Annotated in this window: 112 protein-coding genes, 1 tRNA gene and 7 pseudogenes (1 of these 120 cut by a window edge); 55 read left to right on the top strand and 65 right to left on the bottom strand. The window is 55.3% G+C overall.

The features are described from left to right. Positions 1–197: 197 nt before the first annotated feature. The 4 genes from ADH66_RS19155 to ADH66_RS19140 form a co-directional block, all read right to left on the bottom strand. Entirely contained in the window at positions 198–1,403 is a 1,206-nt protein-coding gene (locus ADH66_RS19155) for a helix-turn-helix domain-containing protein (RefSeq protein WP_066537491.1), read from the bottom strand. A 24-nt stretch (positions 1,404–1,427) separates the two neighbouring features. Next, positions 1,428–2,177 (bottom strand): DUF5986 family protein, encoded by a 750-nt coding sequence (locus tag ADH66_RS19150; RefSeq protein WP_084384350.1) that lies wholly within the window; start codon positions 2,175–2,177, stop codon positions 1,428–1,430. A 273-nt stretch (positions 2,178–2,450) separates the two neighbouring features. Beyond that, complete coding sequence (locus ADH66_RS19145; RefSeq protein ID WP_207653016.1) at positions 2,451–2,846, bottom strand: hypothetical protein; 396 nt, start codon at positions 2,844–2,846, stop codon at positions 2,451–2,453. A gap of 23 nt (positions 2,847–2,869) precedes the next feature. After that, complete coding sequence (locus tag ADH66_RS19140) at positions 2,870–3,340, bottom strand: hypothetical protein (RefSeq protein ID WP_407922905.1); 471 nt, start codon at positions 3,338–3,340, stop codon at positions 2,870–2,872. Here ADH66_RS19140 and ADH66_RS19135 point away from each other — a divergent pair. Next, positions 3,317–3,940, top strand: a pseudogene (locus tag ADH66_RS19135) (HAD-IC family P-type ATPase); the annotation flags it as partial. The gene ADH66_RS19140 and the pseudogene ADH66_RS19135 sit on opposite strands and share 24 nt — an antisense overlap. 53 nt (positions 3,941–3,993) lie before the next feature. On the opposite strand, the gene ADH66_RS19130 reads toward ADH66_RS19135, so the two are convergent. Beyond that, positions 3,994–4,356 carry an ArsR/SmtB family transcription factor gene (locus ADH66_RS19130; protein WP_066537507.1) on the bottom strand — a complete coding sequence of 121 codons (363 nt, stop codon included), beginning with the start codon at positions 4,354–4,356 and terminating at the stop codon, positions 3,994–3,996. 76 nt (positions 4,357–4,432) lie between these two features. Between ADH66_RS19130 and ADH66_RS19125 the strand changes: the two genes are divergently transcribed. Beyond that, positions 4,433–4,744 (top strand): ArsR/SmtB family transcription factor, encoded by a 312-nt coding sequence (locus ADH66_RS19125; protein ID WP_066537509.1) that lies wholly within the window; start codon positions 4,433–4,435, stop codon positions 4,742–4,744. A 60-nt stretch (positions 4,745–4,804) separates the two neighbouring features. Here ADH66_RS19125 and ADH66_RS19120 read toward each other — a convergent pair whose 3' ends face one another. Beyond that, positions 4,805–5,323 carry a nitroreductase family protein gene (locus ADH66_RS19120; RefSeq protein WP_066537511.1) on the bottom strand — a complete coding sequence of 173 codons (519 nt, stop codon included), beginning with the start codon at positions 5,321–5,323 and terminating at the stop codon, positions 4,805–4,807. 176 nt (positions 5,324–5,499) lie between these two features. Between ADH66_RS19120 and ADH66_RS19115 the strand changes: the two genes are divergently transcribed. Next, a complete protein-coding gene (locus tag ADH66_RS19115; RefSeq protein ID WP_066537517.1) occupies positions 5,500–5,850 on the top strand; it encodes a winged helix-turn-helix transcriptional regulator in 351 nt (116 codons plus the stop codon). A gap of 50 nt (positions 5,851–5,900) precedes the next feature. Here ADH66_RS19115 and ADH66_RS19110 read toward each other — a convergent pair whose 3' ends face one another. Beyond that, the gene (locus ADH66_RS19110) at positions 5,901–6,926 is read right to left on the bottom strand and encodes a radical SAM protein (protein ID WP_088364486.1); all 1,026 of its coding nucleotides are present in this window, start codon (positions 6,924–6,926) and stop codon (positions 5,901–5,903) included. Positions 6,927–7,239: 313 nt separating this feature from the next. Then, on the bottom strand, positions 7,240–7,554 hold the full coding sequence (locus tag ADH66_RS19105; RefSeq protein WP_066537527.1) for a helix-turn-helix domain-containing protein: 315 nt from the start codon (positions 7,552–7,554) through the stop codon (positions 7,240–7,242). A 268-nt stretch (positions 7,555–7,822) separates the two neighbouring features. On the opposite strand from ADH66_RS19105, the gene ADH66_RS19100 reads away from it, so the two are divergent. From ADH66_RS19100 to ADH66_RS19080, 5 genes are all read left to right on the top strand, one after another. Beyond that, positions 7,823–8,524: a 4Fe-4S dicluster domain-containing protein gene (locus ADH66_RS19100; RefSeq protein ID WP_066537529.1), complete on the top strand. Its 702-nt coding sequence runs from the start codon at positions 7,823–7,825 to the stop codon at positions 8,522–8,524. A 197-nt stretch (positions 8,525–8,721) separates the two neighbouring features. Next, positions 8,722–9,480, top strand: a complete 759-nt coding sequence (locus tag ADH66_RS19095; RefSeq protein WP_066537531.1) for a 4Fe-4S dicluster domain-containing protein — start codon at positions 8,722–8,724, stop codon at positions 9,478–9,480. A 10-nt stretch (positions 9,481–9,490) separates the two neighbouring features. Then, entirely contained in the window at positions 9,491–10,456 is a 966-nt protein-coding gene (locus ADH66_RS19090; protein ID WP_169714855.1) for an alpha/beta hydrolase, read from the top strand. 80 nt (positions 10,457–10,536) lie between these two features. After that, complete coding sequence (locus ADH66_RS19085) at positions 10,537–10,899, top strand: nuclear transport factor 2 family protein (RefSeq protein WP_066537533.1); 363 nt, start codon at positions 10,537–10,539, stop codon at positions 10,897–10,899. Positions 10,900–10,902: 3 nt separating this feature from the next. After that, positions 10,903–11,805, top strand: a complete 903-nt coding sequence (locus tag ADH66_RS19080; protein ID WP_066537536.1) for a LysR family transcriptional regulator — start codon at positions 10,903–10,905, stop codon at positions 11,803–11,805. A gap of 102 nt (positions 11,806–11,907) precedes the next feature. On the opposite strand, the gene ADH66_RS21275 is transcribed toward ADH66_RS19080, so the two are convergent. Next, positions 11,908–12,384 carry a CPBP family intramembrane glutamic endopeptidase gene (locus tag ADH66_RS21275; protein WP_236757146.1) on the bottom strand — a complete coding sequence of 159 codons (477 nt, stop codon included), beginning with the start codon at positions 12,382–12,384 and terminating at the stop codon, positions 11,908–11,910. A gap of 518 nt (positions 12,385–12,902) precedes the next feature. On the opposite strand from ADH66_RS21275, the gene ADH66_RS21535 reads away from it, so the two are divergent. The 14 genes and pseudogenes from ADH66_RS21535 to ADH66_RS19005 form a co-directional block, all read left to right on the top strand. After that, complete coding sequence (locus ADH66_RS21535) at positions 12,903–14,576, top strand: flavodoxin (RefSeq protein WP_207653015.1); 1,674 nt, start codon at positions 12,903–12,905, stop codon at positions 14,574–14,576. 19 nt (positions 14,577–14,595) lie between these two features. Next, positions 14,596–15,771, top strand: a complete 1,176-nt coding sequence (locus tag ADH66_RS19065; protein ID WP_066537540.1) for an iron-containing alcohol dehydrogenase — start codon at positions 14,596–14,598, stop codon at positions 15,769–15,771. Then, positions 15,768–16,277 (top strand): cyclophilin-like fold protein, encoded by a 510-nt coding sequence (locus ADH66_RS19060; RefSeq protein WP_157767232.1) that lies wholly within the window; start codon positions 15,768–15,770, stop codon positions 16,275–16,277. The genes ADH66_RS19065 and ADH66_RS19060 overlap by 4 nt, the downstream gene beginning before the upstream one ends. Before the next feature lie 3 nt (positions 16,278–16,280). Then, positions 16,281–16,985 (top strand): flavodoxin, encoded by a 705-nt coding sequence (locus ADH66_RS19055; protein ID WP_066537544.1) that lies wholly within the window; start codon positions 16,281–16,283, stop codon positions 16,983–16,985. A gap of 10 nt (positions 16,986–16,995) precedes the next feature. Further along, positions 16,996–17,754: a flavodoxin gene (locus ADH66_RS19050; protein ID WP_066537546.1), complete on the top strand. Its 759-nt coding sequence runs from the start codon at positions 16,996–16,998 to the stop codon at positions 17,752–17,754. Between the two features lie 11 nt (positions 17,755–17,765). Further along, positions 17,766–18,500 carry a RibD family protein gene (locus tag ADH66_RS19045; RefSeq protein ID WP_066537547.1) on the top strand — a complete coding sequence of 245 codons (735 nt, stop codon included), beginning with the start codon at positions 17,766–17,768 and terminating at the stop codon, positions 18,498–18,500. After that, positions 18,497–19,138, top strand: coding sequence for a methyltransferase domain-containing protein (locus ADH66_RS19040; RefSeq protein WP_066537548.1), 642 nt, complete (start codon positions 18,497–18,499; stop codon positions 19,136–19,138). The genes ADH66_RS19045 and ADH66_RS19040 overlap by 4 nt, the downstream gene beginning before the upstream one ends. Before the next feature lie 183 nt (positions 19,139–19,321). Beyond that, positions 19,322–19,942 (top strand): flavodoxin family protein, encoded by a 621-nt coding sequence (locus ADH66_RS19035; protein WP_066537551.1) that lies wholly within the window; start codon positions 19,322–19,324, stop codon positions 19,940–19,942. 19 nt (positions 19,943–19,961) lie between these two features. Further along, on the top strand, positions 19,962–20,951 hold the full coding sequence (locus ADH66_RS19030) for an aldo/keto reductase (protein WP_066537554.1): 990 nt from the start codon (positions 19,962–19,964) through the stop codon (positions 20,949–20,951). Between the two features lie 101 nt (positions 20,952–21,052). Beyond that, positions 21,053–21,415: an aldo/keto reductase gene (locus ADH66_RS19025; protein WP_330397638.1), complete on the top strand. Its 363-nt coding sequence runs from the start codon at positions 21,053–21,055 to the stop codon at positions 21,413–21,415. After that, positions 21,321–21,998 (top strand): annotated as a pseudogene (locus ADH66_RS19020) (DUF6017 domain-containing protein); the annotation flags it as partial. The gene ADH66_RS19025 and the pseudogene ADH66_RS19020, both read left to right, overlap by 95 nt. A gap of 14 nt (positions 21,999–22,012) precedes the next feature. Beyond that, on the top strand, positions 22,013–22,225 hold the full coding sequence (locus ADH66_RS19015) for a DUF5348 domain-containing protein (protein ID WP_066537557.1): 213 nt from the start codon (positions 22,013–22,015) through the stop codon (positions 22,223–22,225). A 113-nt stretch (positions 22,226–22,338) separates the two neighbouring features. Beyond that, positions 22,339–22,821, top strand: coding sequence for a PcfB family protein (locus tag ADH66_RS19010; RefSeq protein WP_066537568.1), 483 nt, complete (start codon positions 22,339–22,341; stop codon positions 22,819–22,821). Then, positions 22,818–23,090: pseudogene (locus ADH66_RS19005) on the top strand (conjugal transfer protein TraG); the annotation flags it as partial. The gene ADH66_RS19010 and the pseudogene ADH66_RS19005, both read left to right, overlap by 4 nt. Here ADH66_RS19005 and ADH66_RS19000 read toward each other — a convergent pair. After that, positions 23,035–23,790: a hypothetical protein gene (locus ADH66_RS19000; protein ID WP_088364485.1), complete on the bottom strand. Its 756-nt coding sequence runs from the start codon at positions 23,788–23,790 to the stop codon at positions 23,035–23,037. The pseudogene ADH66_RS19005 and the gene ADH66_RS19000 sit on opposite strands and share 56 nt — an antisense overlap. Positions 23,791–23,824: 34 nt before the next feature. Between ADH66_RS19000 and ADH66_RS18995 the strand changes: the two are divergent. Further along, a pseudogene (locus ADH66_RS18995) lies at positions 23,825–24,868 on the top strand (integrase DNA-binding domain-containing protein); the annotation flags it as partial. Between the two features lie 55 nt (positions 24,869–24,923). Here the strand turns inward: ADH66_RS18995 and ADH66_RS18990 are convergent. The 10 genes from ADH66_RS18990 to ADH66_RS18945 all read right to left on the bottom strand — a co-directional run bounded on the left by ADH66_RS18990 (position 24,924) and on the right by ADH66_RS18945 (position 33,787). After that, on the bottom strand, positions 24,924–26,459 hold the full coding sequence (locus ADH66_RS18990) for a recombinase family protein (protein WP_066537572.1): 1,536 nt from the start codon (positions 26,457–26,459) through the stop codon (positions 24,924–24,926). Then, on the bottom strand, positions 26,452–28,095 hold the full coding sequence (locus tag ADH66_RS18985) for a recombinase family protein (RefSeq protein ID WP_066537574.1): 1,644 nt from the start codon (positions 28,093–28,095) through the stop codon (positions 26,452–26,454). The genes ADH66_RS18990 and ADH66_RS18985 overlap by 8 nt, the downstream gene beginning before the upstream one ends. Further along, positions 28,096–29,721 carry a recombinase family protein gene (locus ADH66_RS18980; RefSeq protein WP_407922904.1) on the bottom strand — a complete coding sequence of 542 codons (1,626 nt, stop codon included), beginning with the start codon at positions 29,719–29,721 and terminating at the stop codon, positions 28,096–28,098. A gap of 124 nt (positions 29,722–29,845) precedes the next feature. After that, a complete protein-coding gene (locus ADH66_RS21530) occupies positions 29,846–30,364 on the bottom strand; it encodes a DUF6870 family protein (protein WP_330397637.1) in 519 nt (172 codons plus the stop codon). A gap of 37 nt (positions 30,365–30,401) precedes the next feature. Then, complete coding sequence (locus ADH66_RS18970; protein WP_066537581.1) at positions 30,402–31,082, bottom strand: DNA cytosine methyltransferase; 681 nt, start codon at positions 31,080–31,082, stop codon at positions 30,402–30,404. Further along, a complete protein-coding gene (locus tag ADH66_RS18965) occupies positions 31,079–31,330 on the bottom strand; it encodes a hypothetical protein (RefSeq protein WP_066537588.1) in 252 nt (83 codons plus the stop codon). The genes ADH66_RS18970 and ADH66_RS18965 overlap by 4 nt, the downstream gene beginning before the upstream one ends. Further along, a complete protein-coding gene (locus ADH66_RS18960; protein WP_066537590.1) occupies positions 31,327–31,521 on the bottom strand; it encodes a hypothetical protein in 195 nt (64 codons plus the stop codon). The genes ADH66_RS18965 and ADH66_RS18960 overlap by 4 nt, the downstream gene beginning before the upstream one ends. Before the next feature lie 70 nt (positions 31,522–31,591). Beyond that, complete coding sequence (locus ADH66_RS18955) at positions 31,592–32,101, bottom strand: hypothetical protein (protein ID WP_066537592.1); 510 nt, start codon at positions 32,099–32,101, stop codon at positions 31,592–31,594. Further along, positions 32,085–33,014 carry a ParB/RepB/Spo0J family partition protein gene (locus ADH66_RS18950; protein WP_066537595.1) on the bottom strand — a complete coding sequence of 310 codons (930 nt, stop codon included), beginning with the start codon at positions 33,012–33,014 and terminating at the stop codon, positions 32,085–32,087. Before ADH66_RS18950 ends, ADH66_RS18955 begins: the two co-directional genes overlap by 17 nt. Next, a complete protein-coding gene (locus tag ADH66_RS18945) occupies positions 33,011–33,787 on the bottom strand; it encodes a ParA family protein (protein ID WP_066537610.1) in 777 nt (258 codons plus the stop codon). The genes ADH66_RS18950 and ADH66_RS18945 overlap by 4 nt, the downstream gene beginning before the upstream one ends. A gap of 206 nt (positions 33,788–33,993) precedes the next feature. On the opposite strand from ADH66_RS18945, the pseudogene ADH66_RS18940 reads away from it, so the two are divergent. Together ADH66_RS18940 and ADH66_RS18935 are read left to right on the top strand one after the other, a co-directional pair. Beyond that, positions 33,994–34,146, top strand: a pseudogene (locus ADH66_RS18940) (tyrosine-type recombinase/integrase); the annotation flags it as partial. Between the two features lie 164 nt (positions 34,147–34,310). Beyond that, positions 34,311–35,504 carry a recombinase family protein gene (locus ADH66_RS18935; protein ID WP_236757144.1) on the top strand — a complete coding sequence of 398 codons (1,194 nt, stop codon included), beginning with the start codon at positions 34,311–34,313 and terminating at the stop codon, positions 35,502–35,504. A gap of 242 nt (positions 35,505–35,746) precedes the next feature. Here ADH66_RS18935 and ADH66_RS20395 read toward each other — a convergent pair whose 3' ends face one another. Beyond that, a complete protein-coding gene (locus ADH66_RS20395; RefSeq protein WP_162288738.1) occupies positions 35,747–35,914 on the bottom strand; it encodes a hypothetical protein in 168 nt (55 codons plus the stop codon). Between the two features lie 215 nt (positions 35,915–36,129). On the opposite strand from ADH66_RS20395, the gene ADH66_RS18925 reads away from it, so the two are divergent. Next, complete coding sequence (locus ADH66_RS18925) at positions 36,130–36,582, top strand: winged helix-turn-helix domain-containing protein (RefSeq protein ID WP_084384226.1); 453 nt, start codon at positions 36,130–36,132, stop codon at positions 36,580–36,582. 21 nt (positions 36,583–36,603) lie between these two features. After that, positions 36,604–37,173: pseudogene (locus ADH66_RS18920) on the top strand (IS630 family transposase); the annotation flags it as partial. Here ADH66_RS18920 and ADH66_RS18915 read toward each other — a convergent pair. From ADH66_RS18915 to ADH66_RS18885, 8 genes are all read right to left on the bottom strand, one after another. Next, a complete protein-coding gene (locus ADH66_RS18915) occupies positions 37,152–37,397 on the bottom strand; it encodes a plasmid mobilization protein (RefSeq protein WP_066541797.1) in 246 nt (81 codons plus the stop codon). The pseudogene ADH66_RS18920 and the gene ADH66_RS18915 sit on opposite strands and share 22 nt — an antisense overlap. A gap of 219 nt (positions 37,398–37,616) precedes the next feature. Then, the gene (locus ADH66_RS18910; RefSeq protein WP_330397636.1) at positions 37,617–38,306 is read right to left on the bottom strand and encodes a DUF6017 domain-containing protein; all 690 of its coding nucleotides are present in this window, start codon (positions 38,304–38,306) and stop codon (positions 37,617–37,619) included. Continuing rightward, positions 38,216–38,410, bottom strand: a complete 195-nt coding sequence (locus tag ADH66_RS21525; RefSeq protein WP_330397748.1) for a hypothetical protein — start codon at positions 38,408–38,410, stop codon at positions 38,216–38,218. The genes ADH66_RS18910 and ADH66_RS21525 overlap by 91 nt, the downstream gene beginning before the upstream one ends. 1,280 nt (positions 38,411–39,690) lie before the next feature. Then, on the bottom strand, positions 39,691–43,191 hold the full coding sequence (locus ADH66_RS18905; RefSeq protein WP_084384355.1) for an S-layer homology domain-containing protein: 3,501 nt from the start codon (positions 43,189–43,191) through the stop codon (positions 39,691–39,693). A 20-nt stretch (positions 43,192–43,211) separates the two neighbouring features. Further along, on the bottom strand, positions 43,212–45,515 hold the full coding sequence (locus ADH66_RS18900; protein WP_066541801.1) for a LuxR C-terminal-related transcriptional regulator: 2,304 nt from the start codon (positions 45,513–45,515) through the stop codon (positions 43,212–43,214). 362 nt (positions 45,516–45,877) lie between these two features. Continuing rightward, positions 45,878–46,255, bottom strand: a complete 378-nt coding sequence (locus ADH66_RS18895) for a TnpV protein (protein ID WP_066537621.1) — start codon at positions 46,253–46,255, stop codon at positions 45,878–45,880. A gap of 39 nt (positions 46,256–46,294) precedes the next feature. Continuing rightward, positions 46,295–46,723, bottom strand: a complete 429-nt coding sequence (locus ADH66_RS18890; RefSeq protein ID WP_066537623.1) for an aldo/keto reductase — start codon at positions 46,721–46,723, stop codon at positions 46,295–46,297. A 73-nt stretch (positions 46,724–46,796) separates the two neighbouring features. Beyond that, a complete protein-coding gene (locus ADH66_RS18885) occupies positions 46,797–47,135 on the bottom strand; it encodes a winged helix-turn-helix transcriptional regulator (protein WP_066537625.1) in 339 nt (112 codons plus the stop codon). Between the two features lie 192 nt (positions 47,136–47,327). On the opposite strand from ADH66_RS18885, the gene acgA reads away from it, so the two are divergent. From acgA to ADH66_RS18865, 4 genes and pseudogenes are all read left to right on the top strand, one after another. Beyond that, complete coding sequence (acgA, locus tag ADH66_RS18880) at positions 47,328–47,540, top strand: ACGX-repeat peptide (RefSeq protein WP_066541803.1); 213 nt, start codon at positions 47,328–47,330, stop codon at positions 47,538–47,540. Positions 47,541–47,628: 88 nt separating this feature from the next. After that, complete coding sequence (gene acgM, locus ADH66_RS18875; protein WP_066537628.1) at positions 47,629–48,672, top strand: radical SAM/SPASM domain protein, ACGX system; 1,044 nt, start codon at positions 47,629–47,631, stop codon at positions 48,670–48,672. Positions 48,673–48,674: 2 nt separating this feature from the next. Beyond that, positions 48,675–49,289, top strand: a complete 615-nt coding sequence (locus ADH66_RS18870) for a 4Fe-4S binding protein (RefSeq protein WP_066537631.1) — start codon at positions 48,675–48,677, stop codon at positions 49,287–49,289. Positions 49,290–49,310: 21 nt separating this feature from the next. Beyond that, a pseudogene (locus ADH66_RS18865) lies at positions 49,311–49,823 on the top strand (nitroreductase family protein); the annotation flags it as partial. Positions 49,824–49,831: 8 nt separating this feature from the next. Here the strand turns inward: ADH66_RS18865 and ADH66_RS21915 are convergent. The 16 genes from ADH66_RS21915 to ADH66_RS18795 form a co-directional block, all read right to left on the bottom strand. After that, positions 49,832–50,110, bottom strand: coding sequence for a conjugal transfer protein TrbL family protein (locus tag ADH66_RS21915; protein WP_407922938.1), 279 nt, complete (start codon positions 50,108–50,110; stop codon positions 49,832–49,834). A 167-nt stretch (positions 50,111–50,277) separates the two neighbouring features. Further along, the gene (locus tag ADH66_RS18860; protein WP_066535730.1) at positions 50,278–50,610 is read right to left on the bottom strand and encodes a DUF3852 domain-containing protein; all 333 of its coding nucleotides are present in this window, start codon (positions 50,608–50,610) and stop codon (positions 50,278–50,280) included. Continuing rightward, positions 50,607–50,945 (bottom strand): DUF7768 domain-containing protein, encoded by a 339-nt coding sequence (locus ADH66_RS18855; RefSeq protein WP_066535733.1) that lies wholly within the window; start codon positions 50,943–50,945, stop codon positions 50,607–50,609. Before ADH66_RS18855 ends, ADH66_RS18860 begins: the two co-directional genes overlap by 4 nt. Next, positions 50,942–55,369 (bottom strand): SpaA isopeptide-forming pilin-related protein, encoded by a 4,428-nt coding sequence (locus ADH66_RS18850; RefSeq protein ID WP_066537635.1) that lies wholly within the window; start codon positions 55,367–55,369, stop codon positions 50,942–50,944. Before ADH66_RS18850 ends, ADH66_RS18855 begins: the two co-directional genes overlap by 4 nt. A gap of 114 nt (positions 55,370–55,483) precedes the next feature. After that, positions 55,484–56,260: a hypothetical protein gene (locus ADH66_RS20555; protein WP_066535736.1), complete on the bottom strand. Its 777-nt coding sequence runs from the start codon at positions 56,258–56,260 to the stop codon at positions 55,484–55,486. Positions 56,261–56,419: 159 nt separating this feature from the next. Further along, positions 56,420–56,764, bottom strand: coding sequence for an AbrB/MazE/SpoVT family DNA-binding domain-containing protein (locus tag ADH66_RS18840; RefSeq protein ID WP_066535738.1), 345 nt, complete (start codon positions 56,762–56,764; stop codon positions 56,420–56,422). After that, positions 56,761–57,012, bottom strand: coding sequence for a hypothetical protein (locus ADH66_RS18835; protein ID WP_066535741.1), 252 nt, complete (start codon positions 57,010–57,012; stop codon positions 56,761–56,763). Before ADH66_RS18835 ends, ADH66_RS18840 begins: the two co-directional genes overlap by 4 nt. A gap of 12 nt (positions 57,013–57,024) precedes the next feature. Next, the gene (locus tag ADH66_RS18830) at positions 57,025–57,909 is read right to left on the bottom strand and encodes a DNA adenine methylase (RefSeq protein WP_236757142.1); all 885 of its coding nucleotides are present in this window, start codon (positions 57,907–57,909) and stop codon (positions 57,025–57,027) included. A 125-nt stretch (positions 57,910–58,034) separates the two neighbouring features. Continuing rightward, positions 58,035–58,421 (bottom strand): hypothetical protein, encoded by a 387-nt coding sequence (locus tag ADH66_RS18825; protein ID WP_066535748.1) that lies wholly within the window; start codon positions 58,419–58,421, stop codon positions 58,035–58,037. After that, positions 58,418–59,134: a DUF1281 family ferredoxin-like fold protein gene (locus ADH66_RS18820; protein WP_066535752.1), complete on the bottom strand. Its 717-nt coding sequence runs from the start codon at positions 59,132–59,134 to the stop codon at positions 58,418–58,420. Before ADH66_RS18820 ends, ADH66_RS18825 begins: the two co-directional genes overlap by 4 nt. Then, positions 59,119–59,994 carry a DNA (cytosine-5-)-methyltransferase gene (gene dcm, locus ADH66_RS18815; protein ID WP_407922903.1) on the bottom strand — a complete coding sequence of 292 codons (876 nt, stop codon included), beginning with the start codon at positions 59,992–59,994 and terminating at the stop codon, positions 59,119–59,121. Before dcm ends, ADH66_RS18820 begins: the two co-directional genes overlap by 16 nt. Then, positions 59,909–60,319, bottom strand: a complete 411-nt coding sequence (locus ADH66_RS21910; protein ID WP_407922917.1) for a DNA cytosine methyltransferase — start codon at positions 60,317–60,319, stop codon at positions 59,909–59,911. The genes dcm and ADH66_RS21910 overlap by 86 nt, the downstream gene beginning before the upstream one ends. 55 nt (positions 60,320–60,374) lie before the next feature. After that, positions 60,375–60,671 (bottom strand): DUF4314 domain-containing protein, encoded by a 297-nt coding sequence (locus ADH66_RS18810; RefSeq protein ID WP_066535755.1) that lies wholly within the window; start codon positions 60,669–60,671, stop codon positions 60,375–60,377. A gap of 13 nt (positions 60,672–60,684) precedes the next feature. Beyond that, positions 60,685–61,530, bottom strand: a complete 846-nt coding sequence (locus ADH66_RS18805) for a hypothetical protein (protein WP_084384265.1) — start codon at positions 61,528–61,530, stop codon at positions 60,685–60,687. Between the two features lies 1 nt (position 61,531). Continuing rightward, a complete protein-coding gene (locus ADH66_RS18800; RefSeq protein ID WP_066537637.1) occupies positions 61,532–62,662 on the bottom strand; it encodes a hypothetical protein in 1,131 nt (376 codons plus the stop codon). 285 nt (positions 62,663–62,947) lie between these two features. Next, positions 62,948–63,030 (bottom strand) — tRNA-Leu (locus ADH66_RS18795). Between the two features lie 163 nt (positions 63,031–63,193). Between ADH66_RS18795 and ADH66_RS18790 the strand changes: the two genes are divergently transcribed. The 3 genes from ADH66_RS18790 to ADH66_RS18780 are packed head-to-tail and all read left to right on the top strand — an operon-like array spanning position 63,194 to position 65,575. Continuing rightward, positions 63,194–63,733 (top strand): QueT transporter family protein, encoded by a 540-nt coding sequence (locus ADH66_RS18790; protein ID WP_066537639.1) that lies wholly within the window; start codon positions 63,194–63,196, stop codon positions 63,731–63,733. A 33-nt stretch (positions 63,734–63,766) separates the two neighbouring features. Beyond that, the gene (locus ADH66_RS18785; protein ID WP_084384357.1) at positions 63,767–65,164 is read left to right on the top strand and encodes a TrkH family potassium uptake protein; all 1,398 of its coding nucleotides are present in this window, start codon (positions 63,767–63,769) and stop codon (positions 65,162–65,164) included. A gap of 24 nt (positions 65,165–65,188) precedes the next feature. Next, positions 65,189–65,575 carry a VOC family protein gene (locus tag ADH66_RS18780; protein ID WP_066537641.1) on the top strand — a complete coding sequence of 129 codons (387 nt, stop codon included), beginning with the start codon at positions 65,189–65,191 and terminating at the stop codon, positions 65,573–65,575. A 61-nt stretch (positions 65,576–65,636) separates the two neighbouring features. Here the strand turns inward: ADH66_RS18780 and ADH66_RS18775 are convergent, their stop codons facing one another. The 4 genes from ADH66_RS18775 to ADH66_RS18760 all read right to left on the bottom strand — a co-directional run bounded on the left by ADH66_RS18775 (position 65,637) and on the right by ADH66_RS18760 (position 67,740). Beyond that, entirely contained in the window at positions 65,637–65,858 is a 222-nt protein-coding gene (locus ADH66_RS18775) for a helix-turn-helix domain-containing protein (RefSeq protein WP_066537642.1), read from the bottom strand. Between the two features lie 4 nt (positions 65,859–65,862). Beyond that, complete coding sequence (locus ADH66_RS18770; protein ID WP_066537644.1) at positions 65,863–66,459, bottom strand: DUF2975 domain-containing protein; 597 nt, start codon at positions 66,457–66,459, stop codon at positions 65,863–65,865. A 67-nt stretch (positions 66,460–66,526) separates the two neighbouring features. Then, positions 66,527–67,189, bottom strand: a complete 663-nt coding sequence (locus ADH66_RS18765) for an HAD family hydrolase (RefSeq protein ID WP_066537645.1) — start codon at positions 67,187–67,189, stop codon at positions 66,527–66,529. A 113-nt stretch (positions 67,190–67,302) separates the two neighbouring features. Beyond that, positions 67,303–67,740 carry a DUF3879 family protein gene (locus ADH66_RS18760; RefSeq protein ID WP_066537647.1) on the bottom strand — a complete coding sequence of 146 codons (438 nt, stop codon included), beginning with the start codon at positions 67,738–67,740 and terminating at the stop codon, positions 67,303–67,305. Positions 67,741–67,946: 206 nt separating this feature from the next. Between ADH66_RS18760 and ADH66_RS18755 the strand changes: the two genes are divergently transcribed. Both ADH66_RS18755 and ADH66_RS18750 read left to right on the top strand, forming a co-directional pair. Then, positions 67,947–69,119: an NAD(P)-dependent malic enzyme gene (locus ADH66_RS18755; protein ID WP_066537649.1), complete on the top strand. Its 1,173-nt coding sequence runs from the start codon at positions 67,947–67,949 to the stop codon at positions 69,117–69,119. A gap of 71 nt (positions 69,120–69,190) precedes the next feature. After that, positions 69,191–69,757, top strand: a complete 567-nt coding sequence (locus ADH66_RS18750) for an ECF transporter S component (protein WP_066537651.1) — start codon at positions 69,191–69,193, stop codon at positions 69,755–69,757. 52 nt (positions 69,758–69,809) lie between these two features. Here the strand turns inward: ADH66_RS18750 and ADH66_RS18745 are convergent, their stop codons facing one another. The 6 genes from ADH66_RS18745 to ADH66_RS18725 form a co-directional block, all read right to left on the bottom strand. After that, on the bottom strand, positions 69,810–70,277 hold the full coding sequence (locus ADH66_RS18745) for a hypothetical protein (RefSeq protein ID WP_157130628.1): 468 nt from the start codon (positions 70,275–70,277) through the stop codon (positions 69,810–69,812). A 17-nt stretch (positions 70,278–70,294) separates the two neighbouring features. Continuing rightward, on the bottom strand, positions 70,295–71,206 hold the full coding sequence (locus ADH66_RS20290; RefSeq protein WP_157130629.1) for an HNH endonuclease signature motif containing protein: 912 nt from the start codon (positions 71,204–71,206) through the stop codon (positions 70,295–70,297). Between the two features lie 95 nt (positions 71,207–71,301). Next, positions 71,302–73,071, bottom strand: a complete 1,770-nt coding sequence (locus ADH66_RS18740) for an ABC transporter ATP-binding protein (RefSeq protein WP_066537654.1) — start codon at positions 73,069–73,071, stop codon at positions 71,302–71,304. Next, on the bottom strand, positions 73,072–74,853 hold the full coding sequence (locus ADH66_RS18735) for an ABC transporter ATP-binding protein (RefSeq protein ID WP_066537656.1): 1,782 nt from the start codon (positions 74,851–74,853) through the stop codon (positions 73,072–73,074). Positions 74,854–75,081: 228 nt separating this feature from the next. Continuing rightward, positions 75,082–76,986 carry a threonine--tRNA ligase gene (thrS, locus tag ADH66_RS18730; RefSeq protein WP_066537657.1) on the bottom strand — a complete coding sequence of 635 codons (1,905 nt, stop codon included), beginning with the start codon at positions 76,984–76,986 and terminating at the stop codon, positions 75,082–75,084. 358 nt (positions 76,987–77,344) lie between these two features. Then, positions 77,345–77,998: a methyltransferase domain-containing protein gene (locus ADH66_RS18725; RefSeq protein WP_066537658.1), complete on the bottom strand. Its 654-nt coding sequence runs from the start codon at positions 77,996–77,998 to the stop codon at positions 77,345–77,347. A 158-nt stretch (positions 77,999–78,156) separates the two neighbouring features. Between ADH66_RS18725 and ADH66_RS18720 the strand changes: the two genes are divergently transcribed. The 5 genes from ADH66_RS18720 to recG all read left to right on the top strand — a co-directional run bounded on the left by ADH66_RS18720 (position 78,157) and on the right by recG (position 85,229). Beyond that, positions 78,157–78,453, top strand: coding sequence for a helix-turn-helix domain-containing protein (locus tag ADH66_RS18720; protein ID WP_066541804.1), 297 nt, complete (start codon positions 78,157–78,159; stop codon positions 78,451–78,453). Between the two features lie 341 nt (positions 78,454–78,794). Next, positions 78,795–80,348, top strand: coding sequence for a ribonuclease Y (gene rny / locus ADH66_RS18715; protein WP_407922937.1), 1,554 nt, complete (start codon positions 78,795–78,797; stop codon positions 80,346–80,348). Positions 80,349–80,447: 99 nt separating this feature from the next. Next, positions 80,448–81,221, top strand: a complete 774-nt coding sequence (locus ADH66_RS18710; RefSeq protein WP_066537661.1) for a TIGR00282 family metallophosphoesterase — start codon at positions 80,448–80,450, stop codon at positions 81,219–81,221. Positions 81,222–81,427: 206 nt separating this feature from the next. Beyond that, positions 81,428–83,095, top strand: a complete 1,668-nt coding sequence (locus ADH66_RS18705; protein ID WP_066537662.1) for a DAK2 domain-containing protein — start codon at positions 81,428–81,430, stop codon at positions 83,093–83,095. A gap of 97 nt (positions 83,096–83,192) precedes the next feature. Further along, positions 83,193–85,229 carry an ATP-dependent DNA helicase RecG gene (gene recG, locus ADH66_RS18700; RefSeq protein ID WP_088364481.1) on the top strand — a complete coding sequence of 679 codons (2,037 nt, stop codon included), beginning with the start codon at positions 83,193–83,195 and terminating at the stop codon, positions 85,227–85,229. Here recG and ADH66_RS18695 read toward each other — a convergent pair. The 6 genes from ADH66_RS18695 to ADH66_RS18670 all read right to left on the bottom strand — a co-directional run bounded on the left by ADH66_RS18695 (position 85,224) and on the right by ADH66_RS18670 (position 91,894). Next, entirely contained in the window at positions 85,224–87,107 is a 1,884-nt protein-coding gene (locus ADH66_RS18695; protein WP_066537663.1) for a hypothetical protein, read from the bottom strand. The genes recG and ADH66_RS18695 overlap by 6 nt on opposite strands. Beyond that, positions 87,095–87,619, bottom strand: a complete 525-nt coding sequence (locus tag ADH66_RS18690) for a sigma-70 family RNA polymerase sigma factor (RefSeq protein ID WP_066537665.1) — start codon at positions 87,617–87,619, stop codon at positions 87,095–87,097. Before ADH66_RS18690 ends, ADH66_RS18695 begins: the two co-directional genes overlap by 13 nt. A gap of 72 nt (positions 87,620–87,691) precedes the next feature. Then, positions 87,692–88,891: an L-serine ammonia-lyase, iron-sulfur-dependent, subunit alpha gene (locus ADH66_RS18685; RefSeq protein WP_066537666.1), complete on the bottom strand. Its 1,200-nt coding sequence runs from the start codon at positions 88,889–88,891 to the stop codon at positions 87,692–87,694. Positions 88,892–88,903: 12 nt separating this feature from the next. After that, complete coding sequence (locus ADH66_RS18680; protein WP_066537668.1) at positions 88,904–89,665, bottom strand: hypothetical protein; 762 nt, start codon at positions 89,663–89,665, stop codon at positions 88,904–88,906. A gap of 1 nt (position 89,666) precedes the next feature. Then, on the bottom strand, positions 89,667–90,668 hold the full coding sequence (trpS, locus tag ADH66_RS18675; RefSeq protein ID WP_066537669.1) for a tryptophan--tRNA ligase: 1,002 nt from the start codon (positions 90,666–90,668) through the stop codon (positions 89,667–89,669). A gap of 35 nt (positions 90,669–90,703) precedes the next feature. Further along, positions 90,704–91,894 (bottom strand): aminotransferase-like domain-containing protein, encoded by a 1,191-nt coding sequence (locus tag ADH66_RS18670; RefSeq protein ID WP_066537671.1) that lies wholly within the window; start codon positions 91,892–91,894, stop codon positions 90,704–90,706. A 226-nt stretch (positions 91,895–92,120) separates the two neighbouring features. Between ADH66_RS18670 and ADH66_RS18665 the strand changes: the two genes are divergently transcribed. Continuing rightward, positions 92,121–94,475, top strand: coding sequence for a SpoIIE family protein phosphatase (locus ADH66_RS18665; RefSeq protein WP_066537674.1), 2,355 nt, complete (start codon positions 92,121–92,123; stop codon positions 94,473–94,475). A 399-nt stretch (positions 94,476–94,874) separates the two neighbouring features. Here the strand turns inward: ADH66_RS18665 and ADH66_RS22025 are convergent, their stop codons facing one another. Both ADH66_RS22025 and ADH66_RS18660 read right to left on the bottom strand, forming a co-directional pair. Next, positions 94,875–94,946, bottom strand: coding sequence for a hypothetical protein (locus ADH66_RS22025; RefSeq protein WP_456236498.1), 72 nt, complete (start codon positions 94,944–94,946; stop codon positions 94,875–94,877). A gap of 68 nt (positions 94,947–95,014) precedes the next feature. Further along, positions 95,015–96,010: a DUF362 domain-containing protein gene (locus ADH66_RS18660; protein ID WP_066537676.1), complete on the bottom strand. Its 996-nt coding sequence runs from the start codon at positions 96,008–96,010 to the stop codon at positions 95,015–95,017. A gap of 415 nt (positions 96,011–96,425) precedes the next feature. Between ADH66_RS18660 and ADH66_RS18655 the strand changes: the two genes are divergently transcribed. The 10 genes from ADH66_RS18655 (at position 96,426) to ribF (ending at position 104,959) form a co-directional block, all read left to right on the top strand. Next, positions 96,426–96,965 (top strand): stage V sporulation T C-terminal domain-containing protein, encoded by a 540-nt coding sequence (locus ADH66_RS18655; protein ID WP_066537679.1) that lies wholly within the window; start codon positions 96,426–96,428, stop codon positions 96,963–96,965. Positions 96,966–97,098: 133 nt separating this feature from the next. Beyond that, positions 97,099–97,575: a ribosome maturation factor RimP gene (locus tag ADH66_RS18650; protein WP_066537681.1), complete on the top strand. Its 477-nt coding sequence runs from the start codon at positions 97,099–97,101 to the stop codon at positions 97,573–97,575. 66 nt (positions 97,576–97,641) lie between these two features. Then, on the top strand, positions 97,642–98,724 hold the full coding sequence (gene nusA, locus ADH66_RS18645) for a transcription termination factor NusA (RefSeq protein WP_066537684.1): 1,083 nt from the start codon (positions 97,642–97,644) through the stop codon (positions 98,722–98,724). Positions 98,725–98,743: 19 nt separating this feature from the next. Continuing rightward, positions 98,744–99,043 carry an RNase P modulator RnpM gene (gene rnpM, locus ADH66_RS18640; protein ID WP_066537686.1) on the top strand — a complete coding sequence of 100 codons (300 nt, stop codon included), beginning with the start codon at positions 98,744–98,746 and terminating at the stop codon, positions 99,041–99,043. Then, positions 99,036–99,359 carry a L7Ae/L30e/S12e/Gadd45 family ribosomal protein gene (locus tag ADH66_RS18635; protein WP_066537689.1) on the top strand — a complete coding sequence of 108 codons (324 nt, stop codon included), beginning with the start codon at positions 99,036–99,038 and terminating at the stop codon, positions 99,357–99,359. The genes rnpM and ADH66_RS18635 overlap by 8 nt, the downstream gene beginning before the upstream one ends. Positions 99,360–99,363: 4 nt before the next feature. After that, positions 99,364–101,769, top strand: a complete 2,406-nt coding sequence (gene infB, locus ADH66_RS18630) for a translation initiation factor IF-2 (RefSeq protein ID WP_066537691.1) — start codon at positions 99,364–99,366, stop codon at positions 101,767–101,769. Between the two features lie 18 nt (positions 101,770–101,787). Continuing rightward, a complete protein-coding gene (rbfA, locus tag ADH66_RS18625; protein WP_066537693.1) occupies positions 101,788–102,168 on the top strand; it encodes a 30S ribosome-binding factor RbfA in 381 nt (126 codons plus the stop codon). Continuing rightward, entirely contained in the window at positions 102,155–103,120 is a 966-nt protein-coding gene (locus ADH66_RS18620; RefSeq protein ID WP_066537694.1) for a DHH family phosphoesterase, read from the top strand. Before rbfA ends, ADH66_RS18620 begins: the two co-directional genes overlap by 14 nt. A gap of 24 nt (positions 103,121–103,144) precedes the next feature. Beyond that, complete coding sequence (gene truB / locus ADH66_RS18615) at positions 103,145–104,053, top strand: tRNA pseudouridine(55) synthase TruB (RefSeq protein ID WP_066537695.1); 909 nt, start codon at positions 103,145–103,147, stop codon at positions 104,051–104,053. An 18-nt stretch (positions 104,054–104,071) separates the two neighbouring features. Beyond that, entirely contained in the window at positions 104,072–104,959 is an 888-nt protein-coding gene (ribF, locus tag ADH66_RS18610) for a riboflavin biosynthesis protein RibF (protein WP_066537696.1), read from the top strand. Here the strand turns inward: ribF and ADH66_RS18605 are convergent. Further along, positions 104,943–105,425: an AAA family ATPase gene (locus tag ADH66_RS18605; RefSeq protein WP_066537697.1), complete on the bottom strand. Its 483-nt coding sequence runs from the start codon at positions 105,423–105,425 to the stop codon at positions 104,943–104,945. The two genes, ribF and ADH66_RS18605, sit on opposite strands and share 17 nt — an antisense overlap. Continuing rightward, positions 105,425–105,844 carry an acyl-CoA thioesterase gene (locus ADH66_RS18600; protein WP_066537699.1) on the bottom strand — a complete coding sequence of 140 codons (420 nt, stop codon included), beginning with the start codon at positions 105,842–105,844 and terminating at the stop codon, positions 105,425–105,427. Before ADH66_RS18600 ends, ADH66_RS18605 begins: the two co-directional genes overlap by 1 nt. 310 nt (positions 105,845–106,154) lie before the next feature. Here ADH66_RS18600 and ADH66_RS18595 point away from each other — a divergent pair, with 310 nt between their 5' ends. The 3 genes in view from ADH66_RS18595 to ADH66_RS18585 are tightly spaced (at most 25 nt apart) and all read left to right on the top strand, a layout consistent with a single transcriptional unit that may run on beyond the window. After that, on the top strand, positions 106,155–109,061 hold the full coding sequence (locus ADH66_RS18595; protein WP_084384361.1) for an acyl-CoA dehydratase activase-related protein: 2,907 nt from the start codon (positions 106,155–106,157) through the stop codon (positions 109,059–109,061). A gap of 1 nt (position 109,062) precedes the next feature. Continuing rightward, positions 109,063–110,307, top strand: coding sequence for a 2-hydroxyacyl-CoA dehydratase (locus tag ADH66_RS18590; RefSeq protein ID WP_066537712.1), 1,245 nt, complete (start codon positions 109,063–109,065; stop codon positions 110,305–110,307). A gap of 25 nt (positions 110,308–110,332) precedes the next feature. Beyond that, positions 110,333–110,966 carry the 5' end (the start) of a hypothetical protein gene (locus ADH66_RS18585; RefSeq protein ID WP_066537721.1) on the top strand. Its footprint extends 731 nt past the window's final position, so the window shows 634 of its 1,365 coding nt (coding positions 1–634); it begins with the start codon at positions 110,333–110,335; its stop codon lies off the right edge, out of view.

Raw genomic sequence — 110,966 nt, 5'->3', positions numbered from 1 at the left:
TCATGGATATTTGCTTGCCCACTGTTGATAACATCAAAAATTCTATCTTGGATTTACTCTAAATCTTCTGCCTTGAGCAGTGATTTTTCAGTTAATCGCTTAGAATATTCATCACATTGATTTGAGCAATTAGCAAAATACTGACACGACTCCACCCTCTGCCGAGGTAGGAACGTGCCAATATTGCAAATGTTGCTTCAGTTTCCTCCATCTTGTTGGTCAGGTCTCTTTAATTGAACAATGCGTGGCGGACTCGGTTCTACCTTGAGTGTATCTTTCCGAAGATGGAGAAGTTCCTCGATATCCTCCGGGTACATGGTCACGCCATATTTTTTAAACAACTGGAGAAGGGTGCTCGGATTTAGGTACTCAGCTTCAAAGAGTACATCGATAGCTCCTTGAAAAATATTTTCGTTTAAATAGTATGGCGTATCACCGGGTTCATTTGTGCGCCAGCCTTTTTTAGAAACTTGCCGCATCATGTATTGATACTGATTATCAGTGATTGCGTTGAGCTGATGAGCTCTGTATATCATGGCTTGCATGGAACAATGCCACCGTTTTTTCAAGTGCAGGTAGTAGTTCAGGTCAGTCGGATATGCCTGAATCTCTTGGAGAAAAGACTCCTTCGGAAGGAGAAAGGCGCTGGCAAACCTGTTAGCCTGATTTTCACGGCTCTTGAAATCCTCTTTGCTGATTAGGTCAAGGCTCTCGCTCCAAGGGTGAAGGAGGATGTGCCCAAGTTCGTGTGCCATATCAAAGAAAATTCTACCCTTGGGCTTTTCTCCTTGCACTACTGCAATAAAGAATACATCACCGCCATCAATAAGTGTCCGCTGGCTAAATGCATCGATTTTCTTGTCTACGATATCAAAACCTGTAACAACAATACCGTTTTCCTCTAGAGTGAGTTGCAGGTTAGGTATTGGCAAGAGACCCAATCCCCAATGTTCTCGCATTACCAGTGCTATCGACTCAATCTCCTCCTGCATGGCTTCTTGGGCAATATCGTCAAACTCATTGTCGTTTCCGACAAATTCCACTTTCGGTAGGTTCAAAATAGGAAACTCCACATATTGTTCCAGTATTTGGAACACCTTTGCCACGCATTCCAATTTGAGGCTATGAGCCTTGCGACTCATTCTGGTGGCACTGGTCAGGGAGCGGAAGTAAGTAACTTCCGTTATCGTTTTACACTTATCCTCTTGCAGGAAATATTCTGCTGGGAAATCAAGTGCACGGGCTATAGCCATTACCCGCTGTATATCTGGTATACTCCCATTTTCATATTGAGAAAGAGACTGCTTGCTAATATCCGTTTTTCCGGCCAATTCCGTCAATGTCAGACCACGCAAAAGCCTCGCATTTTTCAGCCTTTCCCCACGAAATCTGTTGTTGTCCATTTTTTATTCTCCTTAACGGAGGCGTTATGCCTGCCCTTCTTCCAGTTCGATAAGCTCCGGACGTATACCTTTTTTTATGGATACCAAGCCTCTGGCTGTTTTCTCCGGCTCCGCACTTTTTTCCGAATCTTCCGGTTGCTCTGCGGTCAGTTGTGCAAAGTCAGGTTTAATAAAGTTGTTTAGGGAAATAGAACTTACCCGGTTAAATCCTTTGTCAAGAAGCTCCATATTTACACTGAGGAGCTGGCTTTTTTCAAAAGCATATGTCACGACATAATGGTGGTACCCAGAATCAGGATTGAGGACACCTGCCACGATTTTCTTATAGTCCTCTTCCAGCTCGTTGTCCTCAAACTGTTCCATCCGCATTAGAGTCATCTGAGCATATTCACCCTGAAGATCGCCGTTCTCTATAGCAAGGATGGACTGTAGGAAATGCGGACAGGTACGGTTTTTCTTTTTGGGAATCGCAATCAGATTCTGCTCTGTCGTAACCGTATAGGTTATATTGCTTTTTAAATCGACTAGCATCCGTCCATCCCAAGAGTAACGCTTGAAGGAAATCAGAATAACATCATCCGACACAACTAGAGTTCTCAGATTGTCATTTATCTTATCGCCACGGACGTAGCGAATGCTGTTCATCGTTTCCATTTGATTCTTACGGCAAAATTCTGGCACATCTTCTTCAATGGCCTTCTGGATGGCACGGGCAATGCGGCGAATTACCATCTCGTCGCTGGGGAAATTGGCAGCATATTTATGTTCAGTCAAGATTATACCTCCTATCTGATTTATCTGTCTAATATTTTTACATATTTTAGACGATTTGTCAAGCCTTGTTTTCGGATCTATTTGACTGTATGCTGACGCGCCATTCTGGCCTTTGCCTGGTAACTTCAGATTATCCATCACAACTTCACAGAAAAATAGGTAATACGCAGGTGTTAAGGATTTCCAAGAAAGAACGAGGTGAAAATATTGGATAGTCCAATTTAGATGGTTACCCCCACCCTATCGCTCCAGTCGCTAGGTGTATCTGAACTCTCACATGTCCTCAATTGCCTGCTCAACCTCCAACCCTCCTGCAAAAATCACCTTAATCTTCTCCTTCGACTCCACCACCACACATTCCAGCACCTGCCTCACCAACCTGTCATCATATACCATCGGATGATTCTCCATTCCAGCCAGGATAGTAAAAATCTCATCCAGCCGGGACTCTGCATTCTCTTTTTCCTGCTGTGCATTGTCATATTGGGCCAGCAGTTGTTCCAGATTGTTTTTCTCAGCCATGAGCGCAGTAGCCCTTTGCTCATCGAATTCCTCAACTGTATCGGTAGCTATAGCCTGGAGCATAGCCTTGAACTCGGCATCGATTTCTGCCATCCTTATCTGGATATCCAACCTGTTATCTTCGCCATCATCATTCTTCAACCCCATGCCAATATGTAGTTTCAACGTGCCTAGCACATTGGTGCTTTGAATGTCTTTTTCAAAGTGGCCGTATTGATAAGAAACTCTTTGGAAAGTTCCTCAATCGTGGGACGCTCCTGCAAATTTGAAATGAGCCGCTTATGAATCTGCTTCACAATTTCAACTTGAGGCGAGGTATAATATTCGCGCTGCTTTTCCTCGGCTACATCCACCATACTCAAAAACAAGAGAAGCTCCTGTACTTTCAGTTTGAAATATGGTCTTTGCAAACGATCCGGTACGGAGTACAGCTCTGAAAAGATATGCTCGATCTCATTTTTGGCCCGCATGATAAAGCAACTTCCATCGGCACAGAATCTCTCTTTGAACGAGTAAATATCAATTCCTGTTTCCGCAAGAATTTCTGGGGGATGTTCCGATACAAACGTCAAGTTGAGTGCTACGGTGATCCCACGATAATGCCGCAGAGGGAAAGTCATTTCCGGGGCGCAGTTATCCATGGAAGATACGCAGGGTGTATTGTGATTGCGGATGAAATCAAGGCAGACGCGCCCGCTGCCATTAAGACCCTGAAAGCCGCCGGTATTCGCCGGACGGTCATGCTCACCGGCGATGCAGATGCAGTTGGGCAGGACGTGGCCCGCCGCCTGGGTCTGGATCGGGCCTACACAGAACTGCTCCCCGCCGACAAGGTAGACCGCGTGGAGGAACTGCTGAAACAGAAAAGCGAACGGGGGATGCTGGCCTTTGTAGGCGATGGCATCAATGACGCACCTGTGCTGGCACGGGCCGATGTGGGCATCGCTATGGGCGCTCTCGGTTCCGATGCAGCAATTGAAGCCGCTGACGTGGTGCTGATGACGGATGAGCCGTCCAAGATTGCCGCTGTTATGCAGATTGCCCGTAAGACCATCCGCATTTCCAACGAGAACATTGTCTTTGCCCTGGGCGTCAAATTCCTGGTGCTAATCCTGGGGGCGGTTGGCCGCGCCAATATGTGGGCGGCGGTATTTGCGGACGTGGGCGTTTCGGTGATCGCCATTCTGAACGCCATCCGCGCCATGCGGGTTAAGCAGTTTGAAACTCCGGCGCAGGAGTGAAGTATAAAACAGGAAATGCGCCGCACTTTCATAAGCGCGGCGCATTTCTTCTATCAGCCGGTAGGACAGGTGATCTCAAACAGCGCGTCAATGGTTCGGTGCAGCAGCTTCGCCTGGGTGGTGTCCGCCAAAGTATAGTAGACCTCTTTCCCGTCCCGGCGGCTTTCAATGATTCCGCCCTTTTTCAGAATCCGCAGGTGGTGGGATACAGCAGGGTCGCTCATTCCAATAGCGGCAGCGATATTGCACACACATTCCTCGCTGTGACACAACAGCCAGAGAATACGCAGGCGGGTCGGGTCGCCAAGCTGCTGGAACGTGGCGGCGGTCATTTGGAAAGCGTCAGAAGGCGGCATCCGTTCCAGAACGCGCTCAATGTTTTGCCCATGATTATGGGGAAGATGGTAGTGGGACATGGTATCGCCTCCATTTCTTCCCCTATCATATCCTGTCCTCTCGTGTCTGTCAAATGGTCTAAGATTGGGGATAGCCATGAACAAAGGAAACACTATATTAACGCCTGATGCAAAGGAACTGGACACACTATCTGAACTTCACAAGGCGCTGGGGGACTATACCCGCATACGGATTTTATGGCTCCTGATGAAACGGGAGTGGTGCGTCAGTGAACTGGCAGGGGAAATGAAAATGACGGAATCGGCCATATCACATCAGCTTCGTATTCTGCGAAGCGCCCGGTTGGTGATTGGGCATAAGGCAGGAAAGAATGTGTTTTACAGTCTGGCCGATGAACACGTCAGATGGATTTTGAAAAAGACCTACGATCACATCTCGGAGCAATAGGCCCTGTTGGAAAGCGGGTGCATGAGGACATTCCCCAATGCACCCGCCCGCAGGATTCGTTTACAGCTTTTCGTAGGAAACCAGTTCGCTTACCGGGATGCGCGTCTGGCTGTGTCGCTCCGGGTCAGCGAAGTTCTCACCAGCGTAGCCGATAGCCAGAATGTTGACCGGCTCCAGGTTAGCGGGGAGGTCAAACTCCTTGCTCAACACATCCGGCTTGAAGTAGCACACCCATACGCTGCCCAGGCCAAGCTCCGTGGCCTGGAGTATCATGTGGTCGGTCAGGATGGACGTGTCAATGTCCCCGGTCTGTTTCTGGTCGAAGGGCCTCACCCACGCCTTGTTGTGGTCAGCGCAGACGATGATGGCCAGGGGCGCGCCATAGATGCCAGCGGCCTTGCCGATCTTCGCCAGCCCTTCCTCGCTCTGAACAACGATCAGGTGAACCGGCTGAAGGTTGGCGGCGGTGGGGGCCACATGAGCGGACTCCAGAATCTTTTCCAGCTTTTCCGGCTCCACCTTCTGGTCGGTGTAGCTGCGGATAGAGCATCGTTTTTTTGCAATTGTGATAAAGTCCATAGTAAAACATCCTTTCTGATAAATTGATCATGGGCCATGTCAAGGCAACCATCTGAGACAATTTTAGCATAGTTAGAAATGTATGCAAGATTGCACTTTTTTGTAAGGTACTACCCAAAATGTAAGTCCTTTTCCGAATGAACATATCGTGATATACTTTTTGTTGAGGTGAGGTTATGAAGCAAACAAAATTCAACTGCCCTGTTGAGGCTACGCTTTCGCTGATCGGCGGGAAATATAAGCCGCTGATCCTCTGGCATTTGGTGGGACAGCCGCTGCACTATATGGAATTGCAGCGAAAAATCCCAGGCGCAACGCCTAAAATGTTGTCCCAGCATTTACACGAGCTTGAGGGATGTGGTATGGTGCATAGAGAAGTGATCCCGGAGAAGCCACCCAAGACGGTGTACTCTCTGACGGCATTTGGGGAAAGCATTATCCCGGTTTTGGATGCTATGTGTCAGTGGGGAACTGCCTATATGGATGGTCTGGATGTTCAGTCTCCATGTTGTAGCGCAGGGGCATGATAAAAGGGACATAGCTGCCTGTTGAGCGGCTATGTCCCCTTTTCGCTATATCAGATTTGTGACTGCCGGATATAATTGCACAGCACCGCAAAATCAATATTGGGATTCTCCCTCAAAATCTTCTGCATACTTTCCTCCGCCTGCCGGTGTAGGGCGGGCTTTTTCAAATCGTCCAGCAGGAAGAAAATATTCAGCCGCCTGCCAACCGTAAACAGGAGTTTTTCATCTGGCGGGAGTTGTAAAAAGCGTTCAATCACAGAAAGCATTTGTGCCTTGTCAGTCTGTAAATTGCCGCGCACTTCCAAAAGCAAATTGATGATATGCTCGTTTATATAGAAACTGTCCATTGGCTGAAGCTGTTGCAAAAAGGATTTTTGCTCTACTACAATTTCTTCCTCCGATTGTAGCGTGAATGAGCCGTTTCGGACAAACTCGCCTAACTTGGATTCCGGCTTTATTCCAGTGGCATGAACGCGGATGTAATCAGGCCGGATGATATTCAGCGCCTCGGCGGTGGCAGCGGCATTTTCCTCGGATAGCTCTTTGCCGCCGATGCCCAGCAGAATAAACTCGGACAAGATCATACCGGCCTCTTTTGCCATGCAGCCGCTTTCCACCACCGTGTCAGCTTGAAAGCCCTTGTTAATGAGTTTCAATATCTGATCGGAGCCGGTTTCCATCCCGCAGTACAGATGATTCAAGCCAGCTTGCCGTAGGGCCTGCAATTCGGATAAAGTCTTGCGGGTGATACTGTCGGCGCGGGCGTAGGTCGTGATGTATTGCAGATTGGGGAAATAGCAGTTGAGGGCGTCCAGTATGTGGAGCAGATAGTCGGTTTTCAGCACCAGAGCATCGCCGTCCTGCAAGAAACAGGATGTAAAATTTTTCTCATGGTAAATTTGGGCCTGCATAGCAATATCTTCTATGGTTTCCTCAATAGGCCGCATGGAGAATTGCATGGATTTATAGAGACCGCAAAAATAACACTTATTCCAATGGCATCCCCGTGTGACACGGATCAACAGACTACTGTTCTCAGAAGGTGGACGAATCGGCCCAATTTCTACATTCTTCATATGAGGCATCCTTTCTTTGTAATCACAATAAAGATACCATCCTATAAAAATGAGAGCAAGATTGCACTTTTTCGGTAGGTACTTCCCAAAAAGTAAGTCCTTTTCCAGATCACTACGCTATGTAACATGGATGTCTGTTCAACCTCCATGTTGTAGCACAGGAGCATAATTAACGGGCAAAGCTGCCACCTGCAGGCTATGCCCGTTTGTAATTCCTTGGATATTTCTTGGATTATCACCAGTATAGGAGCAGGACATATCCTGATTATCACCGGGCACAATACAAAATGAAGCGGCCAGTCGCTTGGCCGCTTCATTTTGTATTATTCAGCTTTTTCATGATACCGAGGATGTATTCCAGCGATTCGGAGTCCAGCTTTTTTGCCTCCGTAATAAATGCCTGGAGTGCTTCCGGGTGGGCGTTCCCCTCATCAAAAAATCCCTGGGGCGTCACATCCAAATACTCGCAGATGTAGAAGAAAGCCTGCATGGAGAGCAGGGACTTCTTGTTTTCGATGTTGTTGATATAGTTGTTCGCCTGTCCCAGCGACAGGGACATATCGCGGGCAGATACGCCCTTTTGTGTCCTCAGTCTTGCCAGCCGCTCCGGGAGAAAATCTTCATACATCGCCCTCACCTCCGCCTTGTATTAGATTGTACCTTATGCAATTGATATATTCACAAATTGAAAAAGGGTATTATCATTGACTTGCTAAATTATATCTACTATTATTGGCATATGTGAAAGGTTTTATCTATTTCAAGGCGCTATCCTGCGACATCCTTGACCGTTGGAGCGGTGGCCGGGTATGTTGGTACAGAACCACACTATACGGCAGGCAGTAGCCGAACGATCAATATCAAACGGAGGAAAGACAGATGCAGAAAAAGACTTGTTGTGTTACAGGACACAGGGATTTGCCCCAAAAGGAGATCAACCGTGTTACCTGGACTGGACGCTGCAAGACGCAAAGGCCAAGTACGAGCTGCTCACCCAGCGGAATATCCCCGTATGGGTCGTGGAGCCGGTGCGGGGCGGCAGGCTGGCGGCCCTCTCGGAGGAGGACACCGCAAAGCTCCATACCCTGCGCCCGGAGGACAGCGCCGCTGCCTGGGCCTTCCGCTGGCTGCAAACCCTGCCCAACGTGAAGATGGTGCTTTCCGGCATGAGCAGCATGGAGCAGATGATGGACAACGTGAAAACCTTCTCCTCCGGCGAACCTCAGACCCAGCAGGAGACCGCCCTGCTGATGGAGCTGGCTGACAATCTGAAGAACGCCCTGCCATGTACAAAGTGCCGCTACTGCTGCGACGGCTGCCCCCAGGGGCTGGATATCCCCATGCTTATCCACGCCTATAACGACGTAAAATTCTCCGGCGGCGGCATGACAGTTGCCATGCAGTTTGACGCCCTCCCGGAGGACAAGCGCCCCGCCGCCTGTGTGAAGTGTGGAGCCTGCGCCTCCATCTGCCCTCAGAACATCGACATTCCCGGCGCTTTGGAGGAGCTGGCGGATATCCTCTCCAAGACCCCCAGCTGGGCGGAGATGTGCCGTCAGAGGGACGAGGCCGCACGGAGGCTGAAGGAGCAAAAGTAAAAGGCAAAAGGACGCACCTGCTCAGATGGGCGGGTGCGTTTAGATATAACCCAAAGGTTCACACTATATAACCAATCGGAACTTCTCAACTCCCCGCACAGCCTTTATAATGGAATGGAAACTATCAAAGGAAGCATCAACATGATATACAGAGATTTTGGCAATACAGGCTTAAAGACGAGATCCTGAACGGCTGGATGTACGCCTATGCCAAAGAGCTGAAAAACGCTGGCAGGGCAGGCTTTATCGGTATCAGCAGCCACAACACGAAAATAGCCCTGGAAGCGGTGAAAAGCGGGAAAATCGAGGTACTGATGTTCCTGGTAAACCCGCTGTTCAACCTTCTGCCCCAGGATTCCGCCGACGCCCGCATGAAAGGCTGCGCAGTTGCAGAATTGAGCGATGAGGAAAAAGCCGCCTATCCCACCAAGCAGGAGTTGTATGCGGAATGTGAGAAACGGGGGATCCCCATCGTTGCCATGAAGCCTTTTGCGGCGGGGAATATTCTCAAAGGCAGCAAAGGCCCTATCAGTGGGCTGCTGGAGCTGACCCCGGTACAGTGTGTCCAGTATGCGCTGTCCTTTCCCGCGGTGGCCTGTCCGGTACCGGGCTTTGCCAGCGTAGACGAATTGAACCAATCCCTGGCATGGCTGACCGCCACAGAAGAAGAAAAGGATCTGAGCATTATAAGCGAAAGCCTCGCGGGAAAGTTCCACGGCCAGTGTATGTACTGCAACCACTGCCAGCCATGTCCCAAGAGCATTGACATCGCCCAGGTGACAAAGCTGGCAGATTTGGCAGAAAAAGGTTTGACAGATGAGATCCGCAGCCAATACACGGCTCTGGCCACCCACGGCGGCGACTGTATCCGGTGCGGCTCCTGTACCAAGCGGTGTCCCTTTGGGATCGACGCCATGGGTAATATGGCCCGCGCGGCGGCAGTTTTTGGGTGTTGAGGTGGGCACTATGAATCAAACCGTATTTTCCCTGATCTCTGCCGGGATAGCCGCCCTGATTGCCTGTGGCAGCGGGGCATTGGAAGGAGGGAGCGAGGTGCCCGTTACCGAGCCATACACTGTGAATACCCGAATCGAAGAAGTCACCGGCAACCCTGCCTTTGGGGATTACGGGCGGCTCATCTTCCCCGTTGATTCCGGTTATTTCAGCGGAGATACGCTGGGCGGTCTGAGTCTGACCTGGTACAACTACATCGACCCGGACAAGACAGTGGAAATCTGCAACTACCTGAAAGAACAGGCAGCGGTGGGCAATCCGGTTTTCTACGACATTTACACAGACGAGGAAAAAGCCGCCGCCTCCAAAGAAGATACCGGCCTGTTCTTCTTCAGGGGAGAGCCTGGGGCCAAATTCGCTGTCTGCAACGCGGGCGGCGGGTTCGCCTATGTGGGGGCCATGCACGACAGCTTCCCCCATGCGCTGGAGTTGAGCAAAAAGGGATACAATGCCTTCGCGCTTATTTACCGTCCCGGCGCACAGACCGCCTGCGAGGATTTAGCCAGGGCTATTGCCTATATCCACGACCATGCGGACGAGCTGGAGGTTGACGTGGAGGGCTACTCCCTTTGGGGCGGCTCGGCGGGGGCGCGGATGGCAGCATATCTTGGCTCCTACGGTACGGCGGCTTTCGGCGAAAGAGAGTACCCCCAGCCGGGCGCGGTCATTATGCAGTACACGGGCCATTCGGAGGTGCTGGGCACGGAGCCGCCCACTTACGCCTGTGTGGGCACCAACGACTGGATCGCCAGCTACAGCACTATGGAGCGGCGTATCCAGCGGATCAAACAGAGCGATACGGACGCGGAGATCGAAGTGTTCCAGGGACTGCCCCATGGGTTCGGGTTGGGCACCGGAACAGTGGCAGAGGGGTGGCTTAACCGGGCTGCAGATTTTTGGGAAAGACAGGTACCTTAAAAAACTCTTGCTAAATGAGTCTATTCAGTGTATACTTACAGGTATATACTAACCGAATTATATATAAAGGAGCATCCGAAATGGAAGAAAAGATTATAGAAGTATCCAAAAAATTCTGGAAGTATCTGGAACAGGCCGACGTTACCGGCATGGAATCCATTGCCGACCCAGGGTGTATGTTCGTGCATATCGGTGTGACCTGCGGCATGGAGGAAGAGATGAAGGCCTTTTTCGATGGGGTATTCAAGCCCACGGAAATCCTCCTCAACAAGCAGGAGGCAAAGCTCTGGGGCGATACCGCCATCGTCATCACTGACTGCAACTACGGCCTGCTGCTGGGCGGCAAGCCCACCACCCACCACTTTGCCGTTACCGAAGTGTATGTCCAACGGGAGAATGAATGGAAGCTGGTGCAGTTCTCCTTCACCGCTTTGGTCTATTAAAATATGTATAATCCCCAACTGGACACCTTCCTGACGGCGGCGGACGCGGGCAGCTTCAGCAAGGCGGCGGAGCAGATGTTCATCACGCCCACGGCGGTCATCAAGCAGATAAACCTCCTGGAGGATGCGCTGGGTGTAAAGCTGTTTGAACGCACCCATCGGGGCCTCACGCTTACAAAGGCCGGGGTGTCGCTGTATAAAGACGCAAAATATATCATCCAATACTGCAAAGACTCCGTCAGCCGGGCCAAAAACGCCATGCAGGGGGACACGGATATCGTGCGCATCGGCACCTCGCCCATGACCCCGGCCCAGGCCCTGATGGAGTTGTGGCCCGCCATCCATGAGCAGTGCCCGGAGATCAAGTTCCAGATGGTGCCCTTTGAAAACTCCCCGGAAAACGCCAGGGAGATCCTGGCCAACCTGGGCCGGGACATCGACGTGGTAGCCGGGGTGTTCGATGAAACCATGCTGAACCTGCGGCGCTGTGCGGGATTTGAAATGTCGCGGGAGCCGCTGTGCGTGGCGGTGTCCATCTACCATCCGTTGGCGGCAAAAACCAAACTCGCTGTGCAGGACTTGTATGGGGAAAACCTGCTGATGATGCACCGCAACTGGAGCAATTACGTGGACGAGCTGCGGGATGAGCTCTGGCAGGAGCACCCGCAGGTGAACATCGTGGACTTCGACCTGTACCGCATGGACGTGTTCAACCGCTGCGAAAACGGCAGCGACCTGCTGCTGGTGGTGCCCCCCTGGGCAAACGTCCACCCGCTGCTGAAGGTGATCCCGGTGGAGTGGGACCACTCCATTCCCTATGGCCTGCTGCATTCGCCGGAGCCTTCCCGGACGGTAAAAAAGTTTTTGAAGGCCGTGCGGACGGCGATTGCGGGAAACCAGCTATAATTTCAAATATTTATGCTGATACAAAAGACGAGACTTCCTGGGGAGTCTCGTTTCTTACGGTGGGCTGTTCGGAAGAACCACGACCAAGCAAAATCTAATTTATCAAGCTGAATTTTCGCCTGATCTTTTATACAATAGAATACCAACAAGAATTATGATCGCTAATACAACAATGTTATATTGTGTTGGCGCTAAATAACAGATATTAAAAGTTGCGTGCAAAATGGCAATAAGCAGTATATTTCTGCATTGATAATAGGTTATTCCCAAAACAACGGAAACAAGTAATGTCCATATACAAAGATAAACAATTTGTTCCATGCCCAATGAATTTCTGATTATCCACATTGGTATATGCCACACTGCCCAAACGGCACCGACAAAAAGAACACTTTTGCTTTTCTTAAAAGGAAGGCGTTCTAGCAAAAATCCTCTCCATGCTATTTCTTCAACAAACGCGGTTATTAGCAGATATATACAGTTTGTTATTAGTGATATTCCTGTCAAATATGTATTTTTAAATACGTCAGTTTTCACTATGAACGAATAGAAATAACAATCAAATATACCTGCAACCATACATATAAGCTCTATTAAAATATATTTGACTGTTATTTTCCCTGAAAACATTCGCGTAAAGTATCCCTTGACGTTCTGCTCGCAAATCAGCAGAAAAATAGTAGCCATAGCGGGAATACACACATATAAGTATTTTAAGTACAATAGTCCATTGGGCATGATAATTCCGTTCTGTTTTAGCAATGTAGGCACATAGCATATAAACGATAAAACATATACGACGGAAACCCATAACGTGAGTCTCAATTTATTTGTGTATCTCACCATCACAATTTCTCCTTGCAGTGCGAAAATCTTGCAGAAATCCCGATTTGCCAAGTGCTATCCACGGCCAGTATAGCACAACCTCTCAAAAAACGCAACATTTCCTACATCCAGTTATAATCCAAAGGTATACACCCTATAACCAATCGGAACTTCTCAACGCCAAAACCAAGGTTTATAATAGACCCACAAACCCAAGGAAAGGAAAGAAAAACATAAAAAAAGCAATTTCCCTTTTGTTAGCATTCATACTTATGCTGAGCCTGGCAGTCCCGGCCTTTGCCGCCGGAGGCTTTACCGACGTGGCGGACAATGCCTGGTACGCAAACGCTGTCAGCTATGTCCAGAGCCACGGCCTGATGAGCGGCACAGGCAATAACCGTTTCTCCCCCGACACCAACACCACCCGCGCCATGCTGGTGACCATTCTGTACCGCTATGCCGGTTCGCCAACGGTCAGTGGCAGCGCGAATTTCACCGATGTCCGCCAGGATTACTACACCACCGCCGCAAACTGGGCGGCGCAGAATAACGTAGTCAGCGGCTATGGCGACGGACGGTTTGGGGTAAACGACAGCATTACCCGGCAGGACGTGGCAGCGGTTTTGTGGCGCTATGAGGGCAGCCCCGCCGCAAGCGCGCAGGATTTTGCGGACGAATCCAGCATCGCCAGCTACGCAAGCACGGCGGTGGATTGGGCCAGGGCCAACGGCATCATCAGCGGCAAGGGCAACAACCGCTTTGACCCCAGGAGCAACGCTACCCGCGCTGAGATTGCCACGATGATCATGAACTATGCCCAGTACAAGGAAGGGGAGGAACCCACGCCGCCTACACCGCCCACACCCTCCGGAAGCAACACGCTGGTGGTCTACTTCTCCGCCAGCAATAATACCGAGCGTGTGGCAAATACCATTGCCGACGAGCTGGACGCGGATATTTTTGAACTTACCCCTGTCAACCCCTATACCTCTGCCGACCTGAACTGGACTACCCCCGGCAGCCGGGTGAACCGTGAGCATGAGGACGAGAGCCTGCGGGATATCGCCCTGGCAGCCGACACCGTGGAGAATTGGGAGCAGTACGACAATGTTATCATCGGCTACCCGATTTGGTGGGGGATTGCCGCTTGGCCGGTCAACAATTTTGTAAAGAACAACGATTTCACCGGCAAGACCGTCATTCCGTTCTGCACGTCAACAAGCTCCGGTATGGGGCAGAGCGGTACCCTGCTGGCGGAAATGGCAGGCACCGGCGATTGGCAGGAGGGCCAGCGGTTCCAGAGCGGGGCCAGCGAGTCCACCGTGAGGAGCTGGGCCGCGGGACTTGACCTCAAAGCGCCCGCTGTGACCCCTGACCCCGAACCCCAGGAACAGAAAATTCTTGTTACTTACTTTTCCATGCCTGAGACCACCAACCCTGACAACATGACTACCGAAGAAGCCAACAGCACCGTTGTCATCAACGGCGAGGTGCTGGGCAACACCCAGTACATGGCCTATGTGATCCAAGAGAGCACAGGCGCGGATATCTTCCGCATTGAGCCGGAAACGCCCTACCCCACCGACCATACCACACTGGTGGCTCAGGCCCGGGAGGAGCAAGCGCAGAGCTTCCGTCCCGCGCTGAAAGCCAACGTACAGAACCTGGAGGATTACGATGTGGTTTTTGTGGGCTACCCCAACTGGTGGGGAGATATGCCCATGATCATGTATAGCTTCTTCGAGCAGAACGATTTCAGCGGCAAGACCATCATCCCCTTTAACACCCACGGCGGCAGCGGCTTTTCCAGCACAGTAAGCACCATTGCCGGGCTGGAGCCTGACGCCACGGTCAGCCAGAACGGAAAATCCATCTCCCGCAACAGTATCCAGGACGCGCGGCAGGAAATTGTGGATTGGGTCACGGAGCTGGGCTACAACAAATAAAAGAAAGCGTGAGAGATTTATGAACAACTTCATCTTCGAAAACAAGACCAAGGCCATCTTCGGCAAGGGCTGTGTGAAGGAATACCTCTCCTGCCTGTGCAAGTGCAACTGCGAAACAGACACCGTCCTGCTGGCCTATGGCGGCGGTTCCATCAAAAAGAACGGCGTGTATGATGAGATCACCGCCGCCATTGAAAAGTCCGGCAAGCGGGTGGCAGAGTTTTCCGGCATCATGTCCAACCCCACCTACGCCAAGGTGCAGGAGGGAGCGCGGCTTGTGCGGGAAAACAACGTGGGCCTGATTTTAGCCGTGGGCGGCGGCTCTGTTATGGACTGCTGCAAAGCCGTGTCCCTGGCGGCACGGTACGAGGGCGACGCCTGGGCCGACTTCTGGGGCCGCCCGGGCGTGATAGACTTTGAGCCTGTGCCGCTGATCGTCGTGGTCACGGCGGCAGGCACCGGCAGCGAGATGAACGGCGGGGCGGTCATCACCAACGAGGAATTAAAGGTGAAAACGGGCCGGGACTACCCCCAGCTCAACCCCAAATTTGCGCTGATGGACCCCACCTATACCTACTCGGTGCCTGTGCGACAGATGATCTCCGGCGGATTTGACACCCTGTCCCACATCATGGAAACCTACTTCAGCGCGCCCGACGAACCCAATGTTTCCGACGACATCATGGAGGCCCTCATGCGCGGGGTGATTCGCGACCTCCGGGCGGCCATCAAGGACCCGGAGGACTACATCGCCCGGAGCAACCTCATGTGGGAGGCCACTATGGCCGAGAACCGCGTCATCAAGCTGGGCAAGAAGTGCGATTTCGAGTGCCACCAGATGGAGCACCAGCTGGGCGCATATACCAACTGCAACCACGGCGAGGGGCTGGCGGTTTTGCACCCAGTCTACTACCGGCACATCTGCGAACACGGGGCGAAGAAGTTTGCCCGGTTTGCCACCAAGGTCTGGGACATACGTCCCGAGGGCCGCTCGGAAAGGGAGCTGGCCCGGATGGGCGTAGAAACCCTGGCGTCCTTTATCAAGGGGATCGGCCTGCCCACCACTTTGCGGGAACTGGGCGTGGATGAAAGCACGGATTTGAAAGCCATCGCCGATTCCTGCGCCTGCGTGCCGGGGGCCTATAAGGTTATGACCCATGAGGAAATTCTGGAGATTTTCCGGGAATGTTTATGAAGCGAGTTTTGAGTTTGTGTCTGGCGGTGCTGCTGGGGCTGGTGTGCTTTGGAGCCTACTCCAGAGAGGAAATGCCTGTCGGTTCAGTAGGCACAGGGATTGCCGTAGGCACCAGCGCAATACCGCCGAAGGTTTTACACAAAATCCGCATCACTGCTGGTGAGGACGTAGTATATGGGGTATTGTATGACACCCCCTGCGGCCGGGGTATATCTCAACAGCTGCCCATCACCAAAGAGATCATGCCCCCGGCGGATTTTGCAAAAGCGTTCGTTTTGGACGAGCGCATTGAGAGTGACGAGGAACTTACCAACGTGTATGTTCCCGGTGGGCTCGCCTACTGGCCCACTGGGAACGCGGTAGCCATCTTCCACGCGCCAGAGCGGGACATGACCGATGTGCCGATCATCCACTTTGGGAAAATTGATGAGGGCGAAGAAATCTTCGCCGAGTACGATGGGGAGATCACAATAGAACGCTATGACAAATTAGAAACGGAGGAATAGAAAATGAAGAAAATTCTTGCAATTATCCTGTGCCTGGCCTGCATTGTAAGCCTTGCCGCCTGCAATTCCGGCACTGCCAACAGCAGCTCCAGCAGTTCCGCGACTACGGCCCCTGCCCCCACCCCCACACCAGAACCGACCGCGGAACCCACTCCTGCGCCCACTGAGGCTCCCACTCCCACGGCAGAGCCTACCGCCGAGCCTACGCCGGAACCTGCCAGCGAGGGCGGCAAGACCCTGGTGGTCTACTACTCTGCCAGCGGCAATACCGGGCGGGTGGCCCAGGCTATCGCAAACACTACCAGCGGCGACACCTTCGAGCTGATACCTGTCACTCCCTATACTGACGAAGATCTGGACTGGACTGCCGATGGCAGCCGTGTCAACCAGGAGCATGACGATGAGAGCCTACGGGATATCGCATTGGAGAGCACCACCGTAGATAACTGGGCCGAGTACGATACGGTTTATGTTGGCTATCCCATTTGGTGGGGCATCGCCGCTTGGCCTGTCAATAGCTTCATCAAGAGCAACGATTTTACCGGCAAGACGGTTATTCCCTTCTGCACCTCCAGCAGCTCCGGCCTGGGGGAGAGCGGCCAGCTTTTGGCTGACATGGCTGGTACCGGCGACTGGCAGGAGGGCCAGCGGTTCCAATCCTCTGTGTCCGATGAGGATGTGGCCGCGTGGGTCAGCAGTTTGGGTTGAGGGGCGGTCTATGAAGAAGATCATCCCACTTTTACTGGCTTTCATGCTGGTACTGGCGGCTTGCGGGGATAGCGGCGCGGGGAACTCCTCCGCTCCATCTACACCCAGTCTGGTCGTTAGTGACAGCCAAGAATTATCATCTGCGCCGGAATCCTCGGAGAGCAGTGCCCCGGTTTCTTCGGAGGGCCAGGCGAGCAGCGAAGCAGAAGCCTCCTCCGAACACATCCTCATCGCCTACTTCACCATGCCGGAGGACGTGGACACCGCCGGGGTGGATGCCATCAGCGGGGCAAGCATTATGATGCGGGACGGCGTGAAGCTGGGGAGCTGTGAGTTTGTGGCAAAAACTGTGCAGGAAACCATCGGCGGCGACCTATTCCAGATCGAAACTGTGCAGCAGTATCCGCTGGACCATGACCCTCTGGTGGATCAGGCGGCGGACGAAAAATCCCAGGAGGCTCGCCCGGAGCTTGCCACCCAGCTTGAAAATATTGACCAGTACGATACCGTCATCCTGGGCTACCCCAACTGGTGGGCCGACCTGCCCATGCCGGTCTATACGTTTCTGGAGGAATACGACTTCGCGGGCAAATCCATCATCCCCTTTGTGACCCACGGCGGCAGCGGGTTCTCCAACACGGTCGGCACCATTGCCGCCCTGCAGCCAGGGGCCACGGTCAGCGAGAACACACTCTCCATTGCCCGTGGCGACGTGGTAAACTGTGAGGAAACCGTGATTGACTGGGCCAACAGCCTGGGCCTGGATTAAGGAGGAAAGCCATGGAAAAACCTTTTGTGGTCTGTCATATGCTTACATCTTTGGACGGTAAAATCGACGGAGCCTATATGTCGGCCCCAGAGTGCGGCCCGGCTTTGGCGAAGTATAGCGAGATCCGCGGCTTTTACGGCTGTGATGCCACCCTTTATGGGACAACCACCATGCTGGGCGGCTACTCGGCGGGCCGTGCGCCAGACGAACTCCCGGACAGCCCCGCCTATCCCATGGAGGACTATGCGGCCCCATCGGAGGTGCAGAACTATATTGTGTCCGTTGACCCGGCGGGCGTGCTGGGCTGGGAGTCCGGCTATATCGAAAAGAAAGGCCGTCCCCGTGCCCATGTGATAGAGGTGCTGACAGAGCGGGTTGACCCCCGGTATCTGGCGTACCTTCGGCAGTTTGACATCAGCTATATCTTTGCGGGAGAAGATACCCTGGACTGCGCCCTGCTCCTGCACAAGCTAAAAACCCTGTTCGGCATTGAAAAGCTGATGGTGGCAGGCGGCGGGCTGATGAACTGGTCCTTCGCCCAGGCTGGCCTGCTGGACGAGGTGAGCATCGTCATGGCCCCGGTGGCCGACGGCAGCACCAGCGCCGTGTCTATCTTTGAAAAGGCAGATTTCCTGCCGGAGAGAAAGCCCCTTGCCTTCGCTCTGAAAGAGGTGGAGAGGGTAAACGGCGGTGGGCTGTGGCTGCGGTATATAACGAAACAGGACAAAATAGGAGGTCAATTTTGAGCAATTACTCATTTCCTGTCCGTATTAGGCGGTGGGGGAAATATCTCATAAACACGATAGACGAAAGGCTCCATGGACTGGATTTCAGCATGGTATATGTGGGCGATATCCAACGAAGCCAGGCTGAGATTCACGGCTACAGTATGACGGACGCACAGGACATGAAACGAATCCTGCAAGCGATTCCGGTAAAGGCAAGTGAATCTGCCTTTTTGGATATCGGCTGCGGGAAGGGGATGTGCATGAAATGTGCGGCGGAACTGGGGTATCGGAAAGTTGCCGGACTGGATTTAGATGAACATTTGCTGGAGATCGCCCGGAGGAATATGCGCAAGCTCCAGTTGGAGGTGGACTGCATAGCCGCCGATGCGGTAGAATTTGACCGGTATCAGGATTACGATGTGTTCTATTTTTACAATCCATTTGGAGCTGCAACTTTCCAGCAGGTTATCAATCGATTGGTAGAAAGCCAGGATCAGCGTAACCGAAATATTTGGGCGGCATACTATCACCCGGTCTTTGGACAGCTTTTTGAGGAGGCAGGTTTTCAGCTTAAAAAGGAACTGCGTGACGCCACACGGGATACGGTCACTAAAATATATTGTTATCCTTTGGATGTTTTCAACCCGACAACCTGATTATAAGAACCACCTTTTGTATATGGCGGCACAGCTTGTATGAGGCTGTGCCGCCACTCTCTGTATATACCCAAAGGTATATACAGATGAACTTTTTGGAACTTCTCAATATGCCTGCCCTGTGCTAAAATGATTTCAAGATAAAAACAGCCCTCACAAGAGGGAAAACCGGGAGGAAGCATCATGAAAGCATTACTCATCAACGGCAGCCCTAGGGCAAAAGGCTGCACCTACACTGCCCTGACCGAACTGGCAAAGACGCTGGAAAGCCAGGGGATCGAAACGGAGATCGTACACGTTGGCCACAAGGAGGTGCGGGGCTGTATTGCCTGCCGCAAGTGCCACGAGACCGGCAAATGCGTGTTTGACGATATCGTCAACGAATTGGCCCCCAAGCTGGTCCAGGCGGACGCTTTTGTCATAGGCGCGCCGGTGTACTTTGCTTCCCCGGCGGGCGGGGCCATCTCCTTTATGGACCGTCTGTTTTTCAGCACGCTGAACATCGACAAGACCATGAAGGTCGGCGCGGCGGTGGTCACTTGCAGGCGGGGCGGCAATACCGCTACCTTTGATGTGCTCAACAAGTATTTTTCCATGAACAATATGCCCATCGCCACCAGCCAGTATTGGAACATGGTGCATGGCGGCTCTGCCGAGGAAGTCCTGGAGGATAAAGAGGGACTGCAGACCATGCGCACCCTGGGAAAGAACATGGCGTTTTTGATGAGATCCATCCAGTGGGGCAAGGAAAACGTGGGCCTGCCGGAGCGCGAGCCTGTCACCTTCACCAGCTTCCACCATTGATTGAAAAGGAGATAATACGATGGAAACACGCATTTTAGGCAACGATTTAGAGGTATCCGCTGTGGGCCTGGGCTGCATGGGGTTCTCCCACGCCAGCGGCGCGCCCACCGAGAAGTCCGTGGCCGTAAAGACCCTCCGGGAAGCCTATGAGATGGGTTACACTTTCTTCGACACCGCTGAGTGCTACACCGGCGTGAACCCCGACGGCAGCACCTCCTACAACGAGGAGCTGGTGGGCGAGGCCCTCCGTGACGTGCGGGACAAGGTGGTCATCGCCACCAAGTGCGGGGTACACCACGCCCCCGACCAAAGCCTGATTTTAGACAGCTCCCCCGCCACCATCCGTGCCTCCGTGGAGGGCAGCTTGAAAAGGCTGGGCATGGACGCCATTGACCTATACTACCAGCACCGCATCGACCCCAAAGTAGAACCGGAAGTAGTAGCCGAAACCATGGCAGAGCTTATCCGGGAGGGCAAAATCAAGCATTGGGGCATCTCCGAGACCACCGAGGATTACCTGCGCCGCGCCCACGCTGTCTGCCCCGTCACTGCCGTGGAGAACCGCTACTCCCTGATGGCCCGCTGGCACGGGAGCCTGTTTCCGGTTCTGGAGGAACTGGGCGTAGGGTTTGTGGCCTTCTCCCCCATGGCAAACGGCTTTTTGAGCGGGGCCTACACAGTGGATTCCAAGTTTGAACCCGGCACCGACTACCGGAGCAAAATGCCCCAGTACACCCCGGAGGGTTTTGAAAAGAGCCGGGCGCTGATGGAACTGCTGGGCAGACTGGCAGAGGAAAAGAACGCCACGCCCGCTCAGGTCTCCATGGCTTGGATGCTGTGCAAGAAGCCCTACATCGTGCCCATCCCCGGCAGCCGCAAGATAGAGCGGCTGAGAGAGAATCTGGGGGCCGGGGAAATCGAATTGAGCGAAAGCAAGATCGCCACCATCGACACGGCGCTGGACGGCATGGAGCTGCCGGTGTTCGGAGGGTCGAAAATAAACAAGTGAGCGCACACCTTTAGGTATATACTGATGAACTTTTTGGAACTTCTCTTTTGCGGGAAACGTGTTAAAATATAGATAAGAACAAAACGAACGGAGGAATCCATATGGAATATGTAACCTTGCACAACGGAGTGAAAATGCCCCAGGAGGGCTTCGGCGTGTTCCAGGTGCGGGACAAGGAGGAATGCAGGCAGTCCGTTTTGACCGCGATCCGGGCGGGCTACCGGCTCATCGACACCGCCGCCAGCTACACCAACGAGGATGCGGTGGGCGAGGCTGTGCGGCAGGCCATTGACGAGGGCATCTGCACCAGAGAGGAACTGTTCATTACCTCCAAGATGTGGGTGCAGGATATGGCGAATTACGATACGGCAAGGCCGCTTGCGGGGCGCGGAGTATGTGATCTACGAACAGCCGCAGCCGCCTACATCAGATTTACCTACGTTGGAAAATCCAACATTGGATAATCCAACGCAGGAAAAACCTACATTGGATAAACCTACGTTGGAAAATCCAACGCAATTAAATAAAGATATATCAAGAACTGACTTACCAAAAAAAGAACAATCAATTACGGATTTACCAAGTACCGATTCCATTCCTATCCTTTCCCCTGACCCCTCACCTTACGGGGACGCTGCGGCAGAGCCGCCGGAACGGAAGCGAAAGGAAGCGGCAACACAGAGCGCGGTTGAGCTTTATCGGGAGATCATTAAGGAGAATATCGAGTACGAACATCTCCTGCGCTACTCCAAGATTGACCCGGAGGAATTGGACGGCATTGTGGAACTGCTGGTGGAAACCGTCTGCACGGCCCGCAAAATTATCCGGGTGGCCGGGGACGACTACCCCGCCGAGCTGGTAAAGGCCAAGCTGCTGAAACTCAATAGCAGTCACATTGAGTTTGTCATGGACTGTATGCGGGAGAACACTACGAAAATCCGCAATATCAAAAAATATCTGCTGGCGGTGCTGTTCAATGCCCCCAGCACAATGGGAAGCTACTACACCGCCCTTGTCGCCCATGATATGGCGACGGGACAAATCTGAAAGGAGCGTACAACATGAAACAGGGAGCCTTGATTTTCGACGAGCGAACCGACCGCTACGATATTCGCTTTGGGCTGGGGGACTACTATGGCGGGCTGCATTGCGGCGACGCGCTGGAAGTGTTCACAGGCCACAAGTGGAAGCCCACCCGCATTGAGTACGGCGCAAACTGGTATCTTGTCGGAATCCGCGCCGAGGATTTGAGCGGTCTGCGGGTACGGATTTGACGAGCTGTACCCCACAGGGCACAGAACATCAAAAAATCTGAACATTTTGACTGACATCGGGGAACGTGGCAGATAAATCCTGCCCCATTCCCACCTAAAAGCGAGGTGGTTATTTGCAAGATGAAGTCAACGAAAAAGTAGTGGCCCTGTCCATCAAGGGGGCGAAGCTCACCGCCGAAATGCTGCAAAAGGCCATGAAAGAGGTACTTTCACAAGTAAAAAAAGAGGTTGATAAACAGGCAATCCCCCACGGAAAACAGACCTTGCGCCAGCTTATGAAGCAGAACGCGGGCGTTTCCAATATCGAGATCACCGACGGCAATATCAAAGCCTTTGAGAGTACGGCGAAAAAGTACGGCATTGATTACGCGCTGAAAAAGGACGCCACGGAAACCCCGCCCCGCTACCTTGTGTTTTTCAAAGGGCGGGACGCCGACGTGCTGACCGCCGCTTTTAAGGAGTTTTCCGCAAGGAAGCTGACACAGGAGCAAAGGCCGTCTATCCGTAAGGTGCTGGCAGCGTTCCGGGACAAGGCAAAGCAGCTCAACACCAACCGTCAAAAGGTGAAAAACAAGGTGCAGGAGGAATCCCTATGAAGCCGGAAATCAAGAAGCAGCTTATCCTAAACGCCCCCTATCTTCTCTTTGTCTACCTCTTTGACAAGCTGGGCGAAGCGGTGCGCCTTGCCCCCGGTGCGGACGCAAGCCAAAAGCTGCTGCACATGGGCGAGGGCTTTACCGCCGCCTTTTCCAGCGCAGCCCCCAGCTTCCACCCGACAGACCTTTTAATCGGGATTGCGGGTGCGCTCCTTATCCGGCTTGCCGTCTATGTAAAAGGCAAGAACGCGAAGAAGTACAGGAAATCACATCATCTTTCGTCATAGTGAGCAGATCATCAAGCGTTGTGTCATTCCAAAACTTCTCTACGGCGGTAATCATGCCGCCGATACAACGATCTCGCTCTCCAACCGTCAGCGTTTCCTGATTTGCTATGTGGTACAAGAAGCGATAGCCAAAGTCGCACCACATAGGGGCTTTTTCGTTGGACTTATCCACTTTCTGCGGCAAGCTCTCTTGATAGGCCGGGGCTACCATAGGGTCGCCTGTGTAATTGCTTTGCACAAACTCACCATTTTCAGTTCCAGACAGAAATACTGTCAGTCGAATAAACGCAAGTTCTTCTTCGCTGAAACTCACTTGAAAATCATTACATAGCATATCAGCGTCAATCCGTTCCATTCGGCCAAAATCCTCGTTAGCCCATGCCAGCAACTTTGCGTTGAAATCTGCAACGCTCATGCTGGCATAGTCTGGCGTTTTCAAAGCGAGCAGGGATTGGTAGTCCTCTTTTGTACCATATTCGGATTGTCGGGTTTCCGTATTGGGGGCTGGTGTGTCGTTGCCGTTCGGGGTCCCATCCGGCGGATTTTCGCAGCGAAAAACATACTCAATCGTAATTTCCAGTTTTTCGCTCCCCCACGATTTCGTAAGCGTTGCAATCTCATTCCCGATTGCCGTTTGCATTGCGGCCTCGTCTTGCAGCTCGGCGGCAGCTTTGCCGCTCAAAAAGGCTTCCGTCTTTGGAAAGGAGCAGCGCATTATGTCAGAGAAAAGACGGGACAGCAAAAACCGTATTTTGCGTTCAGGAGAGAGCCAGAGGAAAGACGGGCGATATGCTTACAAATACGTTGATACCTTTGGAAAACCGCAATTCGTCTACGCATGGAAGTTAGTGCCTACGGACAAGACCCCAGCCGGAAAACGGGAGGACATATCCCTACGGGAAAAGGAAAAGGAAATCCAGAAAGACCTTGACGACGGGATAGACCCTATCGGCAAAAAAATGACGGTCTGCCAGCTCTATGCGAAGCAGAACCGCCACCGGGGAAATGTGCGGCACAACACCGTAAAGAGCCGGGAACGGCTGATGAAGCTATTGGAGAGCGACCCGCTGGGCGCGTGTCCGATTGAGAGCGTAAAAATGTCCGACGCGAAAGAATGGGCTTTACGCATGAGAGATCGGGGCATAGCTTACCGAACTATCAGCAATGACAAGCGTTCTCTGAAAGCAGCCTTTTATACGGCGATACAGGACGATTGCATACGCAAGAATCCGTTTGACTTCCAGCTTAACACCGTTCTGGAAGATACGACGGTGCCAAAGGTACCTCTCACGCCAGCGCAGGAAGAAAGCCTACTGGCCTTTGTGGAGAGCGATAGCGTCTATGAGAAATACTATGACGAGATCGTGATACTGCTGGGGACAGGGCTGCGGATTTCCGAGCTTTGCGGACTGACCGACGCCGACCTTGACTTTGAGGGCAGGACAATCACAGTAGACCACCAGCTTCTTAGGAGCAAGGAAACGGGCTACTACATTGAGAAGCCCAAAACGGAAAGCGGTGTCCGGCAAATCCCCATGAGCGAGAAAGTCTGTGAAGCGTTAAAGCGTGTGCTTGCCAACCGCAAGGGCGCAAAGGACATTATCGTGGACGGTTACTGCGGTTTCCTGTTCCTCAACCGGGACGGCAACCCGAAAACGGCACCGAACTACGACACCATGTTTCGGCTGCTTGTGAAGAAGTACAACAAGTGCCACGAAGAAGCCTTACCTAAAGTAATGACGCCGCACACGCTCCGGCACCCAAATGTCAAGCCCAAGACACAAATTTTTTCAAGTTTTTTATGAACTGAGCCAGCTAAAATTCTCCTAAGCAAAAATCCTGCATATTCCAAAGGATTTCCACCCGATTGCCGGGGTAGATATAAACCTTGTCAATCAAGGAATCAACTAACTCAGCCGTTAATTTGCCTGTCTCTACTACCTCCTGCGCCAGCTTTGTCCGGGCGCTTTGTGTTTTTGCGTCAATCTGTATTTGCGAAGTCCGTACTTTCAATGCTGTATGTAACTCCCGCAAGCGCTCTAGTTCCCGGTCAACCGTTGCTTTCTGAGAAGTGTAATCCTCTAAACTTATCTGTTTCAAGAGAAACCGCTCATATAACAGCCGCTTTTGGTCCAGATATTCCTCAATCTGCCCGCCGTACTCAGTTTGCTTTGCAATCTCCACATCCAACCGCCTTGTATGGGAAAGGTCTGGCAGATTCAAAATCGCCTGGGCCTGCTTGCTGAGAATTTTTAAAAGCAAATTTTCCAAGTCCTGCTCAGAGATTGCCAAGCCATGGCAGGGAGCGCTCTCGTTCACTTGAGAATGTGTGCAAGCAAAGCGATATCCTTTCTTGCCAATTCTCTGCAGCCCATGAAAGCAGCAGCCGCAGAACACCTTGCCTTTAAGCGGATATTGTGCCACCTTTTTCTTCTCGCTTTTGACGTGGCGGATCGCCGCCTGAACCTGAGAAAACAGCTCTTTTGAAATGATAGCCGGGTGATGGTCTGGTATCTTTATCCACTCGCGTTCATCTTTCATTCGCACATGATTACTCCCTATCTCTACTCTCTGTCGTTTTCCGATAATGTAAGTGCCAGTGTAGCGCTCGTCGTGCAGAATATTTAGGATAGCAGACCTTTGCCAAATACCATGTGTCCGAGAAATGTCATGATAACATTGCCCCCTTGAGGCTTTATACTCACCTGGGGTTGGTACTCGCCGGTCAAACAGCACTTTGATAATATCTGTGGTACTCCTGCCGGTAGCAGCCATGCTAAAAAGAAACCGCACAGTTTCCGCAGTCTCGGGGTCCGGCTCCATTCGCCCATCGGCGCCTTTCTGATAGCCGTAGGGACAAATCCTGCTCTGGTACTCGCCCCGCCTGAACTTGGCGTACTTCGCGCTCTTATACTTCACTGACAGGTCGCGGCTGTAAAACTCGCTGATCAGGTACTTAAACGCCACATTTATCCCACCGGTATCACCATGAAGCTGTGCGCTGTCAAAGTCATCGTTTATCGAGATGAACCGTACTCCATAGAGCGGGAACACCATCTCCATGAAGTAGCCGACCTCAATACTGTTGCGCCCGAAGCGGGTGAAATCCTTAACGATAATACAGCCGATTTTGCCCTCCTGCACCATCCCGAGCAGCTCCTGGACTGCCGGACGCTCGAAGCTGGCGCCGCTGTACCCATTGTCAACGAACTCCAAAACCTCCATCCCTGCGGCCCAATCCCTAGCGTCAACATACTGATGGAGCGCGCGCTTTTGGTTCTCAATGCTCATACTGCCCACCTTGCTGTCCTCGGAAGAAAGCCGGATGTACAGGCCGATAGAACTACTCATCTGCCAGCACCTCCCTGACCCGTTCAAAGCCGCTGTCAAAGGTAAAGTCAACGGATACATCCTCCGGGCCGTTCACGGTAATCCGCTGGATCAGCTTGGCAACCAGTTGCGCGGTGAGCTCCGTGTCCTCGCCTACCGCCGCCAGCTTATCGGCAATGCCGGTGTATTCCTCCAGCTGCCGCTCAAGCTCCGATTGCTGTGCCCGGAGCTGCCGGACACGCTCCGCCGCACCGCTGATTTTATTACTATAGTCCTCCTTCAGCTCAAAATATTCCGTCTGTGTGAGAACCCCTTTCACAAAGCTCTCATACAAACCGGCAAGCAGTTCCCTGTGTCTTTCGGTCTGCCGCCGCAGTTCTGTAATTTCTGCGTCCGTCTTTGCTTTCCGCGCGGCAGTTTTGCCGCCGCACTGCTTCAGCCGCAGGCTTTCACCCAGCACCGCCTCTGCTTTCTTTAGGATTACGGTCAGAATCAGGCTGAACAGTTCCGATTCGCTCATATAAATATTTGCGGTACAGGAGCCTTCACCTATGCGTTCATTGGAGATACAATGATAAACGTAATAGTCCCTATTGCGCCGCTGGCGATGGAGGTTCTTACCGCAGCCGCCGCAGAACACCCGCCCCCGCAGAATGTTTACGCTATACGGTTCTTTTGCGGTTTGTGTATATTTCTCCGCCATCCGGGCCCGGCCGGTCTGGACCCGGGCAAACAAATCCCGGCTTACCAGCGGTTCATGGGTACCGCGGACCACAACCCACTCGCTCTCATCAACCGGCACCTGCTTATGCCCGACAGAGCGAGTCTTCCCCTGCACCATGTCGCCCAGATAGACCTCATCGGTCAGTATTCTATGAAGCGTCCTGGTTTGCCACTTGCCGCCGCCTGTTAGTTTCTTGCTGGTGATTATGCCCATACTGGCCTTGTATTGTCCCGGAGCGGGGATGTCCTGCTCGTTTAGATTCAGGACGATTCTGTTTACGGCAACTCCATCAGCCGCCCACTGGAAGATTTGACGCACAACCGGCGCAGTCTCAGGGTCAATAAGCAGCTTATGACAATCCTGCGGGCTTTTGAGATACCCATATGGAGCTCTCCCGCCAATAAACTGCCCCTCCTGCATGGACTGTCTCTGCTGGGAGCGTACCTTCCGGCTGATGTCGGCGGCATACGCCTCGTTAATCATGTTTTTCAGCGGCACAATCAGGTGACTGCCATTGTTTTGCGAATCCTCGCTGTCAAACTGGTCGTTGACAGAGATAAACCGTACCCCGTGAAGGGGGAAATACTTCTCGATATAATAGCCTGTGTCGATGGTATTCCGGCCCAGCCGGGAAAGGTCCTTAACCACAATGCAGTTGATTTTCCCCGCCTCCACATCGGACAGCATTTGCTGAAAGGCCTGCCGCTCGAAGGTGCGGCCCGTGGTGCCGTTATCTGTATATACCCCGGCAATCTCGACGTCAGGGCAGAGGGCGATATACGCTTCCATGATTTGCCGCTGGGTTTCCAGGGAATCGCCCCGCCTGCCGTTGAACTCAACGGACAAACGGATATAGAGCGCCGCCCGCCAGACCTTCACCTGTGAAGCTTGCTTAACGCCGGGGGATTGATTTTTCCTGCTTTTCCTCGCCAATCAGACCGCCTCCTTTGCCAAAGAGACAGCCTGTGCCAGCCGTTCCAGCGCTTTTTCATACTCCATCTGATAGCGGAAGGTGATTTGTAAATCTTCTTTTCCCAGCACACGGATGGACTGGATCAGTGCAATCACCGCTCGCCGGTCCAGCGTGGTCATGTTTGAAAATTCTTTGAAATGCTGGATCCACCGCAGGCGGTCGCCGGAATTGTCTATGGTACGCTCCATCTCCTCACGCAGGAGCGAAATTGCTTCCTGCGCCTGCCGGGCACGGAGGGTGTAGAGGCTTTTCAGGTCCTGATAGTCCTTTTTGTCAATGAAGCCGCCGATGAAATTCTCATAGAGCGTGGCCTTGAACTGCCGCGCTTCCTCCAACTTTACCTCGTTATCGGCAATCCGGGCCTTGAACTTTGCGATCTCCTCCCGGCCGATCTCCTCCTCGCTAATGCTGTCCAGCAGCCTGTCCAGGGAAACGGCACTACGGATATGGGCCTGCAGGCTCTCCAGCACACAGGCGGTCAGGTCGCTTTCTTTCAGCATAACAGGGTGTGTGCAGCCGTTTTTTCTGCCGGTGGGGCAGTGATAGTAAACGTACTTTTTGCCGTTCACGGTATTGGTCTTGCGGGTCATGCGCCCGCCGCAGGAACCGCAGATCAGCAGGCCGGAGAACAGATAGACCGCCTCTCCGTTCGGCGCAGTGCGGGTGTCAAGGCTCAGTATCTTTTGCACCAGATGAAAATCCCCTTTTGAAATTATGGGTTCATGGGCGTTCTCAGTGCGTACCCATTCCTCCGGGGGCTTTTGAACAATATCTTTCAGCTTGTGATTATAGGTTTCCTGTTTGCCTTGCAGAAGAACGCCGGTGTAGGTTTCCTCCTGCAAAATCCGCAGAACAGCCCGGGCGGACCACTTTGCGCCGGGCACATCCGCAAAGCCGCCGGTGGGGTGGGGTAAGCCCCGGCTGCTTTTGTAGGCCATAGGAGAAAGAACGCCCAGCCGGTTCAGCTCCTCCGCTATCCTTTTTGCACTAGCTCCATCTATCTTGTGGCGGTAGATGTCCCGGACGATTCCAGCAGCGTCCTCATCGATTACCAGCCGGTTGTGGTTATCCGGGTCCTTGCGGTAGCCGTAGATGGGGCAGGCACCCACATAGTCGCCGTTACGGCGCTTTGTCAGCAGGGCGCTGCGGGTTTTGACGGAAATATCCCGGCAGTAGGTATCGTTCAGCAGGTTCTTCATGCTGATGTTCAGGTCGTCGCCGTTGTTCTCGTTTGCTGTGTCGATATTGTCATTGACTGAAATAAACCGCACCCCGCAGGTGGGGAAAATCCGGCGCAGATAGCGCCCGGTTTCGATATACTCGCGGCCCAGCCGGGAGAGGTCCTTCACGATTACGCAGTTGACCTTCCCCGCCATGATGTCGGACATCATTTCCTGGAACGCGGGCCGGTCAAACAGAACGCCGCTGTACCCGTCGTCCACACGCTCCGAGACCAGCTCGATTTCCGGGTGGGTGGCGATATAGTCCTCAATAAGCTTCTTCTGGTTCTGAATACTGTCGCTTTCCGCCGTCCTGTCATTGGTATAGGATAGCCGCAGATAGGCCGCTGCCATAAATTCGGACACAAAAATCACTCCTTAAAAATTTCCAAAATTCCCCGGTATTTCAAAGAGTGATTCAGATCTGCCTATTCAATTCTTTTTCCAAGATTGAGTATAGCACATCGGGCCGGGGAAGTCAAAGTTTTTTTCACATCAGCACCTGCTTCAGGCACTCCTCAAGGGAAGGGCCGTCCGGCGTGTATCGTGCGTGTACGGTGAATTTGCCGCATTTGAAGCAGTAGGGGTTTTTGATTTGACGTAAATACTCTTTTATGCGTTCGTCCCTCGGCAGACTGGGGTCAACGTGTATGTTACGGACGTCTGCCAGAGGCTCTTGTGTGATAGCGTTCATATTGTCCTCCTGATGCACGGCCTGGCTTGCAAAGCAATAAGCCATTGCTATGGGGCAGCTTGGAGCATCTGTTGCAATAGAACATATTGGACCATCCATCAAACAGTCACAAAGCCGCTCGTCAATTTTTTCCGGCGTTTCTGACAGAACTTCGTTACGCCCATGGAGTATACACTGCCACCTTGCCCAATCTGTCAACCTCACGTTCTCATGCTCTCCGTCATGCCGTATGTAAGCCCAGCCATCCTTACTGTATACAAAGTTAAGGATGGTCTCAAAATTTCCGTTCGGGGTGTCAGTTGTTAGTCGTTTCATTGTTTATTCTCCTCGTATAATAAGATTTGCAGATAGTTTATACAATGACAGCGTTAGCTTTCTGGTCAGGGCGGGCCTCAAAGGAGGATGGGTTATCAGCGTTTGCATGGCCCCGCCATGCCATCCCGGTGGGGACTGTGTAAAGCCCAGTTTTCGCTCCCGCACCGCCGCCGTTGCCGCAGAGGGTCTTGCTCTTTCCGTCCGCAGAGTACACTCTGTGGCCCTGGCCCTCTGAGCCGGTGCTGCTCTCGATGGCGCCCACTCGGATTGGCTCCGCCGCCATTGTCGCGGGGAAGTGCTTGCTATCCAGGGCGTTGGCCGCGTTAGAGTTGGCATAGTTGGCTTTCAGTGTGTACCCTTTTTCCCGGAGCGGCAGGCCGCTCTCCAAAATGTCCCGCAGCACCAGCCCACGGTCCTCGGGCTGCTCTACTCCGGGTATGTTCGTCCAGTAAAGCCGCTGGCGGCTCTGGGCGGACACCAGGGCGGAGTTGATGAATATCGGCTCCACACCCAGCTCCGCCGTGATCTGCTCCCGGATAGCCGGCGCCATGCTTTTGTTGTTCTCATAGAGGAAAAAGTCTGGACAATACCGCTCCTTTGCGATAAGATAGTTGCGGAACAGCTCCCAGCCCTGGCCCTCCGGCCTGGTCTCTCTGTGGCGCGATTGGGCGATACTCCAGTGGGTGCAGGGCGAGCCGCCCAGCAGGAGTTTCATCATCGGCAATGCTCCCCCTTTCCCGCTTTTTCCCTCTCCCGGAGCTCGCCCCGGCGCAGCAGGAGCGCCGCCGTGTCCCGGTGTTCGCGCCGGATTTTCTTCAATTCCTGAATTTTATAATAAAACTGCATATCGCCGGTGGAATTGAATCTGTCTCTTAACTCCGCTATGCGGTTATCCATATCTGCCGCCAAACGCAGGTACATTTTTCCGTCGGCAATATTGTCTGCCGGACCAAAAGCCTCCTTCATTTCCCCGCCCCCAAGCTCTCATAAAATTCCCACAGGCGGGGATTGACGCAGTGGCAGGTCCGCACGGCCCCCCGGATATAGGGCTTGTCCCGCTCCGTTATACGCTTTGGTAAACCGCAGCAGTGGGGTTTACCTGAGCTAAAGTAACTGCACTCCGGGCAGTTACAAATGTCCCAAAAATCATCTTTCATGGTCGACGCCTCCTAAAAATGGGTACAAAAATAGCCCCACCACAAAGAGTAATGGGGCAGGAAACTGTATTTACTGTAATTTGCTTATAGCCTGTTGGAGCGTTTGGAGGTGCTCCAGCCACCTCTCTTGGTCAGCTTGATTTTTCCATCTGGCAATCAGGTCATGGCCCGGGGCATGGACTTTCCTGAGCGCCCGCAGGAGAGAGGAAACCTCCTCCGGCCTAAGTATCAGCACTCTTATCTCATGCTCCACATACTCCATGCGGTAGGGGTCCAGAACAGCCATATAGATCCCGCCGGTCTGGAAGAACTCAGCCACGCACTCTGCCAGCAGGACGCGAACGGAATCGAAGTAGATGGGGTAAAGGTAGCGCAGTTCCGGCTGGCACAGGCCGGGGTCAGCTCTCCAGTTATCGTGGCTGAGCCTATTGACAAGATGGTCTTTTAAGGTTAGAATAGATTTCGAGATATCCAACTCGCAAAACGAGACTTTTTCAAGCTGTCTCTCAGCTAAGACCTCCAGCATATCCTGACCGAAAGCGGTGCCCTTAACGCTGATTACTCTAGCTGTTGCTGCCATCTGTCACAGCCCCTTTCTGTTGATACTTCCAGGTTTCCAGCAGGGAGAGGATGACCTCCTCTATCTGTTTCTGTGTGTAGTCTTTGGGGAAATACTGGCTCAGGCATTTATTTTTGAGGGTGACTTGTAGTGGCGTGGGTTTTTCATCTGAGATGATGTCAATAATAAGGCTCGTTGTCAATTCGGTGCGCTCACTGCATTCTCTCAGCTTTTTCGCCTGTTCCATAGACGGTGGCCCGAAAGACTTGTTCTCAATTACGTTATACAGCAGCTCTTGCCCGTCCATAGGGATGTATGAAACTTCTACGGCTGGCCGCAATGGGAACTTATCTTGGTCAACAAGGTCCAACAGACATGGAACAAGCTCCGTCAAGCGTATGAGCCGTTGAATCTGCCTTGCGCTGTCTGGAGAATTAGCTGATACTGCGTCTCGAGACCACTTCTGGCCCAGTGGGCCAGAAGTAAAATCTGTTCTCTGACCCTGATGTTTTATCGCCTCAAGTTTCATCCGATAGGCAAACGCCTTTTCACTGGGCAGAATCTTCTCCCGCTGCAAATTGCTGTCCACCATGACAATCGTGGCCTCGTCATCGTCCATATCCCTGACGATAACCGGCATGGTCTCTTTCCCGGCCAGCTCACTGGCTCTTGAGCGCCGGTGGCCCGCTATGATTTCATAGCCGCCCTCGGGCCTTGGCCGGACGATACCAGGCACCAGAACACCGTATTGGGCCACGCTCTCGGCCATTTCCCGCATTTTCTCATCGTCCGCCACATGGAAGGGGTGCTCCTTGAAGGGATGCAGTTCCCTCAAAGAAAGCTCTTGAATTTGGTCAGCAGCAACCTGGGCCGGGATTCCGCCAAATAAATCGTCCAGGCCGGTTATTTGTATTTTCGCCGCGCTGCTTTTCATGACGCTACCTCTAAGGTCAGGGCCTCATATGCCGCAGAGACTTTTCCAGAGGGGTCATGAAGAAATATGCTCTTGCCCTCGGCGCTGGTCTCTGCCGCACGGATGGAGCGGGGAATGATGGCGTCGAAAATTTTGAGTTGACTGCCATAGGAATTTCTCAGCAGTTCCACGATTTCCTGCGAGTAGGTGGTCCGCATATCGGCCATTGTGACGAGAATACCGCTGATGGTCAAGTTTGGGTTGATTTGCCTCTTTACTTTGCCGATGGTCCTCATGAGCTGCTCCATACCTTTCAGCGAGAGGTAATGGGCCATCATTGGGATAATAAGCGTGTCGGCGGCTGATAGGGCGTTGATGGTAAGCATACCCAGCGAGGGGCAGCAGTCCAGGAGAATGATGTCGTACTGGTCGCGGACAGTGTTTAGGTATTCACGGAGGATGGTTTCCCGGCTCATGATGTTCACCAGCGTGACCTCCATTGCCGCTAGGTCGATGTTGGCGGGGAGGAGGTCTACACCTTCCTCATGATGGATGATTCCCTCGCCGGGGAGAAGGGGCTTGTCCTCTATGACCTTGCCCAGCACGGTGGAGAGGGTTTCCTCTAACTGGTCCGGGTGCTGGTAGCCCAGGCTGGCGGTCAAAGAGCCTTGTGCGTCTACGTCCACCAGCAGGACACGTTTACCCTGGCGGGCTAGGCCGATGCCTAAGTTTACGGTGGTGACGGTCTTGCCGACCCCGCCTTTTTGGTTGCAGATTGCGATTACCTTGCTCATGCTTTTTGTTCCTTTCGGTTATATTTGTTCATATTGTATGGTTTCACGCTTGATTAAAATTTTGTCCTTAATGTGACACGCCGCTTTTTTGCCCGGTTCATTTTGGCCTCCTTTCGCCCTTTTTTTCATGGAAAAAGAATAAGGACAAACCCGAATCCCCTAGAAATCACTGGGATTTTCGATTTGTCCTTATTATGCCATAAGGGCACACGTTCTGCACCAACTTAGCCAATGCGGGCATGAACCCTAAAGCGTTGCAGTACATCATGGGACACTCCAATATCACCATGACGCTGAACTATTACGCACACGCAACCTACGCTTCCGCAAGGGCTGAAATGGAACGGCTGGCAGCATAGGCAGGACGAGGTTTTACTACTTTCGTACTACCTTTGAGAGCGAAAACCTAAAAACTTTTGAGAGTATATGTGAGCTTCCCCCGACAGCAAAAATGCCGCGAACCCTTGAAAAATCAAGACTTAGCGGCATTTAAGAACTTATAAAGAGATAGTCAAAAATCCCTTTGGATTTTAAAATAAAAATTAAGTCCACGCTTCATACTAAAGCAAGGCGCGGCGAATACCTTGGCGCACTCGACCCCTACGGCTACCTGCGGCATCCTGACGATAAGCACAAGCTGATTATCAACGAGGAAACCGCGCCGGTTGTCCGGCGGATGTTTGAAATGTGCGCGGCAGGGATTGGGGCAAGGAGCATTGCAACAACCCTGAACAACGAGGGTATCTTATCCCCCAAGGAATATACACGTTTCCGTAAGCACAATCCTGAACGGGATGGCGAGTTTGAACGCCGCCACTTCTGGACACGGACTTATGTACATTTCATGCTTCAAAACGAAATCTATGTGGGGAGCATGGTGCAGGGGCGGCAGTACACGCCATCCTACCGAAGTAAAAAAAGGGAACCTATCCCTAAAGAAGATTGGGTAGTTGTTCCTGATATGCACGAACCGATCATATCCCGCGAATTATTTGATGAAGCACAAAAAAGACTGATTGCGCGGAAAAAGACCATTAAAGCCAAAGACGAGCCGGCGCTGTTTGCAGGACTGTTTTACTGCGAAGCCTGCGGAACATCCATGAAGTTGGGTGTCAGCCAGCAGAAGTATTTTTACTATATGTGCGGGCGCAGTCAGGCGATAGGGACAGTAGCTTGTTCCAGCCACTATATTAACCGTGACACGCTTTATCAGGTGGTTCAGGAGGATATTCAGCGCAATGCCAGACTGTTCAGCGAGGACACCGAGAAAGCAGCACAGAAACTGATGGAACTGAAATGCGCCGATCAGCAGAAACAGACCGCGACAATGAAGCGCGACCTGGCATCAGCAAAGAAGCGGCTGGCTGACTTGGATATGAAGCTGAAACGCACCTACGAGGACAATATGAGCGGCAAGCTGCCCGACCACATCTTTACCATGTTTATCGCAGATTACGATACGGAACGGGCAACGCTGAAAGCGAACATTGCAGAGATGGAAAAGGCACTGGAAAAGGTTCGGGATACCAAGGCCGATATTGACCGCTTTGCAGCCCTTATCCGAAAATGCACCAGCTTTGAAAAACTCGACCGCTTCATGCTTCACGAACTGATTGACCGGATTACGATTTACGAAACGCCGGGTATGGGACGCTGCCGCAAGGGTAAGGAAAAGCGCATTACTATCTACTATAAATTTGTCGGGGCTATCCAATAATAGAAAAACGGCATCCCTTATGGATGCCGAAAAAAATAACTTGGCTTTACGTCTATTTGTCATATCATCATCACGGCTCAATCTCATGTAGAGCGCGGTCCTGTAAATCTTCGTATTGCTCGGTTGTTTCACGCAAAAAACCTCCTTAAATGGAAACAACCCACGCTTATGCAATACTCGCTCAATACAAGTATAGCATAAGCGCGGGCCAATTTCCAGCTTTATTTTACCTAAAATATCTCTCAGGACGCGGCACGGTGCACAGCGTCCTCCAGGAGATTATCAATCGTTTTTCCCCGCTCTGGGAAGTGTTCCGACACTTTGATTTTATATTTCCCCACCACAAAATACTGTGTGCCGCTCTCCTCCATGACGGTCTTTCCAACAAATTCTTCCTTGCTTTTCTCCATAGGCATACCTCCAAAAATGAAAAATGCCCAACAGGAAAATACTGCCGGGTTCGTGTTATCGTCCTTATTCTTCGTCAAAATCAAGCTCATCTCTCTGGCCTATGACGGCCTTCTCAATGCGTTGAATAGCGTCCCGCAAGCGTAATACCTCCTGGTAATATTATTCCTGAAAAACGACCTAGAAAAAAGCAGTAGAAAGTGGTAAAATAGAGAGTATGGAATACATAGATTTACGAAAACTGAAAAGTGGAGAGCTCAAGCAGGTACGCCGTCAGGTCGTACGCCTCAAACAGATGGGAAAAGCCGGGAAAGAAATTGAGGAATTAACCGGAGTGCGGCAGAGTCGCGCCAGCGAAATATGGACGGCATATAAGCGAGAGGGAGACAAAGCGCTGGAACCGAAGAAACACGGATTCCAGAAGGGGACGCATCTGCTTCTGACACCGGAGGAGCAGGCGGAAATACGGGAAACGATTGTTACCCGCCGCCCAGAGGAATTCGGCATTCCTGGGAGTCTGTGGACGCTGAAGAAAGTGTGTGCATACGTCTGGAAAAGGTATCGGAAAAAGATCTCGGACGGCAGTGTGTCGGATTATATGCGGCGCTGGGGCTTGACGTGCCAGCGTCCGGTCAAGCGTGCCCGGAAACAGAATCCTTCCCGTATCTAAAGGTGGCGGGAGGAAGAATATCCGGCCATCGACCAGCGGGCCAAGGCAGAAAATGCCGTGATTTACTGGGGAGACGAGACTGGAATCGACAACTGCTCGAACTGTGAGCGCGGGTTTGCACCCAAAGGACAGCCTCCTGTTCTGTCGGTGGAAACGAAAAGAGAGAGGCTGAATATGCTTTCCGCCCTGAGCAGGCAGGGGGACGTTCGCTTTATGATGTACGAGGATTCCATGAACCAGCAGCGCCTGATCCAATTTATGGACCGGTTGATTCGGACCTCCAACCAAAAGGTTTTCCTGATTTTGGACAACTTAAAGGTGCACCACGGGAAGAAAGCCGCAGCCTGGCTGGACAAGCATCGGGATAAAATCGAGCTGTTCTTTCTGCCGCCCTATGCTCCCGAGAGCAATCCGGACGAATATCTCAATCACGCGCTGAAACTTTCGGTCCATTCTGGCGACTTACCTCGGACCATATACGATATCCGCCATAAAACTACTTCCTTCATGCGAACATTACAACATTCTCCTGATAAGGTCTCCGCTTTCTTTCAACATAATCAGATTTCCTATATTCTTGTTCGGGGGTAATACATACCCTCGTCCACAAGGCCGGTGGCGTTTGCCATGAAAGCAATCTGGTTCATGTTGTTGCCAATCTCTTTCAACTCCCGGGTCATGCCGTAATAATCGGCAGGAGGGGCCTCTCGGGGCTTGTAGTCGTGAATCAGTTGGCGTATGTAGCCGGATTTGGTTAGCCCGCATTTCCGTGCTTTGCGGGTAAGCCGCTTGTAGTCCTGCTCGGTCATTCTCATATCAAATTTCTTTTGGTTACTCAAAATAATCCTTCCCTTCAAAATAGGATTGGTCTAAAAACCGGGGTCATAGGGCACACCCTATCCAAGCTGCGTTTGTCTGTACACGTGTCTGCACGTGTGTCTGGACAAATGCGATGCTGGCTCATACAGAAAACGTAAAATTTCCGCTTTCTGTATTTACTGCCTCGTTGACACTCGGCAGGGCGCGCTCCGCGCTCATTTGGCCATGTCATGTGCCACTTTCGCGGTGTAGTAGCTGTCCATAGTTGAGGGCGCGTTGAATAGCATGGCCCGCAGATACTGCTTGATATTGCGTATCTCGCTGGTATTGACGCGGAAACAGTCGGCGACGTACTCGATATGCTCGGCGGTCAGCTTGAGGAATTTGCTCCTGACAACCTCCGCCGGGTAATCGTCGCTGGCAATGCGTATTGCCTTTCGCTGGGTACAGACGGTTTCCACCATGATGTCCACAAGCTCATCCAGCAAGGGCTTGTCCATCACGTCTATGAGGTGGTCGTACTCGATGTTTTCCTTTATCAGCCGCTCATGCTGGGCATAATTCGTTTCCAATCCTATCCCTTCCCTATCGGAAAGGATAGGATTTGTTTTCTCTATATTTATTTTATCTTTATTTTGTTTATCTTTGTTTAGTTGTGTGCTGTTTTCCGTCGGCGGTTTATCCAGCGGTGGATTATCCACTGCTGCATTTTGGCACACTGGCTGTTCATATACCATGTACTCAGTGCCGACGATTTTGCCAGTGCTGCCCCTTTTCTGCCGGCGGTGGAGATACCCGGCTTGTTCAAGCTCGTTTATTGCCGAACGCACCGCTCTTTCGCCCTCGCGGTTAATGTAGGCCAGACCTGCAATAGAATAGTTCCAGTTATCTGGCAAGGCCAGCATTTGCGAGAGCAGACCCTTGCCTTGAGGGATAGGGCTGGGTCGCGCAGGTGGTAGTTGCTCATCACCGTGTAGTCCTTATCGTGCTTCACTCTGAAAATTGCCATTGCATCACTCCTTGATAATTTTTTATGTGATGGGGTCACCCCCCTAATCACCCAAAATGGGCATGAAAAAAGCGGCGTTTAGCCCATGCTGGGATAAAACGCCGCTTTGCGGGTAGGAAAGCATCGGAACTGCTTTCCCACAATTATCTCCACTGATATTATACACTTGACAAAATCCAGAATTTCACTTCTTTTCTACTCGGTATTGGGAAAACCAACATTTTCTGACGCAAATAGAACGGATTTATATTATAATAGACAAAGTTCACAAAAAGTTTAAATTTGTAGCCTCAGATGTACAAATTGCACACTTGCTTCTTCTTGCTCAGTATCTCTAACTGTTGACAGCAAAAAAATCAAAAATGCAAAATGCGAACTTGATTTTCTGCCCTGAGGTCACGGTCAAAATGCCCGGCACCAAGATGTCGCTCGAAAAGCAGAACGAAACGTCTTCGTTCTGCTTTCACGTGCACGTCATAGGTTTTTCACTATACTACTTCTTCACCCTACCTATTGTAGCACATGATTTTCCGTTTGTCTCCCGATAGCTTTCCGATGCTTTTCCGATGGTACATAACTTAACCCTACCACCCCTGATACATAAAGCCGCCTTTTTGCTCCATTTTTGTTCAGAGGTTTGCGGTCACGTGCAAAAAGCCTGTGACCACAGAAATCAAACGGACAGTTTGTCCGTTTGATTCTGACATCAGGGGTCGTAGCAGATTTTGCCATGACATCAAAACTGGCCACTGAAAATCTTTTGCTCGTCAAAACCACGTTTTTTCATTTTGATTTCTACAGATTCCTTTAGTTCAGATGGATGATGGGCGAGGGGCACGTCACGGCGCAATGCGCCGCCACGTGCCCGGTATATTCTAAAATCGACAAATTGTCGTTTTAAGTTATACCAACGAGGGCTAAACCGTTTCGCCCTCGCCAGCAAAGAAAAATCAGAAATGCAAATCTGAACCCAAAAGAGGTGGCGCGCAAAACGCCCGCCACCTCACTTAGCGTGGAGTGCATTTTGCGCGCCATATTTCCAGCGACAAAATGTCGCCCGAAGTTCAATCCGAAAACTTTTCGTTCTGGTTTTGTGCGTACCTTATGGGCGCTTTTGACCGCTGTACTACTTCACACTACAATTATAGCACGGAAAAGTCCCACAAGAGTCCCATCTTTTAACTTTATTCAAAGGCCGGAATCCGGCTTGTTTCCCGGCCTTTTTGATGTAACGGAAGCGTCCGCCTGCAAAAGAATCCACATTTTGATTTCTCCGATGATTACATATTCACATACTTCATTACCATCTGCGCCGCCTCTGCCCGGGTAGCGTTCCCCCTCGGGTCGAGAAGTCCGTTCCCCTTTCCATTGACAACACCGTTCTCATTCGCCCAGCATAAGGCTTTCCAGGCGTACCCGCTGACCTTCCCGGAATCCACAAAATCCAGTTCATTTTTCCTGGGCTTCGGGCTCCCTGCATAGCGCCAGAGCATGACCGCCAGGTCCTGCCGGGTGATGGGCCGGTCGGGGGCGAACTTACCGCCGCCTATCCCGGCGACGATGCCCTCTGCCGCCGCCCAGTTCACAGCGTCCGCGTACCACATACCGTCTTTCACGTCGCTGAACCGGCTTCCCCCAGTAGCGGGCCTGCCCTCCTTGTTGTAGATTATCTGCGCGAACTGCGCCCGGGTGAGGGTGTCGTTCGGGCCGAACCTGCCGTTGGCATAACCGCTCATCAGGCCGTTCGTACACACAAATTCAACGGCCTTGATGTACCACTCGCTGTCCTTCACATCCGGGAAAGGGTTTTCCCAGGGCTTCGGTGAGGGGCTGGGCGTCGCCGTCTGCTCAAGGACAAACCCGGCCTGTACTGTTACGTTCCGGGCGGGCATCTTGAAGGTATACTTGTCGTCCTTTTCGGTGAGTTCCACGGCCTTGCCCTGGCTGTCGGTGACGGCTATCTTGTCCAGCTTATAGCCCTCGTCGGGCTTCACGGTCAGGGTCACGGTACTACCCGAACTTGCGCTTGTCGGACTGGCAGTAACGGTGCCGTGCTCCGCTTTCTCGACCTTTACATCGTAATAGCTGACAGATGGGTACCAGCCGCCACCGCCCGAGCCGCTGTTTTTCTTTACCCAGCCCACCGCGATAGGAGATAGGCCGGTGACGGTAAACTGAATACCGCTGTTTGTGTTGGTCACCTTCGGACTCTCGGTTTCCCCGGCATGGTGATTGTTGAAATCAGTGGTAAACATATGGACAACTGTAAATGTATAGCTGCTGTTGGTGCCCGATGGATAGGGCAGGGTGACAGCAAGACCGCCCGCCGGAAAGTTGTCCTCAGTGGCAGGGGTCCACGTCGTGCCGCCGTTTTCGCTAACCAGCAGGGTCACATCATAGACGGCTGTATTGGCCTGGGGTATGGAGCCGTTTTTCTTTGTAATTTCCACTTTCATGGCGGTTTCCAGGGCGGCAGGGGCATCATAGATGTCTTCCAAACCTTTCGGCACCTCGCTGACCCCTTCGCCCATCACGAGCTTGTACTGCTTGCCGCCCTCCCCGGCGGGCGGGTCGGGGAGCTCCTTGAGCCACTTGGCATAGAGAGTGATCGGGCCGGTAACTTCACTTGCAAAGTCATAGGCGGTCTTGCCGCCCGCGTCGGCGTACCAGTTGTCAAAAACGTACCCATCGCGGGTGGGTGCTTCCGCCGGCTCTGCTGCCGCCTGGCCGCCCTCTACGTCCTGGCTCTCCACTTCGCTGCCGCCCTGAGTGTTGAAAGTGACTGTGTGGGAGTATATGGCGGTAACGGTAACAGTTCCGTTGGGCATCGTAAAGGTGTTGTCCTCTCCGACGGTCACACCAGATGAGGTCTCCCAGCGGAGGAACCGCGTGCCCTGTGCTGAAACCCCGGGGGTCAGGGTGACTGTCTCTCCCTGCACGGCAAAGCTCTTGTCCGCCGTGCAGCCGGTGACGGTGACAGGATAAGCAGTGCTCTCGCCGATGATGACCTGGCCGGTGCCGGTGATGTGTGTGAGGAGTTCGTCAAGCTTTTCCTGGACGGGGCCAGGCGGCAGCTTAAGGGTGCCGTTGACGACTATTTTGCCCTGGACAGAGAGGTATGTACTTAAAGTTTCCCATGTAACGCCAAGAGCCGCGGAAGACGCGTCTACTGTGCGGCTTTCTGGAATAGTAAAAATAGCGTCAGAAAGAACATACAGTGGCTGAAAGACCGAAGAATTTGCTCCTACGATCTGATTGTTCGTACATAATAGCTGCGCATCTCCGTGGGCTACGTACTCCCACTTAACAGGAGAAACTGTATTATCATAATTGAGTATCAGCCCATTTATCTTCATGCTGTCGCTGGTTTTTGAACCGGGAAAATTACGGGCATAATACAAATTATTGAATGTGCCGCTCCCGCTGAACTGGGTATTCGCTTCGTTATAAAAAAGCCCATAATTATTAATGGTCCCATTGTTTGTCAAGGTGCCATAATTATCGCAATAACCTTTTGCCGTCAGCGTTCCATTATTCACCAAGTTGTAGGAAAACAGATAGCCGCTCGCGGGAATTACGGCTTCCGTTCCTGCCGGAATGGTAATCGTTCCAACTTTGTTGCTTTGCGAAGCAACATCGTAATACCTTCCATATAGGGCTTTGTTAGATTTTGAATCTGGAAACAGGAGGCTATCCTTCCACTCCACATTTCCCATCACATAGCCATTACCAACTGTAATAGCGCCTGTGCTTTCATCATAGGCGCAGCTTTCATATTGAATGTTATTGCCGCTTTGAACCAGGTAATAAACGGAGCCATGATAACAAATGACGGCACTATCTGTTGCCGTTACTTTTCCTGGCAAATACGGAAGGTCAAACCCATAATTATATCTATCAGTGTTCTCATAATTGTTCTGCGCATACAGAGTTCCCCCGCTGATATTTATTGTCCCGCCGCTGAGTTCGGCAAAGGCCAGTATTCCTTCAGAGGGGTACCCATTTGATATTGAGGACGTTCCGATAGCTGCTATATCGCTGTCTGTAAAAGAAATGCTCCCGCTGGATTTCATAGAGAGCCCGCCGGGGTTGATGGCTGTCACGTGGCTGTTTTCGATGGTTATGTCAGCGGTCGGATAGCCGTTGATGACCGCCCTGATAGCGCCGCGGGAACTTGCGTTGTCCGCAATTCTCACCTTTACCGTGCTGTCGCTTATATTTATCCTGCCGGCGGTAGTAAACATTCCAACGCCATTGGAGCAGCTTATGGAAACATTGGCTCCTTCAACAATGTTGATCTCATTTCTGACCTCCATACCGTCGCCCCCGCCGTTTGCGTTGACTGTCAGGGAGCCTTCACCCCGGATAGTCAGGGAGGGTGTTCCGCCAAAATATGGGTCAGTAATCATAATAGCGGTCCCGGACTGGCTCATGGTGATGGTATTGCTTCCTATTAGCACAAGCTCCGTGTCCACCGGCACCCAAATTCCTTTTTCAGCTGTGGCGTCCACGCTGATGCTTGCGTTATTCAGAGTAAGCCTGCCGCTGGCGGCCTTCTCGCACTGGTGTGTTTCATCATAAACCGTGGTGGGCTCCCAGGTGATGGTGCCGCTGCCCGCAGTATACTCCGTGGTCTGCGTGGGTAATTGATACTGACTATTAAATACCCACCCCCCGGACTTATCCTCCGGCGCGGTCGTGCCATCTTCCGCCGCTCCAGCTGTCACCCAGCAGGAGCAGATTATCAGCACTGCAAGCAAAACGCATAAAAGTCTTTTCATAAACGCACCTCCGTAAAAAATTATATCAGCCCCAAGCCCCGGGCGGCGGCAATGGCCTCTGCCTTGCCCGAAGCGCCCAGCTTGCGGTAGTTTTCCTTAATGTGATAGCGCACGTTGTCCGCCTTCATCCCCAGCCGCCCGGCGATCAAAGTGGCCGAAAGCCCCTCGCTCTGCAAGTGCAAAATCTCCAGGGCCGTGCTGGAAAAATCCTCCCGGACGGCGTTCCTGGGCGAAAGATAACCTGGATATCGCCGGGCGGTCTGCTGGGTCTCCTCAAGCACTTTATTGAACCAGGGACTCGCCCGGCTCCTGGCCTTGAGGAGCGGCAAAATAGCCGGGCCAAGCTCCGTTATGACCCGCACGAACTGGTAGCTCTCGGCCTCGTCCAGCGCAACCTTGAGCTGTGGCTCCCACTCCGTACCCAGCCGCCGCCGGACGATGGCCACCAGAAGCCCCGCTTCAATGCCCACGTAGGTCCGATGGACCAGCTTCGCGTACTCCGAGAGCTTTTCCAGCAGGGCTAAAGCCTTGAGGTTTTCCCCCAGCGTCAGGTAGCACCGCGCCTTGGTGAAATAGCGGTAACGCTCCATGGTGATGAACTCCTTGTCCTCGTCCGGGGCGGTACTGAGCCATTGGTTGACGGTCTCTATGTCCCCGGCATATAGTGCTATCCTGCACCGCATGGCCTGTATGTTGGGCATAAGCTGCACCACCCTCTGTTCCTCCACTGCCGACTGGAAGGACCCGAGAATGGTCCCGGCGTTTTTGAGGTCCCCCTGCAAGATCATCAGCCGCACCCGCTGTCCCACCGCCGAGAACGCGATCTCAAGCCTGCCGCCGCACTCGGTCTCCACCTGCCCGCGGGATAGCAGGGTCAGCACCTCGAAGGCGTCCGCGCCCTTCTCATATAGGCTCTCCCCCAGGGCGATTTTCGTCAGCCCCTTGCCGTAGCTGCCCAGCACCCGCTCCACCAGCGGCCCGACTGTCCGCGCCAAAGCCCGGTCCGACCGGCTCCACTTGCAGAAATCCTTGCCGCCGTTCATTGTGCTTGGTATGTTGCTGGTGACGGAAAACTCCGGCAGGGAAATGCCCTGGTCCAGAAGCATAGCGGGCGCCCGGAGCATTATCTTCAGCACGTCCCGGCTGCCCCGATGTGGCAGTCCGATGTCCAGATAGCAAAGCCTGCTTTTCGCTTCACGCTTAGCCCCGCCTTGGGCAGTTTTAGCAAACTCTGACAGCTTTTCGTACCAATACTCGCTCTTTTTCGGGTCCATGAGCATGGAGTGGAGCATGGAAAGTCCCGCCATGAGCACCGGACTTTTAGCCGCTTCCTCCTCGTCCATGCCCAGATAGTACCGGCGAAGTTCATAGTAATGGCCCGCCCCGGGGTTCACCCGGGCATTGCGGATAAGCAGTTCACGTATCTGCCCCTGGCTGCCGCTCTGCTCGTACATCTCCAAAGCCTGAGAGATCTGGCCGTCCATCTCATACCAGACCCCGGCGCTCTTCCGGCAGTTCTTTATCTGCTCCTCGCCCAAGCTTTGCTGAGCCTTTTTTCTCAGTGCGTGCAGGAGCACCGGCCGCAGACGGTACATTCCGTCATTCTCGAACAGGAAATTCCCGGTCTCCATGGCCTTCTGCACCATGACGGAGGCCAGCCGGTTGGCGGTGATAAGCTCCGCCAGGGGCAGGGTAAACTCCTCCACAACGCTGACCTCCATGAGAAATTCCAGCAGCTCGCTGTCCCACTGCACCATGATGTATTCCTCCAGGTAGCGGGCAAAGGCGTCGTGAATCTCCTGGTACATCTTTGGCCCTGGGGACAGGCCCTCCGCCATCCGCAAGGCCGCGTGGCGCACGATATAGCCGTTTCCCTCGGCGGTGTCTGCCAGATATTGCAGACCCTCCTTCGTATAGCTGAGGCCCAGGCTGTCCAGATATCCCTGTATCTCTTTCTTCCCCAGGCGCATATCTTTCTCGCTGATAACGATAAATCCTATATTGACATACTCGGGCATGAGCCAGGAGGGCACCGGGCTGCGGTTAATTAAGATAAGCCAGATTTCCGGGTCGGCCGCCAGCCGCTTGACAAGCTCCCGCCTGGGCTCGTCCAGAAGATGCAGGTCGTCCAGCACCACGGTCCCCCGCTCCGGCACGTCGCGCTCGTCCCAGCGCCAGTTCCCGCAGGACAGGTAGACATGGCTGCGTTTCTCCAGGGTCTTCTGCACAAAGGCGGTCTTGCCGAAGCCGGTGGCCCCGTAAATGTAAAGCGTCTGGACCAAGCTTTTGGCGGCTCTCAGCTTGCGGTAAGCGTTTCGCGGCATAATGTACTGCTCCAAAAATCACACCTCCGTCATAAAAATCAACGCAAAAAAGCCACAGGAAAACTCTCGCGTGTTCCTGTGGCTCTTTATTCGGTATTGGGAAAAATAGGCGCAGTTATCCCTTGCTTGCTTGCTTGCTTGCTTGCTTGCTTGCTTGCTTGCTTGCTTGCTTGCTTGCTTGCTTGCTTGCTTGCTTGCTTGCTAAACAATTATTTGCGCTCATCTCGAAATTTCAACCCTTTTTCTGTAAATTTTTTGTGAAATTTTGGCTCAACAAACCATCCTAAGCCTATGATACCACATTATACAGCATGAGGGGTTGCGAAGTACACTCCTTAAATTGGGTAGTGCGACTGGGTTTGCTAATTGTAGATTATCTCGTTATTCACAATTTCTCTTGCGCACGCCTGGGCGTTGTTCATTCTGCCGACCCATGTAAGCGGGTCAGTGGCCTTCAAATCCTCCGTGATGCCGCGAGACTGTTTCATCTGGTTAATAAGGAGCTCGTACTGCTCCTGTGCCTGCCGGTCGATGTCGGCAAGGTAGGCGTTTAGCTTGCCGCTCAGCAGGAGTGTGTTGTAAACTATCTGCCGGTGTTCTTTTAGGTACTGCTCATGCTGTTGGCCCCATATGCTGATGGGCCGCTTTTCCTCCTCTGATACTGTCGGGCAAGGGTAATAGTAACCGTCTCCTAGCTCGTACCATAGGCCGTTGGTTTCGTCAAAAAATCGTTTCTCCATATTGTGAATCCTCCAAAGGTGGTGTTTTGCGAGTGTTTGCTAAGCGTGGGTGTTTATATCTTTAATTATAGAACTGCCCCATTTGGGGTCGGTGTATGTACCGATGGAGTTTTCGTAGACGTTGTGGAGCAGGTAGAAGTCGAAATACTCCACTCCGCACTTTTTCAGTTGGTCTTCAAAGACAGCGGCAGGGTCGTAGCTCTCGGCGATCTGATGGCCGGGGTACTTGCTGGCCAGGTACCAGGTGTCGCGCGGATATTTGCTGAGAGTCCTGCCGATGGAAATCTCCGAATGGCCGCCGTGGTAAGGGTAGGCCGTGTCGAAATAGTTCACGCCGTGGTCGATGGCATAGGCCACCATTTCCTCCACAGCAGCCTGGTCGATGGACTTGTCCTCCCGGAGGGGCAGGCGCATGGCGCCGAAACCCAGGCGGGAAAGGTTTATGCCTTTGAAATCATTGTATTGCATAGAGCTTCTCCTTTCGTCTGTTTTCCGAATGTGGGCTTGGGTTTGGCCATATATATGGCGTTATATTTCTATTTTAGCATACTTTCTTATCCGCCACCCCCCGATGCATCTCCCCCCATTCCTGCATGGCGTCCAAAATAGGCCGCAAGGTCTCCCCTAAATCGCTCAACGCATACTCCACCCGCGGCGGCACCTCGGCAAAGACCGTGCGGGTGACAATGCCGTCGGCTTCAAGAGCGCGCAGGGAATCCGTCAGCACCTTCTGGCTGATGCCCGAAAGATCTTTATGCAGCTCATTGAACCGCCAGGGCCGCACGAGCAGATTCCGAAGGATGAGCAGTTTCCATTTGCTGCCAATGACTTGAACGGTGGCAGCCACCGGGCAGTCAGGCAGTTCTTCCTTTGTCAGCATAGCCGGGCCTCCAATACTTCTGATTTGACTGTTACACTTCAATTCTAAAGTATTGTGCGCGGTCTGTCAAGTGGGTTACAAAAAGGTAACTATCCCACAAAAAAGTGCGTACTTGTGGGGAGCTTAAAAATCCGTATAATGGAAATCACGGGGCGGGAGATTGCCCTGAATAAAACACCGGAGGTACAAAAAATGGCACTGGCAAATCTGGCTGAATGGAACGAGGAAAAGGAGGCTTCGGCCTGCGGCTCTGCCTGTGGCGCAAGTAGTTCCTGTGGAACTACCGACGAGAAGAAAGAGGAAAAATCCTCTGCTTGCGGCAGCGCCTGTGGCGCTGGGGATGAGGAAAAGAAGGAAGAAAAGCCCGCTGCCTGTGGTTCCGCTTGCGGCGCCGGAGACAAGTAATTCCCAGAACCGTTCCTGGGTAAAACCGGGAACGCCTGAACACTACCCGTTAAACGGTTTTCATAAATTCAAGAAAGGATGAGCGGCCATGAAACCATATTTTGCCTTTCAGTGGCACATCACCGACGAGTGCGACCAGCGCTGCCAGCACTGCTACATTTTTTCTGAGGACGCCTGCAAGCCCATCGATGCCATGAGCTGGGAGCAGATGGAGGAGGTCTTTGCCAACTGCCTGGACTTCTGCCAGGTACACGGACGCTCGCCCTATTTTTACATCACCGGCGGCGACCCCATCCTGCACCCGGATTTCTGGCGGCTGCTGGAGCTGATGAAATCCCAGGAGATACCCTTTACTATCCTGGGCAACCCCTTCCATCTGACCGACGAAGTGTGTATGAGGCTCAAGGCTCTCGGCTGTGAAAAGTACCAGCTCTCCCTGGACGGCCTGCGGGAAACCCACGACTGGTTCCGCAAGCCGGGCAGCTTTGACATCACCCTGGAAAAGATACAGACCATCAAAAGAGCCGGAGTCAGAGCAGTCATTATGACTACCGTCTCCGGCACGAACATCGACGAGATACCCGCGCTGATCGACACGGTGGTGGAGAATGGGGCTGATGTGTTCGCCTTTTCCCGCTACTGCCCCACCAGCAGGGAAAAAGATGTGGGTATCGAGCCCATACGTTACCGGCAGCTTTTGGCCGACTGTGACAGGAAATTCAAGGAGTATAAAGCCGCTGGGTGCAAGACCTGTTTCAACAAAAAAGACCACCTATGGACGCTCTATGAATATGAAACCGGCGACTTTCAAATCCCCGATTGCGCTAAGCCCGGCATGATCTATGGCGGCTGCAACTGCGGGAACTGCCATCTGACCCTCCTGCCAAACGGCGATATATACGCTTGCCGCCGGGTGCAGAACAGCAAGGTGGCGAACGTGTTTGAGGACAGGCTTGCGGACGTATGGGCCTGTCAGATGGAGCGCTATCGGGAGTACACCAAGTTTGAAAAATGCTCCAAGTGTGAATTGCTGGCATGGTGCCAGGGATGTCCTGCCGTTGCCAGCGGCCGGGATGGCAATTTCTACGCCGCCGACCCACAATGCTGGAAAGAGATCAAGGAGGGAAACTGAAAATGGACGCACAAACTTGCCTGGAAAAGCTGAAATATGTAGGCGTATTGGCCTTTGCTACGGTCGATCAGGAGGGTGCGCCCCAGATACGCAATATCAGCGCGATCCACTACGGATCAGACAGTATGTACTTTTTCACCGCCCGGGGCAAGGATTTCTGCCGGGAACTGCTCTCGGACGGTCGTGTGCAGATTTTGGGCTACACCAAGTTCAAGGAGATGATACGGCTTTCTGCAAAAGTCCTCCCCGCGCCGGAGGACGAGCAGGAAAAGTGGATCAGCACTATTTTCGCCGAGCAGCCCTATCTTGCTAACGTCTACCCTGGCGACACCCGGAAAATTGGGATCGTGTTTCAAATCACCGGGGGTACGTTTGAGTATTTCAATCTGGGCGTGAACCCTATTTTGCGTGGAAGTTACACCTTTGGAGATGTGAAGTCCCATGTCAAAAAGGGATATAGGATTACAGAGAGCTGTATCGGCTGCGGAAACTGTTTGGAGCATTGTCCACAGTGTTGTATAGAGCCGGGAACGCTTTACCGCATTGACCCCACCCACTGTCTGCACTGTGGGGCTTGCTTTGAGAGCTGCCCGGCAGGGGCAGTAGAACGACTTTAATGGTTTAAGGAGGCTGTTATTATGAACGAAATGGTAGAAAAAATCATCACCCGCCACGCTATTCGCAAATTCCAGGACAGGCAGATCGAAGAAAGCGTACTTGAGCAGATACTACAGGCCGGGCTCTACGCCCCCAGCGCGGGGAATAACCAGTATTCCCGCATTGTGGTCTGCCAGGATAAGGAAGTTAACCTGCGGCTGGGCCAGCTGAACCGCTCCATGGACATGGTGCATACCGCCGATCCCAAAAAGATTCGGCCCGTGTCAGCGGAACAACCCAGTATCCGGGACGATTTGACCATCAAGGACGCTTTTTACAGCGCGCCTACTGTGCTGGCGCTTTTCGTGCGCAGCGGCTACTATGCCCACGAGGACGTGGCTTTCATGGCAGAGAATATGTGGCTGGCGGCGCATTTCCTGGGAGTAGGGGCCTGCTACATTGGTCGGGCCGAAAAAACCTTTGACACAGAATATGGCCGGGAACTGCGGCAGAAATGGGGCGTCCCGGAGGATATGACGCCAGTGGGCCACCTGCTCCTTGGCTATAGGGAAGGGCCGGAGCCACATTCCAAGCCACGGAAGCCCTTGAGGACGTTTATTGCCGTAGTCTTGACGCTGGCCCTGCCAGTCTGGTATTCTATGGCTACGTCGAACACAGCAACCACCGTCCCAGCAATGAACAGCGACCAGCCGAACATGGTAAACAGGGATATGGTCGCGCTGACCCAGTTCAGGTCGAAGATATCCGCGCCCATGTTGCCCATCATGGTGAAGAAATCGCTGGCCGCGTCAAAAATCGTGTTGTAAAACCATCGTATCATGGCGTCCCAGATGGCCGCCGAGACCTGCTCTCCAATCGTATCAAACACCCCGCCGACAGCACTTCCGATGCCGCCGAGAATGTCCCCTAACCAATCAAAAATAGAAATCACCACCTATAAAATGTAAGCAGGAGGGGCGCATTGCCCCTCCCACTCCGTGTATAATTTTACAGAATCGTCCAGATATAGAGTGGGGCTGTCATCATGAAGATAAGGCAGGCGAACAGGATCGCCGGAGCCGTGAACTCAAACTGTCCATGCTTCTTGTAGTCGAAATAAGCGGTCCCCAGTTTGACGAAGAATAAAATCGCCAAAATCATGTCTATTACAGGGAACACCACATTGTCGACAACTGTGCGGATCTGCCCCTGCGCTGTTGTCCAGGTGCTCTGGATAGCGCCTGCCACATCGCCGGTCGCCATGGCGGGAGCCGCCAGAACCGGCACCAGCAGCACTGCGAACACAGTGCAAAGCAAAAACTTTTTCCATCTTTTTCTCATGCTGAAACATCTCCTATCACTTTTTTGATTTCGTGTTCCTTGATAATCCTAACTTTGATATTGAGATTGTGTGCCAGCTTGATTTCTGCCCTCATGCCGTCCGTAGTCTGGTCACCGAACATCCAAACCTCATCGCAAAACCACAGAAGACTAAGCCCGGCAGCCATACCCATCTCACGTTCCTCCGGGATGCTGTCATCCAAACACAGCGCATAAAAATGCGGGGTGACCGGAGCCGCCCCGCACCTCAGTGCGTATTCGCTATAGCGTTTTGCTTTTTCTAGATTGTCCTGCACGTCCCCCGAAAGGGGCGCGCAGATATACACCTTCTTCATCGCTCACCATCCTCTTTTTTCTTTCTGTTGTACATGATGATGCCAGCCGCCAACCCGCCCAGCGCGATGGCGCCCAGACCGATCCAGAAACCCATAATGGAGCGGTCGCCGGTCTGCGGGTTGCCGGGGTTAGGCGTGGTGGGCTTGCCGGGAGTGACCGGCACGACCTTCACAGTCTGGCCTTCATCGTTGATATCCTCATGAGCAGCAATCTTCACCTCGCCCTGATAGAGCGTTTCGAACACCACGATTTCCGTGGCCTGGGTGATGCCGCTGCCGTCGAAGGTGAACTTTACTACAGTTTCGCCATCGGCCTTTTCAGTGGTAAAAGTGGCCTCGGCACGGATTTCTTTATCGCCAACCTTGAACGGATTACCGGTGGCCTTGTCCATGAGGACACCCACCAGCTTGTACTCCTTGCCAGGAGTCAGATTCTTAAACGCCACCACATCGTCGATAGTAATCGGCCCGTCGATGGTAACCTCTTTTTCCTCTCCGATAGTTGCCTGGGTGCCGATCTCCGGCACATGAACGGTCACGGTCTGGCTTTCATCTTCCAGGTCAGCATGGATTGCCAGCTCCCGGCCCTCCTGATACAGACTCTCGAACACCACAATATCGGTGTCGGCCTTGATATACTTGGAATCAAATTCAAACACAACCGTGACCGTACCGCTGGGGTTCTCAGGGGTGAAGGCGGTTTCAGAACGCGCCTCTGCACCATTGATTTTCAGCGCTTCGCCGGTGGCCTTGTCCATAAGCACACCCTTGACGGTGTACTCCTTGCCCGGTACCAGATGGGTGTACTCCACTACATCTTCCAGGGTAAAGATTTCGGTGGCGTTTACCTCCTTCTCGCCGCCGATGTTGGCGGTAGTTCCCAGCTCCGGGATACGGTCATTTACCACGTTGATTTCAACAATCTGCTCGTCGCGCTCTACCTGGACATGGTGGATGTCGGTATTGGGAAGATACCCTTCGGCAGGCTGCAGTTCCCGGACGATCCAATTTCCCAGAGGAACATCCTCAAAGCTGAACACGCCTTTCTCATCTGAGGTAGATGTCAGTATGGCGGTCTCGGAAGTGAATTGCAGTGCATCCGGGCGGAACAATCCAAACAGCGCACCGGCGATGGTTTCCTGATTCTCCCGGTCAATTTTCAGGCCCTTGATGCTGCTGTAGATGAGTTCGTTGGTGATAGGTTCGCCGTCGTTCAGGGCAACCTTCACCAGCGCAACATCTGGCCCGGCATACTCGAACACAATGGGGTACACAGTATCGGGCAGGGTATAATGCTTGTCGGTGCTGATCTCCTTGACGTAATAGCTGCCCAGAGGGAGGTCGGTGGCAAACACTATGGAACCATCTTCCGCACAGTTAATGGTCTCAATCAGCCCATCGGCAGGAATAACGGAGCCATCTACAGCGGTGATATCCTCGCTGGCGTACAGGCCAAACTGCACGGTGGCAATTTCGCCGTTCATCCCAATCTGGAACCGCTCGTCCTGCTCTAACACCTTCTCCAGGTTGATTTTTATCTTCTGCCGGTCGTCGTGCAGGGTGGCGCCAGTCTCGGTGATCTCTACCTCCTGCCCAGCATAGGTCAACTCCACAGTATGCGTTTCCGTGTCCAGAACCGTGCCAAACGGGGCCTTGATCTCCCGCACCAGGTACTTCCCCAGGTAGAGGGGTTCAGTGGCAACAGGGCCGTCCTGGGCGGTCGTAAGGGTGGCAACTACCTCGCCTGCGGAATAGCGCAGGGTGCTGTCCGGGGTGACGATATCCTCGGCAGCGGTTACCTCGTAGACCGCGCCAGCCAACTGCTTTTCCTCATAGACAGGCTGATAGCTGACAGGGAGTTCAACTTCATTGCCGTCCTCATCGGTGGCCGCGCCGCCCAGAGCTGTCACGGAGGAGAATACCTCGCCCTGCTTGGTAATGCTGATGGCGCCCTTTTGCGGCATATTGGGCCGCTCTACTTCTACCACGGTGACATCACTTACCTCTGTGGAGCCAGCAGGGGTAATGTCAAAATAAACAGGCTCAGAGTTCAGCACATAGCCGTAAGGAGCCTGCACTTCCACCAGGGAGTAGCCTGTGCCGTAGGGCAGAACCTCTGGGGTAATGAGGGTGCCATCTGTGGTGGTATAGAAGGTGTCGATTTCCGTCACCGCCGGATAGGTGAACCGCATGGTGACGAGCTGCCCATTGGGGTCGTAAATCTGGAACCCGGCCCCGGCATAGGGGATAGCCTTTCCGGTCTCGGAATCGGTCTTAATGACCTTGACGTAGCTGGTGAACGGCGCGTTGTTGATAAGATACCGGTATACGCCGCCGTCCTTATTGATGAACACGTCAAAATCCTTCATGAGCTCGCGCCCGTCCCAGCCCTTAGTCTGACGGACGGTGTACACACCATAGGGGAGCAGCTTGGTTTCCGCATAGCCGTTTTCGTCACAAACCAGGTAGTCCCTCTCGGACTCCTTGGCGCTGTCATAGCTGCCAGAGGACTTCAGGAATACGGCAAACTCCGCGCCCACCTCCGGGGTCTCGATCTGCGTGGATCCATCGTCACAATGCTTGATGAGCGTGATTTTGCTCTTCTGCACGGTTTCAGGGCTGGTGAGAGCCGGGGCCGAGTTGAATTCCACCTCATACTGTTTGGGATCAGCGCCCGCGGGGTAGGAGGTTTCGTCCAGCGGATATCCCTCGCTGGGAGTGATTTCCTGAACCGTCCAACCGGAATCACACACATAGTAGCTGGTGGTAAAATGTCCGTCAGAATCTGTGGTGTAGGTGTCCACCAACTCGCCGTCCTTATACACGCCGTACACAGCGCCTGCCAAAGTGGTGTCGCCCTGCTGAGTGCCTGTTTCGCCGTCCACCTTGTTAAGAGTGATATTAAACTTCTTGAGGACATTGCGGAAGGTGGCATTGGTAACCTTCTCCCACTCAATATTGGCAGTCTGAGTGGCGGGTACAACATAGCGGACAGCCGTATCCACTTCCTCCAGGGTGTACCCGCTGCCAATAGGCACATCGGTGAACTGCGCTACACCAGAGATGTTGGTAGTGGCGTACAGATCCACAGTTTCGCCCATACTGGAAGTCCCATATAAGTGGAAACGAACACCAGAATTCAAGCCGTCCTCGCTATTCTTGGTAACGGTCAGGGAGCCTTTCTGCAAGCTGTTATTGAAGCTGACGGTCGCCGTCTGTCCGGCCTGCACAGTTACCTTCTGCGGCTCCTGGGGGACATAGTCGCCATCCACCTGCTCCGTGACGGTGTATTCTCCCGGCTGCAGGTTGTCGATCTGCACCTCGCCACGGCTGTTGGTGGTGACGGTCTGGTCGATGCTGCTGCCGGTGATGCGGAAGGTGATACCCTCCACTTTGCCGTCCTCAGAGGTCTTGACGATCTTTGCGGAGCCGTAGGACACGTTCAGCTTGAGATAGGCGGCAATAGGGTCGGTAACGGATTGGGTGTAGGTGACCGTGTTCTGCTGCCCAACGCCGGGGCCGAAGGAGCCGTCATCCCACACAACCAGGCCCATGCGCTTAGAGTCCTTTTTGCTGGCACTGACGGTTACATCACCAGTAGGAGCTGTGGGACTGGTGATGGTCAGTACGTTGCCGCTGGTGGTGAACTTCATTGCAGTGTAGTCAGAGGTAAAATTGTAGTTCCCCAGCACTTTGTTGTCATCGGTGAGCTTGGCAGTGTACTGGTTGCCATCCCATTCCAACTCAATAGTGGGAGCCTTGCCCCGGCTTTTCGCCATGAAGGACGGCACTTTGCTGTGATTCTGGACGCTGGTGACCATGGAATTATACTTGTCCATGATCCGGGAGCGCAGAGGATGCCCAGGCTTGATGAAATCAAGCACAGGATTTTTCCCGCCGGTGCTGACGTGAGCAAACTGCTCATCCCTCTCGCCAACGATAGTTTCCCAAATCAGAAGCTGGGTTGCATAAACGTGTGCCAGCTTGTCAGCTGCGGCGCTGTTCTGAGATACCCAGGTGGGATCAATATTGCCGGTGTAGCCGTACTGCAGGATGCGCCCAATCAGGGATTTGATAGTGTCCGCGTCGATAGTCTTGTTGAGCGAGGACGGATAGTTGTCCCAAAATGTTTCGTCCTTGGCGGTAAACGTGTGGGCGTTGTCGATGGGTGTACCCGGCTCAATACAATACGCCACCTTGCCCTCATGGGAGCCAACGGCAAAGGTGGCGAACATATCATAAGCCTCCATATACCAACCGTTCATGAACTGGAGGTTGTCCCGGTCCCAATGGTCGCGGTTGCTTTCCGCGTCACGGGGGAAGCTCACCATATAGATTTCCGAGCGCTCTCCAGCGGCCTGGGCCGTAGTTCCGAAGCTGACGAACATGGAAAAGCACAGAAGCAGTGCCATGACCAGCGCCATGCTTTTCCGTTTAACAGTAGACGTCATATTCTCTCCTTTTCTGCCCTTTTGGGCATCAAAAAAAGCGCACCGTGGTTTCACAGTGCGCTTGGTGTTAGTGTTAAGTTTTTGTTATCATGCGTACCCGATATAGATGTTGTAGGTGTTGTTCCCGGTGGATTCGTACCACACCCACACATCGGTGATATCCGGGTCGTTTGCATATCTATTCAATCGGCTGCTGATGTCCCTCTCCAGGCAGGTACTGTGCGGCCCGGCCCCGATGGGGTTATCCCAGCAGTCCACCGCGCTGCTTTCCAGCCGCAGGCCCAACCCTTGCGCGCAGCTTTGGGCGTATCCGATCCAGTAGCCGATGTCGAAGGTGGGTTCCTCTATGACCGGCTCCGGTGTGGGTTCTGCCGGGGCAGGGGTAGGCCCGGCAGGTGCGGGAGTGGGGACTGGCGGCTCCGGTGTAGGAGTCGGCGCAGTAGTAGCCGCTGGCGGCGGGGTGGGAGTTGCCCTTACGGTGACTTTCAGGTAGGCGTCAGGCTCGGTGGCAGGCGGTTCGGGAGTGGGAGTTGCTGTCGCTGCTTTTGACTCTATGGCAGGATTTTCTGGCTGTTTTTCCGACTCCTGCACCTCTTTCCGCTGGGCGGCAGGGGAGGCTTTTGGCTCCACTTTCTTCTTATCTGCCGTATCCAGTTTAACCTTGAGGCCAGCTGTGATCTGCTCTATGACAGCGCTCGTGTAAATGCGTTCCTCACTGGTATCGTTGGGCGAGGCTACATTCAAGATGAGCGCCTGGGGCGCGGGTTCCGGCTCTGAATGTGGTGCCTGGGGCTGTTGTACCTGGCACCCGGCGCTGCTGACCAGCAGGGCGGCGGCTATAATAGCGGTCAAGATTTTCTTCATGGATTTCATCCTTTCTTGGAGTTTTTCTTGACCACAAGCATACCATAAACTTCCGAAAAGTCCAGACCAAATCCGAATAAATATGCAACAAAGATTCAGCCAGAAATGCCCCACGATCTGGGCGGAGCGCGGATTGATTTTATACGCGAACACCTCCAATCACATGGGCGTTTCCGCTTCCCGGATGCGCGGCGGTCCAGTTCGAATTTCCCTCTTGGGCAGCCTGCCGAGACTTTCCGAAAGCTGCACAAAAGCTGCTTTCTTGAGTTCCGTGGGGAGCGAATCCAGCAGTTCCAGCAACATAGTCCTGTCATCCGCCATAGCGCTCACGGTCTTGCCCCGGCAGTCATCGCAGAGCTTCTCCCTGCGGATAACCACCGACCGCCCATCTTCACTCTCGGTGAAAGATAGCACGTCGTTGTAGACAAACCCCACCCGCTGCCGGATTTCAAAGGGGATGGTGATACGCCCTCGCTTGCCCAAAATGCGCAGCAGCTTTTTCATTCGTCCACCCCCCTTCCATCGCAGTTGGCCTCGCAGGGGCAGCCCTTGCAATCAAACTCGCAGGGGACAGCATTAAGCGGGCAGTTATCGCAATCCCGGTCGCAGACATAATCCTCGGTGCTGTCCGGGGTATCGAGGATGATTTTCCCCTCTCGAGCACTCACCTGAATGATGCTCTCCGTGCTGATGCCTGCCTCCAGGAACATCTCCAGGGGCACGGACACCAGAATAAATTGTTCATTCTTCAAAATAATCACATCCTATATTTCAAATTTCATTTGAGCGGGCTTGGATTTTTCTCTCTCGAACAGGTCGTAGTTGCCGATGAGCAGTTCCTTGAATTCCTTCCCGGCCTCATACCGCTGAGCCATGGAGTGGACTCTGGTGAAATCAAAAATGGGGAATCCGTCGTACAACTCTCGAATCTCTGCACAATCGTTGTAGGACAGCAGAAACCGGCCCTGCATATTCGCCGCCGTGTCCCGCAGCCGAACATGATCTGCCCAGGCAAACTCCACAGCGTACATATCCTCTGTGGAGAAGTACGGCGGGTCGAGATAGAAGAAGGTGTCAGGCCTATCATAGTGGTGGATGAGCGTTTCAAAGTCCTGATTTTCGATTACCACATTGGCCAATCTGCTCTCCAGTTGCTGAATAAGGCCAAACAGCCGCCGCAAGTCGAAGGGCTGGGAGGCGAAAGATTTCTTTCCGCTGGAGTAGCTATATCGCAGTAACTTCAGGTACATAGCCGCCTGGCGCACGTCGTAATCCTTGGTGATGCGCTGCCGGATGGCCTGCAATTCCTCTGCCGCTGGCGGTGGGAACAAGATTTCCGTCATTTCCATTTCTTCTTCCAGGAATCTGTCATCGAATTGTTCATGTTGAAAAAACTTCTTGATAGCCTGGAAATCCGCGCGGGAATTGAGGTTGGAAAACCCCAACTCCCGGATAGTCGCCATCGTCCGTTCTTTCATGCAGTGGAACAGGTTTGTGAGATTGCGGTCGAAGTCGTTGTACACCTCAAAAGAGTCAGGAGGCTTGCCCAGCAGCACGCTCCCAGAGCCGCCGAACACCTCCACAAACCGGCCATATTCCAAGGGAAACAGGCTGTAGATAATGGGGAGGATGGGCGCTTTGTTGCCCACCCAAGATACCGGCGATTTGATACATCATCATCTCTTTTCCATGCCGGAAATCGTCCAGAAAACGAAAAAAGGCCGGTACCAATCGCTTTCTGAACGATTGATACCGGCCTAAATTTGTGATATTCTTATTTCATGGACAGCCCGCCATCCATGTCCTCGGTTTCTACGGGTTCTTCTAATGGTGAGCTTTCAAAGCCGCCCAGACGATTCGGCACGTAGTCAGACAGCCAGGTGCCGCCGAAGGAGTCATGTGTTTTCAGCCGCCAGATTGCCAACCGGCCCATATCCACGTTGACCCCCTCGAAGGGGAACAGGAGGCAGGTCAGCCCGTCATGCTCAAAAGCCAAACAGTCACTGAACTTACTGCCGTCCCGCAGGATACCTTCCTCGGTCAGCATTTCGTTGATGCCGTCCACCCACTCCCGCAGGTCACCGCCGCAGCCCTGGAGAACCAACCCCTCGGTGTTTCTCATGTGGCACAGGTCGTTGGTCGTGATATGCTTGATACTCATAACTTCAGCCCTCCCATACTTTCTTCCTCGTCCATTTCCTCATCTTCCTCCAGCCCATCGTTTTCCCACAGGCTGTTGGCATAGTCGACAGCCTCCTGCCCAACGGGAAAGAATTCACCATCTGGCGCGCCGTTGTGATATTCCACCTCGCCGCAGTTGTACCCGATATCCTCGTCGGCCCACTGATGGGTAAAATCCAGGTCGGGATACAACTGAGCCAACTTCGCCACGATCGGTGTTGGCGGAGACCAGGCCGTCAGGAAACACAGAGATTTGCCGTCAAACTGGACGCCGTCCTCGTAGCCGTAAGCGTTCCACTTCGTACCCCAGTTTTTGATGCGCCAGTCGTACCAACTGGTGATGCCATACTTTTGCTTGTTTTGAAACGCCTGCCTGCCCAAATCCCAGGCGGTACGGTCGATATCAGGCCGCACCCGGAGAAATGCCTGCTCTGACTTTTCGGGGATATTCAGCAAGTCGAAGTTTTCCTTCTTGCCGTTAAAGGTGTAGACTTCGATGAAGTCCTTGTATGCTTTCAGACCGCGGTCTGTGCGGCTCCCTTCCTCAATATCCAACTCCGGCGGCATAGGCACCAGTTTGTTGAAATCAATGGAGCCGAGGCCATATTCATCGCTTTTGACAGCCTCAAACAGAGCTTTGACCCTGGCAGGATCGCCCTTAATCTCAATGATATTTGTTATATGGTTTGGCATGATGACCTCCAAAATATTTCCTTGATTTTCTCGCCCAATGCGGAGATAACAGGCACGGTGACGGCATTCCCAGCCATCTTATAAAGCTGTGCGTCAGACAGCCCTGTTGCGGCTGCTTTGTGGAACTGTTCATCACTAAAGCCCTGCAACCGCCAGCATTCGATAGGCATGAGCTTGCGGACTTTGCCATAATGCAGTTTGCCGTCTGCGTCTTGCACAGGAATGGAAAAGGGTGCTTGCCCCTCGACAAACACGCCCGATTTCCCACCCTTGAACTTGCCAATACCAGCATCCTGGTTGGCCAGCAGACACCTGGCGTTTTCGGTCAGTTCCGGGCTTTCGTTCAGGTCAATAAAAAAATACCCCTGATTATTTCCAGGGGTGACCGTGTGCGCGATTTTATCTCCAACCCTGCCGCGCCGGGTGTTCATGGTGGCATAGGCCAGATCGATGCTGTCGCCAGGGTGGGCAAGCTGGTATCCAGCTTTGGTCATGACTTTGATAGGCAGGGTGACATCGTAGAGACCGCTCCTGCCGCCAAAACCTCCAGCAGTGCTTGTCAGGGTGATGGACACTCCGGCTGGGGAGTAGACCCGGCACCCTTCCGGCCCTGGTAAGACTTGCTCAAGAGCCGCTCCATTTGCGTCTGTGAAAGAAAGTATTTCGCCGGAACATCTGCCTCTAAGATATCCGACAATATACACTCTCTTGCGGGATTGGGGGACTCCAAAATCCTTGCTGTTAAGCACCTGCCACGCGACATCGTACCCCAGTTCATCCAGCGTACTGAGGATCGTCGCAAACGTCCGGCAGCCGTCGATGCGAAAAAGTTGCCACGCAACTTTGCAATCCGGGAACATTTTCAAGCAGCAGAAATGCAGGTCTTTTAGCGGAGGCAAGACGGGCGATTTCAAAGAACAAAGTCCCTCGGGCGTCATCTGCAAATCCTCTCCGTTTTCCAGCGATTGAAAACCTCTGACAAGGAAAGCCGCCGCAAATAAGGTCGATATCCGGCAACGCTGCCGGGTCAATGGTTCTGGCGTCTGCAAAAAACACTTCTCCTTCCGTATCATACATAGCGTTATATGCCTGATTTGCATATTTGTCTATCTCACAGTGGCCGACGCATTCAAACCCGCCCACGGCCTCAAGGCCAGAGCGGAACCCGCCGATCCCCGCGAACATATCAAAAAATCGGATAGCCATGCGCCATCCGACCTATCCAAAATTGAAACACCTCCTACATCTTCATGCCGAAATCTTCATCCTCATCTATATCCGGCTCCTGTTCCTCTGCCAGTTCTTCCTCGGTCAGCTTGCGGAAGGAGTCCTCGTTGGGGATGAGGCCCAGCGACCGGCCATTGTCGAACTTGCAGTGCAGGGTGCCGATGTCATCGACGGTGAGCACAGTGCCGCGTGTGTTATCCTCGACACGGTGCATATCCTCGCCCATGCTCAGCAGCATAATTCTGGTGCCGGACGGATACTCGGCCTTGTACCGTTCTGCCTGCCGGTGCAGTTTATCCCATTCGTTCATTGTGATACCTCCTTCAGATTCCGCCCATCCCTTGATGGGGTTCCAAATGTTCATCTAACTCATCCTCGGTGCAGAGAAAATAATCATCACTGCTGTTCCAATACGAAACATACAAGTCGCCCTCATCGGTTTCGATGGGCCGTTGCTCGAAACCTTCTCCAAGCCCATCCGAACACTGCCCGAGGATTTCCTCCCGCAAATCCGCCATCTCGTCCGGCGTGAGCAGCTCCTTGAGGTGGCAGTCGATCCGGCCCAGGAGCCTGCCGTCTATTTCCTCCACCGTCCAAACAGCCGGCATGAGCTTATCTGCCACTCCAGGATTATCGCCCAAATACTGAGCCATATCGCCCATTTCGGGGACCTGCTCATCGGCAATGCCCAGCTCGATTTGGTCTTGGTACGCGGTCAGAAAACCGCTGCCAACCTCGATATACTCGTCGCACTCGCCATCATCCAGTTGGCCCACCAGGGGGCAGTAGAACGTCAGCTTGACCGGCCCGGCGGCCTGGGTCATGGCTTTGATATCATCGAACAGCATTTCTTTGATGAGGTACTGATTGTGGACGATGTTCTGCTCCAGGTCTGTGAGAATTTCTTCTCTGGCGGAACTGACGGCAAAGGCCACGGTGTTGGCGTCAGCCAGGGTGTCGTTCTTGCCGAACACCCGTAGCAGGCGGTTGCCGATCTTGCTGTCGGAGGACAGGGTGACTTCCACGTCCTTATCGTCATGGAGCAGGATGTTTTTGGGCGGCCTGCTGATGCCAGCCTCCCGCATATCATGGTAGAGCTGATGAATGTCGGTGGGCAGTTCCCGCTCAAGTTCTGCCCCGTTTTTGTTGGCGATTTTAACTTTTATCATGCTAAATCCCCCTCATTGCAAGGTCCAGGTCATCGTCCAAAATCATTTCCAGCGAACAGCCGCTGTCCATGCAGACGAAGCCTCCTTCCACAAACTGCCCCTCTCGATCCTCACTGATCTGATTGCCCAGGGCGTCAAAGTCGATATAGTCTGCCAACTCCGGCGAAACGCGATACTCGCTGTCAAAACTGACAAAGTGATGGCCTACATCTTCGTCTGTTTCCGCGTCTTTGATGAACACAAAATCCTCCAGATGCCGGGCCACACGCATAATGTCCCCGCTGCCGGAAACATCGGCGTATTCCACAACCGCAGCCAGCTTCTCCATACCTTCCGTGGTTTTCGGAAATGCGTCAGCCAGTTCGTTTGCCACCCCGAGGCCATGATCCCGCAGCATGGTTTCCAAGTGCTGTATCCACATGGAATTGTCCAGCATGAAATCCGTGAACGCCACCTTGCACATATCCGGGGAGGGCGCACCCATCCGCCTGGCCGCTTTGATGACAGCGAGTTCATCTTCCGGCAGGTACAGGTACTCGGTTTTGGGGCCGTACTCCATCTGCGCGACGGCAATAATGTCCCGGCGGGGTTCGCAGTAGGGGAACGTGGTACTGTGATAGACTTCACGGTACGGCACATCTTTGCTTGCAAAAAGCAGACCGTAGGTGGTGGGAGTCCCATTTCCGCTGGTCAGCAGGTCACGGCCTGCCTGTTCGAAGTCGAGTTTATCAATTTCGGAAGCGGGCAGAGCCCCCATCTTATTGAGCAAGTATTTCCTGCCCACAGCAGCCAGGTCAGTGACATTTTGCACCAGCGTGTACCTTTCCATATTAAAGGCGAGGTTAATAAGCGCTTTGAGGTCTGACGGCTGCTCCACCTGTACAGCCGCCCAAAACTGGTCTTGCTCATACGGGGTAAACCGGTCGAGGTTTTTGGCAAGAAAGTTCAGTTCGTCCAGATCAATTTCTTTCCCATTCAGCATGGCCAGGGCCTCTGGAGACACATCGTCGGCGGTGACCTTGAAGGGCGCAGTGCGGAACGCCTTGACAAGCGTCTTTTGAATTTCTGCTTCGCGCAGGGGGAGGGCCAGCGTGGTCCGCATGGGGCCGTGCCACTTTTTTAGGGTTATCATAGATTCAGCTCCTTCCTGAAATAAAAAAAGCCGGTCGCTTGTTCTCGGAGAAATTCTCCAGCGACCGGCTATGTATTTTTGTAGCAAGAGGGCCAGCAGTTTTTCTCCTGCTGGCCCTCTCTTTTCTCTTTATTCTGTTGTTGTGAGGGTTCACTTCCTGCCGCAAAGCCAAAACGCCGTTTTGCCATCCACGTTTTCGCACTTTTCAAATCCAGGCTTTTGAGATGCAAAAAACCGCGTGGTTACGCGGTTTTTTGCCCAAATATCTTTTTGGTTTTCTTAGGATGGTGCGGGTAACAGGACTCGAACCTGCACAGTTTCCCACCAGAACCTAAATCTGGCGCGTCTGCCAATTCCGCCATACCCGCACGACTTTATTATTATACCCTCCTTTTTATAAAAGCGCAAGGGGAAATTTCGCTGCGGGGCTTGCTTTTTTGGCCAAAAAGTCGTATTCTTATGCTTGCGGCCGGGCTTTGGCCGCGGTCAGTCGCAAAATCCTGACCTTAAAAAATACTAGGAGGGATCTTTATGTCAAACTCTAAAAAGGTGCGCTTTATGGCGGTAAGCGCTGTGATCGCGGCAATGTATGCCGGACTCACTTATCTTGCCGCCGCTGTTAATCTTGCCTACGGGCCGGTGCAGTTTCGCTTCTCCGAGGCGCTTACCGTGCTGCCGGCGTTTACCCCTGCCGCGGTGCCGGGGCTGGCGCTGGGGTGCTTTATAGCGAACCTTACTAGCCCCTTCGGGGCTGTAGACTGGGTATTCGGGACCCTTGCCTCCTTTGTGGCGGCGGTGGGGACCCTGGCGCTGTCCAGGGTGAGGTTCAAAGGGGTGCCCTGGCTGGCGCCGCTGCCGCCGGTTATCGCGAACGCCGTGATAGTTGGGCTTGAGCTCTGCTGCTTTTCGGACGCGGGGGTATTCAGCTGGGGCAATGCCTCTCTGGGGGGCTTTCTTGCCGGGGCGTTCTCTGTGGGAATAGGAGAACTGGTGGTCTGCTATGCGCTGGGGGTGCCGCTGATGATAGCCCTTCAGAAGACCGGGCTTGATAAGCTCATGGCCATGGCCTGATAAAAGATAACTGCTTAATAATTAAGGGAGTGGGTGAGGCGCTTGCAGTATTTCAGCAGGACAAAACGGAACTTTGGGAAGGTAAAAAAGGCCGCGGCCCCGGTGAGGGTGATCGTGGTAAGCTTTGTATTGCTTATCCTTGCCGGGACTTTTCTGCTGACGCTGCCGGTATCCTCGGCGGCGGGCAGCTTTACCCACCCACTGGATGCGCTGTTCACCGCCACCTCGGCCACCTGCGTTACGGGGCTCTCGGTGGTGGACACCACCGGCCACTGGTCCCCCTTCGGGCAGGCGGTGGTGCTCCTGCTTATACAGCTGGGGGGCCTGGGCCTGTCCACCTTCGCCACAGGGTTTTCACTGCTTGTACACAGGCGGCTGGGACTTCGGGAGGTAATACTGACCGGGGAGGCCTCCGGCAGCGATATGCCCGACGCGGTCTCCCTTTTAAAGCTTATGCTGGGGTTCACCTTCGCCTGTGAGCTTCTGGGCGCGGGGCTTTTAATGCTGCGCTTCGTGCCGGAGTACGGCGCGGCGGGGGTGTGGCCCTCGGTATTTGTGGCGGTGTCGGCCTACTGCAACGCGGGCTTTGACATTTTGGGCTTCGTGCCGGGCAACTCCAGCCTGACGGCCTTTACCGGTGACCCGCTGGTGTGTCTGACCATTGACGCGCTGATAGTTATTGGAGGGCTGGGTTTTGTGGTGGTGCGGGACATATACCAGTGCAAGCTGCTGCTCCCCCTGAAGCATCAGGGGCGCAAAAGGCTCAACTTCCACTCTCAGGTATGCCTGCGGGCCACCTGCGCCCTTTTGGCGGCGGGCACCCTGGGCTTTCTCCTGATGGAGTGGGGCCGGACTATGGAGGGGCTGAGTTTTCCCGCCAAGCTGAATACGGCCCTGTTCCAGTCGGTGAACACCAGGACGGCCGGGTTCGCCTCGGTAGATATCAGGGCCCAGGGGAGCTTTACGAAAGTGCTCTCTGTGGCGCTGATGTTTATCGGTGGCTGCCCGGGCTCCACGGCGGGGGGGATAAAGACCACCACCCTGGTGGTGCTGCTGGTAACGGTGGGCTCCACGCTGCGGGGCAGGGAGGAGTCGGTGGTGCTGCGGCATCGGTTTGCGCCGGGGGTGGTGTATAAGGCTATGACCGTAGTGCTCCTGGGGCTGGGCGTGGTGTTCGCGGACGCCTGTGCCTTTACGCTTTTGAATCCGCAGATACGGTTTATTGACCTCTTGTACGAGGCGGCTTCTGCCTTTGGTACGGCGGGGTTAAGTGCGGGGGTGACCGGGAAACTGGAGCCGCTGTCGCGCATTATACTGTGCCTTACGATGTTCATCGGCAGGGTCGGCCCGGTATCCTTTGGTCTGTCCATAATGATGAAGATGAAAACCGCACCCAGTATCTTACCCGAGGGCAGGATGCTGATCGGATAGAAAACAGAAAAAAGGAGCAAGAAAATGAAGAACTGCACTCAAGTCTATGTACACAACAGCCTGGAGGCAGCCAAAGTCTATTGCAAAGCCTTCGGCGCGGAGCCCACGCTGGAGATGAAGACCCCGGCGGGGGACCAGTACGAGCACTGCGAGCTGTCGGTAGACGGCGAGCCGATATTGGCGCTGTCCGAGGCCAGGACCGACTATGACGTGGAGTACCTCCATAGGGAGAAGCTTCAGACCATGACCTTCAACGCCTTTGAGCTGGGCAGCGAGGAGGCCGTCAAAAGGGCCTTTGACGTGCTCAGCGAGGGCGGGGTGGTGGTGGACCCGCTGGGCTCTCTGCCCTGGAGCAGCTGCTGCGCCACGGTCATCGACAGGTACGGCGTGTGCTGGTGGATAGCCATCTAAATTTAGCCAAACAAAGGACACCGTGCGAAAGCCCCGCACGGTGTTTCTCTTTACTCTTTCTTTATTCCTCCCCTTCCTCCTCCGCGTACTCCAGGATATCCCCCGGCTGGCACTGAAGGGCCTTACAGATAGCGGCAAGGGTAGAGAAGCGGAGGGCGTTTACATGGTTGTTCTTGAGCTTTGAGAGGTTCACATAGGTTATGCCCACCTGAGCGGCCAGGTCGTTCAGGGATATCTTTTTCTCAAGCATCAGGCGGTCAAGGCGCAGGATTATATGTCCCATAGGCTTATACCAATCCGTCCACGTCCTCCTGCATCTTCTGCCCCAGGGCGAAGACCTGGGACAGACAGAGCATGAGAACGCCCGCGACTATGTTCCCCATGCCCACGCTGACCTCGGCCATCTCAGGGCCGATAATGAGCACGGCAAGGGAGCTCAGCGCAAAGTGGACCACCGTTATGGAGATGAAGAAAATGCCGATCTCCCTTATCATGCGCACGTTGTCCTTCTGGAAGGGGGTCTTGCCCTGTGAGAACTTAGTGAGCCCCTGGGTGGTGCGCAGCACAAGATTCACGTTGCGGAACACCCAGGCCATAAGCTCCCCGGACATGGCCCCAGCCAGCAGGAAAATTATCATTGCCGCGTTGTTCAGGGTCCCGTCGGAATTGCCGATGACGATGGAGAAGCCGTTTACCGCCAGCTGCTCCCCTATCTCCGGGTCTCCCCGGACCAGCGCGCCCCAGTCGAAGCTCTTGTCAATAACGAATAGCACAAGCCCCACCATCATGCCTATTGCCAGTATCTGGTAGCCCACCTCGAACAGCTTTGAAAACACCGTCGCCGCCTTTGTGAGCATTTCAAAACGCTTTTCCTTATTAGTCATAACAGAGCACCTCCAGTGAGTTTATGGCTCTATTATAACCCGATATATATCGTTTGTCAATACATATTTATCGTTTTTCGATAACTTTTTCGAGCTCCGCCGGGTCCCCCGCCAGGTACATGGCCCCATGCTCCAAAAGCTCCTCCTTAGAGCGGAACCCCCATAGCACCCCGCAGGAGTCCATGCCGGCGTTCTTGGCAGTGTCCATGTCCACGCCGCTGTCGCCGATATAGAGCACCCCGCCAGGGGCAGCGCCCAGCTCCTCTGCCAGGGCAAGCACGGCGGCAGGGTCGGGCTTTGTGGGTATGCCCTCCCGCTGGCCGTGGACGGTGTGGAATATGCCCGGGTACAGCCCGGCCACGATAGCCTGGGTCATGTCGTCGGGCTTGTTAGAGAGTACCCCCAGCTTCATGCCAGATTCCCGCAGGCGGGGCAGCACATAGGGCAGGCCGGGATAGGCCCCCACGAGAGCCATGGGGTCATCGGCGTACCGGCGGTCGTATTCGGCGCGGAACCTCTTTAGCTCCTCCTCTGAAAGCTTGGCACCCACCCGGGCCAGCATCCGGCGCATGAGCAGGTCAGCGCCGTTGCCCACCAGCTGCTTGTACTCGATGGGGTCGATGGGGGGATAGCCGAAGGCCTCTAAGGTTCCGTTGCCAAAGTGGGCGATGGAGTGAAGGGTGTCGGCAAGGGTGCCGTCCAGGTCGAATATGCAGGCGCTATAGGGCATTTATCATTACCTCGATTCTGTAAAGCTGTCTTTATTATAGTACGGTCCGGGCGGTGAGGAGGTGTGGCAAACGAGGAAAAGCCAAAGGCCCTGGCCGGGGCCCTTGAGGAATTCTACGCCCTGGTATCTACCCCCGGAACATAGCCGTCCAGAATACCGGCGTCAAAGGGCTTGCCCCAGTCCCAGCCCGGGTCCTGGCTGTGGACAAATTCCCCCAGGCGGCGGGCTTCGCTGTGGAATATCTCGTTCAGCGTCCAGGACGCGCTGAGACGCTCCTCGGGGGGAAGGGACAGGGTATAGTCCCGAATGGCGGCACTGACGTCCTCTCCGTCGCTGACCCCATAGCCGTTTTTCATGTGGTCAAGGGCAAGCTGCCTGACCTGACGGGCCACAGACTCGTCCACAGAAACTATCCTGCGGAAATCCCCCGCGCCGTTCAGGCTCATGCCCGGCGTGCCGTAGGGATTTACGTGGGGCCCGCTCTGTGCCCTTCGGGTCAAAGTGTTTACCCGCTGCTGCTGTTGGCTCTGTGCTATCTGCTTTACCGTCATATGATGACCTCCCCGGGGATTTTATTCTGTCATATCTTATGTCGGCATTTCCGGGAATAAGTTAAGGGCTTTGATAAAAAGCTGGGAAATAAACATACCAAAACAATATGTAATGGGGAGCTATGTTTGTATAATCGGCCCGGTTGATTTTAGCGTGGCAGAGTGGTATAATGATTTTATCAAGCTTATCTGAATGAGGGATATCCATGGATTATAATGAGAAAGCGTTGGAAATGCACGAGAAATGGCGGGGGAAGATACGCATAGAGACCCCCTGTCCCCTGGAGAGCCGGGACGATTTGTCCGTGGCCTACACCCCCGGGGTGGCGGCGCCGTGTCTCGAGATACAGAAGGACCCGGAGAAATCCTTTACCTACACCCGAAGGGGCAACCTGGTGGCCGTTGTGACCGACGGCACGGCGGTGCTGGGGCTGGGGGACATTGGGCCCGAGGCGGGTATGCCGGTGATGGAGGGCAAATGCGCCCTCTTTAAGGCATTTGCGGAGGTGGACGCGTTCCCCATATGTATACGCTCCAAGGACGTGGACGAGATAGTGCGCACGGTGGAGCTTATAGCCGGGTCCTTCGGGGGGATAAACCTGGAGGATATCGCCGCGCCCAGGTGCTTTGAGATAGAGAGAAAGCTGAAGGAGCGGCTGGACATCCCCGTATTCCACGACGACCAGCACGGCACGGCGGTGGTGACGGTGGCGGCCATGATAAATGCCCTGAAGGTGGTGGGCAAGGAGATAGACAGGGTCTCGGCGGTGGTGAACGGCGCGGGTGCGGCGGGCACAGCCTGTACAAGACTTTTGATGGCGCTGGGGCTCAAAAATGTGGTGGTCTGTGATAAACAGGGAGCCCTCTGCCCGGGGGAGAAGTGGATGACTCCCGCCCAGGCGGAGCTGGCGGAGGCCACTAACCCGGAGAGAAAGCGGGGGACGCTTGCGGATGTGATTAAAGACGCGGACGTGTTCATGGGCTTCTCCGCGCCGGGGTGCGTTACGAAGGACATGGTGCGGTCCATGGCGGGGGACGCGATAGTCTTCGCCTGCGCCAATCCCACGCCGGAGATCTTCCCCGAGGAGGCGAAAGCGGCGGGGGCCAGGGTCGTGGGCTCCGGGCGGTCGGACTGCGTGAATCAGATAAACAATGTGCTGTGCTTTCCGGGGATCTTTAGGGGCGCGCTGGAGGTGCGGGCCAGGGAGATAAACGAGGAGATGAAGCTGGCGGCGGCAAGGGCCCTGGCGGGGATAATCCCGGAGGGGGAGCTCTCCGAGGAGAACATTATCCCCAGCGCGTTCAATAAGGCGGTAGCTCCGGCTATAGCAGGGGCTGTAGCACGGGTCGCAAGGGAGACAGGAGTGGCGCGCATATAATTATGCTAGACTGAATATTCCCGACGGATTCAGGCCGGAAATATATATTTTACTCTAAGGAGTGGTTCTTTATGGAGAAGCAGACTAAAATCTACAAAATATCCGCGGTAGGCGTATTCGCGGCGCTGGTGTTCGTGTCCAACTATCTGAGCGTGCCGGTGCCGGTGGCTATCGGGGACGTTTCGAGAATACACTTTGGCAATATTTTCTGCCTGCTGTCGGGATTTGTGCTGGGGCCCATAGGCGGCGGACTGGCGGCGGGGATAGGTTCGGGGCTTTACGACCTGACGAACCCGGCGTATATAGCAAGCGCGCCGTTTACATTCCTGTTCAAGTTCCTGCTGGCGGCGGTTTGCGGCTGGGCGGCGAACCTGCACGGGTCGCGGGCCGGGAACCATGGGCAGAATGTCCTTGCGGCTGCTGCGGGAAGCCTGACGTATATGATACTGTACTTGGGCAAGGCGTTTGTGCAGGGGCTGCTGCTGGGCAGCGAGATGGGGGCGGTGCTGACGGCGCTGGCGACTAAGACGGTGACATCGGGGATCAATGCTGTGATAGCCGTGGTGGTGTCGGTGCCGCTGTGCGCGGTGGTCAGACTGGCGCTGAAGAAGAGCAGGCTGCTTGAGAAAATGGGCTGAACACAGAGCAAAAGAGAAACCGCTCTATCTTTTAAGGATAGAGCGGCCTTTTTTACTTTTCGCCGAAGTCATATGGCCCCGTACCACAGGCCATCCAGTGGGGCACATCGCCATGGTTCTCAATAAGCCCGTTGAGAAAATCCGTGACCGTTCCGACACAAACAAATCCGTCCGTTACACAAGAGGGGCCTACAAACAGGTACTGGTCCGTGTGGGTCTTGTTCAGGTCAATCAGCAGTACATTGTCCATAAAATAGCCAATCTCCAGGACGTTCTCGCACCAGCCGTCATGATATTTCTCCGCGACCTCCAATGTCCAGGCCATGTCGTTCATCGTATAATCGCCCGCATGAAAAAGCTTAAACCCGTCTGTTATGTTTAACAGGTCAAGATAATCCTCGGGCAAATCATACTTGTCAGTGAATTTACGGAGAAGCTCCGGGTCTGCACTATGGGTATTGCACAGTTCCCAGAAGGAGTCATTCTCAAGTAATGACATAATTTCATGAATGTTTTTCATTGGGTTCTTCTCCTTTGTCATGCATAGCTTTTCCACCATGTTGTGAACTTTGTATGAGTTGCTTTGGGGAGAGGTATTAAATTGCCGTTATCATTTAATCCGCCAAATCCGCGAGGCCTGATATGATGGATGTCATAATTGTCCCAATTCCAAGGGTCTTTCCCATTGTTATATGTGTTATTGAAATATCTTATGAAAGTGTTTCGACCATTCCAATTGATTGGTGTGGTTTTAGCAAAATATGTATAGTATGGTCCGACACAAATTTTCCCCGAGACAGGGCACGTATATTTTGGGTAAGGAGATGCCTTTTTGTTCATAAGGAATTTGACTAAGTCGGCAGATAAGACATCGCCGCACATTGTACCGTCTACTCTAAGCCTAAAATATTTTGTTGTGCTAATGGTAGTTTCAAAAACCGCATTAGTCAAACCGAGTGATGTTATTTTCCAGGTGTTTCTATGAGTATTCGGGGTTTCCGTCCTGCACGTACCATAATAAAGGTTAACGTCGAGGTCTGTTCCCCAGGTTATCAATGTAGCTGCAAAAGTTATAGTAATTTTTCCATTACCGTCTCCTTTCACACTACATAGTAACTTGTCTTGCCAACCTCTTGCTTCAGATTCTTGTTCTGTATTTAATGGGATTGCAGAAACAATAGCTTCTGTACCATCTGCATATGTAACAAGCGTGGCATCATTACTATCGTATACTGCAATTTCCCCATCGGGCGGTAAATAGGGCTCTTGAGAAACAATAGGGTTATCGGGTTCAGAAAAGTATTGTGAATATAAATCTTCTGATGATGCCGATTCCACCGACAAGAATGTGTCATCTGCTTTTGCTTGGACAGGGGAAACAAAGCAAGAGAACAGAAGTGTTAGGACTAAAAGAAATGATGTAAGACACTGAAATTTTTTGTTTTTCATAAATGGCCTCCTTTTATATTGTATTTTTTATCATATAAATGATATAACAAAAGAGATATTTTGTCAATACTTTATTTAAATTAAATAATAAAATCTTAATCCTCCACCTGCGCCGTATACAGCTGGTAATATTTCCCCTTCCTCTCAAGCAGCTCCTTATGGCTTCCCATCTCAGCGATCCCCTTATCGGAGATATACAGTATCCTGTCACAGTTCTTGATGGTGGAGAGCCTGTGGGCAATTATAAAGGAAGTCCTGCCCTTCAAGAGGGCGTTGAGCCCCTGCTGCACCAGCCTCTCCGTCTTGGCGTCTATGGAGGAGGTGGCCTCGTCCAGCACCAGAATCTTCGGGTCGCTGAGCAATGTGCGCGCAAAAGCCACCAGCTGGCGCTGGCCCTGGGAAAGGCGTGAGCCGCGCTCGTTGACCTGGGTGTTGTAGCCGCCCTCCATCCCACTTATGAACTCGTGGGCGCAGACGGTCTTGGCGGCCTCTATGACCTCCTCGTCGGTGGCGTCCAGGCGGCCATAGCGGATATTGTCCATGATGGTGCCGGAGAAGATGAAGCTGTCCTGGAGCATGATGCCCATCTGGCTGCGCAGGGAGTGGAGAGTTACCTTTGAGATGTCGTGGCCGTCTAAAAGCACCTGACCGCCGGTGAGGTTGTAGAAGCGGGAGATAAGGTTCACAACGGTGGTCTTGCCCGCGCCGGTGGGACCCACAAGGGCCACGGACTCGCCGGGGTTTACGTTCAGGTTGAAGTTCTCAAGAACGTTCACCGTGCCGTCGTAGGAGAACACCACATCCTTAAAGGTGACCTGCCCCTTAATGGGCGGCAGCTCCGTGGCGTCGGGAGCGTCGTCCACGGTGACGGGCTCATCCATCATCTCAAAGATGCGCTCCAAATATGCCACGGCGTTTATAAAGGTGTTATAGAGGTTCGACAGGTTAAGAAGGGGCTGCCAGAAACGCCAGGCGTAGGAGGACAGGGCGATGATGGTGCCTATCTGCATACTGGGGCCCAGGACCGTAAGGCCCACGATGTACATGGCCCCCACCACCCACACGGAGATATTGTCCACCGAGACCCAGATAAGGTTGGAGGTGTACTGGGCCTTCATCCAGGTACGGTAGCAGTTCTTATTGAGCCGGTCGTAAATCTCGGCGTTCTCCTCCTCCCGGGTGAAGGCCTGGGTTATCTTCATGCCATCTAAACTCTCGTGAAGGTAAGCGTTGAGGTTGGAGCTCTTATTTGACACGTCCTGCCACGCCCGGCGCTGGGCGGGCTTAATTATCATCACCACTAGCAGGAGCAGCGGCACGCCGGCCATGACCACCAGGGACAGCCGCACGTCGCAGATGAGCATAAAGACGGCTATCAGAATAAGGTTGAATATCTCAAGGACAAAGTTGATGATGCCGTTTGAGAGCGCGTCGGAAACGCTGTTGATGTAGTTTATCACGCGGGTGAGTATCTTGCCGTGGGGGCGGTCGTCGTAGAACTGGAAGGGGAGCTTTTGCAGGTGGGCGAACAGGTCCTTTCTGATGTCGTAGACGATGTCCTGGCCCACGGATATCATATTTTTGCTCCTGGCCCGGCCGAACATGATGGAGGTGATAATGGCCGCCAGCATGACAACGCTCAGCAGTATCAGCTCCCTCCAGTCCTTATTGGGCACGGAGACGTTTATGCCCCTTTGGACCAGCAGGGGCCCCACCAGGGCCGCCGCCGCGGAGACAGCGGAATAAACCAGGGAAAGCGCCATCTTTTTCTTGTGCCGGCCTATGTAGGTACCGGCCCTTAAAAGGTGCTTTATATTAAACGGAGTTTCAAGATTCTCGTCAACGTCAAAGCGGTTTCTTGCCATTTAACCCACCTCCTTAACTGATACCTTCATGTTTTCGTCCTGACCGTTCTGTAATAAGAACACCTCGCGGTAGTAGCCGGGCTTTTGGGACAGCTCTTGATGGGTGCCTACGTCAGTGATGCGCCCGTTCTCGATGACCACTATCTTGTCGGCCCGCTTGGTGGTGGAGATGCGCTGGGCCACGATTATCTTCGTGCAGGGGAAATCGAGATTTGCCAGCTGCTCCTGTATGTACTTCTCGGTCTCCAGGTCCACGGCGCTGGTGGTGTCGTCCAGTATTAAGATACTGGGCTTTACCGCCAGGGCCCGGGCAAGGGCTATGCGCTGCTTTTGGCCGCCGGAAAGGCCGGTGCCCCGCTCGCCTATCACCGTGTCGAAGCCCTCTGAGAGCTTTTCGGCAAAGTCCACATCGGCCATCTTTGCGAAGCGCTTTACCTCCTCCTCGGACATATCGCTGTCGCCGTAGGCTATGTTGCCGTCAACGGAATCGGAGAAGAGAAACACGTCCTGGGTGGCTATACCTATTGCCGAGCGCAGGGATTTCAGGTCGTATCTTCTTACGGGCACGCCGTCAATGTCCACCTCGCCTTTGGTCACGTCCGTAAAGCGGGGGATAAGGCTTATAAGGGAGGTCTTACCCGCGCCGGTGGGGCCCATTATGGCCACAGTTTCCCCGGGGTTTACGGTCAGGTCTATATCCTCCAGCACCTCTGTGCCGTGGAGTCTGAGGCCGGCAGACTTGAACTGTATCTCGCCCTTTATCCTGCCCTTGGACTTCACTGCGTCGGGCCGGGACACCACGGTGGACTTTGCGTAGTACAGCTCGATTATCTTCGAGGAGCTGGCGAAGAAGCGCTGAAGGTCGTTAAGGTGCATACCCAGCATACGCATGGGGTCCGAGAGGGTCCAGGTCAGGCCGTTGAACATGGTGAAGGTGCCGATGGTTATCCTGCCGTTAATGAGGAAGATGCCGCCGACCAAGAGCACCGCTATTGACAGGGACTGGGACAGGGTCTCGATATAGGGGCTGAACTTCAGCCACAGCAGGGAGGAGGTCTTGTTGGCCTCTCTATAGGCCTGGTTCTTCTCATCAAAGCGCTCTATCTCGTAGTCCTCCCGGGCGAAGGCCTTTACCACCCGGTTGCCGGCGATGTTCTCCTGGGCGGCGGTGTTGAGGCTTGAGAGCTTTTCCCGCACGTCTACATACAGGGGGCGCACCCGCTTTGAGAACATATAGGTCAGGAAGAAGATAAAGGGGGTCACGGCCAGCATGGTCAGGGCGAACTGCCAGTCGGTGACTAAAAATGTGATGGCCGTGGTGAAGAAAAGCACCGTGCAGCTTATAAGCTGGCGTATGACCCAGCAGACCGCGTGGCGTATCATGTCCATGTCGCCGGTGAGACGGGTCATCAGGTCGCCGGTGCGGTAGGCCCCATAGAAGGCCTGATCCTGCTCCTGCATATTCTTGTAGAGGTCCCGGCGAAGCTCATAGATGAGCTTCTGGGAGCAGGTCTCGTACATCATGATCTGTAAATAGCCGAAGCCCGTGCGGAACAGCACGAAGCCCACCAGAACCGCCACCAACACAATAAGCTGGTGCATGACCTCGGGGGTGACTGTGCCGGATTCTTGTAAGGGGTAGAACACGGTATCCATGATGCGCGCGGTTATCATGGAGTTGCCCAGGGCTAAGACGGCCAGGGCGGCGGTGGAGAACAGAGCGAACACATACCGGCGGTGGCAGCCCGCCATTCGGGTCCATACCCATCGAAGCTGGAACATTTTGAAATACCTCCTTGCCTTGAAGCAAGCCTCCCGGTTTTGGGAGCGTTGGTTTTTGAAACTCCACCTATTTTAGCGGAAGGAGAGAAAAATGCAAGAGGTTTTAGTGAAAAATTCATTTTTCGGCGGGATGACGAGTTTTTGCCCACTTGGGCGAGCGTTTATGGGCAGAATTGAGCCCCCGCCCTCCCAAGGAGGAAAGCGGGGGCTATGCTTATGAAGCGAGGATTATTTGAGCTCTTTGGTCTTTATCTCCTTCAGGGCCATATCGATAAAGGCCCCGGCGTCCATGAGCCCCATATCGCCCTCCCTGCGGTGACGCACGGAGATGCCCGCAGACTCTATCTCCTTGTCGCCCACCACCAGCATATAGGGTGTCTGCTGTACCTGGGCCTCGCGGATCTTGTAGCCGGTCTTCTCGGCCCGAAGGTCGCACTCCACCCTGAGCCCGGCCTCCTCCAGCTTTGAGGTGAGGGCCTTGGCATAGCCGTGGTGCCGCTCGGAAATGGGCAGGACCACCGCCTGGACGGGGCTGAGCCACAGGGGGAACTTCCCTGCAAGGTGCTCGGTGATAACGCCGATGAACCGCTCAAGGGAGCCCAGCACCACCCTGTGTATCATCACGGGCCGGTGCTTCTGGCCGTCCTCGCCGGTGTACTCCAGCTGGAACCGCTCGGGCAGCTGGCTGTCAAGCTGTATGGTCCCGCACTGCCAGGTACGGCCAAGGCTGTCGGCTATGTGGAAGTCAAGCTTCGGCCCGTAGAACGCGCCGTCGCCCTCGTTTATCACAAAGTCCTTGCCCATGGCGGTAATGGCCTGCTTTAATATGTCCTGGTTCCTCTCCCACTCCTCTACGGTGCCGATATGGTCCTCGGGCATAGTCGAGAGCTCGATGGTGTAGTTGAGGCCGAAGGTGGAGTATACCTCGTCAAACAGGCGCACGGTCTCCTGGATAACGTTCAGCATCTGGTCCGGGGTCATAAAGATGTGCGCGTCGTCCTGGGTGAAGCAGCGCACCCGGAACAGGCCGTGCAGGGTGCCGGAGAGCTCGTGGCGGTGGACAAGGCCCAGTTCTCCCACCCTCATGGGCAGCTCCCTGTAGGAATGGGGCTCGTTGGCGTAGACAAGCATACCGCCGGGGCAGTTCATGGGCTTTATGCCGAAATTGGTTTCGTCGATAACGGTGGTGTACATATTGTCCTTATAGTGCTCCCAGTGGCCGCTGCGCTCCCAGAGCTGGCGGTTGAGCATGATGGGGGTGCTTATCTCCATATAGCCGTACTTCTTGTGGACCTCCCGCCAGTAGTCGATAAGCAGGTTCTTCAGCACCATGCCCTTGGGCAGGAAGAAGGGGAAGCCCGGGCCCTCGTCCCGGAGCATGAAGAGGCCCTGTTCCCGGCCTATTTTGCGGTGGTCCCGCTTCTTGGCCTCCTCCAGCATCTGTAAATGCTCCTCAAGCTGACTTGCCTTGGGGAAGGAGATGCCGTAAATTCTGGTGAGCATTTTCTTTGTGGAGTCCCCCCGCCAGTAGGCCCCGGTTATGGAGGTGAGCTTCACGGCCTTTACCCCGCCGGTGCTCATCAGGTGGGGCCCGGCGCACAGGTCGCAGAAGTCCCCCTGCTCATAGAAGCTTATCTTCTCGCCGTTCCCGCTGTGCTCCTCGATAAGCTCCTGCTTGTACTCCTGGCCGGACATCTTCTCCATGGCGGCAGACGGCTCCAGCTCGAAGCGGGTAAGCGACCTGTTCTCCTTGATTATCTTCTTTATCTCCTCTTCTATCCTGGGAAGGTCGTCGGGGGAGATGGGGGCGGGCAGGTCGAAGTCGTAGTAGAAACCGTTGTCAATGGCCGGGCCGATGGCAAATTTAGTGCCCGGGTACAGCCGGCCCACGGCCTGGGCCAGTATATGGGAGGTGGTGTGCCAGTAGGCCTTCTTGCCGTCCTGGTCGTCGAAGGTGAGGATCTCCAGCGCGCAGTCCTCCGTAAGAGGGGTGCGCAGGTCCTTTACCTCGCCGTTTACTCTGGCGGCGCAGGCGGACTTGTAGAGCCCCATGCCGATGGACTTTGCCACCTCGGCTGGGGTCACGCCCGCCTCAAATTCCTTTGGCTGGCCTTTCAGGTCGATAGTGATCATAGCTTTTCTCCTTTCCGCCGGGACGGGCATAATAAAAACGCCGCCCTCAGCATAAGAGTTCGCTTTGCGAACTCTGCCTGGGGCGACGCAAGCCTTCGTATATAAAGAATTTAAGGCGCACCGCGGTTCCACCCGAATTCAAGACGTTCGCTTGCGCGAAGTCTCCTCAAGTTGGCGTGTAACGGCGCCGCCCGCCCGGCCTTTCGGTGGGTGCTCCAAGGTGGTACCGGGACCGCCGCCGCTGCCCGCGCTCTCAGCGGTTGGCGCGGGCTCTCTGGCGCGGGGGCATGAGGGCCCCGGCTTCCTCTTCACTGCATTTTTACTGTGCCTTAAATTATAGCGCGGCGGTAGAAAAATGTCAAGGGGTTTTACGCTTTGGCAGAAGATAGTATTTCACGTTGAAGCCCCGGGTGTTGTCGAAGCTCTCCAGCTTCGCCGTGAACCCCGCCTCCTCAAAAAGATAGCCGGACACCGGGTGGTTATACACCGCCCAAATGTCCCGGTTCCTACGCTGCTGGCTCTCCAGCATGAACCCGATGACCTTTTCAAAGACCGGTGGGCCGAAGGGGTTGAAGAAATAGAACAGGTCGTAATCGTCGTAGTCGCCGTACTCCATGGCGTTGCCGTATATCACCTGGGCGTCAAGTCCCAGCTTCTCCATGTTCCTGCGGCCAATTTTCAAAAGGCCCTGGTCCAGTTCAAGGCCCGCCACCTTTTTGTAACCCATCTGGGCGGCGCATTTCAGGCACATACCCTTGCCGCAGCCAAGGTCTATGAACCCGGTTTTCGCCGGCTCCAGCGGGACTGTGCCCAAAATACGGCGCATCTCCTTTTCGTCGGTCATGCTGTAGCCGTGGTAGTGCTCCACATTGCGCTGCAGGTCCCCCACGTAGACCATGCTGAAGTCCAGGCCCCGAAGCTTCTCGCCTATGTAGTTCAGCATGAACCGCGCCCAGCGCCTTGCCCTCACAGTGGGCTTGTAATTGCCCGTTGGAAGGTTTTGATTGCCCATTACTTTATGCCTCCTCATTTTTTGTGCCTTATCATTTCCTGTTCAGTATACACCAGGCGATGGAAAAAGTCAACTATTTCAGTATAAAATCCTGTAATAGTGGAATAGAATTCTGTAGAGTGTCCACTATTACAGGACAAAGGAGCGGTAAAATGTATATGCCGGAGATTGGGGAGAGGATAAAGCAGCTGCGCAGGCAGCGGAACATCTCCCAGGTAGAGCTGGCCCGGCACCTGGGGGTGTCGAAGTCGGTGGTGAGTTCCTACGAAAACGCGGTGCACTTCCCGCCCTATGACATTCTTTTAAAGATGGCGTGGCTGTTTGGGGTGAGCACTGACTATATTCTGGGGGCAGGCGGCGGCAGGACGCTGAATGTGGACGGGCTGACCGATGCGCAGATAGAGGCGGTGAACAGGATAGTTGCCGAACTTAGGGCGGTAAACAGGGAGAAATAGGGCCCGGGTATTTTTATTCAAGAAAAATTCATGAATTTCTTGACAATTCCCGGCTGTAGTTATACAATTATACATGGAATGCACTCGGGTGCTTTTTATATACTTTTTTATATATTCACGTACTACTTAAACCTTACAGTCTCCGGGCGGGCGCCTTTCGGCGGGCCTGGGCTGATATGACCGGCAAAATATATAAAAATCGAATAGGCAGCCATGAGCATTTTCCGGGGGATTCCCGGAGAGGCCGGAAAGCTTGATTTCCCAAAGGGAGTATACTTGCCGGCTTAGTACCTGTTTTTAAAAAATCTTATATCAATAAAGGAGGTGCCCGATTGGGCAGTATATCGGTATGGCTGTGTATCGTGATCGCGGTCCTTGCTGCGGCGCTCGCGGGGGCGGCGGCGTTCTTCCTTGGGATCAACTATCGGAAATCCAAGGCTGAGGCCGCCATCGGCTCGGCCGAGGAGGAGGCCAAACGCATTGTTGGCGACGCGATCAAGACCGCTGAGGCCAGGAAAAAGGAGATAATCCTTGAGGGCAAGGACGAGATCCACAAGCTTCGCAACGAGAGCGAGAAGGAGCTCTCCGACAGGCGCAGGGAGATACAGCATCAGGAGCGCAGGAACCTCCAGAAGGAGGAGAGCCTGGAGAAGAAGCTGGAGACCTTAGAGCGCAAGGAGGACCAGATAGACCAGCGCAACAAAAAGGCCGAGGAGCGCTTAAAAGAGGCCGAGGCCGTAAGGAAAAGCCAGTTTGATATGCTGGAGAAAATTTCCAGCTTTTCCATGGAACAGGCCAAGGAATACCTGCTGAATAATTTGGAGAACGAGCTGGTGCACGAAAAGGCGGTAAAGATACGCGAGTTTGAGCAGCAGCTGAAGGAGGACAGCGATAACGCCGCCAGGGAGATAATCGCCACGGCCATACAGCGCTGCGCCGCGGACCACGTGTCCGAGGCGGCCATAAGCGTTGTGCCGCTGCCAAACGACGAGATGAAGGGCAGGATTATCGGCCGGGAGGGCCGGAACATCCGGGCCATAGAGACCCTTACGGGCGTTGACCTTATCATAGACGACACCCCGGAGGCCATAACCCTCTCAAGTTTTGAGCCTGTCCGCCGGGAGGTGGCCAGGGTCGCCCTGGAGAAGCTTATCTCCGATGGGCGCATACATCCCACAAGGATAGAGGAGACCGTGGAGAAGGCAAGGCGCGAGGTGGAGTCCGCCATAAAGCAGGCAGGCGAGCGGGCCGTTCTGGAGGTGGGCGTCAACGGCGTGCACCACGAGCTGGTAAAGCTGCTGGGAAGGCTCAGATTCCGTACAAGCTATGGGCAGAACGTGTTGAACCACTCTCTGGAGGTGGCCTATCTCTCGGGCATGATAGCCTCAGAGCTGGGGCTGAATCCCACCGTGGCAAAGCGCGCTGGGCTTCTGCACGACATAGGCAAGGCTCTGGACCACGAGATGGAGGGCTCTCACGTGCAGATAGGCGTGGAGGTGGCCAAGAAGTACCGGGAGAACGAGGCCGTTGTACACGCCATCGCCGCCCACCACGGGGACGTGGAGGCCAAGACCATCGTGGCCTGTATTGTCCAGGCTGCGGACGCCATCTCGGCGGCGCGCCCCGGGGCCCGCAGGGAGAACCTGGAGAACTATATCAAGCGGCTTGAAAAGCTGGAGGAGCTGGTGTCCTCCTTCGGCGGCGTGGACAGCTGCTATGCCATACAGGCCGGGCGCGAGGTGCGGATACTTGTAAAGCCGGACCTTGTCAGCGACGAGGAGATGACCCTTCTGGCCCGGGAGATATGCAAGAAGATAGAGGGTGACCTGGACTATCCCGGACAGATCAAGGTGAACATGATAAGGGAGAGCCGGGCTGTGGATTACGCCAAATAAGCCGAAGGGGCGCGCTGTGTGTGGCGCGCCCTTTTCTGATACGGGATATTGGGCGGGCCCAGGCATATACTTAATTTGGAGGGAAACGGAGGACATAGTATGGTAAATATACTCTGTGTGGGCGACGTGGTGGGCAGCATCGGCTGCGAATTTTTAAGGCAGCGGCTGCCTGCCCTAAAGAAGCTCAAGGCTATAGACCTGTGCATAGTCAACGGCGAGAACTCCGCGGACGGCAACGGCATAACCCATAGCTCCGCCGCACACCTGCTGGACAGCGGCGCGGACGTTATCACCACCGGCAACCATAGTTTCCGCCGCAAGGAGAGCTTTTCCATGTACGACTCCTGGGAGACTCTGCTTCGTCCGGCCAACTATCCGGCGGCGGCCCCGGGAAGGGGCTTCTGCATAGTGGACCTTGGCAGGGTGCAGGTGGGCGTGGTAAACCTTATGGGCACCATGTATCTGGACAGCCTTGAGTCCCCCTTTGAAAAGCTGGACCAGCTTCTTCGGTCCCCGGATATGCCGAAGATATGCGTCATCGACTTTCACGCCGAGGCCACCGGCGAGAAGCGAGCCCTGGGCTTTTACGCCGACGGCCGGGCCACGGCTCTCTTCGGTACCCATACCCATGTGCCCACCGCCGACCAGTGCGTGCTGCCAAAGGGCACGGGCTATATCTCCGACGCCGGCATGACCGGGGTCATCGACTCGGTGCTGGGGGTGAAGCCGGAGATAATCATCAACCGATACGTGACAAAGATGCCCGCCCGCTTTGAGCTGGCAAAGGGGCCGTGCCGGATGGACTGTGTGATATTCACCGCCGACGAGGCCACGGGGCTGTGCACCGGGGTGGAGCGGTTGAGCCTGACGTAGACGGGGGGCATATTCCGAACCGTTTCCCTGATATATATGCTTTTGACGGACAACGGCCCGGATGTTTTTTCAATAACCGGAGATAATCTCCCTGCGCCCTTGTATTTTTGAAACTTCTGTGTTACAATACTCTAAAATGGTTTTTTGCGCCCCCGGGAGCTCAATATGCGGGTTGCGTATATATCTTATAAGGATGTGTTGCCAAAATGATTGAAGGCGCTATGTTAAGGGACGCGATAATATCAGGCTCCAATAATATTGCCAAGTACCGGGGGCAGGTGAACGACCTGAACATTTTCCCCGTGCCCGACGGGGATACCGGGTCCAATATGTCCATGACTATAGGCGCGGCCGCCGACGAGCTTTTAAAGCTGTCCGACACGGTCACCGCCGGCGAGGTGGCGGCAAAGGCCGCCGCGGCCATGCTGAGGGGAGCCAGGGGCAACTCCGGCGTTATACTTTCCCTTCTGTTCAGGGGCATCTCCAAAGGGTTGGAGAACATTGAAGCGGCAGGCTGCGAGGATATTCTGAGGGCCCTGGACCTGGGCGTGGAGGCGGCCTATAAGGCCGTGACCCGGCCCACTGAGGGCACCATACTCACCGTGGCGAGGGTCGCCGCCGAGAGGGGCCGGGAGGCCCTTACCGAGGGCGCGGAGCCGGTGAACGTCTGGGAGGCGGTCTGTAACGGCGCGGCGGAGGCTCTGGAGGAGACCCCGGAGCTGCTGCCGGTATTAAAGCGCGCCGGGGTGGTGGACGCCGGCGGCCAGGGGCTCTGCCTCATATTCGAGGGTATGCTGTGCGTGTTCCAGGGCGGCGGGGTGATAAGCTCCGGGCAGACTGCCGAGGAGAGAAAGCTCGAGACCGAGGAGTTCTTCCGCTCGGCCGCAGCAGAGTTTGACAGCGAGATAAACTTCACCTACTGCACGGAGTTCGTCATAGGCCGGGACCCGGAGGTGAAGAAGGACCCCATGTCCCTTCGCAGGTATCTGGAGGGCATCGGCGACTGCGTGCTGGTGGCCGACGACGAGGAGATTATCAAGGTACACGTGCACACCGAGGAGCCGGGCAACGCCCTTCAGAAGGGCCTGAGCTTTGGCCAGCTGCTGTCGGTGAAAATAGACAATATGCGCGAGCAGCACAGAAAGCTCGGCGAGTCACAGACCCCGGCGGAGCCGGAGCCCGCGCCCGCCCTGGAGCGGCAGGAACCCACGGAGGAGCTGGGCTTCATCTCAGTAGCCGCCGGCGAGGGGCTCAAGAGCCTGTTTTTGGAGCTGGGCTGTACTGTGGTGGTAAGCGGCGGACAGACCATGAACCCCAGCACCGAGGACATTTTAAGCGCTGTGCTGGCCACTCCGGCCAAAAAGGTCTTTGTGCTGCCTAATAACAAGAATATACTTCTGGCCGCAGAGCAGACCATACCCCTTGCGGAGGACCGGGAGGTAATAGTCCTGCCCACCAAGACCCTCCCCCAGGGGCTTTCCGCCATGCTGGCCTTTGACCCGGACGCGGGGGCGGAGGAGAACAGGACCGCTATGATGGAGGCCGCGGGGAAGGTGGACACCGGCCTTGTGACCTTTGCCGCCAGGGACTCCGAGTTCGGCAGCGAGGCCATCAGGAAGGGCGATATACTGGGCCTTAAAAACGGCAAGCTGGATTATATAGAGAAGGACCCGGTGTCCACCTGTGTGCGGGTGGCAAGATCCCTTACGGGCAAACAGACCTCGTTTATCACCCTTATCTACGGCGAGAGCATTACCGAGGAGCAGGCAAGGGAGGCAAAAAAGCAGCTGGCCGCGAAGGTGCACTCGGACGTGGAGATAACTTTGGTGAACGGCGGCCAGCCGGTGTATTACTTTATCATCTCGGTGGAGTGACCAACAGATACGGAAAATTTTGCGGGGGAGGGACAGAGAGTCTGTTTTAAAACAGGCTCTTGCCCTCTCCCGCTTCACGGTTTGGGGGAGAAGTCTTGTGCAGCCGCTTTTTGATATGGATATACAGAAACTCAAGGGCGTGGGGAAAAAGCGCGCGGAGCTCTTTGGAAAACTGGGCGCGCCCACGGTGGGGGACCTGCTGCGGCTGTACCCCAGGGACTATCAGGACTGGTCGGGGGTAACGCCGATCTCCGATGCGGGGACAGACGAGGTCTGCGTGGTGCGGGGAGAGGTCGTGGCCCCGCCCACGGAGCAGCGCATACGGGGGGGAAAACTTATGCACCGCTGCACTGTCACCGACGGCGAGGCGGACATGAGGCTGACCTTCTTCAACAACAGGTATATCCCCGGCCTGCTGAAGGAGGGGGAGACATATCTTTTCAGGGGCAGGGTAAGCTATACCGGGCGCACCCCCGCTATGGTGTCGCCGGAGTTCTCCCCAGAGGACAGGAGCGCGGAGATAGTGCCCATATACCCGGCTACCCAGGGGCTTGCCACCCGGAGCGTTGCCCAGGCGGTAAAGAGCGCCCTGGCATTGCTGCCGGACACACTGGAGGACCCCCTTCCCCCGGAGATAAGAGAGCGGTATAAGCTCTGCTACCTGGGCTATGCCCTTGAGAACATACACTTCCCAAGGACAAAGGAGGACCTGGAGATAGCAAGGCGCAGACTGGTATTTGAGGAATTCCTGGTTTTGCAGCTGGGGCTTATGGAGATAAAGAGCGGGAACCGACAGGAGAATCTCCACCCCCTCCCGGGGGACTTTCCCGAGGACTTCACAAGGCTCCTGCCCTTTAAGCTCACCGGGGCCCAGCAGCGGGCCATCGCGGAGGGCATAAAGGATATGTCCGGGCCCGCCACCATGAACCGGCTGGTCCAGGGGGACGTGGGTTCCGGCAAGACCGCCGTGGCGGCGGCTTTATGCTGGCCGGTGATAAAATCGGGGCGGCAGGCGGCCCTGATGGCCCCCACGGAGATACTGGCCTCCCAGCACTATAAGTCCCTTTCGGGACTTTTGGAGCCCGCCGGCATACGCTGCGGCTTACTCACCGGCGGGGCAGGGGCCCGGCAGCGGCAGGTCCGGGAGGGGATAAGCTCCGGGGACATAGAGCTTGTGATAGGCACCCACGCCCTTATCAGCGAGAAGGTGGAGTTTCATAAGCTGGGCCTTGTGATAACCGACGAGCAGCACCGCTTCGGAGTAAAGCAGCGCATGGCCCTGGCCCAGAAGGGGGCCTCCCCCCATATGCTGGTCATGAGCGCCACGCCAATACCCAGGACCCTGGCCCTGATGGCCTACGGCGACCTGGACGTGTCCGTGCTGGACGAGCTGCCTCCGGGCCGGCAGGAAATAGCCACATACCTTATCACCCCGGATAAACGGGAGCGGGCCTTCGGGTACGTGCGGGAGTTTTTGAAGGAGGGGCGGCAGGGCTATCTTATCTGCCCGCTGATAGAGGGGGACGAGAGCGGCATGATGAGCCTTGAGGAGTACCTTCCAAGGGTCCGGGCGGCCTTTCCGGGGGTGGCGGTGGCGGCGCTGCACGGCAAGATGAAGCCCCAGGAGAAGGAGCAGGCCATGGCGGACTTCGCCCGGGGGGACACAAAGCTCTTGGTAGCCACAACTGTGGTGGAGGTGGGCATGGATGTGCCCAACGCCGCCATAATGCTCATAGAGAACGCCGAGCGCTACGGCCTGTCCCAGCTGCACCAGCTAAGGGGGCGCATCGGCCGGGGGAAGTACCAGTCGGCCTGCATACTCATAAGCGCGGCGAAGAACCCTGAAAGCGTGGAGCGTCTGAAGGTCTTTAAAAGCACCAACGACGGCTTCACCATAGCCGACGCGGACCTGAAGCTGCGGGGCCCCGGGGACTTCTTCGGCCAGCGTCAGCACGGCCTGCCCCAGCTGAAGATAGCCGGCATATCCATGGACATGGAGCTTTTGCGGGAGGCACAGAAGTGCGCCCGGCGGATATACCGCTCGGGCGCACTGGAGGGTTGCGATTATAAGCTTTTAAGGGACGAGATACGAAGGCTTTTTGAGAAGACGGGAAGTGAAAGGATCGCCCTATAGCACAGACTCGGACCCGGAGACGCTGGCGTTGTCGGAGACCTCTTTATATTTTTTGCCCAGGAGCTTTTCCTCGGTTTCGATCAGTGCGATGCTGAGGTCCGGGATTATTACCTTTTGAGTTATTGTGTCCACAAGCTCAAGGCGGTCGAAGGGCACATAGCCCATGGTCTCGGCCACATAGGCGGGATAGGCTATGGTCACGGCGGTATCCAGGTACTCACGGCCAGCAAAATAACGGTAGCCGGTATAGGACGAATCATAGCCGTCCTTATAGTCTCCACCCAAAACGAAAGTGAACGAGCGGTACACGGTGTCCTCCAGATAGCAGTTTACCGTGAGTTCCCTTCCGCTTTTTTCCGACGGGGCGCTTATTACAAAGTGGGCAAGAGGGTCGGCTCCGACGTTGATGTTATCGAGGGAGTTTTCAGAGGGCAGAAGCAGCAGATCGTCATAGCCTGACTCCAGGAGCCGCTCCGAAGTGGTTTTTGACGCGTCGCCCTTTTCACAGCCCTCCTCAAGATAGTTCTCGCTGGCATAGGCCCTGCCGGTATTTAGGTCAATAGTAAACTCGGCGGTTACCCGGCTGCCGTACCCAGGGACGACCCCGTATTCCGGGGGGAACTCATAAAGGGTCAGCACCAGCAGGCTCTTCAGCTCCCTGGGGTCCGCCTTATCGTCCGCGACCGTGAAGGTATAGCGCATATCCGCCTGGCCGGAAAGCTCCGGGTCGGTGTCGCTCTTGTTCTCGAGCGAAGCATTACTGTAGATAAATTTCTCTCCATCGGGGCCCTGGCAGGTAAGACGGGCGTAGAAACCCAGGGGCAAGCCATCAAATTCGCCATTCCCAGGCAATATATCCTCCGCAAGCCCCAGATATGGCAGGCTTACGTCCACCACCACCCTGCTCGGACTGTAGTCCACCGATTTCAGAGTCACCGGGCCGTCGGAGGCCTGTAGGCTGAACGCCCGGTTTTTGTCTTTTGTCACCGGCAGGGTAATGGTGGCCTCAAAGCCCGGGCTCCAGCTGTATATGCCGCTGGTGTCATATTCGCCCATGTTTGCGGTAAGGTCAGGTATGCTGATATCCACCTTCAGTTCCTCCCCCGCCTGCAGGTCCTCAAGGTCCAGGAGCCAGCGGGCGCGGAGCCCGTCCTCGCCGTCGGGCATAAAGGCTGATAACGCGTCCCCCTCCACCCCGTGGGAGTCTTCGCCTGAGTGGATTTTTACGGAGCAGGTATTGTCCAGGTATTCCTCGCCGTACTCATTGAGCCCTACGGTGGCGGGCCATAAGGGCACGTCCCCCACCCGGCCCATATTTTTGCATATCGCGTAGAAATCCTCCCCGGGAGAGAGCGATAGGTCAAGCAGCAGGGACTTGCCGTCGCTCCAGGCGTCCTCCACCACAAGGAGCCCGTCAAAGTCGCCGCGGCTCAGTACAGTCACCGGCTGGAACTCCGGCTGGGGCGTAGGTTCGGCGGTGGGCAGGGGGCAGGGGGTGGGGCTGCCGTTCATGGCGGCGAATACCGACCCAAGGCCCGGCAAGGCCTCGGTAAGCTGCGGGTGGGTGGTGTTAAGCCCCAGAAGGGCCGCAAAGGTCACGGCCAGCACCGCCGCGGCGGTGGCCATGCTGCGGACGGCCCTGAGCACCGGGCGGCGCAGTACGGGCAGCGTATCGGGCAGGCTGTCAAGGGTCTTTTGGGTGCGCCGCTGCAGACGGCGGGGCACCTCCGCCACGCCGTATTCCTCGGCAAGTGCGGCCCTAAAGGCCCTGTCCCTGCCCATGGGGACGCGGGGCTTGGGCTCTTTAGGCTCGCGCTCGGGCGGCCTGCGCCTGGGCAGCTTTGGCTCAGGCTTTTTCATATGCTTCATCTCTGCCACTGTGAACCCGCCTCCTCTCTGGCGCTGATTATCTCCCTAAAGCGCTTGCGCCCGCTTGACAGCCGCATTTTCGCCGCGCCCTCCGTGATGGACAAAAGCCTTGCTATCTCCTTCACCGGCAGGTCGTTTAAGTAGAACAGGGTAAGTATCAGCCGGTCGTTCTCACTGAGGGCCTTCAGCGCCTGCTGAACGTCCAGGGGGGTGTCCATGTCCTCCTCCCTTGGCTCCTCGGGGAGCACGTCCAGGGGATAGAGCCCCTTCTGCTGTCGGAGTATATCGTAGCAGCAGTTTATAACTATGCGCGTAAGCCAGGTCTTGAAGAACTTTACCTTTCTCAGGGTGCAGAGCTTGTCAAAGGCCCGGCAGATGGCCTCCTGCACGGCGTCCTCCACGTCGGCCTCCTGGTGGAGTATGGCCTTGGCAGCGCGGTACATGGAGAGCTGGTTCTCCTCAATAAGGCGGACAAACGCCGCCTTGTCCCCCGATTGGGCCTTTCGCACCAGCCGGTCCATGTATCCATCACCCCCTTATCCTGTATATTAGACTGTCACAGCAGACAAAAGGTAAGCCCGCCGTGACATTTTTTATTCGGTATAGACCTTCGCCAGCCCGCCCTCGCTGGTCTCCCGATACTTGCTGAACAGGTCCCGGCCGGTCTCGTACATGGTCTTCACCACCATGTCAAAGCTTATCTTCCTGGTATAGGTTAAAAAGTTCGCAAGGCTCAAAGCGTTTATGGCCCGCATCCCCGCCACGGCGTTGCGCTCGATACAGGGTATCTGCACAAGGCCCCCTATGGGGTCGCAGGTCAGCCCTAAGTGGTGCTCCATTGCCACCTCGGCGGCGTACTCTATCTGGTCCATGTCCATATGGTATATCTCCGCCAGCCCCGCCGCCGCCATGGAGCAGGCGCTGCCTATCTCCGCCTGGCAGCCGCACTCCGCGCCGGAGATGGAGGCGTTGGTCTTTATCACGTTGCCTATAAGCCCGGCCACAGCCAGGCCCTTGAGCATGTCCCGGTCGGAGAAGCCCTGCTGCTCCTGCTTATAGAGCATAACCGCGGGCAGCACCCCGCAGGCCCCGCAGGTGGGGGCGGTGACTATAACGCCGCCCCCGGCGTTCTCCTCGCTGACGGCAAAGGCAAAGGCGCAGACCTTGCGGTTCTCCCTGGTCTCCTTGCTCTCGTCCATATGGCGCTGGCGGTTAAGGTACATGGCCTTGCGCTGTACCCCCAGCCCCCCGGAGAGCTCGCCGTCCCGGCGTATACCCCGATAGACGGCCTCCTTCATCGTCTCCCAGACGTCCCCGAGATAATCCCATATCTCCGGGCCCTCGCACTGCTCCACATACTGCCAGAGGTAGATGTCCTTCTCCCGGCAGTAATTTTTTATGTCCGTGAATTTACTCAGGGGGTACACCTTGGGCGGGTCGGCGTCGGGCCGGCCCTCGAGGGCTATCTTCCCCCCGCCCACGCTCATGACCCGCCAGAGCCCCAGGCGCTCGCCCCTCTGAAAAGCCTCAAGGGTCATGGTGTTGGGGTGCGGAAGACCGGCGGTCTCCGTGTCGAAGATTATCTGGGACGGCAGGGGCTCCAAAGCCTCCTTCACCGCCACGTCCGTAAGATGTCCCCGGCCGGTTTTCGCCAGGGAACCGAACAGGGTTACCTGGAAGCTGTCCGCCCCGGGGTATGCCGCCCGAAAGCGCTGGGCGGCGAAGCTGGGCCCCATGGTGTGGGAGCTGGAGGGGCCCCGGCCTATCCTGTAGAGCTCTTTTAAAGATTCCATACGGTCCTCTCCTTAATTTACCAAGGTGTATTCTTTGAACCGGCGGGAGAACTCCCCGTCGGCAAGATTGGCAAAGGTTTCCGGCTGCGAGCCGGGGGAACCCAGCCCCGCCGCTTTCCAGTCCGCGGCCCATATGAGGTACGGCTCCAAAGGGAGTCTGTCCCGAACCTTCATATGGCAGCCGTCCCGGAGCAGCAGGCCGTCCCGGGCCATGAGGGCCGCGTCAAAATAGAGCCTTGCCCCGGCGAGATAGTCTATATGAGGGTCCGTGCAAAGGTGCCCCTTCTGCTTTGAGCTGACAATAAGCTCGCCGGTAACTCCGCCGCCGAACATGATATAGTCTCTGAAATCCTCCGGGTCCCCCAGGGCCGCCCCTATGGGCTCCTGTTCCCGGAGGGCTCCCCGGGCTTTAAGGGTGTTCCAGCTCAGAAGCTCTCCCTCCTCGCGGATAGAGTCCCAGCTTTCTGTAGTCGTGCTGTGCACAAGCACCCGGGGCTCCTTGGCACGAAGGTATGGGTCGTTATAGCTATGCGTGGGTTCACCGTTGCTGAACCCGGTATAATGTTCCAGCATATCCTCCCTGTCACGCCGGTCCAGGGCCAGTTCAAAGGGGATACCCATAGCTTCATGGAAGCTGAGAAAATCCCCCGCCGCCATGCGCCAGTCCGGGTGGCCGGGACGGCTCAGGCGTATGGAGTATACGCCGTCCCCCTGGTCCCCGCATATTAGCTGGAACCCGGGCTCTTCTGTTAGCTCCAGCCTGCGCCCGGGCATATCAGCTCACCAGCCCCACCTTGCGCATGACCTTACTGAGGGTCCGCTGGGCAAGGGCCGCGGCCCTTGGGGCCTGCTCCCGATAGGTCTTCTCCAAAAATTCCTTGTCGGCGAGGAGCTCGTGATAGCGCTCCTGTATCGGGCGGAGCTCAGAGATGACGGCCTCCGCCACGGCGGGCTTGAAGTCGCCGTAGCCCTTGCCCTCGAACTCCCGCTCTATCTCCTCCATGGTCTTGCCTGTGACGGCGGCGTAGATGTTCATAAGGTTGTTGACCCCCTCCTTACCCTCGGCAAAGCGCACTTCAGAGCCGCTGTCGGTCTTGGCCCGCTTGAACTTGCGCAGGATGGTGTCCGGGTCGTCCAGTACGGAGATGTTGCCGTTTTGGTTCTCGTCGGACTTTGACATCTTGCTCAAGGGGTTCTGCAGGGACATGACCCTGGCGCCATGCTTTGGTATCAGGGGCTCGGGCACGGTGAAGGTGTCGCCGTATATGCCGTTGAAGCGCTCGGCGATATCCCTTGCTATCTCCACGTGCTGCTTCTGGTCGGCCCCCACCGGGACGAAATCCGCCTGATACAGCAGTATATCCGCCGCCATCAGGCAGGGGTAAGTGAAAAGTCCGGCGTTGATATTGTCGGCGTGCTTGGCGGACTTATCCTTGAACTGGGTCATCCTGGAGAGCTCCCCGAACTGGGTGTAGCAGTTTAAAAGCCATGCGAGCTGGCTGTGCTGGGGCACCTGGCTCTGGATGAAAAAGACGGTCTTCTCCGTGTCCAGACCCATGGCCAGAAGCCAGGCGTAGGCCTCCTTGGTGTACCTTCTGAGCTCCGCTGGCACCTGCCGGACCGTCAGGGCGTGCAGGTCCGCAAGGGCATATACGCACTGGTAGCCCTCGTCCTGGAGCTTGATGTGGTTTCTAAGGGCCCCAAGATAGTTGCCCAGGGTAAAGGTGCCCGTGCACTGGTACATACTTAATATACGCTTTTTCTCTTGATTTTCCATTGATATGTCTCCCAACTCAATAAATTTTCTGTGCTTTACCTTGCCATTTCCCGGGCGGTTTCTCCCAATATCTTTACTCCTTCGCTCAGTTGCTCATCCGTGGGGGTGGAGAAGTTGATGCGGAAGCTCTGGCAGCTCTCGCTCTCGTCGGTAAGAAAAGCCGTGCCCGGCACAACGCAGACCTTGCGCTCTGCTGCGCGCCTTACAAAGTCCAGCATATCTATATTTTCCGGCAGTGTGCACCAGGCGAACAGGCCGCCCTCGAAGGGGCTCCAGGTGATAAGCGGGGCAAAGTGCTCCTCCAGGGCCTTTATAAGCACCGAGGACTTGCGGCGGTATATACCCCGCAGGCGGTCAAGGTGGGCCTCATAGTCCGTTTCCGTCATAAAGCGGTGGCAGACAATCTGTGCCCAGATATTGCTGTGCACGTCCTCCCCCTGCTTGCAGACCACCATCTTCTGTATCACGGGCTTCGGGCCTATGGCGTAGCCCACGCGCATACCCGGGGAGACCACCTTTGAGAAGGAACCCGCGTACATGACTATTCCCGCCTCGTCCAGGGATTTGATGCTGGGTATGTCCTCTCCTTTAAAGCGCAGGTCGCCGTAGGGGTTATCCTCCAGTATCAGCACGTTATGGTCCCGGCAGAGCTCATAGACCCTTTTGCGCTTCTCATAGCTCATGGTGATGCCGGAGGGATTCTGGAAGTTTGGTATGGTATAGAGGTATTTTATATTCTTCTCTGTCTCAAGAGCCCTCTCAAGGCCCTCTATGCTGAGGCCGTCGGGCTCCATGGGTATGCCGACTAACTTTGCCCTGTAGGAGCGAAAGGTGTTCAGCGACCCGATAAAGCTAGGGGCCTCGCAGAGAACTGCGTCGCCCTCGTTTAGAAGGGTCTTTGTCAGAAGGTCCATCACCTGCTGGGCGCCGCTGGTTATGAGTATATCGTCGCTGTCCGTACCGACGCGGTGCTTTCTGCCCATATACTCCATAAGATGCTGTCTGAGGGGGATATACCCCTCTGTCACGCTGTACTGTAAGGCCTCTATGGGCGTGTTCTCAAGAAGCTCTTGGGAGATGCTGCGGATATCCTCATAGGGGAACGCGTCCGGGGCCGGGTTGCCGGCGGACAGGGGGATTATGCCCGGGGCCGAGGAGTTTTTGAGTATCTCCCGGATGGCCGAGGGCTTCAGGGCTTTTACCCTGTCGGAGAATTGATATTCCATGGTTTTTGACCTCGCTTTTTCTGTTTCCTTAATTATATTCTAATATCCGTGAAAAGTCAACGGCGGCGGACACAGGGCAACGGCCCTTGACATAATATTTATAAAAATACCAGAAACCCCGATTGTGGTTGCGACAGATATTTCCCCTAAAAAGCAGTATTATATCAATGCGGCCAATATGGCTGGGTATACATAATCACTATACATAAAATAAATGAGGTGCAAAATGATGGAACGTGTAAAGGTAAGAGAGTGGATCGACGCCCTCCTGGAACAGCTGCACACGGAAAACGCCCGGCGGGCGCTGACGGCCATGGGGAGCTTTTTGGCCGGGATGGTGTGCTCCCGGGGGCTGATGTTCGGGAAATACGCGCCTTTCGGTGTGGCTGTGGTGGCGGCCGCGCCCAGGGGCGGGCTTTGGGCCGGGGCTATAGGGGCCTTCCTCGGGTATTTGATACCCTCGCCGGTGTATGTGCCCGCAAGATACGCGGCGGCTCTTGTGGCCGTGACAGCCATACGCTGGGCCCTTTCAGAGTTGAAATCCATAAATACGCATCCACTGTTCGCCCCGGCGGCGGCCTTCCTGCCTCTGCTGCTCACCGGGATGACCATGGTGTTTTTGAACGGCTCCATAAGTTATACGGCGGCGCTGTATGTAGCCGAGTCCTTCCTGGGGGCCGGCAGCGCCTATTTCCTGAGAAGAAGCGTCAACCTTCTCACCGGCCTTGGCGCCGACGGGCAGGAGCGGTCCTGGGCCAGGGCCGCGGTCTTTGACGCGGGAGACATGGCCGCGGTATCCGTGAGCGCAGGGATACTGCTGCTGGCCTTTTCGGACGTGAACATAATGGGCGTGTCTGTTGGACGCATACTGATGGTGCTGCTGGTGCTGTGCTGCGCCCGGGCGGGGGGCATCTCCGGCGGGGCGGTGGCCGGGGTGGCCGCCGGTGCAATACAGGGGCTGGCCACCGCCGGGCTCTCGTACCTCTCGGGGGCATACGGCCTTGGAGGGCTGATGGCCGGGGTGTTCGCGCCCATGGGCGCCGTGGCGGCGGCGGTGGCGTTCATCATCTCCCACGGGGTGGCCTCCCTACAGGTGGGCTCCGGGGGCTCCCAGATATTCACCGGGTCCATAGAGGTCGCCGTGGCCACGGTGGCCTATATGCTCATACCCAAGAGCCGCCGCATAGGCGAGCTGTTCGGGATGAGAGCCGATTCCCTTTCCGGCGGGGCTCTTAGGGGAAACATTGTCATGCGTCTTCGATACGCGGCCCAGGCGCTTCTCAGTGTGTCCGACTCTGTGGACGAGATATCCAAAAAGCTCAGTGTGATCTGCGCGCCGAACCTTCAGGGGGTATATAACAAGTCCACCGAGACCATCTGCGCCGGCTGCGGCATGAGCGGGGTATGCTGGCGCAAGTATAAGGACGAGACCCTGGACAATTTTGCCCAGCTGTATAAGCCCTTAAAGGAGAAGGAGCGCCTTGAGACCTGCGATTTTACCAAGGAATTCGCCGGGCGCTGCTGCCGGGCCGGGGAGATGCGAGACGAGATAAACAAGAACTACGGCCGCTATCTCATGAAGGAGGCCGCCGAGCTCCGTGCCGCCCAGGTGCGGGAGGTGGTGGAGGGCCACTTCCGCACCACGGCGGGAATTTTAGAGGAGATGGCCGGGGAGTTCTCCATGTACCAGCGCTTTGACGAGGAGTCTGCGGGACGGGTGGCCGGTATCCTTCGGGAGAGCGGAGTCACACCTCTGGAGGTCTGCTGCCGGGTGGACAAGTACGGGCGCATGACCGTGGAGGCCGAGATAAGCCGGGAACGGCAGAAGCGGCTCAATAGGGCCTCCTTCACCAGGGAGGTATCAGAGGCCTGCGGCCGGGCCTTCGCGCCCCCCTGCGTCAGCAGCGCGGAGGACCGCTGCCGCATACAGATGTGCCAGCGGCCACAGCTGCAGATAGGCCGGGGCTTCTCCCAATACTGCGCCGGGGGCGGGGCCTTCTGCGGGGACAGCACCAACGTGTTCTTTGACGGCTGCGGGCGGCTTATAGCGGTGCTCAGCGACGGCATGGGCACCGGGGGTCGGGCCGCCGTGGACGGGGCCATGACCTCGGCCATGGCGGAGAGCCTTCTGAAGGCGGGCATCGGCTTTGACAGTATGCTCCAGACGGTAAACTCCGCGCTGATAGCCAAGTCCGGGGACGAGTCCCTGGCCACCATGGACGTGGCCTGTATCGACCTGTTTTCAGGCAAGGCGGAGTTTTTAAAGGCCGGGGCGGCCTGCACCGTGCTGCGCCGGGGCAGGCGCAGCGAGCTTATAGAGGCCTCCAGCGTGCCGGTGGGGATAATGCCCGGGGTGGAGTTTGCCACGGCCGAAAGGGAGGTCAATGTGGGGGACATAGTGGTAATGGTCTCCGACGGTGTGGTGGCCGCGGGCAGCGAATGGCTGGTGGACCTGGTGGTAGCCTGGGACGAGGAGGAGAACCCCAATATGCTGGCCCAGAATATAACGGACGAAGCCCGCAAGCGCCGCAGCGACGGCCACGAGGACGACGTGACGGCGCTGGTGCTGGTGGTGCAGTAGCGAATAGACTTAAAAGGCCCAGGTGTCTCAAGACTGAGATGCCGGGGCCTTTTGGACTACAAAAGGTATGCATTTTAACACTTGCCCTTTTTGCGCTGTTTTCTATATTATTGATCCATGGTTAGCTCCCTTATCTGTGTACTAAGGGTGGTGTGGGTGTGTACCGTGTTCTCTTGGTTCCACACGGTGGCAGCGCTGTTCCTGTGTTTTTCGGTGGCGAAGGGGCTGACATCGGTGACGGGGTTACTGTACTATCATCAATACCCTGAAAAAATTGGAAAGTGAATTGGCGTAAGTAAAAGAGAAGGCGCTCCTTTGGGAACGTCCTTCTCTTTTGCTTATTCCACCTCCTTCTCAATTTCCCTTATCACCCTCGCCGGAACTCCACCCACCAGGGGGTTATCCGATACATCCTTTGTCACCGCCGCCCCGGCGGTAATTGGCGAAGTCCGGGAACCGCTTCCGGCTGATGAACGCCGCCTTCTGCTCGAAGAACGCTGCCCGGTTAGGTCAGGCGGCGCTCTGTTTTTATTTCCCGATTACCCCACAAACGGCACAACGCCCTCCACCGCGACAGCGGGGGTGATGACCTTGTCACCGTTGTCTATGTCGATGAGGGTATAACGGTCGTTGCCCATACCCAGCTCCTTCATATAGCTGAGCTGCCGGTAGCCGTGACGGCTCTCCATGCGCTCCACCAGGGCGTGCCGGTCCTCCTCCTTCATGGCGTGGATCATATCCACAGACGCCTGGTCTGCAGCCAGGAGGTCCACCGAGGCCAGAATGCCCACGTTTGGGGTGACCACCGGCTGGGCGTCCACGCCCTCGCAGTCGCAGGAAACGGACATATTCCGCAGTACATTCACATAGGTGACGTGTTCACCGAAATAGTCGATGACAGCCTTGGTGGACTCGGTAATCTTCTCCATCAGCTCCTCCTTGTCCACGCCCCAGTCGTTGCCGTCCTTGGCGTGGATCATACCCTTGCCGACGCGCCCGTCCGCGCAGCCGATGCCGATATTCTTGTTGGAGCCGCCGAAGCCGCCCATGGTGTGGCCCTTGAAGTGGGTCAGCACCACCAGGGAGTCATACTCCGGCAGGGACTTGCCCACGCTCATCTCCGAAAACCACTTGCCGCCCTTTACCGGCAGCATGACGGTGCCGTGTTCGTCGGTGATATCCACGGTGGTAAAGTCCGCCCAGCCGTTGACCTTCAAGGTTTCCCGGTGCTGCTCGGTGGTGTAGCGGTCGCCGTCGTAAAAGGTATTGGTCTCGATGATGGTGCCCTCGGGCAGCTCGGTCCGCATGAACTCCTTCACCCAAGCGGCGGGGATGATGTTGGGGCCGTGGGGTTCGCCGGTGTGCAGCTTGATAGCCGTTTTGCCGGTGATACCGGCTTTCACCCGCTCATATACCTTCTTGAGCCCCTCCGGGGACAGGTCCCGGGTAAAGTAGACAACGGACTCCGGGCCGCTGCGCTCCGCATAGGGGATGTAGTTCTGCCCGCCGGCGCCGGCGGTTGTTTTTTCTGGCATGAGATTCACCTCTCCTAAGAATTTTGTAAGTTTATTATACCATATGGCGCTGAAAATTGCACTGGCATTTTTCAGTTTTTGTAGGGCATATATTAAGCCTGGCTGAAAACGTAATTAAAAAACGCCATATTGTGCCAGCCCGATATCAAAAGCAGGGTGTTCGCTACACGGCCCTGTAAGGCAAACGGGCCCAAAGGGGTAAAGTTTTCCAAGCCGCGCAATATAGTTTAAACGCGGTTTGGCTCGGGCGGGATAAAAGGGAAAAGCGTGTAAATACTAGAAGAGCAGGTTCAGCCAATAAACAGCCCTCCAGTATCTATCTTGTTTAGAAGGGGAGACAAGCTTTGGGGGGCCGACTGCTGTTATGCCCTGAACCCATGAACCGACAACGTTTATATGAAAGGAATAAAAGCTTATGAAAGCAACGGGAATTGTTAGACGCATCGATGACCTGGGGCGGGTGGTCATCCCCAAAGAAATACGCCGCACACTTAAAATCCGCGAGGGGATGCCCATGGAGATATTTACCGACGTTTCCGGCGAGGTGATCCTCAAGAAGTATTCCCCTGTGGGGGAGATGTCCCAGCTGGCCCAGTCCTATGCCGAGGCCCTGGTGAACCTTACGGGCCTCGGCGCGGCCATATGCGACACAGAGCAGGTGATAGCCGTGGCGGGACCTGTGAAGAAGGAGCTGCTCCACAAGCCGGTGTCGCCGCAAATGGACGAGCTGGTTCAGGGGCGGCGCAGCTTTGTCACAAACGGCGAGAGCACTGTCCTCGCGGCACAGGGGTATACGGCGGCGGCGCTGGCGGTGTTCCCGGTGGTGTCCACCGGCGACCCTATGGGCGCGGTGATGCTTATCAAAGGGGAGAAAAGCCCGCCGAAGGTAGGCTCGGAGGCCATGGAAAGCGTCAAGGCGGCGGCCATGTTCCTGTCCCGCCAGCTGGAGTCGTAAAATACTTGGGCAAACTTTGAAAAAAACCTTGATTTTCCCGGAAACGGGTGCTATAATATTAAATTAGATAAGGTAGACTGAGAGAGTGGGGCGACCCGCTCTTTCGTTTGTTATATCGGAAAGGCGGTCGGATATGAGCACTAAAGGAGGAGTAGCGGCGCGGGTATACGCGCTCTGTGAGCCGCTGGCAGAGGAGCTGGGGCTGGCGGTCTGGGACGTGCAGTACCAGAAGGAGGGCTCAGAGTGGGTGTTGCGCATATATATCGACAAGGAGGGCGGCGTGGGCATTGACGACTGCGTTGCCATGAGCCACGCCCTTGACCCGGTGCTGGACCGGGAGGACCCTGTGCCCCAGGAGTATGTGCTGGAGGTGTCCTCCCCTGGGCTCAATCGGAAGCTGACCCGGCCGGAGCACTTTGAGGCCTATATGGACGAACCCGTGAGGGTCCGGCTTATACGGCCCCTTGAGGAGGGCACAAGGGAGCTGGAGGGCCTGCTCATCGGCTATGAGGACGGAAAGCTGGAGCTGCAGCTGGACGAGGAGACCGGCGTCACACTGGAGAAGAAGGAACTGGCCTGGGTCTGCGCCCTGGACGATATCGACCTCTGACGGTATGGGACGAGGTATGGCAATATAGCTTAGCAAGGAAGAAACTGTAAGGAGTGATCTCACAAAATGGTACGCAAGAAGAAAGCCGCCGAGCCCCAGGGCAACGAGGAGCTGTTCCTGGCGCTGGGACTGCTGGAAAAGGAAAAGGGTATCCCCATGGACTTCATGCTGGATAAGATAAAGAAGGCCATAGGCACCGCCTGCAAAAACACCTATAACAACGAGGACGTGGAGATGGAAGTGGATCCGGTCACGGGCCGGTTCGAGGTCTATCTGCAAAAGACCGTGGTGGAGGAGGTGGATGACCCGGATAAGGAGCTGCTGCTGGAGGAAGCCCGGGAGATATCGCCCATGGCGGAGGCGGGCGGCACGGTGGGCATAAAGCTTGACACCAAGCAGTTCGGCCGGGTGGCCGCCCAGACGGCCCGGAATATCATCCGCCAGGGCATCCGGGACAGCGAGCGGGGCCAGATGATGCAGGAGTTCCAGAGCAAGCACCAGGAGCTGGTCAGCGCCCTTATCGAGCGGGTGGACCCGAAGACCGGGGCTTTGACCCTGCGCATTGGGAAGGCGGAGGCCGTGCTGCCAAAGGCCGAACAGATAGGCGGGGAGAGCGTCCAGGAGGGGGACTACATAAAGGTCTATGTAGTCGACGTTCTGGAGGGGCTCAAGGGCCCAAAGGCCATTATTTCCCGCACAAGGCCGGAGCTTGTGAAGCGTATGTTTGAGACCGAGGTGCCCGAGATATACGACGGCACGGTGGAGATAAAGGCCGTGGCCAGAGAGGCCGGGTCCCGCACAAAGCTGGCGGTGCTGAGTCATAACCCGGACGTGGACGCAGTGGGCGCGTGCATAGGCACCCGAGGCGCCCGGGTCAATGAGATAGTGGAGGAGCTGGGCGGCGAGAAGATAGATATAGTGGAGTACAGCGAGGAGCCGGAGAAATTTGTGGCGGCGGCGCTGTCCCCGGCAAACGTGCTGTCGGTGGAGCTCTCGGAGGGCGAGGTACGGGCCTGCAAGGTCACGGTGCCGGACAGCCAGCTGTCCCTGGCCATCGGCAATAAGGGGCAGAACGCGCGGCTGGCGGCGAAGCTGACCGGGTGGAAGATAGACATCAAGCCCGAGAGCGGTTTCTTCGGGGAAGAGTAAAAATAAGGAAGTGAGCCCCATGCACCAAAGGAAGATCCCCATGCGTATGTGTACGGGATGCAACGAGATGAAGCCCAAGCGCGAGCTTGTGCGCATAGTAAAGGCCCCGGAGAAGCCGGACGAAAACGGCAGCCCGCTGCCCCCCACCATCGAGCTGGACGCCACCGGGAAAAAGCCCGGACGGGGGGCATATATCTGCCGGAACCCGGAGTGCCTTATGAAGGCCAGGAGGGCCCGGCGGTTGGAGAGGGCCTTCTCCTGCAAAATACCCGATGAGGTGTACCAGCGGCTGGAGGGGGAGATGGCGAAGGATGGATAAGGAGCTGTCGCTTTTGGGGCTGTGCCGCAAGGCGGGAAAGCTCCAGTGGGGCTTTGATATGTGCAGGGAGTCGGCAAGGGCAAAAAAGGCCGCGCTGCTGGTAGCGGCGGCGGACGTGTCCGAAAAGACCTATAAAAACCTCCGCTATGAAGCGGACAGGGCGGGCATACGTGCAGTAAGGCTTTCCGCAGATATGGCGGAGCTCGGCAGAGCCTGCGGCATCAGGGCCGGGGTGGCCTCGGTGGAGGACCCGGGCTTTGCGAAGGCGATCTTGAAGGAACGCGGGGACAGGGACCCCGGAGAGAAGGAGGAATAAGCCTATGATGATAAAGTACAGAGTACGCGAGGTGGCAAAGGACCTGGGCCTTACCAACAAGGAGGTCATTGACACTCTTGCGAAATACTTCCCGGAGCCGAAGAAGTATATGACGGCCCTGGAGGAGCCGGAGCTGGATATAGTCTTTGAGACCTTTACCCAGGAGAGGAACCTGGAGAGCCTGGAGGAGTATTTTGCCCAGCGGGACAAAAAGCCCGAGCCCGCGCCGGAACCGAAGCTGGAGACCGAAGCCCCGGCGAAGAAGCCTGAGGGGCAAAAGCCCGCGCCCGCTAAAGAGGGGGGCAAAAGGCAGCCCCAGCAGGCAAAGCCCAGGCAGAAGGGTAAGGAGACCCCTAAGGCCCAGCCCGCTCCTGCGGCGAAGAGGCCCCAGGAGGAGCAGAAGCCCCAGCAGCCGGTGCGGGAGCCGAAGGCCCCCACGCGCAGGGTGGTGGACACCCGCTCCAGCAACGTGAATATCGACAAGTACAACGAGAAATACGACCGGCTTGCAGACCAGAAGGTCAGCGCCAGGCAGGATAACGCCGTTACGAAGCAGAAGTTCACCAACAGGAATCAGCAGAGAAGGGGCCAGCAGAGGCGCGGCAAGCGGGAGACCGAGGCCGAGCGCCTGCGCCGCATAGCCATGGAGCGCAAGGCCAAGCACATCACCATCGAGGTGCCCGAGGAGATAACCGTGGGCGAATTCGCCCTGCGGCTGAAGGTGGCCGCGCCGGAGGTGATAAAGAAGCTGATGGGCCTTGGGGTATTCGCCGCCATCAACGACACCATCGACTTTGACACCGCCGTGCTAATTGCCGACGAGTTCCATGCCAAGGTGGAAAAAGAGGTGGTGGTCACCATCGAGGAACGCATTATAGACGACAGCGAGGACGACGAGGCCAACCTGGTGGCCCGGGCCCCGGTGGTGGTGGTTATGGGCCACGTGGACCACGGAAAGACCTCCATACTGGACGTTATCCGCCACTCCAATGTGACCGAGGGCGAGGCCGGCGGCATAACCCAGCATATCGGCGCCTATAGGGTGAAGGTGGGCGACAGGGACGTGACCTTCCTTGACACCCCCGGCCACGCGGCCTTTACCACCATGCGGGCAAGGGGCGCCCAAGTGACGGATATCGCCGTGCTGGTAGTTGCCGCTGACGACGGCATTATGCCCCAGACCGTTGAGGCCATAAACCACGCCAAGGCCGCCGGGGTCAGCATCCTTGTGGCCATAAACAAGATGGATAAGGACGGGGCCAACCCGGACAGGGTCAAGGAGCAGCTTACGGAGTATGAGCTGGTGCCCGAGGAGTGGGGCGGAGACACCCCCTGCCTCCCGGTGTCCGCCCATACGAAGCAGGGCATAAACGACCTCTTGGAGATGATAATATTAACGGCCGACATGATGGAGCTGAAGGCCAACCCGGACCGGGCCGCCAAGGGTACTGTTATAGAGGCGCGGCTGGACAAGGGCATGGGCCCCATCGCCACGGTGCTGGTGCAGAATGGAACGCTGAAGGCGGGGGATACTATCGTTGCGGGGGCCACTGTGGGCCGGGTCCGCTCCATGATGGACGACAAGGGCAGAAGGGTCACCGAAGCTGGCCCCTCGGTGCCCGTGGAGATAACCGGCCTTGGGGACGTGCCCGTGGGCGGCGACACCTTCGACGCGGTGTCCGACGAGCGGCTGGCCAGGGAGCTGGTGGAGCAGCGCCTGAACGACCAGAAGGAGGAGGTCTTCCGCGCCCAGACCAAGGTGACCCTAGACAACCTCTTTGAGCAGATGAGAGAGGGCGAGATGAAGGAACTGAAGATAATCGTCAAGGCCGACGTACAGGGCTCGGTGGAGGCCGTGCGCCAGTCCTTAGAGAAGCTCTCTAACGACGAGGTGCGGGTGCATATAATCCATGGGGCCGTGGGCGCTGTCAGCGAGAGCGACGTTATGCTGGCAAACGCCTCCAATGCCATCATCGTGGGCTTCAATGTGCGGCCGGACCCGGTGGCCGAGGAGAGCGCCAAGCGGGACGGCGTGGATATGCGGCTCTACAGGATCATCTACGACTGCATCGAGGAGATAGAGAGCGCCATGAAGGGTATGCTGGCTCCCAAGTACCGTGAGGTGGCCCTGGGCCGCGCCGAGTGCCGGGAGACCTATAAGATTTCCAACGTAGGGCTAGTCATCGGCGGCCACGTCACCGGCGGCAAGATAACCCGCAACGCCCAGGTGCGGGTGGTGCGCGACGGCATAATAGTCGCAGACGACAAGGTGGCCTCTTTGCGCCGGTTTAAGGACGACGTTAAAGAGGTAGCCGACGGGTACGACTGCGGCATCACCCTGGAGAGGTTTGCGGATATCAAGCAGGGGGATGTGCTGGAGGCCTATGAGATGGAGGAATACAGGGACTAAGAGAAAGGAGCGAGGACCATGCCAGGGAATAAGCTGGCCCGCATAACCGAGGACGTCAGCCGGGAGCTCTCGGCCATACTCCGTGAGCTGAAGGACCCTAGGGTTACCGGCTGTCTATTGAGTGTAGTGCGGGTGGAGGTCACAAACGACCTGTCGTACTGCACGGCCTATATCAGCACGGTGGAGGGCCTTGAGCGCTCAAAGCAGGCGGCGGAGGGCTTAAAGTCGGCGGCAGGGTATGTGCGCCGGGAGCTGGGCCATAGACTGAAGCTTAGGCATGTGCCCCAGCTGATCTTCAAGCCCACGGACTCTATAGAGTACGGGGCAAGTATCTCGAGGATAATAAACGATCTGGATATACCCGAGGCGCCAAAGGAGGAGGAAGATGCCGGACTGTAAGGAGATCGCAGCGCTTATAAAGGGCTGGGACGATATACTGGTGATATGCCACGAGAACCCGGACGGGGACGCGCTGGGCTCAATGTTCGGACTGGTACGGGGGCTGCGCTCTATGGGAAAGAGAGCGGGCTGGTACTGCGCGAGCCCTCTGCCCAGGAAGTTTGCTTACCTTGAACAGGGGCTTTCCGGGGAGGATTTCGCTCCCGCCCATATTCTTACGGTGGACGTGGCGGACAGCAAGCTCCTGGGGGACGCCTGGGAGAAATTCGGGGACGGGATAGAGCTTGCCATAGACCACCACAGTATACACCGGCCCTTTGTGGACGTCCGCTGGGTGGACCCGGAGAGCGCGGCCACCGCAGAGATGGTGTGGCTGCTGCTGAAGGAATTGGGGGCAAAGCCCGACATACAGACTCTTGGGTGCCTGTATACCGGCATTGTTACCGACACGGGCTGCTTCCGCTATAGAAATGTGACCCCGCGAACCCTGCGCCTTGCCGCAGAGCTGCTTGAACTTGGGGCCCCGGCGGGGGACATCAACAAGAACATTTTTGAGAACAAGAACCTGGCTGCGGTCCGGGCGGAGGTTATGGAGCTGAACACTCTGGAGGTATTCTGCGAAGGCAAGTGCTCAATGATACAGATACCCCGCTCCATTATCGAGAGCACCGGCGCGGACGAGGGGGATATGGACGGCAGCGTCGGCCGTGCCGCCGCCGAGATAGAGGGCGTGCTGCTGTTTGTCAGCCTGAAGGAGAAGGAGGACGGCAGCATAAAGGCCTCCCTGCGCGCCACACCGCCCGCAAACGCGGCGGCCATTGCCCAGCGCTTTGGGGGCGGCGGCCATGTGGGGGCGGCGGGCTGTCCCCTGGAGGGGATGGATATGGCCGAGGCCCGGCTCAAAATGATGGAGGTCTGTGAAGAATACTTAAAAGAGATAGGAAGTATTTAAACCCCACAGAACGGAGTTATCCTCATGAACGGAGTTATCATACTGGACAAGCCCGCGGGCTTCACCTCCTTTGACGCGGTGGCCGTCATGCGGGGGCTTGCCCGTGAGAAGAAGATAGGCCACACCGGCACCCTGGACCCTATGGCCACCGGGGTGCTTCCTTTGCTTATAGGGCGGGCGGCAAAGGCCGCTGACCTGCTGCCGGACACGGACAAGGAGTATATGGCCGGGTTCCGGCTGGGTGAGCGGTTTGATACCGGGGACGTGACCGGCAAAATTATAGAGACAAGCCACGCCCGAGCGTCAGAAGGAGAACTCCTGCGGGCTCTGGAGAGGTTTCGGGGGGATATAATGCAGACGCCCCCTATGTACTCGGCGGTGTCCGTGGGCGGCCAGCGGCTCTATAAGCTGGCGCGGCAGGGCATAGAGATAGAGCGGGAGCCAAGGCCCGTACATATCGGGAGGCTGGAGCTTGTAAGCTTTGACGAAAAGGAGCAGCGCGGGACCCTTGCCGTGGCCTGCTCGAAGGGTACTTATATCCGGGCGCTTATAGAGGACATTGCAAGGGCGGCGGGGACCCTCGGCGTTATGACCGCCCTGCGCAGGACAAAGGCCTGCGGCTTTACCGTAAGAGCTGCCGTTACGTTGGAGGACCTGCGGGCCCTGTCGGCGGAGGGCAGACTTTCGGCAGTCCTGCGCCCAGTCGAGACCCTGTTTGGGGACTATCCCACGGTGCAGGTGAGTCCCGCCCAGGCGGCGAGGTTCTGTAACGGCGGCGGGCTGGATATGGGGCGGCTGAAGATGCCCAAGATAGCGGTGACTGAGGGTCAGCGCTTCTGCGTCTTTGGACCCGGGGGAGGATTCCTCGGGCTGGCGAAGGTCCGGCTGGAAAAGAACGAGCTGGGCTTTTTGAAGCTGTTTGCTATAGAATAATACTGAGAGGAGACCGCCATGGAGATACTGGAGACCCTTGACATAGATAACTGCGCCCCGGCTTCCCTGGCCCTGGGGACCTTTGACGGGCTGCATCTGGGGCATAGAGCCGTGCTGGAGTCCGCCCTGGATTCGGAGTACAGCCCACAGGTGTTCACATTTAAAAAAAGCCCCTCGGGGGACCCGGCCCTTATCACTCAGGAGGACAAGGCGGCGGAACTTTCGGGCATGGGCATAGAGCGCGTGTATTCCATGGACTTTCATAGGCTGAGGGATATGGAGGCGGAGGGCTTTGCCCGGGATATCCTTTTGAGGAGACTTAACGCCCGGCGGATCTGCTGCGGGGAGGATTTCCGCTTTGGCCGGGGGGCCCGGGGAAACGTGGAGCTGCTCTCCCGCCTGTGCAAAGAGTATGGCGCAGAGCTTATAGTGGTGCCCCCGGTGCTGGACGGCGGGGAGAAGGTGAGCTCCACCCGCATACGAAGGGCAGTGGCCGAGGGGGATATCTCCACGGCCAGCCGGTTGCTGGGCCGGCCCTTTGGCTTTACCTTAGAGGTCATACACGGCAACCACATCGGCACTGGCCTTGGCACCCCGACTATAAACCAGGCCCTGCCGGAGGATCTGACCCTGCCCAGGTTCGGAGTATACGCCGCCTGGTGCGAGACCGAAAGCGGCAGGTATTACGGCGTATGCAACATAGGGGTAAAGCCCACGGTGGGCTCTGACCGGGTGCTGGCCGAGACATGGATGCCGGAGTTTGACGGCGACCTGTACGGCAGGAGGGTCCGGGTGGAGATTATGGACTTTATAAGGCCAGAGAGAAAGTTCTCCTCCCTGGACCAGCTCAAGGAGGAGATACGGCGCAACGCCATAAGGGCGAAGGAGATCACCGGCGCTCTATGATAACGTCCATCTCACCGGGCTCGGGGGGCTCAAAGAGACCTTGAAGCTTCTCTAATAATCCCTCGTCCACGAAGTAGCTGCTGTCCTCACCGGCGAGGACGGCCCGGTTCCTGCGGGCGATGCTCTCCCGCCAGACCTCATCGGACACGTCGATATAGTGCCACTCGTGAGCTATGCCCTGGTCCGAAAAGAAGCTGCCGGCCTCAAGCCGCCAGGCCCGGGTCCAGAAGCCCCAGTCCAGTATCACGTCCGCCCCGGCGGCCACGGCCTCTGCGGCTTTATCAAAGAGGTAGGCCCGCACCCTGGCCGTGACCGCGTCGTGGCGGTCCCCCAGGTCCTTGTCGAAGATGCGGTCCGTTATCTCGTCCACGGACAGCAGCAGGGCCGGGGACTTTTCCATAAGCTGACGGCAGTACCAGCTCTTGCCGCAGCAGAGCCTGCCGCATACGAGCGTTACCTTTGCCATTATTTTTCCTCCTTTTCTTTAAGAAGCTTTGAAGCGATGCGGTGATATTCCGGCATGACCTTTTTAAGGGACACCGGGCGGCCCGCCTCGTTTATGAAGCAGTGGGCAGTCCGGCCGAAGCATTTCAGGTCTCCGGAGAGCCTGACGGTGTAGGAGAAGGCGATACGGGTGCCGGTGTAGGCCGCGAGCTCGACGGCTATCTCCACGGTATCGCCGAAGCGGCACATGGAGCGGTAACTGGCCTCCACGCTGAGTACCGGGCTGACGACGCCCGCCGCTTCAAGGCCTTCATATGGGAAGCCGTTCTCGCTCATAAAGTGAATACGCGCCTCTTCGAACCAGCGGATATAGTTGGAGTGATGAACACAGTCCATGCGGTCTGTTTCATAATAGTGGACAGGGCGGAGGTATATGGTCATGATATCCCGGCTTTCTTTAATATAATATGGTGAGGCGGTTCATATGGCAATGGAACTATATGGCCCTGGAAACTGGCTCATACAAGGATTATAGCATACAAGAAGAAAAAAAGCCAGCCGCGCAATATGGCGCGAATACTGCACCTAAAGCAGCATACATAGTGGGATTTAGCCATAATTTTATGATAAATACACCATATATTGTTAATGCCTGGGCTGTTGATTTTTGGGTCAAAAAATGTTATCATTTTAACAAATAAGAAGAAACCAGCTGATCGGGTAAACCAGGGAAAGGAAGCTGCCGCAAAGTATGAGAATAGGTTTGGATGTGGGCTCCACAACGCTGAAATGTGTGGTATATGACAAAGATACGCCGGTATTCCGGGAATATGAGCGCCATTTCTCCCAGATAGCGGGAAAGGCCTCGGATATGCTGCGCCGGGTGGCGGAGCAGTTCCCGGGCGCCGATAGGGCAGGGCTGTGTATATCCGGCTCGGCGGGCATGGGCCTTGCAGAGGACCTGGGAATCCCCTTTGTACAGGAGGTCTATGCCACCCGCACGGCGGTGGTGAAATATATGCCAGAGGCCGACGTGGTGATAGAGCTGGGCGGCGAGGACGCGAAGATACTGTTCCTCTCCGGCTCCATGGAGGTGCGCATGAACGGCTCCTGCGCCGGGGGCACCGGGGCCTTTATCGACCAGATGGCCACTCTCTTGGACATAACCCCAGGAGAACTGAACGAGATAGCCGGGAAAGCGGAACGCACCTATAGCATAGCCTCCCGCTGCGGGGTCTTCGCAAAGTCTGACCTCCAGGCGCTTCTAAACCAGGGAGCCCAAAAGGACGACATTGCCGCCAGTATTCTCACTGCCGTGGTTAACCAGACGGTGGCGGGCCTGGCCCAGGGCCGGGAGATAGAGGGAAATATAGTCTATCTTGGCGGGCCGCTGACCTTCCTGCCGGAGCTTAGAGGCGCCTTTGACAAGATACTGGGGGTGGAGGGGACGTGCCCGGAGAACTCCCTGTACTATGTGGCTATGGGCGCTGCCCTGGCCGGGGACTCCGAGGAGTTTGACCTTTTGGAGATAACTGAGCGCATAGCAAACTACAGCTCCAGCCACAGCTATCAGAGCAGCGACGCTCTGTTTGCTAATAAGGACGAGTACGAGGAGTTTGTGGAGCGGCACAAGCGGGACAGCGTGCCCACCGACGGAAAGCTATCAGCGGACGGCACGGCCTATGTGGGCATAGACGCGGGGTCCACCACGGTGAAGGCCGTGGCCATAAACTCCGAGGGGAATATTGTCTCCTCGCGGTATCTTCCGAACAACGGCAACCCGGTGCCGCTGGTGCGGGACTTCCTCTCCGACCTCTACAGGGACTTTCCCAATATAAATATAAAGGGCGCGGCCTCCACGGGCTATGGTGAGGAGATAATCAAGAATGCCTTTGGCCTGGACTGCGGAGTTGTGGAGACTATCGCCCACTTTACCGCCGCCAAGAGGTTCCAGCCGGAGGTGGATTTTATCATCGACATCGGCGGACAGGACATAAAGTGCTTTAGGATAAAGGACGGCGTTATCGACAATATCTTTTTGAACGAGGCCTGTTCCTCGGGCTGCGGCTCCTTCTTGCAGACCTTTGCCGGGGCCCTGGGATATGAGATGGGAGATTTTGCCAGGGAGGGACTCTTTGCCGGCAGCCCGGTGGACCTGGGCTCACGGTGCACGGTGTTCATGAACTCCTCCGTGAAGCAGGCCCAGAAGGACGGGGCTACTTTGGGCAACATCTCGGCGGGGCTGTCCATGAGCGTGGTGAAAAACGCGCTCTATAAGGTCATCCGCGTGACGGACGCCAAAAGCCTTGGCAGGCACATTGTGGTCCAGGGGGGCACCTTCTTAAACGACGCGGTGCTCCGGGCCTTTGAGAGGGAGATAGGCCAGAACGTGACAAGGCCCTCGGTGGCGGGGCTGATGGGGGCCTTTGGCGCGGCCCTGTACGCCAAGGAGCACAGCAGCGGCGAAAGCGGCATACTGACCCCAAAGGAGCTGGAGAGCTTTACCCATGAGGTCAAGGCCATCACCTGCGGCGGCTGTCAGAACCACTGCCGGCTGACGGTAAACACCTTTGCCAACGGGGCGCGGTATATTGCGGGCAACCGCTGCGATAAGCCCCTTCAAAAGCACAGCCCCACGGCAAAGTACAACCTCTACGACTATAAAAAGGAGCTTCTGGCGGGGTATGGGCCCGCAAAGGGAGAGCGGGGCACCATAGGCATACCCATGGGCCTTAATATGTTCGAGCTGTTCCCCTTCTGGCACACCTTCTTTACGAAGCTGGGCTTCGGGGTAGTTACCTCACCCCAGTCGGACCGGCAGCTGTACTTCAGGGGCCAGCACACGATACCATCAGATACTGTGTGCTATCCGGCAAAGCTTCTGCACGGGCACATGGAGGCCCTGATGGACATGAAGCCCGACGCCATTTTCTACCCCTGCATGAGCTATAACCTGGACGAGCATAAGGGCGACAACCACTATAACTGCCCGGTGGTGGCCTATTACCCCGAGGTGCTGGACGCGAATATAACCGCCCTTGAGGAGCACAAATTTATTTACGACTATGTGGGGCTGCACAGAAGAAAGGACTTCCCCAGGAAGATGACGGCCATCTTGGCAAAATACTTCCCGCCCATACCCGAGCGGGAGGTTAGAGAGGCCGCTGCTGCCGCTTATGAGGAGTACGAGAGGTATATGTCCCGCATACGGGAAAAGGGCCGGGAATACCTTGCCTACGCAAAAGAGAATAGCTTGCCGGTGGTGATACTCTCCGGCCGGCCCTACCACCTGGACCCGGAGATAAACCACGGCATTGACAAGCTCATCTGTGAGTGCGGGGCGGTGCTGGTGACGGAGGACTCGGTAAGCGACCAGGTGGAGAAATTCCCCACCACGGTTTTGAACCAGTGGACCTATCACGCGAGGCTGTACGCCGCGGCGAAGTTTGTGGCGGAGAGTAAGGACCCCCGCATAAACCTTGTGCAGCTGGTATCCTTCGGCTGCGGGGTGGACGCCATCACCGGGGACGAGGTGCGCTCTATACTGGAGAGCGGGGACAGGATTTACACGCAGATAAAGATAGACGAGATAACGAACCTGGGGGCGGTGCGCATAAGGCTTAGGAGCCTGTTTGCCGCCCTGGGACTGGGGGAATAATATGGCGGATAACGCAAGCCGGGTGGAATTTACCCGGGAAATGAAGAAAGACTATACTATTATAACGCCCAATATGGCGCCCATCCATTTCGAGCTGATAAAGGACGTGCTTGTAAGCTTCGGCTATAAGATAGACCTTCTGACCACCACCGGCCGGGAGATAGTGGACGAGGGGCTGAAGTATGTCCACAACGACACCTGCTATCCGGCGCTTTTGTCCATTGGCCAGATGATGCACGCCCTGCACAGCGGCAAGTATGACCTTCACAAGGTGGCCCTGGTGATGACCCAGACCGGCGGCGGCTGCCGGGCCTCAAACTATATCCACCTGCTGCGAAAGGCCCTTAAAAAGGACGGCCTTGACTATATCCCGGTGATATCCCTGAACCTCTCGGGCCTTGAGTCCAACAGCGGCTTCAAGATAACCCTGCCCCTTTTGCGCCGGGCCATAGCGGCCCTTACCTACGGAGATCTTTTGATGCTCCTTAAGAACCAGACCAAACCCTATGAGCTCACCTTCGGCGAGAGCGACCGGCTGGTGTCGGAGTGGACAAAGAAGCTGACGAAGCTCTTTGAGGAGAACAGGGCCTTTACCCAGCGGGAGGTCCGGGCCTATTTTGACGAGATAACGGAGTCCTTCGCAAGGATACCGGTGGAACGCAGGCCAAAGACCAAGGTGGGCATTGTGGGTGAGATATACGTGAAATACTCGGCCCTTGCCAACAACGGCCTTGAGGACTTTCTGTTCCATGAGGGCTGCGAGGTGATGGTGCCTGGAATAGTGGGCTTTATGATTTTCAAGGTGGACAACAGGCTGGAGGACATAGAGCTCTACGGCGGCAGCTCCGCCAAGAAGCAGCTGTGCACAATGCTGAAGTGGTACTTCACAAAGTTCGAGCGGGACCTTATCGAGTCCGTGAAGAAGTTTCCACAGTTTACCGCTCCAGCGCCCTACAGCCACTTAAAGGAGCTGGCCGGGCAGGTGATAGGCTACGGCTGCAAGATGGGCGAGGGGTGGCTTCTCACCGCCGAGATGATGGAGCTTATCGAGAGCGGCTATGAGAACGTGGTGTGCACCCAGCCCTTCGGGTGCCTGCCGAACCACATCGTGGGCAAGGGCATGATACGCAAGGTAAAGAAGGTCTGCCCCCAGGCCAACATAGTGCCCATTGACTATGACCCCAGCGCCACGGCGGTGAACCAGGAGAACCGCATAAAGCTCATGCTGGCGGTGGCCAATACATAACCTCAAATGGAAAGGAGCGGAGATCATGAAACGGCTTGCCCTGCTGCTGGCGTTAGCGGCGGCCCTGTCCGGGCTGCCCGGCTGCTCGTTTACGGGCATCTCCGCCCAGAACCTGATATCCCCCCCGGCCGCCACAGCCGACCAGCAGAGCATATACCGGCTTTTGCAGGGCACCCAGACGGAGATAACCCTTATATACCCCAAAAGCGGCGAGCACCGCTCGGCCATAATAATGTGCGATTTCACCGGCGATGGGGTCGAGGACGCCATAGGCTTTCATGCCACCGCAGACGGGGGCTCTCAGGTACAGTTCCTCACCAAATCCGGCGGCGAATGGGCCGTGGCGGCCCTTTTCCGCAACCCCGCAAGCCAGGTGGACCGGGTCTGCTTCGGCGCCATGCCTGACGGCGGCCAGGCTGTGTTTATCGGCTGGGGCACCACCGCGGGTACCACTTCCCGGCTGGCGGCAGTCAACGCGTACCTGTACCAGCCGGACGGCGGGGTTCGGGAGTACGCGCTGTGCAGCTACGGCGAGATGGCCGTCACGGACTTTGACGGCGACGGTATAAACGAGCTGTTCACCATAGACAAATCCGTGCCTGTCCCCGCCGATACCGAGGGAGAGGAGCCCACACCTGCCAGGGCCAGGCTATACGCCT

This window comes from Acutalibacter muris (assembly GCF_002201475.1).
GTDB lineage: Bacteria > Bacillota > Clostridia > Oscillospirales > Acutalibacteraceae > Acutalibacter > Acutalibacter muris.
This window is presented reverse-complemented; position numbering and strand designations above follow the sequence as displayed.

What these genes read in the sequence shown, in the direction of transcription:
- ADH66_RS19155 (WP_066537491.1), bottom strand. Translation starts at nt 1,403, where the DNA reads ATGGACAACAACAGATTTCGTGGGGAAAGGCTGAAAAATGCGAGGCTT.
- ADH66_RS19145 (WP_207653016.1), bottom strand. Translation starts at nt 2,846, where the DNA reads ATGGGGTTGAAGAATGATGATGGCGAAGATAACAGGTTGGATATCCAG.
- ADH66_RS19140 (WP_407922905.1), bottom strand. Translation starts at nt 3,340, where the DNA reads ATGGATAACTGCGCCCCGGAAATGACTTTCCCTCTGCGGCATTATCGT.
- ADH66_RS19130 (WP_066537507.1), bottom strand. Translation starts at nt 4,356, where the DNA reads ATGTCCCACTACCATCTTCCCCATAATCATGGGCAAAACATTGAGCGC.
- ADH66_RS19125 (WP_066537509.1), top strand. Translation starts at nt 4,433, where the DNA reads ATGAACAAAGGAAACACTATATTAACGCCTGATGCAAAGGAACTGGAC.
- ADH66_RS19120 (WP_066537511.1), bottom strand. Translation starts at nt 5,323, where the DNA reads ATGGACTTTATCACAATTGCAAAAAAACGATGCTCTATCCGCAGCTAC.
- ADH66_RS19115 (WP_066537517.1), top strand. Translation starts at nt 5,500, where the DNA reads ATGAAGCAAACAAAATTCAACTGCCCTGTTGAGGCTACGCTTTCGCTG.
- ADH66_RS19110 (WP_088364486.1), bottom strand. Translation starts at nt 6,926, where the DNA reads ATGAAGAATGTAGAAATTGGGCCGATTCGTCCACCTTCTGAGAACAGT.
- ADH66_RS19105 (WP_066537527.1), bottom strand. Translation starts at nt 7,554, where the DNA reads ATGTATGAAGATTTTCTCCCGGAGCGGCTGGCAAGACTGAGGACACAA.
- ADH66_RS19095 (WP_066537531.1), top strand. Translation starts at nt 8,722, where the DNA reads ATGTACGCCTATGCCAAAGAGCTGAAAAACGCTGGCAGGGCAGGCTTT.
- ADH66_RS19090 (WP_169714855.1), top strand. Translation starts at nt 9,491, where the DNA reads ATGAATCAAACCGTATTTTCCCTGATCTCTGCCGGGATAGCCGCCCTG.
- ADH66_RS19085 (WP_066537533.1), top strand. Translation starts at nt 10,537, where the DNA reads ATGGAAGAAAAGATTATAGAAGTATCCAAAAAATTCTGGAAGTATCTG.
- ADH66_RS19080 (WP_066537536.1), top strand. Translation starts at nt 10,903, where the DNA reads ATGTATAATCCCCAACTGGACACCTTCCTGACGGCGGCGGACGCGGGC.
- ADH66_RS21275 (WP_236757146.1), bottom strand. Translation starts at nt 12,384, where the DNA reads ATGGTTGCAGGTATATTTGATTGTTATTTCTATTCGTTCATAGTGAAA.
- ADH66_RS21535 (WP_207653015.1), top strand. Translation starts at nt 12,903, where the DNA reads ATGCTGAGCCTGGCAGTCCCGGCCTTTGCCGCCGGAGGCTTTACCGAC.
- ADH66_RS19065 (WP_066537540.1), top strand. Translation starts at nt 14,596, where the DNA reads ATGAACAACTTCATCTTCGAAAACAAGACCAAGGCCATCTTCGGCAAG.
- ADH66_RS19060 (WP_157767232.1), top strand. Translation starts at nt 15,768, where the DNA reads ATGAAGCGAGTTTTGAGTTTGTGTCTGGCGGTGCTGCTGGGGCTGGTG.
- ADH66_RS19055 (WP_066537544.1), top strand. Translation starts at nt 16,281, where the DNA reads ATGAAGAAAATTCTTGCAATTATCCTGTGCCTGGCCTGCATTGTAAGC.
- ADH66_RS19050 (WP_066537546.1), top strand. Translation starts at nt 16,996, where the DNA reads ATGAAGAAGATCATCCCACTTTTACTGGCTTTCATGCTGGTACTGGCG.
- ADH66_RS19045 (WP_066537547.1), top strand. Translation starts at nt 17,766, where the DNA reads ATGGAAAAACCTTTTGTGGTCTGTCATATGCTTACATCTTTGGACGGT.
- ADH66_RS19035 (WP_066537551.1), top strand. Translation starts at nt 19,322, where the DNA reads ATGAAAGCATTACTCATCAACGGCAGCCCTAGGGCAAAAGGCTGCACC.
- ADH66_RS19030 (WP_066537554.1), top strand. Translation starts at nt 19,962, where the DNA reads ATGGAAACACGCATTTTAGGCAACGATTTAGAGGTATCCGCTGTGGGC.
- ADH66_RS19025 (WP_330397638.1), top strand. Translation starts at nt 21,053, where the DNA reads ATGGAATATGTAACCTTGCACAACGGAGTGAAAATGCCCCAGGAGGGC.
- ADH66_RS19015 (WP_066537557.1), top strand. Translation starts at nt 22,013, where the DNA reads ATGAAACAGGGAGCCTTGATTTTCGACGAGCGAACCGACCGCTACGAT.
- ADH66_RS18990 (WP_066537572.1), bottom strand. Translation starts at nt 26,459, where the DNA reads ATGAGTAGTTCTATCGGCCTGTACATCCGGCTTTCTTCCGAGGACAGC.
- ADH66_RS21530 (WP_330397637.1), bottom strand. Translation starts at nt 30,364, where the DNA reads ATGAAACGACTAACAACTGACACCCCGAACGGAAATTTTGAGACCATC.
- ADH66_RS18970 (WP_066537581.1), bottom strand. Translation starts at nt 31,082, where the DNA reads ATGATGAAACTCCTGCTGGGCGGCTCGCCCTGCACCCACTGGAGTATC.
- ADH66_RS18965 (WP_066537588.1), bottom strand. Translation starts at nt 31,330, where the DNA reads ATGAAGGAGGCTTTTGGTCCGGCAGACAATATTGCCGACGGAAAAATG.
- ADH66_RS18960 (WP_066537590.1), bottom strand. Translation starts at nt 31,521, where the DNA reads ATGAAAGATGATTTTTGGGACATTTGTAACTGCCCGGAGTGCAGTTAC.
- ADH66_RS18955 (WP_066537592.1), bottom strand. Translation starts at nt 32,101, where the DNA reads ATGGCAGCAACAGCTAGAGTAATCAGCGTTAAGGGCACCGCTTTCGGT.
- ADH66_RS18950 (WP_066537595.1), bottom strand. Translation starts at nt 33,014, where the DNA reads ATGAAAAGCAGCGCGGCGAAAATACAAATAACCGGCCTGGACGATTTA.
- ADH66_RS18945 (WP_066537610.1), bottom strand. Translation starts at nt 33,787, where the DNA reads ATGAGCAAGGTAATCGCAATCTGCAACCAAAAAGGCGGGGTCGGCAAG.
- ADH66_RS20395 (WP_162288738.1), bottom strand. Translation starts at nt 35,914, where the DNA reads ATGGAGAAAAGCAAGGAAGAATTTGTTGGAAAGACCGTCATGGAGGAG.
- ADH66_RS18925 (WP_084384226.1), top strand. Translation starts at nt 36,130, where the DNA reads ATGGAATACATAGATTTACGAAAACTGAAAAGTGGAGAGCTCAAGCAG.
- ADH66_RS18915 (WP_066541797.1), bottom strand. Translation starts at nt 37,397, where the DNA reads ATGAGAATGACCGAGCAGGACTACAAGCGGCTTACCCGCAAAGCACGG.
- ADH66_RS18910 (WP_330397636.1), bottom strand. Translation starts at nt 38,306, where the DNA reads ATGCTGGCCTTGCCAGATAACTGGAACTATTCTATTGCAGGTCTGGCC.
- ADH66_RS21525 (WP_330397748.1), bottom strand. Translation starts at nt 38,410, where the DNA reads ATGGCAATTTTCAGAGTGAAGCACGATAAGGACTACACGGTGATGAGC.
- ADH66_RS18905 (WP_084384355.1), bottom strand. Translation starts at nt 43,191, where the DNA reads ATGAAAAGACTTTTATGCGTTTTGCTTGCAGTGCTGATAATCTGCTCC.
- ADH66_RS18900 (WP_066541801.1), bottom strand. Translation starts at nt 45,515, where the DNA reads ATGCCGCGAAACGCTTACCGCAAGCTGAGAGCCGCCAAAAGCTTGGTC.
- ADH66_RS18895 (WP_066537621.1), bottom strand. Translation starts at nt 46,255, where the DNA reads ATGGAGAAACGATTTTTTGACGAAACCAACGGCCTATGGTACGAGCTA.
- ADH66_RS18890 (WP_066537623.1), bottom strand. Translation starts at nt 46,723, where the DNA reads ATGCAATACAATGATTTCAAAGGCATAAACCTTTCCCGCCTGGGTTTC.
- ADH66_RS18885 (WP_066537625.1), bottom strand. Translation starts at nt 47,135, where the DNA reads ATGCTGACAAAGGAAGAACTGCCTGACTGCCCGGTGGCTGCCACCGTT.
- acgA (WP_066541803.1), top strand. Translation starts at nt 47,328, where the DNA reads ATGGCACTGGCAAATCTGGCTGAATGGAACGAGGAAAAGGAGGCTTCG.
- acgM (WP_066537628.1), top strand. Translation starts at nt 47,629, where the DNA reads ATGAAACCATATTTTGCCTTTCAGTGGCACATCACCGACGAGTGCGAC.
- ADH66_RS18870 (WP_066537631.1), top strand. Translation starts at nt 48,675, where the DNA reads ATGGACGCACAAACTTGCCTGGAAAAGCTGAAATATGTAGGCGTATTG.
- ADH66_RS21915 (WP_407922938.1), bottom strand. Translation starts at nt 50,110, where the DNA reads ATGATACGATGGTTTTACAACACGATTTTTGACGCGGCCAGCGATTTC.
- ADH66_RS18860 (WP_066535730.1), bottom strand. Translation starts at nt 50,610, where the DNA reads ATGAGAAAAAGATGGAAAAAGTTTTTGCTTTGCACTGTGTTCGCAGTG.
- ADH66_RS18855 (WP_066535733.1), bottom strand. Translation starts at nt 50,945, where the DNA reads ATGAAGAAGGTGTATATCTGCGCGCCCCTTTCGGGGGACGTGCAGGAC.
- ADH66_RS18850 (WP_066537635.1), bottom strand. Translation starts at nt 55,369, where the DNA reads ATGGCGCTGGTCATGGCACTGCTTCTGTGCTTTTCCATGTTCGTCAGC.
- ADH66_RS20555 (WP_066535736.1), bottom strand. Translation starts at nt 56,260, where the DNA reads ATGAAGAAAATCTTGACCGCTATTATAGCCGCCGCCCTGCTGGTCAGC.
- ADH66_RS18840 (WP_066535738.1), bottom strand. Translation starts at nt 56,764, where the DNA reads ATGAAAAAGCTGCTGCGCATTTTGGGCAAGCGAGGGCGTATCACCATC.
- ADH66_RS18825 (WP_066535748.1), bottom strand. Translation starts at nt 58,421, where the DNA reads ATGAGTATCAAGCATATCACGACCAACGACCTGTGCCACATGAGAAAC.
- ADH66_RS18820 (WP_066535752.1), bottom strand. Translation starts at nt 59,134, where the DNA reads ATGCCAAACCATATAACAAATATCATTGAGATTAAGGGCGATCCTGCC.
- dcm (WP_407922903.1), bottom strand. Translation starts at nt 59,994, where the DNA reads ATGTTCCCGGATTGCAAAGTTGCGTGGCAACTTTTTCGCATCGACGGC.
- ADH66_RS21910 (WP_407922917.1), bottom strand. Translation starts at nt 60,319, where the DNA reads ATGTTCGCGGGGATCGGCGGGTTCCGCTCTGGCCTTGAGGCCGTGGGC.
- ADH66_RS18810 (WP_066535755.1), bottom strand. Translation starts at nt 60,671, where the DNA reads ATGAACGAATGGGATAAACTGCACCGGCAGGCAGAACGGTACAAGGCC.
- ADH66_RS18805 (WP_084384265.1), bottom strand. Translation starts at nt 61,530, where the DNA reads ATGATAAAAGTTAAAATCGCCAACAAAAACGGGGCAGAACTTGAGCGG.
- ADH66_RS18800 (WP_066537637.1), bottom strand. Translation starts at nt 62,662, where the DNA reads ATGATAACCCTAAAAAAGTGGCACGGCCCCATGCGGACCACGCTGGCC.
- ADH66_RS18790 (WP_066537639.1), top strand. Translation starts at nt 63,194, where the DNA reads ATGTCAAACTCTAAAAAGGTGCGCTTTATGGCGGTAAGCGCTGTGATC.
- ADH66_RS18780 (WP_066537641.1), top strand. Translation starts at nt 65,189, where the DNA reads ATGAAGAACTGCACTCAAGTCTATGTACACAACAGCCTGGAGGCAGCC.
- ADH66_RS18775 (WP_066537642.1), bottom strand. Translation starts at nt 65,858, where the DNA reads ATGGGACATATAATCCTGCGCCTTGACCGCCTGATGCTTGAGAAAAAG.
- ADH66_RS18770 (WP_066537644.1), bottom strand. Translation starts at nt 66,459, where the DNA reads ATGACTAATAAGGAAAAGCGTTTTGAAATGCTCACAAAGGCGGCGACG.
- ADH66_RS18765 (WP_066537645.1), bottom strand. Translation starts at nt 67,189, where the DNA reads ATGCCCTATAGCGCCTGCATATTCGACCTGGACGGCACCCTTGCCGAC.
- ADH66_RS18760 (WP_066537647.1), bottom strand. Translation starts at nt 67,740, where the DNA reads ATGACGGTAAAGCAGATAGCACAGAGCCAACAGCAGCAGCGGGTAAAC.
- ADH66_RS18755 (WP_066537649.1), top strand. Translation starts at nt 67,947, where the DNA reads ATGGATTATAATGAGAAAGCGTTGGAAATGCACGAGAAATGGCGGGGG.
- ADH66_RS18750 (WP_066537651.1), top strand. Translation starts at nt 69,191, where the DNA reads ATGGAGAAGCAGACTAAAATCTACAAAATATCCGCGGTAGGCGTATTC.
- ADH66_RS18745 (WP_157130628.1), bottom strand. Translation starts at nt 70,277, where the DNA reads ATGAAAAACATTCATGAAATTATGTCATTACTTGAGAATGACTCCTTC.
- ADH66_RS20290 (WP_157130629.1), bottom strand. Translation starts at nt 71,206, where the DNA reads ATGAAAAACAAAAAATTTCAGTGTCTTACATCATTTCTTTTAGTCCTA.
- ADH66_RS18740 (WP_066537654.1), bottom strand. Translation starts at nt 73,071, where the DNA reads ATGGCAAGAAACCGCTTTGACGTTGACGAGAATCTTGAAACTCCGTTT.
- ADH66_RS18735 (WP_066537656.1), bottom strand. Translation starts at nt 74,853, where the DNA reads ATGTTCCAGCTTCGATGGGTATGGACCCGAATGGCGGGCTGCCACCGC.
- thrS (WP_066537657.1), bottom strand. Translation starts at nt 76,986, where the DNA reads ATGATCACTATCGACCTGAAAGGCCAGCCAAAGGAATTTGAGGCGGGC.
- ADH66_RS18725 (WP_066537658.1), bottom strand. Translation starts at nt 77,998, where the DNA reads ATGGGCAATCAAAACCTTCCAACGGGCAATTACAAGCCCACTGTGAGG.
- ADH66_RS18720 (WP_066541804.1), top strand. Translation starts at nt 78,157, where the DNA reads ATGCCGGAGATTGGGGAGAGGATAAAGCAGCTGCGCAGGCAGCGGAAC.
- ADH66_RS18710 (WP_066537661.1), top strand. Translation starts at nt 80,448, where the DNA reads ATGGTAAATATACTCTGTGTGGGCGACGTGGTGGGCAGCATCGGCTGC.
- ADH66_RS18705 (WP_066537662.1), top strand. Translation starts at nt 81,428, where the DNA reads ATGATTGAAGGCGCTATGTTAAGGGACGCGATAATATCAGGCTCCAAT.
- ADH66_RS18690 (WP_066537665.1), bottom strand. Translation starts at nt 87,619, where the DNA reads ATGGACCGGCTGGTGCGAAAGGCCCAATCGGGGGACAAGGCGGCGTTT.
- ADH66_RS18685 (WP_066537666.1), bottom strand. Translation starts at nt 88,891, where the DNA reads ATGGAATCTTTAAAAGAGCTCTACAGGATAGGCCGGGGCCCCTCCAGC.
- ADH66_RS18680 (WP_066537668.1), bottom strand. Translation starts at nt 89,665, where the DNA reads ATGCCCGGGCGCAGGCTGGAGCTAACAGAAGAGCCCGGGTTCCAGCTA.
- trpS (WP_066537669.1), bottom strand. Translation starts at nt 90,668, where the DNA reads ATGGAAAATCAAGAGAAAAAGCGTATATTAAGTATGTACCAGTGCACG.
- ADH66_RS18670 (WP_066537671.1), bottom strand. Translation starts at nt 91,894, where the DNA reads ATGGAATATCAATTCTCCGACAGGGTAAAAGCCCTGAAGCCCTCGGCC.
- ADH66_RS18665 (WP_066537674.1), top strand. Translation starts at nt 92,121, where the DNA reads ATGATGGAACGTGTAAAGGTAAGAGAGTGGATCGACGCCCTCCTGGAA.
- ADH66_RS18660 (WP_066537676.1), bottom strand. Translation starts at nt 96,010, where the DNA reads ATGCCAGAAAAAACAACCGCCGGCGCCGGCGGGCAGAACTACATCCCC.
- ADH66_RS18655 (WP_066537679.1), top strand. Translation starts at nt 96,426, where the DNA reads ATGAAAGCAACGGGAATTGTTAGACGCATCGATGACCTGGGGCGGGTG.
- ADH66_RS18650 (WP_066537681.1), top strand. Translation starts at nt 97,099, where the DNA reads ATGAGCACTAAAGGAGGAGTAGCGGCGCGGGTATACGCGCTCTGTGAG.
- nusA (WP_066537684.1), top strand. Translation starts at nt 97,642, where the DNA reads ATGGTACGCAAGAAGAAAGCCGCCGAGCCCCAGGGCAACGAGGAGCTG.
- rnpM (WP_066537686.1), top strand. Translation starts at nt 98,744, where the DNA reads ATGCACCAAAGGAAGATCCCCATGCGTATGTGTACGGGATGCAACGAG.
- ADH66_RS18635 (WP_066537689.1), top strand. Translation starts at nt 99,036, where the DNA reads ATGGATAAGGAGCTGTCGCTTTTGGGGCTGTGCCGCAAGGCGGGAAAG.
- infB (WP_066537691.1), top strand. Translation starts at nt 99,364, where the DNA reads ATGATGATAAAGTACAGAGTACGCGAGGTGGCAAAGGACCTGGGCCTT.
- rbfA (WP_066537693.1), top strand. Translation starts at nt 101,788, where the DNA reads ATGCCAGGGAATAAGCTGGCCCGCATAACCGAGGACGTCAGCCGGGAG.
- ADH66_RS18620 (WP_066537694.1), top strand. Translation starts at nt 102,155, where the DNA reads ATGCCGGACTGTAAGGAGATCGCAGCGCTTATAAAGGGCTGGGACGAT.
- truB (WP_066537695.1), top strand. Translation starts at nt 103,145, where the DNA reads ATGAACGGAGTTATCATACTGGACAAGCCCGCGGGCTTCACCTCCTTT.
- ribF (WP_066537696.1), top strand. Translation starts at nt 104,072, where the DNA reads ATGGAGATACTGGAGACCCTTGACATAGATAACTGCGCCCCGGCTTCC.
- ADH66_RS18605 (WP_066537697.1), bottom strand. Translation starts at nt 105,425, where the DNA reads ATGGCAAAGGTAACGCTCGTATGCGGCAGGCTCTGCTGCGGCAAGAGC.
- ADH66_RS18600 (WP_066537699.1), bottom strand. Translation starts at nt 105,844, where the DNA reads ATGACCATATACCTCCGCCCTGTCCACTATTATGAAACAGACCGCATG.
- ADH66_RS18595 (WP_084384361.1), top strand. Translation starts at nt 106,155, where the DNA reads ATGAGAATAGGTTTGGATGTGGGCTCCACAACGCTGAAATGTGTGGTA.
- ADH66_RS18590 (WP_066537712.1), top strand. Translation starts at nt 109,063, where the DNA reads ATGGCGGATAACGCAAGCCGGGTGGAATTTACCCGGGAAATGAAGAAA.